93 protein-coding genes, 1 other RNA gene and 1 pseudogene (2 of these 95 running past the window's edge) are annotated in these 115343 nt (G+C 39.3%); 35 read left to right on the forward strand and 60 right to left on the reverse strand.

Translation table 11 applies throughout. The features are described 5' to 3' along the window. A protein-coding gene (locus GJS41_RS02335; protein WP_154245725.1) for a 2OG-Fe(II) oxygenase crosses the window boundary here: on the reverse strand, positions 1 to 305 show its 5' end (the start). 658 nt of this gene lie to the left of the window's left edge; the window shows 305 of its 963 coding nt (coding positions 1–305); its start codon is at positions 303 to 305; the stop codon falls past the left edge of the window. A gap of 151 nt (positions 306 to 456) precedes the next feature. Between GJS41_RS02335 and GJS41_RS02340 the strand changes: the two genes are divergently transcribed. Then, positions 457 to 1065 carry a putative 2OG-Fe(II) oxygenase gene (locus GJS41_RS02340; RefSeq protein WP_154245726.1) on the forward strand — a complete coding sequence of 203 codons (609 nt, stop codon included), beginning with the start codon at positions 457 to 459 and terminating at the stop codon, positions 1063 to 1065. Between the two features lie 50 nt (positions 1066 to 1115). Here GJS41_RS02340 and GJS41_RS02345 read toward each other — a convergent pair whose 3' ends face one another. After that, entirely contained in the window at positions 1116 to 2045 is a 930-nt protein-coding gene (locus GJS41_RS02345; protein ID WP_154245727.1) for an electron transfer flavoprotein subunit alpha/FixB family protein, read from the reverse strand. Next, complete coding sequence (locus tag GJS41_RS02350) at positions 2046 to 2795, reverse strand: electron transfer flavoprotein subunit beta/FixA family protein (protein WP_154245728.1); 750 nt, start codon at positions 2793 to 2795, stop codon at positions 2046 to 2048. It abuts the gene before it with no gap. Between the two features lie 209 nt (positions 2796 to 3004). Here GJS41_RS02350 and GJS41_RS02355 point away from each other — a divergent pair, with 209 nt between their 5' ends. Then, positions 3005 to 4660: an electron transfer flavoprotein-ubiquinone oxidoreductase gene (locus tag GJS41_RS02355; protein WP_370515597.1), complete on the forward strand. Its 1656-nt coding sequence runs from the start codon at positions 3005 to 3007 to the stop codon at positions 4658 to 4660. 40 nt (positions 4661 to 4700) lie between these two features. Here GJS41_RS02355 and GJS41_RS02360 read toward each other — a convergent pair whose 3' ends face one another. From GJS41_RS02360 to phhA, 7 genes are all read right to left on the reverse strand, one after another. Next, a complete protein-coding gene (locus GJS41_RS02360) occupies positions 4701 to 6593 on the reverse strand; it encodes a tetratricopeptide repeat protein (RefSeq protein WP_154245729.1) in 1893 nt (630 codons plus the stop codon). Between the two features lie 8 nt (positions 6594 to 6601). Continuing rightward, entirely contained in the window at positions 6602 to 7840 is a 1239-nt protein-coding gene (locus GJS41_RS02365) for a DUF3466 family protein (protein WP_154245730.1), read from the reverse strand. Positions 7841 to 7858: 18 nt separating this feature from the next. After that, positions 7859 to 8506: a maleylacetoacetate isomerase gene (gene maiA / locus GJS41_RS02370; protein WP_154245731.1), complete on the reverse strand. Its 648-nt coding sequence runs from the start codon at positions 8504 to 8506 to the stop codon at positions 7859 to 7861. 29 nt (positions 8507 to 8535) lie between these two features. Further along, positions 8536 to 9519: a fumarylacetoacetate hydrolase family protein gene (locus tag GJS41_RS02375; protein WP_154245732.1), complete on the reverse strand. Its 984-nt coding sequence runs from the start codon at positions 9517 to 9519 to the stop codon at positions 8536 to 8538. Between the two features lie 17 nt (positions 9520 to 9536). Further along, the gene (locus tag GJS41_RS02380) at positions 9537 to 10667 is read right to left on the reverse strand and encodes a homogentisate 1,2-dioxygenase (protein WP_154245733.1); all 1131 of its coding nucleotides are present in this window, start codon (positions 10665 to 10667) and stop codon (positions 9537 to 9539) included. 40 nt (positions 10668 to 10707) lie between these two features. Next, positions 10708 to 11796, reverse strand: a complete 1089-nt coding sequence (hppD, locus tag GJS41_RS02385) for a 4-hydroxyphenylpyruvate dioxygenase (RefSeq protein ID WP_154246955.1) — start codon at positions 11794 to 11796, stop codon at positions 10708 to 10710. Positions 11797 to 12139: 343 nt separating this feature from the next. Then, a complete protein-coding gene (phhA, locus tag GJS41_RS02390) occupies positions 12140 to 12943 on the reverse strand; it encodes a phenylalanine 4-monooxygenase (RefSeq protein WP_154245734.1) in 804 nt (267 codons plus the stop codon). A 384-nt stretch (positions 12944 to 13327) separates the two neighbouring features. Between phhA and GJS41_RS02395 the strand changes: the two genes are divergently transcribed. Continuing rightward, complete coding sequence (locus GJS41_RS02395) at positions 13328 to 15322, forward strand: transglycosylase SLT domain-containing protein (RefSeq protein ID WP_227551232.1); 1995 nt, start codon at positions 13328 to 13330, stop codon at positions 15320 to 15322. A 43-nt stretch (positions 15323 to 15365) separates the two neighbouring features. Here GJS41_RS02395 and GJS41_RS02400 read toward each other — a convergent pair whose 3' ends face one another. Next, positions 15366 to 16625, reverse strand: coding sequence for a hypothetical protein (locus GJS41_RS02400; protein WP_227551233.1), 1260 nt, complete (start codon positions 16623 to 16625; stop codon positions 15366 to 15368). Between the two features lie 154 nt (positions 16626 to 16779). Here GJS41_RS02400 and GJS41_RS02405 point away from each other — a divergent pair, with 154 nt between their 5' ends. The 3 genes from GJS41_RS02405 to GJS41_RS02415 all read left to right on the forward strand — a co-directional run bounded on the left by GJS41_RS02405 (position 16780) and on the right by GJS41_RS02415 (position 19541). Further along, positions 16780 to 17079, forward strand: coding sequence for a DUF6763 family protein (locus GJS41_RS02405; protein ID WP_154245736.1), 300 nt, complete (start codon positions 16780 to 16782; stop codon positions 17077 to 17079). A 38-nt stretch (positions 17080 to 17117) separates the two neighbouring features. Next, positions 17118 to 17780, forward strand: coding sequence for a uracil-DNA glycosylase (gene ung / locus GJS41_RS02410; RefSeq protein WP_370515598.1), 663 nt, complete (start codon positions 17118 to 17120; stop codon positions 17778 to 17780). A gap of 183 nt (positions 17781 to 17963) precedes the next feature. Further along, positions 17964 to 19541, forward strand: a complete 1578-nt coding sequence (locus tag GJS41_RS02415; protein WP_154245737.1) for a hypothetical protein — start codon at positions 17964 to 17966, stop codon at positions 19539 to 19541. A gap of 2 nt (positions 19542 to 19543) precedes the next feature. On the opposite strand, the gene GJS41_RS02420 is transcribed toward GJS41_RS02415, so the two are convergent. After that, on the reverse strand, positions 19544 to 20941 hold the full coding sequence (locus tag GJS41_RS02420) for a formimidoylglutamate deiminase (protein WP_154245738.1): 1398 nt from the start codon (positions 20939 to 20941) through the stop codon (positions 19544 to 19546). A 44-nt stretch (positions 20942 to 20985) separates the two neighbouring features. Between GJS41_RS02420 and hutI the strand changes: the two genes are divergently transcribed. Beyond that, positions 20986 to 22233 carry an imidazolonepropionase gene (hutI, locus tag GJS41_RS02425; protein WP_154245739.1) on the forward strand — a complete coding sequence of 416 codons (1248 nt, stop codon included), beginning with the start codon at positions 20986 to 20988 and terminating at the stop codon, positions 22231 to 22233. 7 nt (positions 22234 to 22240) lie between these two features. Here the strand turns inward: hutI and GJS41_RS02430 are convergent, their stop codons facing one another. Together GJS41_RS02430 and GJS41_RS02435 are read right to left on the reverse strand one after the other, a co-directional pair. Continuing rightward, positions 22241 to 22657 (reverse strand): N-acetyltransferase, encoded by a 417-nt coding sequence (locus GJS41_RS02430; protein WP_154245740.1) that lies wholly within the window; start codon positions 22655 to 22657, stop codon positions 22241 to 22243. Continuing rightward, positions 22647 to 23876 carry an N-formylglutamate amidohydrolase gene (locus GJS41_RS02435; RefSeq protein WP_154245741.1) on the reverse strand — a complete coding sequence of 410 codons (1230 nt, stop codon included), beginning with the start codon at positions 23874 to 23876 and terminating at the stop codon, positions 22647 to 22649. Before GJS41_RS02435 ends, GJS41_RS02430 begins: the two co-directional genes overlap by 11 nt. Positions 23877 to 23976: 100 nt before the next feature. On the opposite strand from GJS41_RS02435, the gene hutC reads away from it, so the two are divergent. The 5 genes from hutC to GJS41_RS02460 all read left to right on the forward strand — a co-directional run bounded on the left by hutC (position 23977) and on the right by GJS41_RS02460 (position 30539). Beyond that, positions 23977 to 24705, forward strand: a complete 729-nt coding sequence (gene hutC / locus GJS41_RS02440; RefSeq protein ID WP_154245742.1) for a histidine utilization repressor — start codon at positions 23977 to 23979, stop codon at positions 24703 to 24705. A 22-nt stretch (positions 24706 to 24727) separates the two neighbouring features. Next, the gene (gene hutU / locus GJS41_RS02445; protein WP_154245743.1) at positions 24728 to 26422 is read left to right on the forward strand and encodes a urocanate hydratase; all 1695 of its coding nucleotides are present in this window, start codon (positions 24728 to 24730) and stop codon (positions 26420 to 26422) included. An 18-nt stretch (positions 26423 to 26440) separates the two neighbouring features. Next, positions 26441 to 27988 (forward strand): histidine ammonia-lyase, encoded by a 1548-nt coding sequence (gene hutH / locus GJS41_RS02450; RefSeq protein ID WP_154245744.1) that lies wholly within the window; start codon positions 26441 to 26443, stop codon positions 27986 to 27988. Between the two features lie 45 nt (positions 27989 to 28033). Next, positions 28034 to 28912, forward strand: coding sequence for an alpha/beta fold hydrolase (locus GJS41_RS02455; RefSeq protein ID WP_154245745.1), 879 nt, complete (start codon positions 28034 to 28036; stop codon positions 28910 to 28912). Between the two features lie 184 nt (positions 28913 to 29096). Continuing rightward, the gene (locus GJS41_RS02460; protein ID WP_227551234.1) at positions 29097 to 30539 is read left to right on the forward strand and encodes a DUF4139 domain-containing protein; all 1443 of its coding nucleotides are present in this window, start codon (positions 29097 to 29099) and stop codon (positions 30537 to 30539) included. On the opposite strand, the gene GJS41_RS02465 is transcribed toward GJS41_RS02460, so the two are convergent. From GJS41_RS02465 to rmf, 9 genes are all read right to left on the reverse strand, one after another. Then, a complete protein-coding gene (locus GJS41_RS02465; protein ID WP_154245747.1) occupies positions 30527 to 31159 on the reverse strand; it encodes a CAP domain-containing protein in 633 nt (210 codons plus the stop codon). The genes GJS41_RS02460 and GJS41_RS02465 overlap by 13 nt on opposite strands. Further along, positions 31143 to 32297: a mechanosensitive ion channel family protein gene (locus GJS41_RS02470; protein WP_154245748.1), complete on the reverse strand. Its 1155-nt coding sequence runs from the start codon at positions 32295 to 32297 to the stop codon at positions 31143 to 31145. The genes GJS41_RS02465 and GJS41_RS02470 overlap by 17 nt, the downstream gene beginning before the upstream one ends. A 91-nt stretch (positions 32298 to 32388) precedes the next feature. Continuing rightward, positions 32389 to 33327 carry a protein translocase subunit SecF gene (gene secF / locus GJS41_RS02475; protein WP_154245749.1) on the reverse strand — a complete coding sequence of 313 codons (939 nt, stop codon included), beginning with the start codon at positions 33325 to 33327 and terminating at the stop codon, positions 32389 to 32391. Positions 33328 to 33341: 14 nt separating this feature from the next. Further along, the gene (secD, locus tag GJS41_RS02480) at positions 33342 to 35258 is read right to left on the reverse strand and encodes a protein translocase subunit SecD (protein WP_154245750.1); all 1917 of its coding nucleotides are present in this window, start codon (positions 35256 to 35258) and stop codon (positions 33342 to 33344) included. A 161-nt stretch (positions 35259 to 35419) separates the two neighbouring features. Beyond that, a complete protein-coding gene (gene yajC, locus GJS41_RS02485; protein WP_154245751.1) occupies positions 35420 to 35734 on the reverse strand; it encodes a preprotein translocase subunit YajC in 315 nt (104 codons plus the stop codon). A 24-nt stretch (positions 35735 to 35758) separates the two neighbouring features. Further along, the gene (tgt, locus tag GJS41_RS02490) at positions 35759 to 36904 is read right to left on the reverse strand and encodes a tRNA guanosine(34) transglycosylase Tgt (protein ID WP_154245752.1); all 1146 of its coding nucleotides are present in this window, start codon (positions 36902 to 36904) and stop codon (positions 35759 to 35761) included. Positions 36905 to 36914: 10 nt separating this feature from the next. Then, entirely contained in the window at positions 36915 to 38006 is a 1092-nt protein-coding gene (gene queA, locus GJS41_RS02495) for a tRNA preQ1(34) S-adenosylmethionine ribosyltransferase-isomerase QueA (protein WP_370515599.1), read from the reverse strand. Positions 38007 to 38081: 75 nt separating this feature from the next. Then, positions 38082 to 39428 carry a TonB family protein gene (locus GJS41_RS02500; protein WP_154245753.1) on the reverse strand — a complete coding sequence of 449 codons (1347 nt, stop codon included), beginning with the start codon at positions 39426 to 39428 and terminating at the stop codon, positions 38082 to 38084. Positions 39429 to 39577: 149 nt separating this feature from the next. Beyond that, positions 39578 to 39760 carry a ribosome modulation factor gene (gene rmf / locus GJS41_RS02505; protein WP_154245754.1) on the reverse strand — a complete coding sequence of 61 codons (183 nt, stop codon included), beginning with the start codon at positions 39758 to 39760 and terminating at the stop codon, positions 39578 to 39580. A gap of 369 nt (positions 39761 to 40129) precedes the next feature. Here rmf and GJS41_RS02510 point away from each other — a divergent pair, with 369 nt between their 5' ends. The 13 genes from GJS41_RS02510 to GJS41_RS02570 all read left to right on the forward strand — a co-directional run bounded on the left by GJS41_RS02510 (position 40130) and on the right by GJS41_RS02570 (position 56478). Further along, on the forward strand, positions 40130 to 40495 hold the full coding sequence (locus GJS41_RS02510; RefSeq protein ID WP_154245755.1) for a MerR family DNA-binding transcriptional regulator: 366 nt from the start codon (positions 40130 to 40132) through the stop codon (positions 40493 to 40495). 97 nt (positions 40496 to 40592) lie between these two features. After that, positions 40593 to 41753, forward strand: coding sequence for an isovaleryl-CoA dehydrogenase (locus GJS41_RS02515; protein ID WP_154245756.1), 1161 nt, complete (start codon positions 40593 to 40595; stop codon positions 41751 to 41753). A 10-nt stretch (positions 41754 to 41763) separates the two neighbouring features. Then, the gene (locus GJS41_RS02520; protein ID WP_154245757.1) at positions 41764 to 42147 is read left to right on the forward strand and encodes a hypothetical protein; all 384 of its coding nucleotides are present in this window, start codon (positions 41764 to 41766) and stop codon (positions 42145 to 42147) included. A 17-nt stretch (positions 42148 to 42164) separates the two neighbouring features. Further along, positions 42165 to 43349, forward strand: coding sequence for an acetyl-CoA C-acyltransferase (locus GJS41_RS02525; RefSeq protein WP_154245758.1), 1185 nt, complete (start codon positions 42165 to 42167; stop codon positions 43347 to 43349). Positions 43350 to 43378: 29 nt separating this feature from the next. Continuing rightward, a complete protein-coding gene (locus GJS41_RS02530; protein ID WP_154245759.1) occupies positions 43379 to 44527 on the forward strand; it encodes an acyl-CoA dehydrogenase family protein in 1149 nt (382 codons plus the stop codon). 17 nt (positions 44528 to 44544) lie between these two features. Further along, positions 44545 to 46155 carry a carboxyl transferase domain-containing protein gene (locus GJS41_RS02535; RefSeq protein ID WP_154245760.1) on the forward strand — a complete coding sequence of 537 codons (1611 nt, stop codon included), beginning with the start codon at positions 44545 to 44547 and terminating at the stop codon, positions 46153 to 46155. Between the two features lie 12 nt (positions 46156 to 46167). Further along, positions 46168 to 46992 carry an enoyl-CoA hydratase/isomerase family protein gene (locus GJS41_RS02540; RefSeq protein WP_370515600.1) on the forward strand — a complete coding sequence of 275 codons (825 nt, stop codon included), beginning with the start codon at positions 46168 to 46170 and terminating at the stop codon, positions 46990 to 46992. A 5-nt stretch (positions 46993 to 46997) separates the two neighbouring features. Further along, entirely contained in the window at positions 46998 to 49007 is a 2010-nt protein-coding gene (locus GJS41_RS02545; protein ID WP_154245762.1) for an acetyl/propionyl/methylcrotonyl-CoA carboxylase subunit alpha, read from the forward strand. 3 nt (positions 49008 to 49010) lie between these two features. Then, positions 49011 to 49949 carry a hydroxymethylglutaryl-CoA lyase gene (locus GJS41_RS02550; protein ID WP_154245763.1) on the forward strand — a complete coding sequence of 313 codons (939 nt, stop codon included), beginning with the start codon at positions 49011 to 49013 and terminating at the stop codon, positions 49947 to 49949. Between the two features lie 35 nt (positions 49950 to 49984). Further along, positions 49985 to 50698 carry a CoA transferase subunit A gene (locus tag GJS41_RS02555; protein WP_154245764.1) on the forward strand — a complete coding sequence of 238 codons (714 nt, stop codon included), beginning with the start codon at positions 49985 to 49987 and terminating at the stop codon, positions 50696 to 50698. 10 nt (positions 50699 to 50708) lie between these two features. After that, on the forward strand, positions 50709 to 51365 hold the full coding sequence (locus GJS41_RS02560; protein ID WP_154245765.1) for a CoA transferase subunit B: 657 nt from the start codon (positions 50709 to 50711) through the stop codon (positions 51363 to 51365). A 194-nt stretch (positions 51366 to 51559) separates the two neighbouring features. After that, positions 51560 to 53734: a S46 family peptidase gene (locus tag GJS41_RS02565; RefSeq protein WP_154245766.1), complete on the forward strand. Its 2175-nt coding sequence runs from the start codon at positions 51560 to 51562 to the stop codon at positions 53732 to 53734. Positions 53735 to 53925: 191 nt separating this feature from the next. Then, positions 53926 to 56478: an EAL domain-containing protein gene (locus GJS41_RS02570; protein ID WP_195758320.1), complete on the forward strand. Its 2553-nt coding sequence runs from the start codon at positions 53926 to 53928 to the stop codon at positions 56476 to 56478. A gap of 2 nt (positions 56479 to 56480) precedes the next feature. Here GJS41_RS02570 and GJS41_RS02575 read toward each other — a convergent pair whose 3' ends face one another. Both GJS41_RS02575 and acnB read right to left on the reverse strand, forming a co-directional pair. Continuing rightward, entirely contained in the window at positions 56481 to 56876 is a 396-nt protein-coding gene (locus tag GJS41_RS02575; RefSeq protein WP_154245768.1) for an MAPEG family protein, read from the reverse strand. A 58-nt stretch (positions 56877 to 56934) separates the two neighbouring features. Then, the gene (gene acnB, locus GJS41_RS02580; protein WP_370515601.1) at positions 56935 to 59550 is read right to left on the reverse strand and encodes a bifunctional aconitate hydratase 2/2-methylisocitrate dehydratase; all 2616 of its coding nucleotides are present in this window, start codon (positions 59548 to 59550) and stop codon (positions 56935 to 56937) included. Positions 59551 to 59762: 212 nt separating this feature from the next. Here acnB and GJS41_RS02585 point away from each other — a divergent pair, with 212 nt between their 5' ends. Further along, positions 59763 to 60182, forward strand: coding sequence for a LexA family transcriptional regulator (locus GJS41_RS02585; RefSeq protein WP_154245770.1), 420 nt, complete (start codon positions 59763 to 59765; stop codon positions 60180 to 60182). 12 nt (positions 60183 to 60194) lie between these two features. Then, entirely contained in the window at positions 60195 to 61472 is a 1278-nt protein-coding gene (locus tag GJS41_RS02590; RefSeq protein ID WP_154245771.1) for a Y-family DNA polymerase, read from the forward strand. A 54-nt stretch (positions 61473 to 61526) separates the two neighbouring features. Here GJS41_RS02590 and GJS41_RS02595 read toward each other — a convergent pair whose 3' ends face one another. Beyond that, positions 61527 to 64586 (reverse strand): response regulator, encoded by a 3060-nt coding sequence (locus GJS41_RS02595; protein WP_154245772.1) that lies wholly within the window; start codon positions 64584 to 64586, stop codon positions 61527 to 61529. A gap of 353 nt (positions 64587 to 64939) precedes the next feature. Here GJS41_RS02595 and GJS41_RS11610 point away from each other — a divergent pair, with 353 nt between their 5' ends. Continuing rightward, positions 64940 to 67192, forward strand: coding sequence for a PKD domain-containing protein (locus GJS41_RS11610; RefSeq protein WP_154245773.1), 2253 nt, complete (start codon positions 64940 to 64942; stop codon positions 67190 to 67192). Positions 67193 to 67519: 327 nt separating this feature from the next. On the opposite strand, the gene GJS41_RS02605 is transcribed toward GJS41_RS11610, so the two are convergent. The 8 genes from GJS41_RS02605 to GJS41_RS02635 all read right to left on the reverse strand — a co-directional run bounded on the left by GJS41_RS02605 (position 67520) and on the right by GJS41_RS02635 (position 79043). After that, positions 67520 to 67783: a hypothetical protein gene (locus tag GJS41_RS02605; RefSeq protein WP_154245774.1), complete on the reverse strand. Its 264-nt coding sequence runs from the start codon at positions 67781 to 67783 to the stop codon at positions 67520 to 67522. Between the two features lie 220 nt (positions 67784 to 68003). Further along, the gene (locus tag GJS41_RS02610; protein WP_154245775.1) at positions 68004 to 68591 is read right to left on the reverse strand and encodes a hypothetical protein; all 588 of its coding nucleotides are present in this window, start codon (positions 68589 to 68591) and stop codon (positions 68004 to 68006) included. Positions 68592 to 68877: 286 nt separating this feature from the next. Next, positions 68878 to 69309 (reverse strand): hypothetical protein, encoded by a 432-nt coding sequence (locus GJS41_RS02615; protein WP_154245776.1) that lies wholly within the window; start codon positions 69307 to 69309, stop codon positions 68878 to 68880. A 105-nt stretch (positions 69310 to 69414) separates the two neighbouring features. Then, positions 69415 to 69912, reverse strand: a complete 498-nt coding sequence (locus tag GJS41_RS02620) for a hypothetical protein (protein ID WP_154245777.1) — start codon at positions 69910 to 69912, stop codon at positions 69415 to 69417. A 219-nt stretch (positions 69913 to 70131) separates the two neighbouring features. After that, positions 70132 to 70533, reverse strand: a complete 402-nt coding sequence (locus GJS41_RS02625; protein WP_154245778.1) for a hypothetical protein — start codon at positions 70531 to 70533, stop codon at positions 70132 to 70134. A 175-nt stretch (positions 70534 to 70708) separates the two neighbouring features. Further along, positions 70709 to 70834: a hypothetical protein gene (locus GJS41_RS11540; protein WP_255473395.1), complete on the reverse strand. Its 126-nt coding sequence runs from the start codon at positions 70832 to 70834 to the stop codon at positions 70709 to 70711. Positions 70835 to 70951: 117 nt separating this feature from the next. Continuing rightward, the gene (locus tag GJS41_RS02630) at positions 70952 to 71467 is read right to left on the reverse strand and encodes a hypothetical protein (RefSeq protein ID WP_154245779.1); all 516 of its coding nucleotides are present in this window, start codon (positions 71465 to 71467) and stop codon (positions 70952 to 70954) included. A 4-nt stretch (positions 71468 to 71471) separates the two neighbouring features. After that, complete coding sequence (locus GJS41_RS02635) at positions 71472 to 79043, reverse strand: SpvB/TcaC N-terminal domain-containing protein (protein ID WP_154245780.1); 7572 nt, start codon at positions 79041 to 79043, stop codon at positions 71472 to 71474. Between the two features lie 252 nt (positions 79044 to 79295). On the opposite strand from GJS41_RS02635, the gene purB reads away from it, so the two are divergent. The 3 genes from purB (at position 79296) to GJS41_RS02650 (ending at position 83164) form a co-directional block, all read left to right on the forward strand. Continuing rightward, the gene (purB, locus tag GJS41_RS02640; RefSeq protein ID WP_154245781.1) at positions 79296 to 80660 is read left to right on the forward strand and encodes an adenylosuccinate lyase; all 1365 of its coding nucleotides are present in this window, start codon (positions 79296 to 79298) and stop codon (positions 80658 to 80660) included. Between the two features lie 311 nt (positions 80661 to 80971). Continuing rightward, a complete protein-coding gene (locus tag GJS41_RS02645) occupies positions 80972 to 81808 on the forward strand; it encodes a cupin domain-containing protein (RefSeq protein WP_370515670.1) in 837 nt (278 codons plus the stop codon). Between the two features lie 6 nt (positions 81809 to 81814). After that, complete coding sequence (locus tag GJS41_RS02650) at positions 81815 to 83164, forward strand: MATE family efflux transporter (RefSeq protein ID WP_154245783.1); 1350 nt, start codon at positions 81815 to 81817, stop codon at positions 83162 to 83164. Positions 83165 to 83174: 10 nt separating this feature from the next. Here GJS41_RS02650 and GJS41_RS02655 read toward each other — a convergent pair whose 3' ends face one another. Beyond that, entirely contained in the window at positions 83175 to 84209 is a 1035-nt protein-coding gene (locus tag GJS41_RS02655; protein ID WP_370515603.1) for a CDP-glycerol glycerophosphotransferase family protein, read from the reverse strand. A 145-nt stretch (positions 84210 to 84354) separates the two neighbouring features. On the opposite strand from GJS41_RS02655, the gene GJS41_RS02660 reads away from it, so the two are divergent. Further along, complete coding sequence (locus tag GJS41_RS02660; RefSeq protein WP_154245784.1) at positions 84355 to 85038, forward strand: epoxyqueuosine reductase QueH; 684 nt, start codon at positions 84355 to 84357, stop codon at positions 85036 to 85038. Between the two features lie 41 nt (positions 85039 to 85079). Here GJS41_RS02660 and GJS41_RS02665 read toward each other — a convergent pair whose 3' ends face one another. From GJS41_RS02665 to nadA, 19 genes and pseudogenes are all read right to left on the reverse strand, one after another. Next, positions 85080 to 85973, reverse strand: a complete 894-nt coding sequence (locus GJS41_RS02665; protein WP_154245785.1) for a Slp family lipoprotein — start codon at positions 85971 to 85973, stop codon at positions 85080 to 85082. A 148-nt stretch (positions 85974 to 86121) separates the two neighbouring features. Then, entirely contained in the window at positions 86122 to 86823 is a 702-nt protein-coding gene (gene tsaB / locus GJS41_RS02670) for a tRNA (adenosine(37)-N6)-threonylcarbamoyltransferase complex dimerization subunit type 1 TsaB (protein ID WP_154245786.1), read from the reverse strand. Positions 86824 to 86827: 4 nt separating this feature from the next. Then, positions 86828 to 88768 carry an ATP-dependent DNA helicase gene (locus GJS41_RS02675; RefSeq protein ID WP_370515604.1) on the reverse strand — a complete coding sequence of 647 codons (1941 nt, stop codon included), beginning with the start codon at positions 88766 to 88768 and terminating at the stop codon, positions 86828 to 86830. Continuing rightward, complete coding sequence (gene hemH, locus GJS41_RS02680) at positions 88768 to 89760, reverse strand: ferrochelatase (RefSeq protein WP_370515605.1); 993 nt, start codon at positions 89758 to 89760, stop codon at positions 88768 to 88770. Before hemH ends, GJS41_RS02675 begins: the two co-directional genes overlap by 1 nt. A gap of 22 nt (positions 89761 to 89782) precedes the next feature. Next, positions 89783 to 90439: an adenylate kinase gene (gene adk, locus GJS41_RS02685; RefSeq protein ID WP_154245787.1), complete on the reverse strand. Its 657-nt coding sequence runs from the start codon at positions 90437 to 90439 to the stop codon at positions 89783 to 89785. A 196-nt stretch (positions 90440 to 90635) separates the two neighbouring features. Further along, positions 90636 to 91391, reverse strand: coding sequence for a 1-acyl-sn-glycerol-3-phosphate acyltransferase (locus GJS41_RS02690; protein ID WP_154245788.1), 756 nt, complete (start codon positions 91389 to 91391; stop codon positions 90636 to 90638). Positions 91392 to 91393: 2 nt separating this feature from the next. Then, the gene (locus GJS41_RS02695) at positions 91394 to 92170 is read right to left on the reverse strand and encodes a GNAT family N-acetyltransferase (protein WP_154245789.1); all 777 of its coding nucleotides are present in this window, start codon (positions 92168 to 92170) and stop codon (positions 91394 to 91396) included. A 21-nt stretch (positions 92171 to 92191) separates the two neighbouring features. Continuing rightward, complete coding sequence (locus tag GJS41_RS02700; RefSeq protein ID WP_154245790.1) at positions 92192 to 93055, reverse strand: hypothetical protein; 864 nt, start codon at positions 93053 to 93055, stop codon at positions 92192 to 92194. A gap of 174 nt (positions 93056 to 93229) precedes the next feature. Continuing rightward, on the reverse strand, positions 93230 to 93754 hold the full coding sequence (locus GJS41_RS02705) for a hypothetical protein (protein WP_154245791.1): 525 nt from the start codon (positions 93752 to 93754) through the stop codon (positions 93230 to 93232). Positions 93755 to 93854: 100 nt separating this feature from the next. Then, positions 93855 to 94208: a VanZ family protein gene (locus GJS41_RS02710; protein WP_154245792.1), complete on the reverse strand. Its 354-nt coding sequence runs from the start codon at positions 94206 to 94208 to the stop codon at positions 93855 to 93857. 80 nt (positions 94209 to 94288) lie between these two features. Further along, a complete protein-coding gene (gene htpG, locus GJS41_RS02715) occupies positions 94289 to 96205 on the reverse strand; it encodes a molecular chaperone HtpG (protein ID WP_154245793.1) in 1917 nt (638 codons plus the stop codon). A gap of 129 nt (positions 96206 to 96334) precedes the next feature. Further along, positions 96335 to 97906 carry a S41 family peptidase gene (locus GJS41_RS02720; RefSeq protein WP_154245794.1) on the reverse strand — a complete coding sequence of 524 codons (1572 nt, stop codon included), beginning with the start codon at positions 97904 to 97906 and terminating at the stop codon, positions 96335 to 96337. 92 nt (positions 97907 to 97998) lie between these two features. Continuing rightward, on the reverse strand, positions 97999 to 98598 hold the full coding sequence (recR, locus tag GJS41_RS02725; protein ID WP_154245795.1) for a recombination mediator RecR: 600 nt from the start codon (positions 98596 to 98598) through the stop codon (positions 97999 to 98001). A 145-nt stretch (positions 98599 to 98743) separates the two neighbouring features. Next, positions 98744 to 99073 (reverse strand): YbaB/EbfC family nucleoid-associated protein, encoded by a 330-nt coding sequence (locus GJS41_RS02730; RefSeq protein WP_154245796.1) that lies wholly within the window; start codon positions 99071 to 99073, stop codon positions 98744 to 98746. Positions 99074 to 99091: 18 nt separating this feature from the next. Further along, positions 99092 to 100267, reverse strand: coding sequence for a DNA polymerase III subunit gamma/tau C-terminal domain-containing protein (locus tag GJS41_RS11545; protein WP_154245797.1), 1176 nt, complete (start codon positions 100265 to 100267; stop codon positions 99092 to 99094). A gap of 128 nt (positions 100268 to 100395) precedes the next feature. Next, a pseudogene (gene dnaX / locus GJS41_RS11550) lies at positions 100396 to 101466 on the reverse strand (DNA polymerase III subunit gamma/tau); the annotation flags it as partial. Positions 101467 to 101645: 179 nt separating this feature from the next. Then, positions 101646 to 101742: signal recognition particle sRNA small type (gene ffs, locus GJS41_RS02745), an RNA gene on the reverse strand. Positions 101743 to 101799: 57 nt separating this feature from the next. Continuing rightward, a complete protein-coding gene (locus GJS41_RS02750) occupies positions 101800 to 103359 on the reverse strand; it encodes a hypothetical protein (RefSeq protein ID WP_154245798.1) in 1560 nt (519 codons plus the stop codon). A 70-nt stretch (positions 103360 to 103429) separates the two neighbouring features. Further along, a complete protein-coding gene (nadA, locus tag GJS41_RS02755) occupies positions 103430 to 104461 on the reverse strand; it encodes a quinolinate synthase NadA (RefSeq protein WP_154245799.1) in 1032 nt (343 codons plus the stop codon). A gap of 89 nt (positions 104462 to 104550) precedes the next feature. On the opposite strand from nadA, the gene GJS41_RS02760 reads away from it, so the two are divergent. Continuing rightward, on the forward strand, positions 104551 to 106677 hold the full coding sequence (locus GJS41_RS02760; RefSeq protein WP_154245800.1) for a prolyl oligopeptidase family serine peptidase: 2127 nt from the start codon (positions 104551 to 104553) through the stop codon (positions 106675 to 106677). Between the two features lie 4 nt (positions 106678 to 106681). On the opposite strand, the gene GJS41_RS02765 is transcribed toward GJS41_RS02760, so the two are convergent. From GJS41_RS02765 to GJS41_RS02775, 3 genes are all read right to left on the reverse strand, one after another. Further along, a complete protein-coding gene (locus tag GJS41_RS02765) occupies positions 106682 to 108013 on the reverse strand; it encodes a saccharopine dehydrogenase C-terminal domain-containing protein (RefSeq protein ID WP_154245801.1) in 1332 nt (443 codons plus the stop codon). A 10-nt stretch (positions 108014 to 108023) separates the two neighbouring features. Further along, the gene (locus GJS41_RS02770) at positions 108024 to 109133 is read right to left on the reverse strand and encodes a M14-type cytosolic carboxypeptidase (RefSeq protein ID WP_154245802.1); all 1110 of its coding nucleotides are present in this window, start codon (positions 109131 to 109133) and stop codon (positions 108024 to 108026) included. Between the two features lie 66 nt (positions 109134 to 109199). Further along, on the reverse strand, positions 109200 to 110441 hold the full coding sequence (locus GJS41_RS02775; RefSeq protein WP_154245803.1) for a TonB family protein: 1242 nt from the start codon (positions 110439 to 110441) through the stop codon (positions 109200 to 109202). A 154-nt stretch (positions 110442 to 110595) separates the two neighbouring features. On the opposite strand from GJS41_RS02775, the gene GJS41_RS02780 reads away from it, so the two are divergent. Next, a complete protein-coding gene (locus tag GJS41_RS02780) occupies positions 110596 to 111285 on the forward strand; it encodes a response regulator (RefSeq protein ID WP_154245804.1) in 690 nt (229 codons plus the stop codon). A gap of 26 nt (positions 111286 to 111311) precedes the next feature. After that, positions 111312 to 112628 (forward strand): sensor histidine kinase KdpD, encoded by a 1317-nt coding sequence (locus tag GJS41_RS02785; protein ID WP_154245805.1) that lies wholly within the window; start codon positions 111312 to 111314, stop codon positions 112626 to 112628. Between the two features lie 23 nt (positions 112629 to 112651). Here the strand turns inward: GJS41_RS02785 and GJS41_RS02790 are convergent, their stop codons facing one another. From GJS41_RS02790 to dapA, 3 genes are all read right to left on the reverse strand, one after another. Continuing rightward, positions 112652 to 113428 (reverse strand): MBL fold metallo-hydrolase, encoded by a 777-nt coding sequence (locus GJS41_RS02790; RefSeq protein ID WP_154245806.1) that lies wholly within the window; start codon positions 113426 to 113428, stop codon positions 112652 to 112654. 63 nt (positions 113429 to 113491) lie between these two features. After that, complete coding sequence (gene bamC, locus GJS41_RS02795) at positions 113492 to 114571, reverse strand: outer membrane protein assembly factor BamC (protein WP_227551235.1); 1080 nt, start codon at positions 114569 to 114571, stop codon at positions 113492 to 113494. Then, positions 114555 to 115343: the 3' portion of a 4-hydroxy-tetrahydrodipicolinate synthase gene (dapA, locus tag GJS41_RS02800; RefSeq protein WP_154245807.1), read on the reverse strand. It continues 96 nt past the right edge of the window; the window shows 789 of its 885 coding nt (coding positions 97–885); its start codon lies off the right edge, out of view — the gene reads right to left on this strand; the stop codon is at positions 114555 to 114557. The genes bamC and dapA overlap by 17 nt, the downstream gene beginning before the upstream one ends.

Below are 115343 nucleotides of genomic sequence, written 5' to 3' on the forward strand. Positions count from 1 at the left end.
AATGGAACCTCTGCTTTATACTGCTTTATGGTATTGGTAAAGCCCTCTGTCTCTTTATTGATCAACCAATCGTAAAAAGCTTTAAAAACAGACCCAACACCTATTTCATTTTCGTCTAAATGTATTAAATGTTTAAAGCCTTTCTCAGGTTTTGACTCATTGAAATATATGGTAGCCAATCTAAAACTAGACTCTAAACAGCCTAATTCAGCGGCCTCTTCAAGCTGTAATATCCCTTCGTGTAAATTACCTTGTTGGAAAAAATTATCCGCTTTAATTTTCAAAGAGTTAATACTCCCAATCATTTTATTTATATTCCTTATTTTAATTATCTAGACATCAAATAAGTGTTTTTTAGATATTTTCAGACTGCCATTGAGTAAGACGATATTAAAAGCTATTATTTACAGTTAATTCAGGGGATTCCTTTAAATCTTATTAAACAATAGCATCAGCATGAATTCAAATAAAATAGCCATCTCAAGAGGCGGAATTTTGCATACTGATATTTGGTGGAGCCAAATACCAGCATCGGTAAAATTAAATCAAGACTTGCTAACCGAGATACAGCAATATAAGCAGAGCAATCCAAAGAGAGATCCTTTAGCTAACCCAGGCTGCTGGAGAGGCTCTGATAGTTTTAGTGGTTGGCCTGTGATACTTGAAAATGCTATCGGCATGATTAAGTCAATCCATCAGCACTATATTCATACCGGTGCGCCTTGCACCAATATAATGAATTATCCGGCTGATAGGTTTGAGTCTGAATTCTGGGCAAACGTTAACCAACCCGATAGCACTAATGCTATTCATTCTCACTCTAAATGGCACTGGTCCGGGGTATATTATATTCAAGGAAAAGGAACCGGCGACATTGCTTTTTATAGCAGCCAATATCTAAATCAGCAAACCAGTATCGGCTTACCTTTTGGTCAATCCTTTTCAATTTCGCCTGAAGATGGAATGCTATTAATTTTCCCAAGTTATCTTTATCATGAGGTTTTAAAAAACACTTCCTCTGCAGAGCGTATTAATATAGCTTTTAATATTAAGATTAACTTCTAATCATAAAAAAGCCGAGCAAATGCTCGGCTTTTTTTAAGCTTAAAGCAAGTTTACAGCGCGTCATTCAACTCTGGAATCACCTTAAATAAATCTGCAACCAAACCATAGTCAGCTACTTGGAAAATTGGCGCTTCTTCGTCTTTGTTAATCGCCACAATGACTTTTGAGTCTTTCATACCTGCTAAATGCTGGATAGCGCCTGAAATACCTACTGCGATATACAGCTCTGGAGCAACAATCTTACCGGTTTGACCTACTTGGTAATCGTTCGGTACAAAACCTGCATCTACCGCGGCACGAGAAGCTCCTACTGCAGCACCTAATTTATCTGCCAAAGCTTCTAACATGGTAAAGTTTTCACCTGAGCCCATACCCCGACCGCCAGATACAATAACGCGAGCAGAAGTTAATTCAGGACGCTCAGATACAGTTAACTCTGCACCAACATAGCTTGAGGTTGCTGAAGCTTCTTTTGCTTCGATTGCTTCAATAGTCGCTGAACCGCCTTCTTCTGCTACAGCATCAAAACCGGTAGCACGAACTGTAATAACCTTTTTAGCATCGTTTGACTTAACAGTCGCAATGGCATTACCTGCATACACTGGACGCTCAAACACATCATCAGAATCAATAGCAGTAATCTCTGAAATCTGTTGGACGTCCAACAAGGCTGCCACACGCGGCATAAAGTTTTTACCGAAAGTCGAAGCCGGAGCCAAGATATGACTATAATCTTCAGCGATAGCAACAACCAAACGGTCTAAGTCTTCTGCTAATAAATGAGCATAATGCTCTGCATCTGCCACCAAAACTTTACTCACGCCTTGGGCTTTTGCAATTTGCTCTGCTGTTGCTTGGCAATTATGACCTGCTACTAAAACCACCGTATCACCTGATAATTGAGTCGCAGCGGCAATAGTACTAAAGGTTGAAGCTTGAGCTTGCTGATTATTATGTTCTGCAATTACTAAAGTCGTCATTTAGATCACCTTCGCATCATTTTTCAATTTATCTACTAGTTCAGCAACTGTTTCAACTTTGATACCCTCTTGACGCGCTGGAGGATTAGCTACTTTCAAAGTTTCAGTGCGCGGAGCTATATCAACACCTAAATCAGCAACAGCAAGCTCTTCAAGCGGCTTACGCTTTGCTTTCATAATATTCGGTAAAGAAGCAAAACGAGGCTCATTCAAGCGTAAATCAGTAGTGACAATTGCAGGCATCGTTAATTCTACAGTCTGCAAACCACCATCAATTTCACGAGTGACTTGTGCTTTGCCATCAGCAACTTTAACTTCTGAAGCAAAAGTACCCTGACCCCAACCTAACAAGGCGCCAAGCATCTGACCGGTTTGGTTATTATCACTGTCAATCGACTGCTTACCAAGAAGTACCATTTGCGGCTCTTCTTTCTCAACAATATTTTTTAATACCTTTGCTACTGCTAATGACTCTAATTCTTCATCAGATTTCACTAATACCGCTTTATCAGCACCTAATGCCAAAGCAGTTCGCAAGGTTTCTTGAGCTTGTTGTGGGCCAATACAAACCGCAACAACTTCAGAGGCAACGCCCTGCTCTTTTAAACGAATCGCTTCTTCAACAGCAATTTCACAAAATGGATTCATCGACATTTTAACATTTGCAGTCTCAACACCGGTGTTATCAGCGTTAACACGAACCTTAACATTCGCATCAATCACACGTTTTATGGCAACTAGAATTTTCATAAAAACCCTATCTATGTATAATTCTTGGCAAAATAGACGACCTAGCCGACTATCTTTAGTAAAATAGGTCGCAATGGTGACCTTTTCAGGGCTTAAGGTCAATAGTTAAAGCCCATTTTTTAACTCATAACAGTGCTTTTTCAGCGCATTTAGCGCTCAATCAGTCACTTACTAAAAACTATTATTGATTAGCATTAAGAGGTGGTTTCGTGGAACGCGAATTTATGGAGTTTGATGTAGTAATTGTTGGTGCAGGTCCTGCGGGTTTATCTGCCGCTATTCGCTTACGTCAGCTAGCCGAAGAATCGGGACAAGAACTAATGGTTTGTGTCGTAGAAAAAGGTTCAGAAGTCGGTGCGCACATATTATCAGGCGCGGTATTCGAACCTACAGCTTTGAATGAGCTGATACCTGACTGGGAAGATAAAGGCGCGCCTTTAAATACCAAAGTCACTGGCGATCAAATTCATTTATTCCGTACTCAAGATAAAGGCATCAAGATCCCGAACTTCTTCGCCCCAAAAACCATGCATAATGATGGTAATTACATCATAAGCCTTGGCAACTTATGCCGTTGGTTAGCTGAGCAGGCAGAAAGTCTTGGCGTAGAAATATTCCCTGGTTTTGCTGCTGCTGAAGTTCTATATAACGAAAATGGCTCCGTCAAAGGTATCGCTACAGGTGATATGGGGATAGGTCGAGATGGCGAGCAAAAAGATGGCTATATGCCAGGTATGGAATTACATGCCAAATACACTTTGTTTGCCGAAGGCTGTCGAGGTCATTTAGGCAAAGAATTGATTGCCAAATATGAATTGGATAAAGATAAAGAACCGCAACATTATGGCATCGGTATAAAAGAGTTATGGAAAATCCCTGCTGAGCAGCACCAAGAAGGCTTAGTCGTTCATACTGCAGGTTGGCCTTTATCCGAGTCTGGTTCTGCAGGCGGTGGCTTTTTATATCATATCGAAGATAATCAAGTTGTTGTGGGCCTAATTACCGATTTGTCTTATACCAATCCATACATTAGTCCTTTTGACGAATTCCAAAGATATAAACACCAAGCAACCATTAAGCCATTTTTAGAAGGTGGTGAGCGCATATCTTATGGTGCTAGAGCTATCACTAAAGGCGGTATTCAATCTCAGCCAAAAATGTCTTTCCCTGGTGGTTTATTAGTTGGCGACGATGCGGGCACTTTAAACTTTGCCAAAATTAAAGGCACCCATACCGCTATGAAATCAGGCATGGTGGCGGCAGAAACTATCGTTGAAGCAATAAAAGCTGAAAGAGCCAATGATGATTTAGTTGAATACGCAAATAATTATCAAGCCTCTTGGGCCTATAAAGAATTACACACTCAACGTAATTTTGGACCTGCACAGCATAAGTGGGGGAATTTGCTAGGTTCAGCATATGTCTTTATTGATTTGAATTTATTTAATGGCAAATTGCCTTGGACACTCAGCGATCCTAAGCCGGATCATGCTCAATTAAAATTGTCACGAGACAGTAAGAAAATTAATTACCCAAAACCAGATGGCAAGCTATCTTTTGATAAGCTCTCGTCGGTATTTGTATCAAATACCAATCATGAAGAAGATCAGCCTATACACTTAAAGCTTCAAGATAAGAGTATTCCTATTGAAGTCAACCTTGATAAGTTTGATGAACCAGCTCAGCGCTACTGCCCAGCTGGTGTTTACGAAGTGGTTAGAGATGATAATGGCGAAAACCCTAACTTTGTGATCAATGCGCAAAACTGCGTTCACTGTAAAACTTGTGATATCAAAGATCCTGCGCAAAATATCACTTGGGTCGTTCCTGAAGGAGCCGGTGGCCCCAACTACCCTAACATGTAAAAAACCAAGCAATAAAAAAGCGGCTAATGCCGCTTTTTTATTAATTCCATTCTTTGACTTCCACATCAAAAGCTAAAGAAATTCGTTTTTCTTTAGAATCATAAGGGACTGTGTGATGATAAAAATAAGATGGGAACAATACAAAAGTCCCTTCTTTCGGAGTAACTTTATAATGTTCATTGATAAAATCAAATCCAAGTTCATCATGCGGCTTGCCAAAAATTAATGAGCCTTCATCACCATTTAATATTTTAGGTAACTGTACGTAAAAGGCACCACTTAACCAAGAGTTTTCATGGATATGCGATCCGACATAGCCAGACTCAGATAGCACCACTGCCCAGAAGTGAATATCAAAACTCTTAGGCTTCTTTTTAAGAAATGGATGCTTTATATTTTGGGGAATGTGATCTAAGTAATTACCTAATAATTTATGTAAATACTGTTTGAAGTAATCCAATGCCGGATAACTTGTAACATCTATATTCTCCGTCATACTTCCGCCTTTAGTGGCTAAGCCACTAGGCTCCCACTTTAAAGTTGGCTGTTTATATATTTCTTCTACAAGTTCAGCAAGGTATCCTTGCATAGTCTTGCAAGAATTTGGTAGGGAAATTTCTTTCTGCAGCGTAAGCTCTTCAAATAGCTGTAAGCTTCTTGATTCATCAAATTTATTTTGCGCTTGCTTACAAACAATCAGCAAAGCCAAACACTTTTGATCTGTTGAATCAAGTGATAACGAATACTGTAAGTCCTTCTCCGCTTCTAAGTATTTCCCGAGCATTATATTATTATAACCTTTATCACGAAATACAATAGCCGACGGTTCATCCATAGCTTCCAATAAAATATCTAAGACCGCGTTAGAGGACTGGTAATTACCAGCTAAAGAATACACTTGTTGCGCAGACATTAAGTATTGCTTGCTTTGAGTAAAAGCAGATAGTTTTTTTGCATAGTGCTGAGCAGTTTCAACAGCACCTAACTTCACCGATATCTTTGCTAAAGTATCCATTGCTTGCAAATTATCAGATTCTTCAACTAAGACTTTGTCTAAAATATTTCGAGCTTCTATTAGTTCTCTTTCGCTTCTAGAGTAAGACAAAACGTAAGCTAGGGTTAATCGGCTGGATCTAGTACTAAATGTTTTAACCGTATTCCTTACATGATTGACAGCATCATATAATTGCCCAGTTTCAACCCAACAAGTGATTAAGGCCGTATGATACTTTTCAACTCCAGCATTAATATCAATAGCCTTAAGCAGTAGCCCTATGGCTTGCTGGTATTGTTTCTGTTCAATGTGACACTTACTTAATAGATAAAAAAGTTCTGCTTTATTTGGATACTTGGAGATAAGACTGCTAAGTATGGCTTTTGCATCTTCATGTTTATTTTGTCTTGAATATAAAATGGCTAAATTTTTCGATAATAAATAATTTTGAGGGTTTGTTGCTAATGCCTCAGAAAAAATAGCCTCCGCTTTATACGTATCACCACTCTTAATTAACATATTCCCATAGTTATTGAGAATATCGGAGCTCAAATTATCTTGTATCAAAGAACTTTCATAAATATCTTTTGCATTGCTAAACTCGTTTGTATTTTCATAGCAAATAGCCAAATTAAGGTAAGCATGCAAATGTTGTGCATTTAATCTGCATACTACCTTATAAAAAAATATGGCTTTATCCCAGAGTTGTAGCTGATGAAATGATATTGCCGCATGAAAATTATTTTCTACTGAATTGTTTTCTTTTTGAATAAGCAACTCAAATAAAGAAGATGCCATTAGAAAGTCTCCTGCTTGTAACGAGGACATCGCAAGAGACTTTAAATTTCTAAGGGAGGGATTTAGATCATATTGCTTTTTAGCAAGTTGTTTAGCTTCAGTCAGTTTGCTCTCAGATATTGATTGTTCTAACTCATTCATTTATTAGTTTACATTTTTCGACGTCTAAACATCAATAAGCCAAATAATGATAACAATCCATAAACAGTTATAGCACCACCAGAGCTGTCGCTATCGGGTTCAGAACAGTCCTCAATTGGGTCACCGGTTGGTACTAATTTAAAAGCTCTAACGTCGCCTTCATAAATTCCCACACCTACAATTTCTCCGGAATTACTAATATCATTTACTAACTGTAGATCCCAACCAGAATCACAAGCCACTAAATCATTTAATATTTGAAACTGCCCTTCAGAATATAAAAATCCAGCATATTTTGGCACGGTTAAGGGTGATGCCAAGGTATTACCTACAACCTGACCATTATCATTTACAGCATTTGCCACTGCATCTCTAAAGCTAGAATTTATGTAAGGAAGTTCTGTCATAGTTTCGGTTGCTAAATCATAGACGAATGCCCTAAAGAAACCATCTTCATCCTGAGCCCTTCCAACAACAATATTGTTGTTATTAATGTCAGTTGGGTAGTTCTCAAAACCACCAATTGCAGGCACTTCTAGAATTTCACTAGAAAAATTATAAATTAATGCTTTAGCTCCAACAGAATTTCTTTCTGTTAAAAACTCAGACCAACCAACAACTACACCACTATCATTAATGGCCGTTGCATAAGCATCAAATGCAGTACCCTGATCATCACCAAATGGTGGCAAAAACTCTACACCTGTATCCGAATGCACATAACCTCTGAACGCTCGAACTTCGGTACCGTCGGGTTCAGCTACATTAATAACACCAAAGCCGACAATTTGATTGGCATTGTTCAAATTTATTGCTCTAGAGTTGATAACGCCATCTCCCAAGTCTAATTTCTCAGGACCAGAACTAGGAAATGTTAAAGCAAATTCCTGTAATGAATCATTACCATCGACATCTACAATATCAAATCCATATCCAATAATTAAACCAGAATCATTAATCTTAAAAGCAAAACTATTGTTTTCTCCAAATGCGCCTAAATCACTGATAACAGAATTAGTAAATGAAAAGGCATGTAAATTAAACTCCCTTTCCGTACCGCCCTCTGTTAATAACGGGCCATTGGCATAGCCGACGACATCACCTTGTAAGTTAACACCCCACCCGAAACTCTGCTCACCGCCCAAATCACCTAATTCAATAACATCATAAGGTGCTGCCGCAACTGTTCCAATTGAGAAAGTTATTGCCGTAGCAATTAAAGTTTTTGCTAAAATTGTTTTTTTCATTATGCTTCTCTATCGATGCTAAACAGCATCCGGTTGTGATTCTGGTTGTGCGTCTTTAAACGCATCTAGTGTTAAGCAGTGCTGCTCAATAGCAACTAACCGCGGATATTCGTCAAGACTAATATTAAAGCGTCTGGCATTGTAAACTTGCGCTACAATAAATGCATCCGCTAATGTTGGCTCATTACCGAAAGCGAATGACGACTCAGTAGCAAAATTAGCTAATTGTTTCTCAACAGCCCTGAACCCTTGCTGAATCCAGTGCTGATACCAATCGTTTTTAGCATTATCGCTAACTTCTAACTCTCCTTTCAGATACTGCAATACGCGTAAATTATTTAGAGGATGAATATCACAAGCAATAGCCTGGCAAAGGCTTCTGACTTGCGCTTTTAAAAAAGGTTCAGTCGGTAATAATTCAGGACCTGCATGAGTTTCATCTAAATACTCGCAAATCGCCATCGATTGGCTTATGAGCTGGCCATTATCATCCAACAATGGTACTAAACCCTGCGGGTTTTTCTGTCGGTATGCAGGTTTATGCTGTTCTCCACCATCTTTTACCAAATGCACAGGAATCATTTGGTAAGCCACTCGTTTTAAGTTTAAAGCAATTCGAACGCGATAAGCCGCCGTTGAGCGCCAATAACTATATAATTTCAGCATAAACCCTCTTCACCTTTCTTTATCAATAATTAAAGCTCGTACTTTTCAACTTCTTGATGAATTTGACCGAAGATAGAAGCGCCTGCTTCATCAAACATTTCAATAGTTACCGTATCTCCAAAACGCATAAATGGAGTTTTTGGAGCGCCATCAGCAATAATTTCAAGCATACGCACTTCTGCTAGACATGATGACCCAGTGGTTTCATCAACGTTTGAAATAGTACCAGAGCCTACAATAGCACCAGCCGCTAAAGGTCTAGTTTTAGCCGCATGTGCCACTAGAGTGGGGAAATCAAACACCATGTCTACGCCACAATCAGGTTTGCCGAGTACTGTATCGTTTAAATGAGTTACCAGTGGCAAGAATACTTTTTTACCATCCCACTTATCGCCCAATTCATCTGGAGTAACGGCAACAGGCGAAAATGCTGAAGATGGCTTGGATTGGAAAAAACCAAAACCTTTAGCCAATTCGCCAGGAATTAAGTTTCTCAAAGAAACATCGTTTACCGTCATTAACAAACGAATTTCTTTCTCCGCCATTTCTGGAGTTGCTCCCATCGGAACATCACCTGTAATAACAGCCACTTCAGCTTCCATATCAATGCCGTAGTCTTCAGAAGCCATTTTAATCTTGTCACGTGGCCCCAAGAACGTATCGCTACCACCTTGATACATCAATGGGTCCGTCCAGAAAGTTTCTGGCATTTCTGCATTTCGAGCCTTGCGCACTAATTCTACATGATTAACATAAGCCGAACCGTCAGCCCATTGATAAGCTCTTGGTAATGGTGATTCACAAGCTACTTGATCAAAATCAAATGCTTCTTTAACTTCACCAGCATTCAAGCGACCATAAAGCTCTTCTAAATCTGGCTTTGCGCTATCCCAATCATCTAATGCAGCTTGCAAGGTTGTGACATGGCATGGCTTTACTGCTTGTTTTAGGTCGCGACTTACTACCACCAAACGACCATCACGACTACCGTCTTTTATAGTTGCTAATTTCATTATATTTTCCTAATTTCTTATTCGCTGGCTTTCCAGCTATTACAGTATTCTGGATTCTCTACTGAGGACATTTCATCAGACACTTCCAAAGCATCGCGCGTATCGATCATTACTGCCACTTCGTCAGTTTCTTTTTTGGCATATTCCATCCCAGCTTTAAAAGCTTTCGGGTGAGGCCCATGAGTAAAACCTGACGGATGGAAAGTGACCATACCCGCATCGATGTTATCGCGACTAAAAAAGTCACCTGCGTGATAGAAAAGCACTTCATCAAAATCGTCATTATTATGATAGAAAGGTACTTTTAAGGCACCAGGATCGGATTCAATAGGACGCGGCACAAAGGTACAAATAACAAATCGACTTGCCACAAAAGTAGTATGTGCTGACGGTGGTAAGTGATAACGATGTGACATCAAAGGGCGAATATCACGCCAATTAATTCTTACTACCGATAAATCGCCATGCCAACCTATCGCATCCAATGGCGAGTAATTGTAATGTACTTTGGATAATTGACCGCGACGCTTAATTTCAACGGTCCATGGGGTTTCATCCTGTTGCGCCTTAAATCTTTCATTAATCGAAGGCACATCCAACATGGCAGGATCAAAAATTGCTTGCGGTCCCACTAAGCCTTTATCCGGCAACTGGTAACTATCGTTAGTAGCTTCTATTAACAGCATGGTCATCGGCTCTTGCGGCTCGATACGCCACATAGTCCCGCGCGGAATGACTACATAATCACCATCTCGAATTTCCATATGTCCGTAGTCACAAAATAAATCGCCTTTGCCCTTGTGAATAAACAATAATTCATCACCATCACCATTACGAGCTAATGCTGGCATAGCTTCATTACAATCCCAAATTCGAAATTTACAAGAAGCATTGTGTAATAGATCTTTAGCTGCCCATGGCGAGTTTGAGCTTTTTTCTAAATCATTTAAATCAAAAGCCCTAGGTCTTAAAGGACCTTCCCATTTCTCCCATGATGTTGGCGCTTGTTTATGATGAAAATGTGCTGTTGGCCCAAAAAAACCACTTCGCCCTGCTTCACGCTCATACATTCCCTCTTCAGGAAAATCGGCGTGTGCTTGACGAGAAATGGTGCCTTCTTTATGCGGGAATGAAATCCACTTACGCATATATTTCTCCTTTCTTAGCTAAGCTGGGAATGGCTATCAATTAAATCACACCACGGTCAATTTGATCTTGTTCAATCGATTCGAATAAAGCTTTAAAATTACCTTCACCAAAACCTTGGTTGCCTTTACGTTGAATAATCTCAAAGAAAATTGGACCGATTACAGTATTGGTAAAGATTTGCAATAAGATCCCTTCTTCATGATCTAAAGATCCATCAATCAAGATTTGGTTTTCGCGTAACTTAGCAACATCTTCATTGTGCTTAGGAATGCGACGCGGAATCATATCGTAATATGCGCCTGGAGTAGGCATAAAGTCCATGCCACCAGCACGTAAACGCTCAATGGTGTCGTAGATGTCTGGCGTCGATAACGCTATGTGCTGAATCCCTTCGCCTTTGTATTCTTTTAAATATTCTTCGATTTGCGACTTTTCATCTGCTGATTCATTAATTGGAATACGAAGTTTATTACAAGGGCCTGTCATCGCTTTAGAGAATAATGCAGTTTGCTTACCTTTGATATCGAAGTAACGAATTTCACGGAAGTTAGCGATATTTTCATAAAAACTTGCCCACACATCCATACCACCACGCTTAACGTTGTGGGTCAGGTGGTCTAAAGTTTGCAAGCCCATACCTACTGGGTATTCATCAACACCATCAATAAATTCAAACTCTTCATCATAAATACTGGCTTCTTTCCCCCAAGTATCAATGAAATAGAGTACCGAACCGCCAATTCCATACACTGCTGGATGCGCTTTATGCTCAGGTTTATCGAATGCCTTAGCACCATTAGCAACTGCGTGTTCAAAAGCTTTTTTCGCGTCTGCTACACGCCAAGCCATAGCGCAGGCACAAGGGCCATGTAATTTACTAAACTCGTTAAAGTAACCTTCTGTTTCAGCATTAATTACAAAATTAATATCGCCTTGACGATATAAAGACACTTTTTTGCTTCTATGATTTGCTACGTGAGTAAAGCCTAATAATTGAAATAAGTCTCTAAGCTTTTGAATACCTTCAGCATTGGGTGCTGAATATTCAACAAATTCAAATCCATCCGTGCCCATTGGGTTTGCTACAGGTTCGGTTGGCGTTGGTGCACTGGTGACTTTTGCTTGCATGTTTGATGCTTGTAAATCTGACATTTTATTTTCCTCAGTATTTTAAGAGGTTAATTTCATGATGTTTGAAGTTAAACAAACTTAAACACCTAATTTGGTTTGAACTAGCTGGTAATTTTTGCAAACTACAATCGCTAGGAAAGGCATTTGGGGAACTATTGGCTCCATTGAGCACGGACTTGCACCGCAACAAGGTAAGTTGGTATGTGATGTTTATTTAAAATCAATAACATAGATAAATTCTTAATAGGTCAAATCAACCCGAATAATAGCGTTCTATTATGCTACAAACCGATTTTTTTGACAATAAAAAGCCCACTTTATAGCGGGCTTCAAAGGAATTCTAACTGGCTAGTTTTTCTTCTTTTGGCGGATAGACCGGAGCATGTAAACCAAGCTTTTTTGCCTCTTCGACCATGCCCATAACATCGGCATGCGCCAATTCATAAAGCTGCTTTAAATCTTCTAACACAAAATATTGTGGCTGCATTATATCGATTCGATAAGGCGTTCTTAACATATCCACTGGATCGAATGGTTTACGAATAACTTCTGGGTTATCTAAACTATGAGGCGTTTCGCCAATCGAAGAGAGAATACCACCGCCATAAATACGATTACCTTCATTAGATTGCATCAATCCAAACTCCACTGTAAACCAATACAAACGAGCTAAGAAGACTCTATCTTCTTTTGAAGCGTTATACCCTAACTTGCCATAAATACTGGTGAATTCGGCAAAATAAGGGTTGGTTAGCATCGCACAATGACCAAAAATTTCATGGAATACATCAGGCTCTTGTAAATAATCCATTTCTTCTGGGGTACGGATAAAAGTTGCACATGGGAATTTTTTGTCCGCTAGCAATGCAAAAAATTTATCGAAGTTAATTAACGCAGGAACCCAGGCAACTTCCCAACCCGTTTCTTTACGTAAGACACTAGAGACTTCTTCTAATTGAGGAATTCTGTCTTTAGGTAATTGTAGCTTATCTAATCCTTCAAAATACTCAGCACAAGCGCGCCCTTGAATAAGCTTTTCCTGACGAGAAATTAGCTTATGCCAAGTTTCATGCTCAACATCCGTATAGTGGATAAAACCATTGTCATCCATTGGCCGAGCCTTGTATTTGCTACTTTTACCCATTGCTTCACCTGTTGCTGGTTAATTTTTCTACAATATTAGTGCCTTTTTGAACAGCGCCATTATTATCTTAGCTTATTTTGTAAAAACAAGTAAAAAATGTCTGATACTGAGCTTATAAGCTTGAAGTCGGAGCAGTTTCGATTTTTAATCACTTTAAATAAATCTTTATGGAACGCTGTCTATAGATACTTGTCTTACAAAGTAAGAGAGCGGTTTCATAATATTATAAATAAAAAAATCAACAAGATTTTGACTTTGTTCAATTCATAATATGGTTATGGCTTGAATACTAAACTGAAGAAAGTTAAATCTTAAATTACAACTGTTTCATTACAGGTTAAAGGACTAGTTTACAGAATGCGAATGATTATTAAGCCACTACTTATGATTAGTGGATTAGCATTAACTATTGCTACGAGTGACTTATACGCAAACAATTTACCAACAAAAAATCAGAAAAATTATAGCTCTTCTCAAAAAATATTTTTGCAAGCGGAAAAAGCGCTCAAAGAAAATAAATTTAATGAATATCGGAAGATTCGAGCAAAGCTCGATCACTACCCTTTGGCCTCTTATCTAGATTTTGATTTCTTATCTAAAAATTTGACCCTATCCAATCGAGCAGAAATTGATAAATTTATAAAATTCCAACGGGATTCTCCTTTAGCAAATCGACTTAAGTATCGATATATCGATAAACTAGCCAAAGACAAAGAACTGTCAGTATTTAGCGATTATTATAAAGATCACTTAGCTAGCAGTAGTAATGCTAAGCATAAGTGTCTGTATCTGAGTCACCAAATTACAAAAGGTGTTGCTGTCAATAAGCTCTACTCTGAAATCAAGAAGCTCTGGCTAGTTCCAAAGTCACAACCTCAAGAGTGCGATTCATTGTTCAAAGCATGGACAGCTGATGGACAGTTAACTCATGCTGTCGCATTCAAGCGTTTCAATAAAACTGCACAAAGTGGTTCTGTTGCTTTAATGAATTACTTAAAACGCTATTTACCAACAAAACAACAATATCTAGCAGAACTGTGGTCAAAAGTCAGAAAAGATCCAGGGGCTATAGCTAAACGTAATTTTTTCCCGCAGAAAGATTATAAATATCAAGAAGCAGTGATTGCGGTCTTTGCCATCAAAAAGCTGGCCTGGGGTGATCGCGATTCAGCCTACAAAACCTGGCGTAATGTACAAAAACGCATTGTCATTCCAAAAGAGTTAAAAACTGATGCTGAAAGAACACTATTCCTAGCCCAGGCTACCGAAAACAAACCTGGTGCTCTTACTTGGGCTAAGCGTCACATTAATCGATATCTAAGTGATAGTTTGGTATCTCATTGGAAACTCGCTACCTTTTTAAGGGCTGAAGATTGGTCTTCAGTTATCGAGCAATATGACTTATTGTCAGAAAATATTCAAAAAACCAATCAATGGCGTTATTGGTACGCGATCGCTTTGGAAAATAAAAAGGTTTTTCAAAAGTCTGCTCCAATTTTAGAGCAGCTTGCTAATGAACGTGATTACTATGGCTACAAGGCGGCAGTCAGATTGAAACAGCCATTGCAACTTAACCACCAGGACTCAGCCATCAGTTCTGATGTTATCAAAAGAGTCAGCGCTTTTTCAAACGTCGAAAGAGCTAAAGAATTATTTGCCCTTGAGCGTTATCGTGACGCTAATCGAGAATGGCGAAGCTTGCAAAAAAGATTAGCCAATAAGGATGAAATAAAAGCTGCCGCTCAAATCGCTCATGACTGGGGCTGGTATAACCAAGGGATATTAACAATCGCCAAAGCTAAAGAATGGGATGACACCAATTTACGTTTTCCTACAGCTTTTAAGTATGACTACCAAGTCATGGGCAAAAAAGTTGGATTACCCGCTGAATGGCTAATGGGGATTACTAGACAAGAAAGTGCTTACGGACCTTTTGCAGTGTCCGGTGCTGGCGCATACGGTTTAATGCAGGTGCTGCCTTCAACTGCAAAAATTTATTCAAAAAAGCTCGGCGTAAAATATGGCAAACGCTCAGATTTGTTTGCACCTAGCACCAACATTGAAATGGGATCTAATTATTTAAAACTTCGCTACGATGAGCTGGATAACAACCCAATTTATGCTTCCGCCGCCTATAATGCTGGCAAACATCGTATTGATCAGTGGAAAGGATTTGGGCGCTTCCCCACGGAAGTTTGGATTGAAGCTATTCCTTATACAGAAACTCGCGATTACATTAAGAAAGTAATGACCTACCGCGCGATTTATGCTTTAAAACTTAATAAGAAAGATACGGTGTTTGAGTATATTTTAAATACCAACACAGGTGACGATTCAATTGCACAATGTGCTCCAGTTACTTCTGGAGCAGTATGCTAATTTATTATTAATGAAATCTAGTAACACTTATTAGTTTTTTTACTTAGAAGTATTTTTCTAAACTAATCCCAATATAGTCATCGTTACGGAAAGGATAAAAAATTGATTCCGTCGGATTGTTATCATCGAAGCCGGTAAAGTAACGTGCTTCTAAAATGATTTTCCAACTATTACCAATACGGCGACTGGCTTCTAAATTCAAAAACTTTTGCCCTTCTTCGCTATAAGAAAAACCAAACAATGCTTCGGTTGATTGCTCATCATTCAAAGCTAAACGAAAGCCACTAACAATCGAATCTTGAGTCTGAAAGCCACCAGCAATCAATTCGCGACTGTCTGTTTGGTATTCAAGAATAATACCTAAATCGATGCCTGATTCTTTGATATCATAAAACGAATACTCTAAACCGCCCACAGCAGCCCAGTAACGATCGTTACCAAAACCTGAACGACTGATAGCTTCAAGTTTCCATAGCCAAGCATTAATCGTTGCTTGAACATCTAAACTAGTTTGATCAATAGTTTGATATAAAGGTCTTAAAGTTGGACTAAGTGGATTAGAGGTATCTAGTACAAATTGCGGTTCACGGCTGGTACCCGAAAAGTGCGCTAAACCTATTTCCCAATCCCCAATGGAACGTGACCAACGAATAGCGGCATCAAGATTGTGCTCTTCGTCATCGCTTTCATAAATAGGATTATCCACATCGATTGCTAGTGGGAAGCGTAAGCGGCCATCCTCCCCAGCAAATGTCCTTTCTCTGAAATAAGGCAATAAATAAAATTCAAACAAACCCCATTCTTGTTCAGTTGAAAAGCGCAGCATGGGCTGACCAAGCTTGTCTTCACCGTCAATATTTTCAACAAAGTCAGTTTGGTTAATCACATCAACTAAATGTTGTGACTCTGCTACTCCCCAAAAAACTTTGCCAATGCCAGCTTTGACTTCCCAAACATCACCCACATAGGTGAACATGAGCTCACGAATATCAGCATGAGTGCGCTCTTCATCTTCACTATCCCAGCGATAGAAAGGCTTAAAATCAAAGCTCCAGTCGCTATCGTCAAATTGATGGTAATACTCTGGCTCAAATGCTATTGAAAAATTACTATCTGATTGGCCGAAATCCGCCTCTTGCGTAAAAACTCTTGTTTCAAATTGAACTTGGCCTGAGAGTTCGCCAGCTGAGGATTCATATGAAATAGACGAGGTTAGAATCGAGATCAAAGTAGCAAGAGTTAGCTTAGTGAATGAAGGCATATTAGTCACTTTACATACCATTTGGTTTGTTTGTTCTGACATTGTATTTTTTAAGGCTCTAAAAATCTAGCTTTATTCTTAAGGATAAAGTTTTCCTATTGACCTGTTCACAAATTGATCAATTATAATCGTGCATTTTTTGACCAATATGGTAAATTAAGATTGGTAGTACGAATTAATGAATATGGCTTAAGTAATGGCTAAACTTTTAACTCCACGCCGAGGTCATTGGTATAAAAGACCTGACCTCAACGATGTATTTGAAGTCGTCGCGATTGATGATGATGAGGGTACTATTGAAATTCAATACTTCAATGGAGAGATAGAGGAGTTAGATTTAGCAAGTTGGCAGGAACTTTATATCGCTGAAGCCGCAGCGCCTGAAGACTGGTCTGGTGCTTTGGAGGTTGAATCCTATGCTATTAACGATCGCATGAAAGAATCTCCTGGAAATCTTTCCGACGCCTTAAACCATTTGGATATTAATGAAAACTAAGCTATCTTGTTGTTTTTAGAATAGAAAACATTATATCAGTGGAATCGGCAAAAACTTGGCAAGAAGCCCTATCTGGATTAAAGGCAACGGATTTTTATAAGGATATAACTCAATTTGTAGCGGATGAAAGAGCCGCTGGCAAAGTTATCTACCCTCCTGAAAATGAAGTTTACAATGCTTTAACCTCGACACCCTTTAATAAAGTTAAGGTCGTCATTCTAGGACAAGATCCTTATCACGGTGAACACCAAGCTAATGGAATGGCTTTTTCAGTGAACCCTGGGATTAAAATTCCCCCATCGCTTCGTAATATTTACAAAGAAATCGAAAATGATCTGAAGTGTAATATGCCTAATAATGGTGATCTTACTCTTTGGGCTAATCAAGGCGTCTTGTTGTTAAACTCTGTATTAACCGTAGAGAAATCCTTAGCGGGTTCTCATGCCAACAAAGGGTGGGAAAAAGTAACAGACCAAATTATTTGCAGCCTTAATCAAAAGCCTGAGCCTATAATTTTTCTATTGTGGGGAGCTTATGCCCAAAAGAAAGCATCGCTTATCGGCGAACAGCACATAATTTTGAAGGCACCACACCCCTCGCCTTTATCGGCTCATAGAGGTTTCTTTGGGTGTCAACATTTCTCAATAACAAACCAAAAACTTATAGAGAACAAACAATCGCCTATAAAGTGGCAACTATAAGCATCGATAACGGATTAATTAAAGATAATGCAATCGTTAAAGAATAAACACACAACAAGGAAATTACTAAGATACGCAGTGTTTGCATTAGTCATGCTTATATTATTCAACATTTATATATGGATCGACAATAAACAAAATTATAATACCCGCCAGAAAAACTCCACTGATACGCTTTTTGTAATGCTGCAGTCAAAAGTGGAAGTCCCAATGTTAGTGGCCGATAACGAAGCTGTGCAACGTGAGTTATCAACTATTGATTTTGATCCGGTCATTATTAGCGTGAGTATTTATGATAAAGAAGGAGCTTTAGTTGCCGAGCGCAGTACACAAAACGTTATAAATCGTGATGAACTTAAGGTGTTTAGCAAAGACATAATCAATCAATTATTAAATTCTGAGATTAATATTTATATAGATAGTGGCGATAACTCCAGCAATACTCAAAGCATTGGTCAAATCAAAGCTCTTGTTCAACCTTATTCATTTACAAATGAACTTATAGTGAATAAGTTAGCTATAATTTTTAATATTATATTAGCCACTATTCTTATAGTCTCTGGCTTTTGGCTTTATCAAAGCATAAAAGTTAAGCGCAATCGCATATCGATCATTAGCAATATTTTAGAGAGCGAAAAAATCATTTATCAAGATTCCGCTAAGTTTAGTGAATATAAAAACCTCTATTACAATGCCAGCAAGGCTGTTGATAAAATTTATAAACAAAATTCCCAACTGGCAAACTTGCATAAAGAAATTCAATATGCTCGCGAGGATTCCAACTTAGAGCTCAACCGCTTCCTTGAGTTCTTAATGGCGTCTAAAACTTTTAAGTTGGATTCCAGTTTGGAGGTTTTCATCGATGCAGTTCTAGCCAGTAAAAGTGATGAAAAGTCTTTCATTGATATTCGAAAAGAATTCTCATGGGTTATAGCTCATCATTCTGATTTGATGCAAGAAAATAACCTAATCATTTTTGATAAAGTTCTAGGAATGCTCGATGAACACAGTGTATTTATTGATAAAGAACTATTCCATAGTTTCTTAAAGCTTTTTATCAAACAACTAGCTTTGTTATGTAAAAACTCTGAATTGAGTATTAGTGCTGATATTAATAATATTCATGACCAAACTCATATATTAAGATTGTCCTTCGAGTCAAGTTCGCCAAGTTTCAAGCACGTCCTAGAGCACCAAAGTTTATTTGATTTTATTCCAGGGTCTCAAATATCAATTGAAACTAACAACCCCTCTTTTATTGCTTGTAAGCATCTAGTGCAGAAAACTGGCGGTGATTTTATATTTTTAGAAAATGAAATTCGTTTTGAATTTCCTGTTTCTATTATAAAAAAACAAGATAAATCAAAAGCAAATCACTCAATCTCAGCATTAAATGCGCAGCATTCTTTATTGGTATATGACTCAGATCCAACCGAACGAATTATACTAATGGGCTATCTTGAGAAATTTGCACAAAAAGTTGATAAAGCCACTACCAAACAAGTGACTTTGCAGAAGCTTCGTCGGAATCATTATGACGCCGTTTGCGTCAATTCAAATTTCTTTTCTTCGCAAGATCCTTATTTTCTTGCTAACTTTAAAACTGAGTATTATGCAAAAGAAATGCCGCCTAAACTTTTAGTGTTTTCAAAGCACTCCGAAATTGTCGAGAATGAGAATTACCAATCGCTAGATGCAAAATTAATAATAAAGCCCATTAATTTAAAAGAATTAGAGGATACGCTCAATGATTTACCTTAAAGCTAATTCAGAAGCTTTTGTATTACTCTTTGATAATTTTTAGTTATCAAATCTTGGTTGGCATGCTGCGATTTTTCGACAAGCTTATTACCTGATACCCAAACCGAAACCAAAGGTTCACTTAGCTGCTGGTTAAAAATATAAGCATCTACAAGTTGATTACCTGTCTTACCTGCTAAAGTTATATCCTTATTATTCAAAACCAAAAAGTCAGCTTTTTTATTAATCGCAATTTCACCCGAACGACCACCCAAACTTTGTGAGCCACCTCTTGCAGCGTTGCGCCATAACCAATAACCATTGGAGCTATTATCACCATCAGTGAAAACAGTTCTTGAATTCGATATTAATCGGTTTTGATACTCTAACCAACGCAGCTCTTCAGTGGCATTCACCGATATATGACTATCACTACCAATTCCCCAGACTCCTGAATGAGCCTTGTAATCTGGCATGGCAAAAAAACCATCACCTAAGTTCGCTTCTGTGGTTGTGCAAATGGAAGTTACCGCTTTAGATTTAGCGACTTTCTTTACTTCACTATCATTCATATGTGTGGCGTGAACCAAACACCAGCGACTATTTAGTTCAAAGTTTTCTGATAACCAGTTTACCGGTCTGTCACCGTAATGGGCCAAACAATCATTCACTTCTTTGAGTTGCTCAGCGATATGAATATGAACAGGTGCCTGAATCGACGATTGCCCAGTTAACTTATCTAGGTGGTTAATCGCGAATTCTATGTCTGAATAGTTCACAGCGCGTAACGAATGAGGCGCTATGCCAAAATTTTGCTGATAATCCCCTGCTAACTTAGAAATCACATCGAGTAATTGCGCATACTCACCTTGAGTATGAATAAAGCGTTTTTGCTCATCACTGGGAGGCTGCTCTCCAAAGCCACTATAGCGATAGAACACAGGTAATAATGTCAAATTAATTCCTGAGTTCTTAGCGGCCTCGAAAATACGTTGCGACATTTCAGCTTGGTTGGAAAAGTGCTCACCATTAGCATCATGGTGAAGGTAGTGAAACTCACCTACGGAAGTATAGCCAGCTTTTAGCATCTGCATATAAAGTGCTGTCGCAATGATTTCTAAATCATCTGGAGTGATTTTAGATACAAAATCATACATGATTTTACGCCAAGACCAGAAACTATCACTCCCCTTACCGCTTTGCTCGGCGAGACCAGCCATAGCCCACTGAAAAGCATGAGAATGGTTATTGACCATGCCAGGGATAATCGAATTTGCAATTAATTCTCCCTTAAAATCATTCCGTATAGTTGATTTTTCTTCGATCGCAGTGATATACCCTAAATCGTCAATCGTCAATAAAACGTTTTCAGCCCAGCCTTCAGCGAGTAGAATGTGTTTTGCAAATATTTGCTTAGCCATGCGCAATGCACTTTAGAATCAATAGTTAATATCGAGATAATAATATGAGCCAGCTGGAAACGAAACCTTTTACACCATTAAATTTAGACCAGTTGCCTAATAACACTGTATTCGACACTTTACTTATCAACGTCAACATTGCCACTATGGCTGATACTAACAGCTTTGGAATTATTAATAATGGCTCTCTGGGCATAATTGATGGAATCATTGCCTATATCGGTGAAGTCAATAGTCAGTACCCAGCCAAAGAAACCGTTAATGCCAATGGTCAATGGATATTGCCAGGCTTAATAGACTGTCATACCCACCTTATTTATGGCGGCAATAGGGCCAATGAATTTGAGATGCGTTTGAATGGTGCAACCTATGAAGAAATCGCCAAAGCCGGAGGCGGAATTATTTCAAGTGTTACAGCAACGCGAGACGCTTCTCCTCAAGAGTTGTTTGATTCTGCATCAAAACGCCTAGAATGTTTAATCGAAGAAGGTGTCACGACAATAGAGATCAAGTCAGGTTATGGGCTGGATTTAGAGACTGAATTGAAAATGCTACGAGTTGCTAACAAACTTAGAGAGGAATTTCCGATTCGAGTCATCCCTACTTTTCTTGGTGCTCACGCCCTGCCACCAGAATATCAAGACAATAGCGACGGATACATTGATCTAGTTTGCGATGAAATGATTCCTGTTATTGCTAATGAAAAGTTAGCAACTTCTGTTGATGTTTTTTGTGAAAATATTGGTTTTAGTTATGAGCAAACGGAAAAAGTATTTCGAGCTGCTAAAGCGCATGGCTTAAAAGTTAAACTGCATGCAGAGCAATTGTCCGATCAAAGCGGCGCAGCCTTAGTGGCGCAATACAATGGACTTTCTGCAGATCACTTGGAGTACTTGTCTCAAGCATCCATTGAACAAATGGCAAAGGCTGGCACTGTGGCGACTTTATTGCCAGGAGCTTTTTATTTCTTACGAGAAACTAAACTACCACCGATACAAGCATTGCGCGATGCAGGCGTGCCCATAGCAATTGCCACCGATCACAATCCTGGTACTTCGCCTTGCTTATCAATTATTTTGATGATGAATATGGCCTGCACCCTATTTAAGATGACTCCATTAGAGTCGTTGCAAGGTGTAACCATTAATGCGGCCAAAGCATTAGGTTTAGACAAAGAGATTGGCTCTATTGAAATAGGCAAAAAAGCCGAGTTGGTACTTTGGGATATTGAACACCCGAACCAGTTGAGTTATCAGTTTGGTACTAGTTTTAAAAACGAAGCTTTAACCTAAACTTTTATTATAAACTCAGGTCTTTTTTCATATAAAAGCAATTCAGCTTTGGATTAGTATTTTCTACTGCCCCAAAAACTTTGAAATCATTTTTCTGATAAAACGCTTTAGCCTGAAAACCCATGGTTTCCACTACCATTGTTTGGCACTTCCTTTCTTGAGCTATAGACTCTGCTTTGGCTAAAAGCTTTGCACCTAACGAGCGGCTTCGATAATTTTGGTGTACCCATAAGATTTCAATGAGCAAGCTGCCCCATTGAGTTTTACCCGTTAAGCCTGCAATGATTTCCCCATTCTCATCCTTGTAATAGAGCGATACGGGCTCATTGTCCCTTTTAATAATTTCAGAGTTGTGTTTTTTAAGTTGCTCATAAAGGTACTTATCGTCATCTTTTGAGTGTTTATCTGAAAATTTAAGTTTCAAACGAATGCTCCTTTAACTGGGCAAGCAACTCCTTTAACTTTGCGCTAAGGCTTGTTGCTGCTTCAGGTAAAACTTGATTCTTAACTTGATCAAGATAATTTGCCTGCGATAGCTCTAATTGAATGGTAAATATATTTTCTTCAGGCTTAGCGTAATGACGGGTAATAAAGCCGCCTTTAAAGCGAGCATTAATCACTTTTGAATAATGCCCTATGTCAAAACTTTCCAATACTTTAGTTAAGGACTCATCAACTGTTTTACCATCATTAGTACCAAAATTAAAATCAGGTAATTTGCCGTCAAAAAAGCGAGGTACTTCTTGTGCGATCGAATGAGCTTCAAACAAAATTGCATAACCGAACTTGTCTTTAGCTTTTCTAATCTGCCGCTGTAACTCTTGATGATAGGGTTGCCAATAGGTTTCCATTCTTATTTTTATTTCTTTGACATCTGGCTGATCATCCTCTTGATACAAGGGCTCTAAATCAAAGGTTGAAGTAGGACATAACTCCGTATTATCTGCACTTTTGTATAGTGCTTTGCCACTAGAATCACGATTTAAGTCGATCAGATAGCGTGAGTAATTTGCAATAATCGAAGTTACTTCAAGTTCGTCAAGAAAACTATATAACTGAGATAAGTACCAATCAGTATCTCTACTATCTAAAGCGCTCGGCAACATCGTTTTTAATACATAATGCGGAATCAGTTGACCGTTGTGTGGAATGGAGACAATCAGTGGCGAATCATATTCTGTTAATTTGAAAACAGCTGGCTCTTCTATGGTTAATTTTAAACTGGCCCTATCAAGCGCTAGTATATCTGGTTCTAAATAAGTTGATTTAGCCTTATCAGACCAAATCACTTTATCGCTGTAATAGAAACTTATGAGCTTTTTAGCGTCTTTAACAATTAACAATGACTCTTCTTCTAATCGCTGCCAACAATCACTACCAAGATATGCCCTGAGATGAAATAAGTAATCCAGCATAAAATCAGTCAAAGTTCGATGGTATTTATTCTCTGCTCCCAGTTTTTTAACTAGAGCCATTACATTGTTATGAAATTTTTCTTTGGCAACACTTAAACTCTCATTACAAATATAATGCCACGCTACTTTGAGATGTTCTAAGTGATGAAAGTCATCCCCTTTAAATTGCTGTTGTTCAAATTTTTCAATAAGTTGACTAATCATCATCTCTTCTTTTGCTATTTGCATGCGATTCTTCTTGATCTTCAGCTGTTTTTTTGGTTGTATATACAACCCAGTTTACAGTAATTACTAGAGATATCTAGCAAGTTTAAGGTAATTAAACTAAATGGCTCAAGAAGAACCCCGCTATCAGTTAGTTAAAGACTTTATTCTAAATGGCATCAACGCCAAGCAGTGGAAAGAGCATAAACGCGTTCCATCTGAAAATGAATTGGTAGAAATGTGTAAAGTCAGCAGAATGACAGCACGACGTGCTTTGGATGAATTAACAGAAGAAGGCGTACTATACAGGGTTCAAGGTCGGGGAACTTTCGTTGCTCCAAAAAAATTACACTCTCCCCTTTTAGAAATCCGAAATATTGCCGAAGAAATTCAAAATCGTGGTTCTAGTTATTCCAATGAGCTAATTCTGCTGCAAAAAGAATCATGTCCAGTGCACCTCCTAAAGCACTTTTCACTTAATGAAGGTGATGAAGTGTACCACTCAATTATGGTGCACAAAGAAGATGGAAAGCCTATCCAAATTGAGCAGCGCTATGTCAATCCAACAGCAGTGCCAGAATATTTAAAGCAAGATTATAAAAGTATCACGCCAAATGTGTATCTTTCAAAGGTTGCTCCGTTAACCGAAGCCGAACATGAGATTCAGGCTAAAGAAGCTGATCCTTTTATGAAAGTCACTCTAAAGTTGCAAGAGTTAGAGCCGGTACTTTGCATTGATCGTATTACTTGGTCTGACACTACTCTAGTAAGTTACTGTCAGCTTTATCACCCTGCTAGCCGTTTTAGTCTGACAGGTCGCTTTAAAACCAAGCACCAATTAACCGAATTATAAAAAACAGTTTTGAGGAAAGTTCATGTCGTCTTATTCTAATGATTCTCGCTTTGATGCCAGTCGAGTTATCCATGCACCAACGGGCACTAAATTAAATGCAAAATCATGGCTCACTGAAGCGCCACTGCGTATGCTGATGAATAACTTAGATCCTGATGTGGCTGAACACCCACAAGGACTAGTAGTTTATGGTGGCATTGGCCGCGCAGCTCGCAATTGGGAGTCGTATGATAAAATTGTTGAATCTTTAAAAAACTTAAATGACGACGAAACTTTATTAGTACAGTCTGGTAAACCTGTAGGTGTATTTAAGACTCATTCGGATGCGCCAAGAGTGTTAATTGCTAATTCAAACTTGGTTCCACATTGGGGTAATTGGGAACACTTTAATGAGTTAGATCAAAAGGGCTTAATGATGTACGGTCAAATGACTGCCGGCTCATGGATTTATATTGGTTCACAAGGCATCGTTCAAGGCACTTACGAAACGTTTGTAGAAGCTGGTCGTCAACACTTTGATGGCAATACCAAAGGCAAGTGGGTATTAACCGGCGGACTTGGTGGCATGGGCGGCGCACAACCGCTAGCGGCTACTATGGCAGGTTATTGCATGATTGCGGTTGAATGCGACGAAAGCCGTATCGACTTTAGAATGCGTACTCGCTATGTGGATAAAAAAGCTACATCAATTGATGAAGCCATGCAAATGCTTAATCAAGCTCTAGACAATGGGGAAGCTATTTCAATTGGTTTATTAGGTAATGCCGCTGAAATTTTCCCAGAAATGCAAAAACTTGGAATTAAACCTGACTTAGTAACGGACCAAACTTCTGCCCATGACCCAGTTAATGGTTACCTACCCATCGGCTGGTCAATGGATGAGTGGCGAGACAAAGCTAAAACTGATCCGGCCCTTGTGACTAAAGCATCTAAAAAGTCCATGGCCATTCAAGTTCAAGCCATGCTCGACTTTTGGAACCAAGGAATTCCAACTGTAGACTATGGAAACAATATTCGCCAAATGGCACTCGAAGAAGGCGTCACCGATGCCTTTGATTTCCCAGGTTTTGTTCCAGCCTATATTCGCCCACTTTTCTGTCGCGGCGTTGGTCCATTTCGTTGGGCAGCACTTTCAGGCGATCCTGAAGATATTTATAAAACCGATCAAAAAGTAAAAGAAATTATTGCGGATGATCCACACTTACATAACTGGCTCGATATGGCTAAAGAGCGTATTAGCTTTCAAGGTTTGCCAGCGCGTATTTGCTGGGTCGGTTTAGGCCTTCGACATAAACTAGGTTTGGCATTTAATGAAATGGTTCGCAATGGTGAACTTTCTGCACCCGTAGTGATTGGTCGCGATCATCTAGACTCAGGCTCGGTTGCCAGCCCTAACCGTGAAACTGAAAGCATGATAGATGGTTCAGATGCCGTGTCAGATTGGCCATTATTGAATGCTATGTTAAATGTTGCCGGCGGCGCCACTTGGGTTTCACTGCATCATGGTGGCGGTGTTGGAATGGGATTTTCGCAGCACTCAGGTGTTGTGATTTGTTGCGATGGATCAGAAGCCGCAGATAAACGTATTGAACGAGTATTATTTAATGACCCAGCAACAGGTGTTATGCGTCACGCTGATGCAGGTTACGATATTGCTAAAAAGTGCGCTAAAGAACAAGGCTTAAACTTGCCGATGATCGATAGCAGTAACAATTAAATTATCGAGAATAAAAACATGAAAAATTTCACTTTAACTCCTGGCTCATTATCGTTAAAAGATTGCCGAGCAATTTATCAGTCAGCAGTTCGCATTGAGCTTGATAAAAGCTTTTATCCTTTAATCGATAGAGCTGCGCAAACAGTTGCAGATGTAATTAGCAATGATCAGACGGTTTATGGTATTAATACTGGCTTTGGCTTGCTGGCATCTACTCGTATTCCAAAAGAAAAGCTGGAACTATTACAAGAGTCATTAGTTCTATCGCATGCTGCTGGGATTGGCGAACTTCTGTCAGATCAAGTTGTTCGATTATTAATGGTATTAAAACTTTCAAGTTTAGCCCAGGGCCACTCTGGAGTTAAAAGAGAAACAGTAGATGCCTTAATAAGCTTAGTGAATCACGAGGTTTACCCTTGTATTCCAGAAAAAGGTTCCGTCGGAGCTTCTGGTGATCTGGCGCCGTTAGCACATATGAGCTGTACTTTAATAGGCGTTGGTAAGGTTCGTCATCAAGGCAAAATCATGACAGCAATAGAAGGTTTAACAATTGCTGGCTTAGAGCCATTGACTCTTGCAGCTAAAGAAGGACTTGCGCTATTAAATGGAACTCAATGCTCGACAGCTTTAGCGTTAGCAGGTTTGTTCGGAGCAGAAAATAATTTTGCCTCGGCAATTGTTGCCGGAGCACTATCGGTAGACGCTGCTTTGGGTTCAACCGCACCTTTTGATGCTAGAATTCATCAAGTTCGAGGCCATAAAGGACAGCAGCAAGTTGCCCTTAATTTATTAAACCTGGTTAAGGATTCTGAAATCAATCAATCGCACCTTGGCTGCGAAAAAGTGCAGGACCCCTACTCTTTGCGTTGCCAACCACAAGTTATGGGGGCTGCATTGGATCATATGCGCTTTGCGGCATCAGTATTACTAACCGAAGCTAATGCCGTGTCCGATAACCCTTTAGTATTCCCTGATGATAATGCTGAAAAAATAGGTGACATTATTTCTGGCGGTAATTTTCATGCTGAACCAGTCGCTATGTCTGCCGATTTATTGGCCATTGTTATTTCTGAAGTCGGCGCCATTGTGGAGCGCAGAATAGCTTTATTGCTGGATAAACATTTGAGTGGTTTACCTGCATTTTTAGTCCAAGACTCAGGGGTTAATTCTGGCTTTATGATTGCTCAAGTCACTGCAGCAGCTTTAGCCTCGGAAAATAAAACTCTAGCCCACCCTGCATCAGTGGATTCTTTGCCAACGTCTGCAAATCAAGAAGATCACGTTTCGATGGCAACCTTTGCAGCACGTCGTTTAAAAGATATGAACTATAATACCGCTGGCGTCATCGCCGTGGAATTGCTGTCCGCAGTTCAAGGCATCGACTTTAGAGCACCTTTGAAAACATCTCCTTTGTTACAGAAAGCGTACGATTTAATTCGCTCTAAAGTACCGTATTACGAAAAAGATCGTCATTTTGGTCCAGATATTGAAGCCATCCAAAATTTAATTGCTAATGGTGAGTTTAATGACTTAGTCGTTGAGTCAGAGCTTCCTAGTTTGTCATAATGACTCTAAGAAAATTCAAATAACTGCAATTAGAATACATAACCTATGAATGCTAAAGACTGGTTTGCATTAGGCTCTTACCATCAAATCGAGGGCCACAAAGTTTTTGTTATAGACACTTCGCCTGATAACGATAAAAGCTTACCAGTTTTATGTATTTTACATGGCTTTCCTACTTCATCTTATGATTACTGGAAAGTCTTGCCTATTTTGCAACAACACTTTCGGGTGATACTTCATGATCACCTAGGTTTTGGTTTTTCCGATAAGCCCAAAGATTATTCTTATTCATTTTTCGAACAAACGGACATCGCTCAAACGCTATGGCAAAAGCTTAATGTACACAAAGCTTATTTATTAGCACATGATTATGGTACTAGTGTATTAACTGAAATACTCGCTCGAGATAATGCTAACGAATTTCCCGTAGCCATCGAAAAAGTTGCTGTTTGTAATGGCTCTATGCATATTGAGTTAGCCAAGTTGCTATTAATGCAAAAACTTTTGCGCAGCCCAATAGGTTCTTTAATCGCTAAGTTTTCTTCTAAGCGATTAATGGATAAAAATTTGCGAAAGATCTTTGTCGATCCAACTCAGCTATATGATTCGGAACTCGACTCAATCTGGTTTATGGCAAATTATAATCAAGGCAAAAATGTTTTGGCAAAAATCAGTCGCTATACTTATGAACGAAAACAATATTGGGACCGATGGATTGGCGCTCTACAACAAACACAACTACCATTAGAAATTATTTGGCCCGATGAAGACCCTATAGCAGTGGCCAAAATGGCTACGACTATCAAGAATGAAACTCAAAACTCAAATTTAACTTGGCTAAATAACCTAGGTCATTTTCCAATGATTGAAGCGCCTGATTTATGGGCCAATACAGTGGTTGAGCGTTTATTACAACATAAATGAACTAAGCTTTTTGTTGTTGTAATGCTAGTCTAAAGCACTAGGTTTTGCGCAATTAACCCTTTTCGGCTAGTCTGTCGTTACTAGGGATAAGTATTTTTTAAAGGTATTCATAATGAAAAAACATATACTCCCCTTATCTATCGCTTCAGCTCTTGGGCTAAGCCTTTTTTCCACAGGAGTTGTTATGGCAAAAGATAAAGACGCTATTACTATCTATTCAAGCGCTCAACCAGGTTCAATCTCACCGGATATTTATCGACCGGTGCCAGGTCAGCACCGTGGGTATTATAATGTTCCGGGATATGCGATGGTTAAATCCACACGTCAATACAACATCAGCAAAGGCGTTAACGCCTTAGAAGTATCCGATGTTGCTGCTTTACTTGATCCAACAACAGTTCAATTTCGTTCTGAAGATGATCAAGATGCCAGAGTGCTTGAGCAAAACTATCAATTTGATTTAGTCAGCCAACAAAAACTACTACAAAGATACCTTGGCCAAAGCATTACTGTTGAGCAATTGATTGGTGACAAAATCCACAAGAAAACTGGCGAGTTAATTAGCGCCGATGGTGGCTTAGTGATCAAAGATTCGCGCGGCGGAATCCATAGCATTAATAGCTACCACAATATTAGTTTTCCAGAGTTGCCAGGAGGCTTAAGAACTAAGCCGACCCTTGTTTGGTCTTTGTTTTCAGATAAGCCTGGTAAGCAAGACATTGAACTAAGTTATCAAACCAATGGCATGACTTGGTGGTCAGATTATAATATTACTTATTCTGAAACTGGAAAGAATAATTGCGAAATGGACTTAGCTGGCTGGGTCAGCATTATTAATCAGTCAGGTGCTAGTTTTGAAAATACGAAATTAAAATTAATTGCTGGTGACGTAAACCGGGCGCAAGCATCACCTTCTCCAAGAGCCATGCGTCAAGTGACAATGGAAAAGATATCTGACTCAGCTGGCTTTGAAGAAAAATCATTCTTTGAATATCACCTTTATACGTTAGGTCGTCCTGCTGATTTACCCAATAACTCAACCAAACAACTGGAATTATTTCCTGCAGTTAAAGGTATTAACTGCAAGAAAGAAATGGTTTTTGATGCCTCTAGTCAATTTTATGGTTACGGCGGTTTAAATACTGGGGAAAGTTACGGTAAAAACTCGCAAAGTGACGTGAATGTTTATTTACGCTTTAAAAATGACAAGTCTAATGGTATGGGGATACCTATGCCAGCCGGTAGAATTAGAGTTAATCAAAGGGATTCTGATGGCTCTTTGGAGTTTATTGGCGAAGACATCATTGACCATACACCGAAGAATGAAGATGTATTGATCAAAATGGGCAATGCTTTTGATATCAAAGGTGAGCGCAAGCAAACCGACTATCGTATTGATACTTCTAAAAAGACAATGTCAGAGACTTTTGAAATCACCCTTAAAAACCATAAAGACAAGGCAGAAGAAATAGTTATCAGAGAAACGTTATATCGATGGTCGAATTGGAAAATTAGCAGTAAGTCGCATGATTTTAGCAAAGAAGATTCTCGACATATCCACTTTAACGTCAAAGTTCCAGCTAATGACAAAATAACGGTTAAATATAAAGTCGATTACTCTTGGTGATTGGGCTTAGCTAAGTAAACAACCCAATAGTCAACATGGGGACTGTGCCATTTATAATAATGGCCTACCCCAATTTCCGTTTGTTCTCTAAACATGTCATGCTCACCTAACAAATGCCTTTTGTGACCAAAGGACATTTGAAATCTAGTCCAGGCATCATCTGCAGTTTTTTCACCTCCCAAAATAGCTTCTACAGTGTTCGCCATATTTCGTCTATCTTTTACTAAATCGAAACCGGAGGCCACTAAGCGCTGATTTGGCGGACCGCCTACAAAGTGATCGATTACCCCGGCATTAGCAAGCTTTTTAGCTTGTTCTGATGCCACTTTTGATAGCAAGCTATTACATCTTATAACAGGCCTTTGTTGTCCATGAGAACTTATAATTAACTTTGCAAGTTCTTTTGATTTTTCATTTAAACCACAATTAACAAATGAGCTAGGTCTTATTATCTCAGGCTCTGCTATAGCTTCTTGCATTAATATACTTTTTACTAAGTTTTGCTTAGGTCTAGTAAAGTCTGCATGTTTGGATACTTGCGCCGACGGCGATGTTGCTTGATCTTTTATTGAGCAACTCAAAAAGAACAATAAAAGAAGCAGGCTAAGAAATGTCTTCATCTATTCGCTTAATATAGAGATCTTGTTTGGCATAAGGAATTTCAATGCCCTCATCGCGGAATCTTTTATGGACAGCCAAAATCAAGTTATGTTTTACGCGCCCTCTAAACTCAGGCTTATCTATCCAAAATTGCAATTGAAAATCGACACTCGAGGCCCCAAAAGCTTTAGCACGAATTCTTGGTTCAGGATATTTTAAGACCAAATCATTTGTTGCAGCCTCTTCTTTGAGCACCGTCACGACATGATCTAAATCCGTATCATAAGCAACACCGACAGGTAGTCTTACGCGAGTTTTCTCTGATGGGCCACCACTTTCATTAACTATCTTAGCATTACCCATCACTGAATTTGGAATTGTAATTTCTATATCATCACGAGTCATTAAGCGAGTGGAACGGATTCCTACATGCGTTACCTGGCCTCTTTCACCAGAGTCGAGAACAATATAATCGCCAATTTTATAGGGTGAATCAGCCACGATGAAAAAACCTGCAAATAAATTGGCTAAGGTGTCTTTTGCTGCAAAACCCACAGCGATACCAACAACACCTGCTGAAGCCAGCCAAGCAGTCGGATCTTTACCCCACAGTAGTATTAAAAAATAAGAAAACGCGCCTATCAATAAAATTTGGCTAGCGATATTTAATATCGGCAATGTTCTTTCTTCAATAAAAGAAAAACGCTTTCGATTATGGCTAATAGCTTGAAGAACAATTTTTGAACCTTTTAAAGATGAAATCATTACCGAAATCACCAATATACTCATCACCATTCTTTTGAGTAACTTCTCAGTTGTTGATTCAAAGATCAAAGCATCCACAGCCAACATCAAAGAGATAAAGAAAATAACACTAAAGACAGTTTTCGATACTATAGCAATGATCTTATCGTCAAATTCATTGGTAGTTTTAGAGGTTACATAATTCGCAATTTTCTTAAATACCCATTGCACAATTTTTGCTATCACATAACCTGCAGCAATAACCACAATGAATAACAACCAAGGGTATTCTTGTAATTGCTGCCAATAAGGCTGTAAAAATTCGGGTAACCAAGATTTACTATTAAGAAAAGCTTCTTCGACTTGCTTAAGTGCTTCTACGTCTGCGGGGATTGTTTTTTCTTGTTCTGCCATAGTTATTATAAAATTAAAAAAAAGGCTTAGAGTAATTTATTCTAAGCCTTTTTGAATGAATTTAATATGAAAAGATTCTCTTCGCGGAATTCTAAGGAAGATCGAATTCAGCACCTTCTTTTTCAACTTCAGGCGGCATCAAATCTTCTTTCTTAACCCCTAATGCTAAAGCAACAATACTTGCAACATAAATGGATGAATAAGTACCAATAAAAACACCAACAATTAAGGCTGTAGCAAATGCGTGGATGGTTTCACCGCCAAAGAAAAACAATGCTAATAATACTAACAAAGTTGTTATCGATGTCATTAAAGTTCTTGCCAGGGTTTGATTCAAAGAATTATTGATAATATCTTCGGACGTACCTTTACGCATTTTCAAAAAGTTCTCACGTATCCTGTCGAACACAACAATGGTATCGTTTAGGGAGTAGCCAATAACAGCTAGAAGCGCCGCTAAAACCGTTAAATCAAACTCCATCTGAGTGATCGAGAAAAAGCCTAGGGTAATAATGACATCGTGTGCCAATGCCGCTACCGAGCCTAGTGAAAACTTCCACTCAAAACGTAAAGCTACATAGATCATGATACAGATCAAAGCCACGATCATAGCTAATACGCCCTGCTCTTTCAGCTCTTCACCCACCACAGGACCAACATAACCTTTATATTTTTCAACAACACTAGCATCGTTAGACTTCAATAAATCAATCACCGCAACGCCAACTTGATCGCCAGGCATAAAGTCTTGATCTGGGATACGGATTTTCACATCTTGTGAAGTACCGAAGTTTTGAACAACAGCACCTTTGAAATTACCATCTGAAAGCTGCTGACGAATACTGCTTAAATCTGCCGTTTGTCCATACTGGATTTCGACCGATGTACCGCCAGTAAAATCTAGGCCAAAATTTAGACCACGCATTACTAACGAACTAATAGAAGCAATAATTAAAAGCGCAGAGAAAACCATCGCTATCTTGCGAAGTTTCAAAAAGTTGATCTTGGTATTTTGATTTAAAATTTGCATAATTATTTACCGCCCTATATCGAAATTTTATTCACGGCTTTGCCACCGTAAATCAAGTTAACAATTCCTCGACTTACAAAAATAGCAGTAAACATAGAGGTTAAAATACCGACAAATAATGTAATCGCAAAGCCTTTAACTGGCCCTGTACCTATTGCATATAAAATAATTGCAGCAATCATAGTCGTAATATTAGCATCAGCAATAGTTGATAGAGCTTGTGCATAACCTTTGTCAATAGCTTGCGCTGGCTTGGTTCCTGCTCGTAACTCTTCTCGGATCCGTTCAAAAATAAGTACATTAGCATCAACCGCCATACCAACAGTTAGAACGATACCTGCGATACCAGGAAGCGTAAGCGTCGCTCCTAAAATAGACATAATCGCAGTGATCAACACAAGATTTAAAGTCAAAGCAATATTTGCCACAAAACCAAACAATTTGTAATACACCAACATGAAGATAAGCACTAAAGCAAAACCTATAATGACGGAAGTCATACCCTTTTCAATATTTTCCGCGCCTAAGGTTGGCCCTACCGTTCTTTCTTCAATAAAAAACGTTGGCGCTACCAATGCTCCTGAACGAAGGTTAAGTGCTAAATCTTTAGTTTCGGCTGGCGTGAATTGCCCTGTGATATAAAAGTCAGTACTAAATTGACCATTAATATTTGGCGCGCTAATCACTCGCTCTTTTTGATTAGAGCCAACTAACTTTCTCTCGCCATCAATAATTTCAAACTCTGGTTGCGATTCAACCAATATCATTGCTAGACGATTACCAACATTCTTAACGGTAGTCTCAAGCATTTTTCCACCGCCTATTGAGTCTAACTTAACATTAACAATAGGTTGCTGATTTTCAGGATGTTGCCCTGGGAAAGAATCAATTAAATGCTCTCCAGTAACTTTAACTTCATCATAGATTAATATTGGAAATCCATTTTCATCAGCGAATTCAGTCGTACCTGCTGGTGGTCTCTGACCGGCAGTAAAACCAGCCATCGCCTCTTCATTCACTAACCTAAACTCTAACGTAGCCGTTGCTCCTAAGACTTGTTTGGCTAAGGCTGAGTCTTGTACACCAGGCAGTTGCACGACAATACGATCTGCGCCCTGACGTTGAATTTGCGGTTCAGCTACCCCTAGTGAGTTAACCCGTTCGCTTAAAATCAAACGGTTTTGATCAACCGCAGCGTCGCTAATTTCCTGTAAACGAGTAGGAGTAAAGGTTGCGCGAATTAAATCGATGCCATTACGGGTTATTCGCTCTAACAACACACGGTCTTGATAAGCTTGATACAAGTTACCATAAGCACGCTCAATATCTTTTGGTTTAACTTGAAGTAAAACGCCATTTTCAATGGTTTCGATACGACCGCGAATACGACCTTCGTCATCATCTAAAAGAGTTCGTTTAAAATCACTAGAAATCTGTTCAATTTGCTTTTCAATGGCTTTATCCATATCTACTTGCATTAAAAAGTAGATACCGCCGCGCAAATCTAAACCCAGTTTCATCGGCTTGCCACCTAAACCACTCAACCAATCAGGAGTAGCTGGCGCTAAATTTTGTGCAACCACATAATCAGCATTTTTTGAATCAGGATTTAACAAATCATTAGCAGACTTTTGCGCCTTCAATTGACTGTCTATATCGCTAAAACGAGCAACCACTTTTTGATTATTTTGCTGCTCAATAGCAATCAAGTTTAGATTTTCTTGCTGCCACTTCTCCTCAACACTTTTTAACTGGTCACTAGTTACTTCTGTATCACGTAAACCTGTTAATTGTACCGCTGGGTTTTCGCCAAAAATGTTAGGCAGTGCATACAAAGCCGCAATGGCAATCACCATTACAATCACAAAATACTTCCACTTTGGGTAAGTATTGATTGGTCTTTGCACTTGATTTGGTTGATCAAAAATCATAAATTATCCGTTTGATATAAATGCATATTATTATGTAATAAACTTCCAAAGAAAGTTTGTTCAGAATCACTTTAAATGACTTTGAGATATGGAGCTTTATACTATTGAATCGAATCTCGAAAAGTCATTTAACAAATAATGCTGACAAAATAGCTAGGAAACTAGGCTTCGATGTCCTTAATAGTGCCCTTAGGTAACGTCTGAGCAATCGAAGACTTTTGAAACTTAATTTCAACGCCTTCACTAATCGTTAATACGATAAATTGATCATGGATCTTGGCGATACGGCCTACGATTCCACCAGTAGTCATCACTTCATCACCCTTTTCTAAACCTGCAGTCATCGCTTGGTGCTGTTTCATTTTCTTTTGTTGTGGACGGATCATCATGAAATACATGATTAACAACAAAGGAACAAACATAATGAAAAATTGCATTAAACCACCACCTTGTGGCGCTGCTGTCGCTAAAAACATGGATATAACCTCTTAATATTTATACTATTTTTGTTTTTCTAAGCCGGGCACTTCTTTGCCTTGCTTAGCATAAAATTCTTCTACAAAGTGCGACAATGTACCTGTTTCAATTGCCCCACGCAATCCTGCCATAAGATTTTGATAAAAATGTAAGTTATGGATGGTATTAAGCTTAGCGCCTAAAATTTCATTACACTTATCAAGATGATGCAAATAAGATCTACTATAATTTTTACAGGTATAACAATTACACTCAGCATCTACCGGCCCTGTATCGGTTTTATTGCGACTGTTACGGAGTTTTACAACCCCAGTCGAGCTAAATAAGTGGCCATTTCTTGCATTTCTGGTAGGCATCACACAATCAAACATATCCACGCCACGCCTAACTGCCTCAACAATATCTTCAGGTTTACCAACGCCCATCAAATAGCGAGGTTTATTCTCCGGCATTTCAGGGGTTAAATGATCTAGCACATTCAGCATTTCATCTTTGGGTTCGCCTACTGACAAGCCACCAATGGCAAAGCCATCGAAATCAATGTCAGCGAGAGCTTTTAGGGATTCTGAGCGCAAATGTGGATACATGCCGCCTTGTACAATGCCAAATAAAGCGGTGGGTTTCATATTACGCTCTTCAAAACCCGCGTAATGTGCCTCTTTTGAACGCTTAGCCCAACGCAATGATAACTCCATAGAATCACGAGCTTCAGCTTCGGTAGCCGGATAAGGCGTACATTCATCAAATATCATCACTATGTCTGAGCCCAACTTTCTCTGTACTTCCATGGCCTCTTCAGGACCTAGAAATACTTTCGAACCATTCACTGGCGATCGAAACTCAACGCCCTTTTCGCTGATTTTGCGCATTTTGCCTAAACTAAAAACCTGAAAGCCGCCTGAATCCGTTAAAATGGGCTTATCCCAATTCATAAAATCGTGCAAATCACCATGTTGCTCAATGATGTCAGTTCCTGGGCGTAACATTAGGTGAAAAGTATTACCAAGAATAATTTCAGCGCCAAGAGCTTTAATATCTTCAGGGGTCAAAGACTTAACCGTGCCATAAGTGCCTACTGGCATAAAAGCCGGTGTTTCAATAGTGCCACGCTCAAATTTAAGCTGGCCTCTTCGAGCCATACCATCAGTGTTAGATAATTTAAATTCCATTGCAGTAACCTTAGGCCTTTTGTAAATAATAAGCAGGATTGGTAATAAACATAGAGTCGCCATAACTAAAAAAGCGATAGTTGTTTTTAACCGCTTCATTATAAGCATTTAATATAGAGTCTTTACTGGCAAAAGCACTAACTAACATCATTAAAGTAGATTCTGGTAAGTGAAAATTAGTTATCAGCGCGTCAACTGATTGAAACTGATAGCCCGGATAGATAAAGATATCGGTTTCGCCTTTAATGGGTTGAATATTACCTAATTTAGAAGCTGATTCTAGACAACGTACAGAAGTGGTACCAACCGCTATAACGCGTCCACCTTTTGCGCGAGCTGCATTAACTTGATCACACACTTGTTGGCTCACTTCAAACCATTCAGAATGCATTTTATGTTCAGTAATATCATCAACTCTAACTGGAGAGAAAGTACCAGCACCGACATGCAAAGTCACAAAAGCAGTATCAATACCTTTTACTCTAATTTTAGCTAGTAGTTCGTCGTCAAAGTGTAAACCAGCAGTTGGAGCCGCTACTGCTCCATCTATTTCGCTATAAACCGTCTGATATCGCTCCTTATCTTGCAACTCATCTTCACGGTCAATATAAGGTGGTAATGGCATGTGACCCACCGCACTCATCACAGATTGCCAGTCACTATTTTGCAGCTCCAATTCGAAAAGCATCTCATTACGATCTTTAATCAATAATTTAGAGCCATCTTCTAAAATGATTTCTGTATTTGGTTTAGGCGTTCTATTAGAGCGTACATGCGCTAAAGCTATAGCATCAGAATCAATTCGCTCAATTAATATTTCAATTTTACCGCCAGTGGACTTCTGTCCAAAAATACGCGCTGGAATCACTCGAGTATTATTAAAAACCAACAAGTCATTAGGCTGTAACAACTCGACAAGCTGATGAAATTGATAGTGCTGGATACTGCCTGAAGTACCATCCAGACCTAATAAACGGCTATCAGTACGATTTTCGGTCGGATAACGAGCAATTAACTCATCCGGTAAATCAAAGTGAAAATCAGCTAAAGAAAGCTGGGAGTTGGATATTTCAGGGCTGGTTTTAGGGTTGCTTAAAGACACTAGACACACTCTGACCTTACGGGGTCATAAGTAAAAGTGCGCCTAGTTTAACGATTTAACTTCAAAAGGCAAGATTTACGACTTTTTGGACAGTTCTTTGTAGCGCGTTAAGCTATCACGCATCTTTTTTGGTAATTTACCAAATTTTTTCATGATTTTATTAGCTTCACGTTGATTAGCATATGCTTCTTTTGTTAAGCCTTGTTTTGAATAATTCATAGCCAATAATTCATAATAAGTTACCACGTCAAGTATCTCTTCCTCATTTATTGATTTTAAAAGCTTTATAATTTCGGAAGGTTGGAATATATCTTCAGCAGACATATACTTTGCTAAATCTAAAGCAATAGTTTTGTCGTTGGACTCTAAAGCTTTTTTTATCCAAAAGTGTCTTTTATTTTCATGGTTCTCTATTTGAGTTTCCTTGTAGTATTCGTACAGCGCCAATTGTGCTCTACCTAAATTTGCAGACGCTGATCTTGTCAGCCAATTAAGACCTTTCTTTTTGTCAGCTTCACATCCAACCCCATTTAATAAGTTCTTGCCTAACTCATATTGCGAATTAGCAATACCTTGAATTGCCGACTGATAATACCATTCAGTAGGGTTTACCTTTTCGTCTAGATAGCTCGCATGCCTAGCATATAGATATTGGGAAGCTGCATTACCACTTTCAGCTTGTTCTTTTAATTCGCTCAACTTATTAATAACTTCAGAAGAAACCTTGACTTTATAATTAGGTGACTTATTAAATTGATAAATAAGCTTATAAGTATAATAATTTTGATCATTCTCTTGATTCAACTTAAACTTCCAATTTCTTATAGCTAAGATTGAAGATCTGTCAAAAATGCCTCTTGGATGAGATCCCAAGATTTTAATATTATGAGGCACACCGCTTCTATCAAGATTAAATTGGACCTTCGTAAAACCCTCTATACCCTTGCGGCTAGCAACGATTGGATAAATAGCTGGAGAAGTCTTGAGAGGTATTGCCAAAAATTCTTCAGCTTGATTTTTTTCAAATAGTGGCTTTAAATCCTTCGCAATTATTGAATTACTATAAGTCTTGTAGATTTCTGAATAGACACCTTCTGAAAGTGCAGATTGCTCTTCACTAAAACTTTCTACAAGTTGCTCTATAATAATTTGAGTTTCTGAACTTTCTTTATGTTCATCGGATAACTTTAGCCATGCAAAAGCTTTATGCATATCTTTTTTAGTCCCCAATCCGTCTAAATACATCATTCCAAGATTGAATTGAGCATCTTTGTTGCCAATTTCAGAAAGGGATTTAAATTCGGCGTATGCTTCTTCATAGTCACCGTTTTGATAATTTTTTACGGCATCATTAAAAGCGGCATTTGATTCGTTAGCGAAGAACAAAGCCGAACAGAAGATAAGAGAAATTATTATTTTCATGAGATTCCTTAATTTATTATTAGTTTCTGGACTGATATTAAATTATGAACCGCCTCAGTTTCAAGGTTAAGAATCAATTTTTACTCAATGATTACTTTCATTGACACAAAAAAGCCGGCAAATGCCGGCTTAACTTTGACTTACTTCAGCTACATATAGCTTTTCATCCCTGTATTATGAAATTGCTCCCTGCCTTCTCGCCAGCCCCCAAGCCATTCTTCTTTGGCGTTAATTTCTTCATAAGGACACACTTCTTTTGATTGACCATGCAAGGCAGCATTGAATCCTTTTGAGTGAGCTCTTTGAAGCTTATCTCTTTTTTGTCTTTTCATGTTGTTTCCTCTTATTGTTGACGAGAAGTAAAACTTAAAATTTTTGCAAAAAAAACCGACTGCCTCTTACGAGACAATCGGTTTTATTTAATCTGTTTGACTAAGTCTTACCATAGATAATCATTTATTCTTGCTTACCTACACCTTACTATTTCTAGCTCCTTTATCAAGTAAAATCGGTTATTAATCGGTCGAAATATAAACAATCAATAAGTTATCAGTTACAAATAAATCAACCAGTAAATAGTTGAACTAGTAATGAACACTAAACTGGTCTTACCTGAATTGATTTGATAAACCATCAAGTTTACGTTTGCGTAAAGGTAAGGTATATTAATGCCACTTCACTTTTATACGATTAGTTGATTAATGACGGTAGCGGAAAAAGAATACACAATCAGTGATTTAGCAAAAGAATTTGAGATCACTTCTCGCTCAATTCGTCATTATGAAGACGAGAAACTCATAAGCCCAGAGCGACGCGGTACTCACCGTATATACTCTTCTCGTGATCGTGTCAGATTACAACTAATTTTACGGGGTAAGCGACTTGGCTTTTCTCTAGCTCAAATTCGCCAAATTATTGATTTATACGATCTGCCTGAAGGTAAGCAAAAGCAAACTACTTTATTACTGGGATTAATCCAAGAACGCCGTGATGCCCTATTGCAACAACGTAAAGATATTAATTTTATGTTGAAAGAGTTGGAAATGCTTGAGTCGAAGCTCGACTAACCAAGACCATACTTCTTAAAAGCACATTAAATATAACGAGATTAACTGTAATACCGAATTAACTATTTAGATAATAAAGAACCATTGAGGAACAACCATGTACCCATCTTTGAATTTTGACCTTGGCGAAACAGCCGACATGATCCGCGATATGGTTCGCGGTTTCGCTGAAAAAGAAATTGCTCCAATTGCTGAAAAAACAGACGAAGACAACCTTTTCCCACATCATTTATGGAAAAAGCTTGGCGATTTAGGTTTATTAGGGATTACCGTTGAAGAAGAGTATGGCGGTTCTGGCATGGGTTATTTGGAACATGTAGTGGCGATGGAAGAAATCAGCCGTGCCAGCGCTTCAATTGGTCTAAGTTATGGCGCTCACTCAAATCTTTGTGTTAATCAAATTCGTCGTAACGCTTCCGAAGAGCAAAAGAAAAAATATTTACCTAAGCTGTGTTCAGGTGAACACGTTGGTGCTTTAGCTATGTCCGAACCAGGAGCTGGCTCTGATGTAGTTTCAATGAAACTAAAAGCTGAGCTTAAAGGCGACAAATATATTTTAAACGGTAATAAGATGTGGATCACTAACGGCCCTGAAGCTGATGTGTTAGTGGTTTATGCCAAAACCGATATGGAAGCCCATTCTCGTGGCATTACAGCTTTTATCATTGAGAAAGGTATGAAGGGTTTCTCCACAGCACAAAAGTTAGACAAACTAGGAATGCGTGGCTCTAACACTTGTGAACTGGTATTTGAAGATTGCGAAGTACCTGTTGAAAATGTCATGGGGCCTTTAAATGAAGGCGTTAAAATTTTAATGAGCGGTTTAGATTATGAGCGTGCAGTTTTAGCTTCAGGTCCATTAGGCATCATGCGCGCCTGTATGGACGTCGTAGTGCCTTATGTTCATGAGCGTAAGCAATTTGGTCAAGCCATCGGTACTTTCCAATTAATACAGGGCAAGGTGGCTGATATGTACACCACCATGAATGCTAGCCGTGCTTATGTCTATGCTGTAGCCAAAGCTTGTGATCGCAAAGAAACCACTCGTAAAGATGCAGCTGCAGCTATTTTATTTGCTGCAGAAAATGCCACTAAACTTGCACTTGATGCGATTCAAATTTTAGGGGGTAACGGCTATATCAACGAATACTCTACTGGTCGTCTGTTGCGTGATGCCAAGTTATACGAAATTGGCGCTGGCACTTCTGAGATTCGTCGTATGTTAATTGGTCGCGAGTTATTTAACGAAACCAAATAAGTCTGACTATATGAAACTTGAAATTCTTTTAACACTAGGTGGAATTTTTCACATTGCATTTGCAGTGTTCCACCTACTGTTTTGGAAATTGTTTCAATGGGAAAGCCAACTAGCGAAACTCCACCCTGTTAACAAGGGTGCAATGGTAGCTATGAATATTGTACTGATAGCAATATTTCTACTTTTTGCAATTCTTTCTTTAGGCTTTCAAAAAGCTTTATTAAATTCGAATTTAGGATATGTATTAATAGTTTCAATTGCCGTAATCTGGCTATTAAGAAGTATCATTCAAATTCCCTTATTCACTTTAAAAGCGAATGCTTCTAAAGTGTTTTTTATCACCACATTAATCGGCTCTGGTATATATACATATATTGCTTGGGCTCTAAAATAAATCGTTTAGGTAATGTTATGAGTAATCAAGATCCTATTGTTTTTGTTGGCATGGCTAGAACCCCTATGGGTGGTTTTGGCGGTTCTTTATCAAGCGTTAAATCGACCGAATTAGGTTCAATCGCCATTAAAGCAGCTGTTGAGCGTGCAGGAATTAAAGCCGAAGATGTACAAGAAGCCATTATGGGCTGCGTACTGCCTGCAGGTGTTGGTCAAGCTCCAGCTCGTCAAGCGGCACTAGGCGCTGGTATGACGGTCAACTCTACAGCTATGACCATCAATAAAGTTTGTGGCTCTGGCATGAAATCAATCATGCTAGCTCACGATCTTTTAACCGTTGGTACGAATGAGATTATGGTTGCAGGCGGCATGGAAAGCATGAGTTTGGCTCCTTACTTATTACCAACTGGTCGTTATGGTCAGCGCTTTGGTCATGGTAAAACATTAGATCACATGGCTTTCGATGGTCTTGAAGACGCTTACGAAGGTGCTGCTATGGGCGTTTATGCTGAACAAACCGTTGAAAAATACAGTTTTACACGTGAACAGCAAGATGCTTTCGCCATCGAGTCATTAACTCGTGCCAACGCAGCTATTAAAGCTGGTCACTTCAATAACGAAATCGCTCCAGTAACGGTTAAATCCCGTCGTGGTGATACCATTGTTGATACTGACGAGCAGCCACCAAAAGCTCGCCCGGATAAAATTCCAGCATTACGCCCTGCTTTCAAAAAAGATGGTACGGTAACCGCTGCTAATGCTAGCTCTATTTCTGACGGTGCCGCCGCTGTTGTTATGATGCGTCAATCAGAGGCTGAAAAACGTGGCTTAAAACCAATAGCTAAAATCGTTGCTCAAGAATCTAATGCTCGAACCCCAGCTGAGTTTACTATTGCTCCGGTGGGCGCGATCGAAAAAGTCATGGCTTCTGCCAACTGGGCAAAAGATGATGTGGATTTATTTGAAATTAATGAAGCTTTTGCGGTAGTGACTATGGCAGCTATGAAAGATCTAGATTTAGACCATGCCAAAGTCAATGTCCATGGTGGTGCTACTGCTTTGGGTCATCCTATTGGCTGTTCCGGTACTCGAATAGTGGTGACGTTAATTGAAGCATTACGTACTCATGGCAAAACAAAAGGCGTTGCTTCATTGTGCATTGGTGGTGGCGAAGCCACAGCAATGGCAATTGAGTTAGTTTAATTAACTAATAAACTTCAAAGGAATTTAAGATGATTCTCACTGAAGAACAAACCATGATTCAAGATATGGCAAAGGGTTATGTGCAAGAGCGCATCGCTCCTTTTTCTGAAGAGTGGGATAAAAACAAAACTTTCCCAGCTGATGCCTTAAAAGGTTTAGGTGAACTTGGCTTCTATGGCATGTTAGTACCTGAAGCTTGGGGTGGTTGTGAGATTGGCTATACTGCAATGGCTTTAGTGTTAGAAGAAATTGCTGCCGGTGACGGCGCCTGCTCTACCGTGATTTCTGTGACTAATTCCGTTGGTTGTATGCCAATATTAAATTACGGCACTGACGAACAAAAAGAGCAATTTTTGAAACCATTGGCTTCTGGCGAAATGCTTGGAGCATTTTGTTTAACCGAACCTCATGCAGGATCGGATGCAGCTGATTTAAAAACGAAGGCTGTGTTTGAAAAAGGCGAAGATGGCGATTGCTATGTTTTAAATGGCGTTAAACAATTTATCACCTCTGGTAAAAATGGTGATGTTGCCATTGTGTTTGCAGTGACAGACCCAAGCGCTGGTAAAAAAGGCATTAGCGCCTTTATAGTTCCGACTAACACGCCTGGTTATATCGTTGCCAACATCGAAGATAAAATGGGGCAAAATGCTTCTGACACAGCCCAAATCGTATTGGAAGACTGTCGCATTCCTGCCGCTAATTTATTAGGCGAAGAAGGACAAGGCTATAAAATTGCTCTTTCTGGTTTAGAAGGTGGACGTATTGGTATCGCCGCGCAAGCCGTTGGCATGGCCAGAGCCGCTTATGAATATGCACTCCAGTATTCAAAAGATAGAACATCTTTTGGTAAGCCCATTTTCCAACATCAAACGATACAGTTTAAATTAGCTGATATGTCCACCCAAGTGAACGCGGCTCGTAATATGGTGTTAGATGCAGCTCAATTACGCGATAACAATTTGCCTTGCTTAAAAGAAGCTTGCATGGCAAAACTTTTTGCGTCTGAAGTTGCAGAAAAAGTTTGCTCCGATGCTATTCAAGTTCTTGGTGGTTATGGCTACTTAAAAGATTATCCGGTAGAACGAATTTATCGTGACGTTCGAGTAGCGCAAATTTACGAAGGCACTAGTGAAGTACAAAAAATGGTAATTGCTCGCGCAATTGCTAATGATTAAATTGATTAGGATCTAACATGCCAGTTATTAAATCTACAATTAATTCTCGTAGCGCAGTATTTCAAGAAAATGCTGAAGCCATGAGCGCGTTAGTCGACGACCTCCGCGACAAAATGGAATACATCACTCAAGGTGGTGGAGCAAAATACCAAGAAAAACATTTATCTCGAGGAAAATTATTACCTCGAGATCGTGTTCGTAAATTACTCGATGTGGGCTCACCATTTTTAGAAATTTCGCAAATGGCAGCTTGGAATATGTATGACAATCGTGTTCCTGCGGCCGGCATGATTGCTGGTATTGGTCGAGTTTCTGGTATCGAATGTATGATAGTTGCAAATGATGCAACGGTTAAAGGTGGAACTTACTTTCCAGAAACCATTAAAAAACATTTGCGTGCCCAAGAAATTGCTGAGCAAAACAATTTACCTTGTATCTATTTAGTAGACTCCGGCGGTGCTAACTTACCCCAACAAGATGAAGTGTTCCCTGACAAAGAACATTTTGGTCGCATCTTCTATAATCAAGCCAATATGTCAGCAAAAGGCATTCCGCAAATTGCAGTAGTCATGGGTTCTTGTACAGCAGGTGGCGCTTACGTTCCTGCTATGGCGGACGAATCCATTATTGTTAAAGAACAAGGAACTATTTTCTTAGGCGGACCGCCGCTAGTTAAAGCGGCAACTGGTGAAGTAGTTTCGAGTGAAGATTTAGGTGGTGCGGACGTTCATTGTAAGAATTCGGGTGTAACCGATCATTATGCTATAAATGATGAGCATGCTTTAAAATTAGCACGCCAAGTGGTTAAAAATTTAAATCGCAAAAAGAAACCTTTTGTGACTATCGAAAAACCGATTGAACCACTCTATCCCGCTGAAGAATTATACGGCGTAGTTAACAAAGATCCTCGTAAACCTTTTGATATTCGCGAAATCATCGCTCGTGTGGTTGATGGCTCTGAGCTTGATGAATTCAAAGCCATGTACGGCAATACGTTAATTTGTGGCTTTGCTCGTATCCACGGCTACCCTGTCGGTATCGTAGCTAATAACGGTATTCTATTTTCAGAATCAGCACAAAAAGGCGCCCACTTTATCGAACTATGCTCTCAGCGCGGGATTCCGTTAGTTTTCTTGCAAAACATTACCGGCTTTATGGTTGGTCGTAAGTACGAAAACGAAGGCATTGCAAAACATGGCGCCAAAATGGTTACCGCTGTTGCTTGTGCAAAAGTTCCAAAGTTTACCGTGATTGTTGGTGGTAGTTTCGGCGCTGGTAACTATGGTATGTGTGGTCGCGCATACTCTCCTCGTTTCTTATGGATGTGGCCGAATTCACGGATTTCAGTTATGGGTGGCGAACAAGCGGCTAATGTTTTAGCACAAATCAAACGCGACAACTTCGAGCGAACTGGCCAACCCATGTGGTCTGATGAAGAAGAAAAAGCTTTTAAAAAGCCCATTGAAGACCAATATGAAGAGCAAGGTCACCCTTATTATTCAAGCGCTCGCTTGTGGGATGATGGCATTATCGATCCTGCGGATACTAGAACTGTTTTAGGTTTAGCGCTTTCTGCAGCCATGAACAAAGAAGCCGAAGAAACCAAGTTCGGCGTCTTTAGAATGTAGGAGTTGATAACAGTGCAAGAAGCTTTAAAAATTTCTATTGATGAAGGCCGAAACAAAGAATCTTCTATCGGCTCCGATGGTCGTGGCGTTGGCTACATTACTTTAACTCGTGGCGAGATCCATAATGCTTTTGATGACCAGTTAATTGCCGACTTAACTTCAGCTTTTGCAGCCATGCAAAACAATGATGACGTTGAAATCGTGGTTTTAAATGCCGAAGGTAAAAGTTTTTCCGCCGGTGCTGATTTAAATTGGATGCGCCGAATGGCAGATTATTCTTGGCAAGAAAACTTTCAAGATTCTCAGGCCTTAGCCAAACTGATGAATACTATTTATAGCATGACCAAGCCCACTGTGTGTGTGGTTCAAGGTGCTGCTTACGGCGGTGGCGTTGGTTTAGTTGCATGCTGCGATATTGTCATCGCATCTGAGCGCGCGAGCTTTTGCTTATCAGAAGTTAAACTGGGTTTAATCCCAGCAGTGATTAGTCCTTATGTGGTAAAAGCCATTGGTGAACGCCAAGCGCAACGCTACTTCTTAACCGCTGAGCGCTTTAAAGCCAATCAAGCAAAAGCTTTTGGTTTAGTTCATGAAGTTACTGCTGAAGATGAATTGCAAAATAAAACTAATGAAATAATTGCCACCCTACTTTCTAATGGTCCGCAAGCAGTAGTTGCTGCTAAAGATTTAATTCGTGCGGTTGAAGGTAAAACTATTAATCAAGAATTGATGGATGAAACCGCTAAACGTATTGCTGATATTCGTGCCAGCGAACAAGGCAAAGAAGGTTTAAACGCATTCTTAGAAAAAAGACCTGCAAACTGGTCAAAGGAATAGAATTTATGTTTACCAAAATATTAATTGCTAACCGTGGTGAAATCGCTTGCCGCGTGATTAAAACCGCTCAAAAATTAGGTATTAAAACAGTAGCGGTTTATTCGGAAGCTGATAAAAATTCTATGCACGTTGCCATGGCTGATGAAGCCATTTATTTAGGCCCAGCTCCAGCTCGTGAATCGTACCTTAAAGGTGATTTAATTATTGAAGCGGCTAAACAAACTGGTGCTCAGGGCATTCACCCTGGTTATGGTTTTTTATCAGAAAATGCAGATTTTTCTAAAGCCTGTTTTGCCAACGGTATTGAATTTATTGGCCCGCCCGAAGGCGCTATTATTGCCATGGGTTCTAAATCTGCGGCAAAAGAAATTATGCATGAAGCCCAAGTGCCATTAGTTCCTGGCTACCATGGTGAAAATCAAGATTCTGATTTCTTAAAATCTGAAGCAGATGCAATGGGTTATCCTGTTATCATCAAAGCCACTGCCGGCGGTGGTGGTAAAGGCATGCGCATCGTTTGGAAATCAGAAGAGTTTGAGTCTAACTTAGCGTCTTGTAAGCGTGAATCAGCTGCCTCTTTTGGTGATGATCGAGTATTAGTTGAAAAATACATTACTAAACCTCGACATGTAGAAATTCAAGTATTCGCGGATAAACATGGTAATGCCGTTCATCTGTTCGAGCGCGATTGTTCAGTACAGCGTCGCCATCAAAAAGTTATTGAAGAAGCCCCAGCTCCAGGTTTAAGTGAAGAAACTCGCGAAGCTATGGGACAAGTGGCTATTCGCGCAGCCAAAGCCATTGGTTATGTGGGCGCTGGCACCGTTGAATTCTTATACGATGAAGATGAGTCTTTCTACTTTATGGAAATGAACACGCGTCTTCAAGTTGAACATCCTGTTACTGAGTATATTACTGGCCAAGATTTAGTGGAGTGGCAGTTAAAAGTTGCTTCAGGCCAAAATTTACCTTTAAGCCAAGAAGAGCTATCGATAAATGGCCATGCGTTTGAAGTCAGAATTTACGCAGAAGATCCGCGCCAAGATTTTTTACCAGCGACTGGTACTTTATTACACCTAGATACACCTGAAGAAACTCAGCATGTGCGTATTGATACCGGTGTCCGTCAAGGCGATACAGTATCGGTTCATTACGATCCCATGATCGCAAAGTTAATTGTCTGGGATCATGACCGTAATGCCGCGCTAGCGCGTTTGCGCGGCGCTTTGGCTCAATATCAGGTAGTAGGCGTTACTACTAATACTGAATTTTTATCAGCTTTAGCATCGAATCAAGCATTTGAAGATTTGGATTTAGATACTAACTTTATTGAGCGTCATAAAGACGATTTAATCTTAGATGACCTGGCTGCAGACAATGATACATTAGTCGCAGCTGCGATTTATCAAATTTTAAAACGCGAGCAAAAAGCACAAGCCGTTGCAGCACAAAGCGATGATCCCTACTCTCCTTGGAATCAAGTGACTGGATGGCGTTTAAATACTGACAATCACCATACTTTAGATTACAAAGATTATGTGGATGGCATTGCCAATGAGTTAGCTATTACCGTTCATTTTAGAAATGATGGTTACCTTTTAGAGTTGCCATCAACTGAACTAAAAGTTTTATCGGCCAAATTAATTGACGATGAATTACGACTAGATGTTGAAGGTCGTCGTTTTAATGCAAAAGTAGTTGCAGACACTAGCAAGTTGCATGTTTTTGTCCATGGCAATTATCAGATGCTAGAAGTTGTTGATAAAGGTCTGGCTGATGAGTCAAGCGATGCTGGCGGCCGTTTAACTGCTCCAATGCCTGGCACTATTATTGACGTATTAGTGGAAGCTGGCGATACGGTCGAAGCTGGTCAGCCACTGGTGATTTTGGAAGCCATGAAAATGGAACATACGATTAATTCGCCAAGCGCCGGAACCGTTTCAGAGGTTATGTACGCTGCTGGTGACCTAGTTGAAGATGGTGCTGAATTGTTATCACTAGATAACGCGGAGTAAAATATGGTCATGGTTTCTGAAAAACCTATCCTGCCCCCCCATGTCAAAATTGTAGAGATGGGGCCAAGAGACGGTTTACAAAATGAAAAGCAACCAGTTTCAACTGAAGTAAAGTTAGAACTGATCCAGCGTTTGATAAATGCTGGCGAAAAAAACATTGAAGCCACCGCTTTTGTTTCGCCTAAGTGGGTTCCGCAAATGGCCGATCATCATGAAATAATGTTGGGGTTGAAAAAACTAAACTCTGACGATGTGATGTTTCCAGTGCTAACACCGAACCTGAAGGGATTTGAAGGTGCTTTAGCAGGAGATGCAAAAGAAGTTGCCGTTTTTGCCGCTGCTTCGGAAAGCTTTTCACAAAAAAACATTAATTGTTCTATTGCAGAATCGATAGAGAGTTTTAAACCTGTAATGGAAGCTGCCAAAGAAAACAGTGTTTTAGTACGCGGTTATGTTTCTTGTGTTTTAGGTTGCCCATTTGAAGGTGATATAGCAGCAGAAAAAGTTGCCGAAGTTGCTAAAGCTTTATATGACCTAGGATGCTATGAAATTTCTTTGGGCGATACTATCGGTACGGGCACACCTAGCAAAGCGCAAGCCATGATAAAAGAAGTGGCTAAATACGTACCTATTAATCATTTAGCTTGCCACTTTCATGATACCTATGGTCAAGCATTAGCCAACTTGTATGCTTGCTTAGAGTTAGGAGTATCAACCATTGATTCGTCAGTCGCTGGAATTGGTGGCTGCCCTTACGCTCCAGGTGCTACTGGTAATGTTGCTACTGAAGATGTGGTTTATATGCTTAATGGATTAGGTATTGAAACAGGTATCGATTTAGACAAGTTAGTGGATGCCGGTGTATTCATTTCTGATGTGCTCGGCAGAAAGCCTGTATCCAATGCGGCAAATGCTTTGCTATCCAAAAGAGCAGTGAAATAAAGAATTTTATATAGAAATTTAAACGAGGACTGAAAATGTCAGGTTTTAATAAAGTCGTAACAAGTTACGAAGAAGCCTTAGCGGGCTTTACAGACAATATGACCGTGATGGTCGGGGGCTTTGGCCTGTGTGGTATTCCAGAGGGTTTGATTGAGCAAGTGAACAAGCTTGGCTCTACAGGCTTAACTGCGATTTCAAACAATGCTGGTGTGGATGGCTTTGGTTTGGGTAAGTGGTTAGAAAAACGCCAAATCTCTACTATGATAGGCTCTTACGTTGGTGAAAATGAATTATTTGAAAAGTTATTACTCTCTGGTGAGATGGAAGTGATTCTTACGCCACAAGGGACACTGGCCGAAAAAATCCGCGCGGGCGGTGCTGGAATTCCAGCGTTCTTTACTGCAACGGGTTACGGCACTCAAGTGGCCGATGGTAAAGAAACTCGTGAAATTGACGGTCGTAATTATGTTTTAGAACCATCATTAACCGCTGACTTTGCATTAGTTAAGGCTTGGAAAGCCGATACTATGGGTAACTTGATTTTCCGTAAAACGGCGATGAACTTTAACCCAATGATGGCGACGGCGGGTAAAATTACCGTAGTAGAAGTTGAAGAAATCGTTGAAGCTGGCGAGTTAGATCCTAATTATATTCATACGCCCGGTATTTATGTTCAGCGCGTGATCAAAGGCAACTTTGAAAAGCGTATCGAACAAAGAACCATTAAACCATCTTCAGAGAAAGAATAAGGAGCGCACAATGGCATTAACACGTGATCAAATCGCCATGCGAGTGGCGCAAGAAATCCAAGATGGTTATTACGTCAATCTTGGTATCGGTATCCCTACTCTAGTTGCAAATTACGTTCCGGAAGATATGGACGTAATGCTTCAGTCAGAAAATGGCTTATTGGGCATGGGCGAGTTCCCAACTGAAGAAACTATCGACCCAGATTTAATTAACGCAGGCAAGCAAACGGTGACTGCGGTAACTGGCGCTGCTTATTTTTCTTCAGCAGAAAGCTTTGCCATGATCCGTGGTGGTCATGTTGATCTAACGGTACTTGGCGCTTTCGAAGTTGATCAAGAAGGCTCTATCGCTTCTTGGATGATTCCTGGCAAATTGGTTAAAGGTATGGGCGGCGCTATGGATCTAGTTGCCGGAGCTGAAAACATTATCGTTACTATGACTCATGCCAATAAGCACGGCGTTTCTAAAATCCTTAAGAAATGTACTTTGCCGCTTACCGGCGCTAACTGTATTAAGCGAGTCATTACTGAATTAGCCTTTATGGAAATTAAAAATGGCGCTTTCCATTTATTAGAAAGAGCTCCTGGTGTTAGTGTAGAAGAAATTCAAGCTTTAACCGAAGCTGATTTAGTCGTCAATGGTGATATTCCCGAGATGACATTTTAACTAAGCTATTATTCTATAGACTAGTTTTAAGCACTTGATTTAGACCAGCTATTTGCTGGTCTTTTTATAACAAATAGTTAATAGACAGTTACAATTTTAAGCTATAAAAATATGCAGCTTTGTCTATGATGTAGGTAACAAATTACTAGCACATTTAAGCTACTAAACTGGGGGAACCAAATCAGGTAAAACGTATGAAAAAACTAATATTAACAGCAGCTTTGTCTACCATGGCTTTGTCTGTAACAAAAACAACTATTGCCGATGAAGGCATGTGGCAACCACACCAACTTCCAAGTTTAAAAAAAGAACTTAAAAAAGCCGGTTTAAAATTAGACCCAAATGATCTCACTGAATTAACTGAGTTTCCGATGGGAGCCATTGTCAGCCTTGGCGGATGTTCTGCAGCATTTTTATCGCCACAAGGATTGGTTGCAACAAATCATCACTGTACTTATGGCAGCATTCAGTTTAACTCTACGGCTGAAGATAATTTGATTGAAAAAGGTTTTTTAGCCAAGTCCCTTAAAGAAGAATTAAAAGCAGCTCCTGGCAGCCGTGTTTTCGTCACAGAAGAAGTTAGCAAAGTTACCGATAAGGTTATCGGGGATTTAGCAGATACTTTAAGTGGTATCGACCGTTATAAAGCTATTGAAAAAAACCGTAAACAATTAATTTCTGATTGCGAGTCTGCGGAAGGTTATCGTTGTCGAGTCAGTTCATTCCATGGTGGCCTTGAGTATTACCTAATTAAGCAAATGGAAATTAAAGATGTTCGTTTAGTCTATGCTCCAGCTGGTGCTATCGGTAAGTATGGCGGTGACGTTGATAACTGGATGTGGCCACGTCATACCGGTGATTTCTCTTTCTATCGCGCTTATGTCAGCAAAGACGGTAAGCCGGTTGAGTATTCAGAAGACAATGTTCCTTACCAACCAAAGCATTTCTTGAAAGTAAATGCTAATGGCGTGCAAGATGGTGATTTTGTGATGATCGCAGGCTACCCTGGTAGCACCAACCGTTACAGAACCAGCGTAGAAGTAAAGGACCAATTTGAATGGTACTACCCTACTTTCAGAAAAGTAGTCCATAACTATATTGATATCATCGAAAAAAATGCACCAGAGGGCTCTGATGCTCGTGTTAAGTATGCCTCAACCTTAGCTAGTCTTAATAACGTAGAAAAAAACTGGGGCAGCATGATTGAAAGTTATGGTAAAGGCGATTTTTTACAGCGTAAAACAAAGCTGGAAGCTAGCCTTGCTAACTGGTTGGATACTGATAAGAAAATGAGCAAAAAGCATCGTGACTCTATAAACGCTTTAAATGCTTTAATCCTAGAAGACCAAAAAGAGCAAGAAACTGATTTAAAACTTTGGGCAATGAGCCGCGACGCTTTAAGTACTACCGCTGCCAACTTATACCGCTTGGCACTTGAAAAGCAAAAGCCTGATACAGAACGAGAGCCTGGTTATCAAGAGCGTGATATGACTCGTTTTGAAGAAGGACTAAAGCGCTTCAATCGCCGCTGGGATGAAAAAGTTGCTAAAGAACTCTATAAGTATTTCATTACCGAATACGCCACCCTACCATTAGAACAGCGTGTGAAAAGTTTTGATAAAACGATGGGCATTGGTGAAAAATTGGATTCAGCCAAATTTGCCAAAACTCTTAATCAGATGTTTGCTAATACCAAGTTAACCGATGAAAAAACCCGTTTAGACTGGATGAATAAATCTGTTGAAGATTTTAAAAATTCTACCGATCCATTTATCCAACTTGCAGTTGCTACTTATGATGAAAACTATCAACGCGAATTAAAGAGTAAACAACGCTCAGGTCAATTCCAACAGCTACGCCCTAAGTATATGGCGGCCATGATTGATTACTATGATTATTTAGGTAAACCCATTTATGCTGATGCCAATAGCACTTTGCGTGTTACCTATGGAAACGTTAAAGGCTACTCTCCTAAAGACGGCGTTTATTCTATGCCATTTACTACTTTAGAGGGTTTATTAGCTAAACATACCGGTGAAGAGCCATTTAACTCGCCAGAAGCTCAAAACAAGCTTATTAAAGAGAGAGAATATGGTCGCTATTTAGATAAATCACTCGATAGCGTGCAGGTGAACTATTTAACCACTGTTGATATCACCGGCGGTAATTCAGGTTCATCAACTCTAAATGATAAAGCAGAATTCGTTGGTTTAGTCTTTGATGGCAACTATGAGTCAATTATTGGCGATTGGGATTATGATCCAAACCTTAAGCGCGGAATACACGTATCGAGTGCTTATATGCTATGGGTTATGGAGCATATCGATGATGCTCATAATTTAATTAAAGAAATGACTGTCATTCGATAGAATTTAAAAAAGGGGCTTAAAGCCCCTTTTTTGTTATTAGGAAGCCTCTTAATTTTAAACTACAACTGCTTGTATAAGCTATAAATACACAGTAATCTGTGTATATGAAATTGCTCCACAACACCATGAAAAACCTGCTCATCCTGATCTCGCTAGTGTTTATACCCTCAGCGTATGCTAGCAATTCGACTTTGCAGCTATTTAAGCCCAGTAAAGAACTTCGTATAGGAGCTTTTAACTCTCCACCGATTATTATTTTAGAAGAAGGAGAAGCGCCTAAAGGACTTATGGTTGATTATTTAGAAGCTGTTGCCGAAGAAGAAAACTGGCGAATAACATGGGTACCAGACTCTTGGAATGGCTTGCTAGAAAGAGTCAAAATTGGAGATATTGATCTTTTACCCTTTGTAGCTTTTAAAGAAGAGCGAACTCAATTCATAGACTATAGCAGTGAAAACTTCATGACTGGCTGGGGCCAGGTTTATGCCTCTCAGAAAGATACCTTTCAAAGTGTCATGGATTTAGAAAATAAAGAAGTGGCTGTTTTAAAAAATGAAATTCACGGTCTTGCTTTCGTAGAGCTCTGTGAAACTTTCGGGGTAAACTGCAACATAAAAGAAGTAATTAATTTTGATATAGCCTTTAGATTATTACAAGACAATAAAGTTGATGGCGTGGTTGCAGGCAACTGGGTTGGGCATGATTACCTGGAAAGATTTGATATTGCACCAACCAGTATCATTTATAACCCTAAGAAAACTTTATTCGGTGTTCCTAAAGGAACTAACTCAGAGCTTATTAAAACCATTGATGCCTATGTAATTAATTGGCGTAATGATAAATCATCGGCATACTATTCGGCCCATAAGAAATGGTTAGATACGCATAACTCTTCTAATTTGCCAAGTTGGATAACCTCAGTAATTTTATTATTCCTTGGACTTTTCTTTGCCAGCATTTTCATTTCTTACTTATTAAGGCAGCAGGTAAAAAAGCAAACCGCTACACTAAAAAGACAAAGTGAACAAACTCGTCAGATTATCGACTTAATACCTCACTTTATTTATGCGGCAAATGACAAAGATGAAATATTCTTAATAAATAAATATGCCACAGAATTTTGTGGCGTTAACTCGCAAGATTATGAAACGCTACCAAAAAAGCATTTATTGAAAAATCATCAAGTAAGCGCAGCTCTTTTTGGAGGAGATCAGGCATTACTTAACGAAGGCTCTCAGAGTTATCAAAGCGAAATAAAGACGCGGAGTGCTACTGGTGAAGAAACCTATTTCAATTTAATAAAAGTTCCTTTTGTGAGTAGCTCTACTGACTCAAACTCTGTGGTTGGGGTTGCTGTTGATGTAACAGCTTCAAAGCAATATGAAAAGCAAATTGAGCATATGTCGTATCACGACCCACTCACTCAATTACCCAATAGAATATTACTCAATGACCGGTTGAAACAATCACTTGCCCTCTCAGTTCGCCAAGGTTATAGCGGCGCAATTTTATTAATCGACTTAGATGATTTTAAAACCTTCAATCACAAGCATGGAGTTAAGCTTGGCGATCAATTACTAAAGAAAATAGCTGATAGAATTTCAGGCTTGATTAAAGTCGGTGATACGTTAGCACGGTTAAGTTCTGATACCTTCGTGGTTCAACTAAATGAACTATCCATAAAGCCACATGAAGCACACGACACCGCTTTTAAAGTTGCTAATAAAGTACAAGAAGTTATCGGGGCTCCTATTAATATTAATGGTAGCTCACTTTATATTTCAGCTAGCATTGGTGTCGTCATTTATCCATTTGATGGTAAAAATGTAATCAATCTTATACCTCGCGCAGAAGCTGCGATGCTACAAGCTAAGCTCAATGAAAATGATAGCATTATACGTTTTACTAGCGACATGGAAACAGCCGTATTCCATAAGCACCTTATTAATAATGAATTACAAAATGCTATTAATAACCATGAGTTTGAACTTTTTTATCAACCGCAGTTTTCTCACGAAGGGATAAGTCCTATTGGCTTTGAAGTACTTATTCGTTGGACAAATAATAAGCATGGAATTATTTACCCTAATGACTTCATACCAGCAGCTGAAGAAAACAACCTTATTATTTCTATCGGTTATTGGGTTATCGAGCAAGCCTTTAAAGATTTTCAAAAACTGCAAGCAACTTCATTAAAAGATGTATTTCTAGGGATTAATCTTTCAGTAGTGCAAATAAAAGATCCTAAATTAGTCCCTTTGATTAAGAAGTTACTCAAACAGTATAAAATCTCTGCTGAGAGCATTGAATTTGAAATAACTGAAACCGTAATTTTTGAGGATATAGATGATTCAATAAAGACACTAAATGAGATTAAAAAGCTGGGGTGTAAAATTTCAATTGATGATTTCGGTACAGGTTACTCGTCGTTAAGTTATTTAAACCAGTTACCTTTGGACAAACTCAAGATAGATCGCTCATTCATTAAAGATATTGAAAAAGATAAAAGTAGCCAAGCTATTGTTAAAACCATTGTGAATATGGCCAAGGATTTAGGTTTAACTGTTCTAGCAGAAGGCATAGAAGAAGAAGCTCAACTTGAATACTTACGCTCAATCGACTGCCAATACTATCAAGGCTATCATTTCAATAAAGCGATTTCTTTTAAGGAAATGCTAGCAACTTACGATACCCATGCTTTACCTAAATCCATTAAAACGGTTGATATAAATAAGTCTGTATAAATTTATAAATTAGCCAAACTATTTATTAAAATTGTTAAAGCATTGGATAATATAACCATCCATGTAATAAGCGTACCGTAAAAACGGCCTTTACTAATGCCTATTGATTTACCTAAACCATAAGCGTGTAATACTCTCGAAAGAACTAAGAGTGCACCAGAAATATTTACCCAAATAGCAGATCCTCCATTAATTTCTACAAATGCAATCAGCAACAAAGCAATTGGTACATACTCAATAGCATTAGCATGAACACGAATTTTTTGAGCTAGCTCTTGATCACCTTTATCGCCAATCCCTATACGTTTTTTTCGGCGCATGAGTACGACTTGATATGCTAACAAAAGAATGAAAAGAGCAAGAATTGCTGCATAAATAGGAGTAAACACTAAAATCATAAAGTACATCCATAAAAAAGCCCACTAATAAGTGGGCTTAGTATTACACGAAGCGAGATTAAGCTCCAACAGTAACTTTATTCTCAACAGGTATAGTCACTTGGTTTGCTTTTTCTTTATACTCTTCCATTTGGTGGAAGTTCATATAAACGTAGATTTCATCTGCCATCGAATCAATTTTAGACGCGTACTCTAAATACTCTTCAGGAGTCGGTAGTTTGCCCAACAAAGCAGAAATAGCTGCCAATTCAGCAGAAGCCAAATAAACATTAGCACCCTGCCCTAAACGATTTGGGAAGTTACGAGTAGAAGTTGAAACCACGGTTGATTTAGGCGCTACTCGTGCTTGGTTACCCATACACAAAGAGCAGCCTGGCATTTCTAAACGTGCACCTGAACGACCAAAGATATTGTAATGCCCTTCTTCCATCAGTTGGTGTTCATCCATTTTTGTTGGCGGCGCAATCCAAAGGCGTGTTTGCAAAGTTCCCGCTTCAACTGTTTCTAATAATTTAGACGCCGCGCGGAAGTGACCAATGTTCGTCATACACGACCCAATAAAGACTTCATCAATCTTATCGCCAGCCACTTCTGATAATAAGCGTGCATCATCTGGATCATTCGGCGCACACAATACAGGCTCTTTTAATTCGCTCATATTGATTTCGATAACAGCTTCATACTCAGCATCTTTATCGGCTTTCATCAAGCTTGGATTGGCTAACCACTCTTCCATCTTAGCTACACGACGACCAATGGTACGCTCATCGCCATAACCATTCGCCATCATCCACTTTAATAGAACAACGTTAGAGCTTAAGTATTCAGACACAGACGCTTCACTCATCTCAATAGTACAGCCCGCAGCTGAACGCTCAGCTGAAGCATCAGAAAGCTCGAATGCCTGCTCAGCAGTTAAGTCGCCAAGACCTTCAATTTCTAAAATACGACCAGAGAAGATATTTTTCTTGCCAGCTTTTTCAACGGTTAAGTAACCATCTTTAATGGCTTGATAAGGAATCGCATGGACTAAATCACGCAAAGTAATACCTGGTTGCATTTCACCAGTAAACTTGACCAATACAGACTCAGGCATATCCAATGGCATAACGCCTGTCGCGGCAGCAAATGCAACTAAGCCGGAACCAGCAGGGAATGAAATACCTAGTGGAAAACGAGTATGCGAATCACCGCCAGTACCTACTGTATCTGGAAGCAACATACGATTTAACCAAGAGTGGATAATACCATCGCCAGGACGTAATGAAACACCGCCACGATTCATAATAAAATCTGGCAAATTATGCTGTGTATCGATATCAACTGGCTTTGGATAAGCAGCAGTATGACAGAAAGACTGCATGACTAAATCTGCAGAGAAACCTAAACAAGCTAAATCTTTAAGTTCGTCACGAGTCATAGGTCCAGTAGTATCCTGTGAACCTACGGTGGTCATCTTCGGCTCACAATATTGACCAGGGCGCACGCCTTCAACACCACAAGCTTGACCCACCATTTTTTGCGCCAAAGTAAAGCCCTTAGTCGATACTTCTACTGCATCCGGCTTGCGGAAGAAATCTGCCGCTGGCATACCTAAAAATTCGCGAGCGCGCGCGGTTAGACCGCGACCAATAATTAGTGGGATACGGCCGCCAGCTTGAACCTCGTCTAATAAGACATCAGTTTTTAACTCAAAGGTCGAAATTACTTCACCAGCATCATTCTCGACTTTACCTGCGTATGGGTAAACATGAACTAAATCGCCCATATTCATTTTAGAAACGTCCATTTCAATGGGTAAAGCGCCGGCATCTTCCATTGTATTAAAGAAAATTGGTGCTATATTGCCACCAAAGCAGAAGCCTCCATCACGCTTATTCGGTACGTGTGGTATATCGTCACCCATGTACCATAAGACAGAGTTAGTCGCAGACTTGCGCGATGAACCTGTGCCCACAACATCGCCCACATACACTAGCGGATAGCCGCGTGCTTCCAATTCATCAATTAACTTAATTGGACCAATTTCACCTTGCTTGTCAGGATCGATACCCTCTCGTTCATTCTTAAGCATTGCTAAAGCATGCAAAGGAATATCAGGACGCGACCAAGCATCTTGCGCTGGCGATAAGTCATCCGTATTGGTTTCACCAGGAACTTTAAACACCGTTAATGAAATTTTGTCAGCTAAAGCATCTTTAGACTTGAACCATTCAGCGTCAGCCCATGATTGAACCACTGCTGCTGCTATCGCATTACCATTTTTAGACTTTTCAGCCACATCATGGAAGGCGTCAAACATTAACAAAGTGTGCTTTAATTGCTCGCCTGCCAACTCAGCCAATTCAGAATCATCAAGTAACTCAACCAAAGTCACAATGTTATAACCGCCTAACATAGTGCCTAATAATTTAACCGCACGCTCTTTAGACACTAGCGGTGAAGAAGCTTCGCCTTTAGCGATAGCTGACAGGAAACCAGCTTTTACGTAAGCAGCTTCATCAACACCTGGCGGAACACGATTGGTTAATAAATCAACCAAAAACTCTTCTTCACCCGCTGGTGGATTTTTTAGTAATTCGATTAAGCCACTGACCTGTTCGGCACTTAATGGCAATGCAGGAATACCCTGCTCGGCTCTTTCTGCAACATGCTTACGATATGCTTCTAACACGCTAAAAGTCCTCGTTATATTCTTAGTGTCTTTATTTAAGCCCTGATCGCTTAAAAAGCAACCAAATCTCTTGAAAATTCGGGTTGCGATTATAGCATAGCAACCAGTCATTTGTATGCTTTTTAAGGTGCTAAACGGATCTTTCAGAAAGTTCGAGAGGCTGATAATCGAATGTGATATTCTGTATTTAATCACAGTATTTCGTATAGCCAATGAGCAAAGTATCAATTTTTTCACCTGCTGGTGACTACTCTGAAGTCCCCTACTATTCAGGCAAGGTCTCAGCGGGCTTTCCTGGGGTAGTCGATGAGCATATGGAAGACTCATTAAGTCTCGATCAGCTTTTAATTAAAAACCCGGCTACCACTTTTTTTGCCCGAGTCGAAGGTGACTCCATGATTAACGCAGGGATTTTCGAAGATGACATTTTGGTTATTGACCGCTCTCAACACGCTCAAGACGGCGATATCGTAGTGGCTTTGCTGGACAATGAGTTCACGGTTAAACGCCTTAAAACTAAAGGCAAACTGCGTTTACAAGCAGAAAACCCTGCTTATTCGGATATTTTAATTACTGGTGAGCATCAACTTACCATTTGGGGCGTGGTTACCGGTCTAGCACGCAACTTTTAAACATTACTAAAGATGAATAATCAACCTGAAAAAATTTACGCTCTTTGCGATGTAAACAGCTTTTATGTTTCTTGTGAGCGCATATTTAGACCTGATCTAGCCGATAAACCAGTTATCGTATTAAGCAATAATGACGGTTGCATTATATCGCTCTCTGATGAAGCTAAGGCGCTCGGTATAAAAATGGCAGTGCCTTATCATGAAGCAAAATCTATTATTGAAAGAAACAAGGTCATCACCTTCTCATCCAACTATGGCTTATATGGCGACATGTCTAATCGCTTTAATCAGCTTCTTAGGCAGTTTTGCGATCAAGTCGCACCCTACTCGGTGGACGAATCTTTTATGTGCTTTGAGGGCTTTAAAGAAGATTTAGTCAAGCATTGTCAGCATATTACTCAAGAATTAAGGCGGACTTTATCGCTACCCACCTGTATTGGCTTAGCACCAACCAAAACATTAGCAAAGGTCGCTAATCATTATGCAAAAAAACATAAAAAATCCACACATGGTGTTATCGATTTATGCTGCCCTCAGCAACGCCAATGGGTTTTAAAGCAAATACCAGTACATAAAATATGGGGGATCGGATCTAAGTTATCGGTGAAACTTAGACATCAAACTATCAACACCGCTTGGGATCTGCATAATGCTGACTTTAAAGTTTTACAAAGAATGTTTTCCGTTAATATGGAACGAACCGTTTTAGAGTTACGCGGACAGCCTTGTTTAAATTTTGAAACCATGCCGCAGGCAAAAAAATCCATATTAAACTCGCGCTCATTTGGCAAAGCCATGACTAATTATTACGATCTTAAAGAAGCTTTAAGTTACCATGCTACTCGGTGTTGTGAGAAATTACGCAACCAAAATTCATTAGCAAGCGCGATAACTTTATACCTCTATGCTAAAAAAAATCATCAAGATAGAAACTACCAATACCAGCCACAAATCACTTTAAAATTCACAGAAGCTACCGATGATACAGGCTTGTTTATTCAAGCCATTGAACAAGGTTTACAGCGAATTTACTCGCCCAACATTAAGTATAAAAAAGCTGGCGTAATGCTAATGGGGATCAGTTCTAGTACAGGACATCAATCGGATTTATTTGTGCCATTAAAACGCCGTCCAGAATTAATGCAGAGTCTTGATAATATCAATCAGCGCTACGGTAAAGATATGGCAAAATTCGCTAGCTTAGGCTTCAGCAAAAAGTGGGCGATGCGCGCTAATTCCTTATCCGCTCATTACACCAGTCGCTGGAATGACATTTTAACCATTCCTTGAGTATAACTATGTAAAAACACAGCATGCTTATTTATATTGTACCTGGTTTGGTTATTAAATGGCTTCTTGTGTTACTGTTTGCTCTTGTGAATCCGGGATTGCTTTTTTTACTTTAGTGGGCGGATATTTATAATGCTGCCTAAAGGCACGACTAAAGGAAGCTAAACTTTGATAACCAACCGCATACGCGATTTCACTAATGCTACCAGCAGTTTCTATAAGCATTTGATGGGCTACTTCTAAACGGCGTTTTTTTAATAAATTCATTGGTGTACAGTTATAAACTTTTTGCGTATATCGATATAGGGAACTACGAGTCATATTTAAAGCAGAATACATTTGCTCAATATCAAAATCACATTTCCCTAAATTTTCAGTTATCAAGCGTTCAAGTTGTTCACTACGTCTAGTTTGTTGATCAGAAAAGTTTTCGAGGTATTCTTTACTATCGAGAGACTCTTTATATTGATTTAGCAGTAGCGTTGAAATTCTTTCTTTATGCGCAAGATGATTTCTCACACGCGCTAATAACTCATCATTATCAAAAGGTTTAGTTAGGTAATCGTCTGCTCCTATTAACAGGCCATGAACACGTTGTTCATTCTTGGACAAGGCCGTCAATAACATAATAGAAATATGGGCCAGCTTTTCATTCTTTCGTAAGTTTGTCGTTAAATCAAAACCACTCATTTCCGGCATCATCACATCAGCAATTATTAAATCAGGTTGCTTAAGTTCTGCAATGCAAAGAGCTTGCTGACCATTTTCTGCTTCAAGCACATTGTATTCTGGCTGTAATATGCCACAAAGTAAGTTGCGAATTTCTGCATTGTCGTCGACCACTAAAATTAATTTAGTATTCTCAACACTTTCAATATCATCATTTTCATGGCGACCATTGTCTTCTAATGAGTAAACCTGACTATTGATCTCCATGGCACTATTGTCTAAAAAGGCTCTGCTTTTAGCTAACACTTGCTGTGAATAATGATCATGCCCCTTCCTAAAGATTAACTTAACCTGACAACCCTCACCATTGATGCTGGAGATCTCGGCTGCCCCGTGATGCATTTCCATCAACTCTTTAACCATAGATAAGCCAATACCAGTTCCTGGTTTTTGTTTGCTAGCAGATAACTTTCCTTGATAGAACCGCGTGAACACATGCGGTAATTCAGCTGCTTCTATACCAGGCCCATCGTCGATCAAGTCTAAAACAACATGTTCACTGTGCTCAATCAAGCTTAAGCTCAATCTGCAATCATCACCGCAGTACTTACTGGCATTAGAAAGAATATTAGCGATAATTTTTTCTAGATGAGAGGGGTCAAAATACAAATTGAGATCGTCAGAAAAACCCTCTTTTTCAACAAACATATTCTTCTCTGACAACTGATATTGAAAACGATTAAGACAAGAGTCTATAGCCTGCTTAAAGTTAATTTTAGACACCATCATGGGCAACGATTTGCTATCCATTTTCTTAATATCTAAAACTTCATCTAATAATGCCATCATATGTAAATTATTATTTAAAGCTGACTCTAGCGATACAGCTGGCTGTTCTTGATTGTCGGCTAAAAATTGTTTAATTGGACTTATGGATAAGGTTAGAGCCGTTTTAAACTCATGTGATAGGTTATTAAAAAATCTTTGTTTAGCTTCATTAACTTCCGTAATACGCTGGTTAAGTTCCGCTTCTTGGTTGAGCAATTTTTTAAGATTCTTTCTTTTTTGAGCCAAGGCTAACGCAATCAAGGAAAATGCAATAAGCACTAACACTAAAATCCAAATTTTCATTTTCTCCGTTTGTATTCGTTGAGCATCGATGGCCGACTGTTGCGTTAAACGCAAAATTTTCTGAGATTTTTCTTTATCAGCATACTCTTCCTGTAAAGCCACTAAAGATTGCTCACTGGTCTTCTTCATTAACTCTAATAACGCACTTTGATACTTCTTTTGATAACTAAAGGCTTGTTCAAAGTCACCTGCTTTTTGATATGTCAGGGTGTAATCTTCATACACCCAGGTCAACGATTGAATATCTTGAATTTCTTTATAATAATTTTCTGCATCTTTTAGTTTCTCAATGCTTTTATCAAACTCTCCGATTTCTCGATAGGCTATAGCCATGTTGTTTGAAGTTATTGCCATTGAGTACATTAGATTCTGTTCGTCAGCTACTTTTAGAACACGCTCTCCAATAGCAACAGCTTCACGATACTTATTCTCTGTTAACTTATTATTTAGACTGATAATCAATCCCTTTATCATTGTTCTATAAGCACCTATTTCCTTTGAAAGTTGCATCAGCTCTTGTTGCAAGCGATTACTTTCATCCATATAACGTCGATAATCTTCATTTTGAGCAGCAACTTCCGGAGGAAGCTTGTTATAAATTTCAACAGCCCACAAATAGTAAATATTCATCTTGTCAGACAAAACACCGACTTCTAAATATTGATCCTTAATCGTTTTAGAAAAACTCAATAGCTCGTCACTAAGCTCAATCGCTTTACTGTATTTTTTTGTGTAGTAAAAAATTTGTACCAACTCATTCTGAATGGATAATTCTAGATCAAGCATTTTATACTGGCGTGATTTATCAAGAGCTTCGGTCAAATTCCTCATCGCTTCTGCAAAGTTATAATCTCTCACTTGCAATGAACCAACGAGGAACAAATACCAAGCATTAAGCTCCGGCTGCCCTTCACTCGTATATAATTCTTTAAAGGGTGTTAATAATGACATTACCTTTTCAGTTTTTTGTCGAATTATTAAAACATGGCTTTTCAAAATTGCTAACCTAGGCTGAAAACTTTGCTCTTCGGAGTAACGGGTCTCTAATATATCTACCACTTGGTTAGCGTGATTAAACTTCTCGGTTTTTAGGAGTAATTCTGCCAATAGTACATGCGCATCAAAAAACACCTGCTCAGAACTAGTCTCTAAGCTGTAGTCGTGAGTTTTCAAGAGCTGGATGGCCTTTAAAGGATCGTGATTCTGTAATGCTCTAGCTTGCTCTAATAACGAATTGACAGAGTGCGAAGCTTGGGCAAATAAAGCAATCCCCAGTATGCCTATGTACTTTATAATACCTTTGATTAGGTTCATTATACTTTCTGTTTATTCTTTTAATTTTTCATCATTGTTACTAGTGTCCCGCTTATGGTCAACGAAAATATCAGTGACGAACTAATCAAAATGCAAGATTTGTTGTGGCACTTTCAGTCAACACCTAGCACTTTAAGCCTAGTATTTATGCATAATTGCAACTGTTAACACCATTAGCCTCTCAAGAATGCTGAAATTCCTTGTCTACTAACTGAGATTTTGCGACAAACATTTAACCCGCTAATCACGTAGATTAATTGCCGAGTATTCGTATGGCTAAAAAAACATCCATATATAAATCAATAATTAATGAATACCAACACCATAAAACCAATAATGGGAGGCATTAATCAATGCGCAAGAATAAATTTTTACTATTAATAATAGTATTTCAGTTTTGCTTAGCAGGCATAACTATAGCTGGGGAAAAAATCAATCAGTCCGTCGACCTCGGAGGGAGTCGGCAAGGAACCTGGTATATACCGGACAACCCACCCACAGGCTGGATGTTGCTACAACATGGTTTTCAAAGAAATAAAAATAACCTAGACGATCTCGCCACATTTTATATGGATAACGGCTTGATGGTGTTAACTATCAATAGCAGTGTCACGCGAGGAAATCGAAGTCTAGCCCGAAATGTGGCTGACGACTTGATCGACAACCCACTAACACCACCAAATGGAATCCAGTTGCCGGATAACTTAGTAATTGCAGGTCACTCAGCTGGCGGGCTCTTTATGAGTTACTTAGGTGGTCGCCTGATGGAGCGTAATTTCGATGGCTTGAGAGGCGTGATACTGTTCGATCCAGTGGATGCGAACAACGGCATGAACGCTAACTTACAAGCCGTTATTAACAACGGTTTGCCTGTACTATCGATTCTTGCTAACTCCAGTTCATGTAACTCCAGCAATAATGCCTTGCAGCCACTTCGTGCACTTAGTGATTTATATGTTGGTATTAAGTTGACCGATAATTCCAAACATACCGATGTGGAAGGCAGTTCTACCGGCGGCATACTCAGGTTTATATGTGGTGCGCCGGCTCAAAAGAATGTTTCTTATTTAAAAGATTTTTCACTCAATTGGGCAAAAGATATGATGAATGATACCTATTCATCAGATTACTATTTCGGTGGCGCTAAAGTCGAACAGTTGTTGGGAAGCGGAGACGGCGAGTTGATCAAGGAAGTGACGCAGCCAGAACCACCGATAGCAGACTTCTCCTTCTCAACCGACGAACTCGATGTACAATTCAACAATAATAGCATTGATAACGATGGCAGCATTGACTCCTACTTCTGGGAATTTGGAGATGGTCAATCATCAACTCAAGAAAACCCCTCTCACAGTTACGCAGCAGCAGGTAATTACAATGTGATCTTAACGGTTACTGATAATGATGGCCAATCAGATAGTAACAGTAAATTGGTCACTGTAAACGAAGCGGCAGTAATACCGAGCGCAAGTTTTACCTACTCGGCGAATAATCTAAGCGTAAACTTTACGGATACCAGCAGTGCCAGCAATGCATCTATAGCGAGCAGAGAATGGAGCTTTGGTGATGGCAACGGTTCTAGTGAAACCAATCCAGTTCATGTTTATAGCCAAGCAGGAAGCTACAATGTCACTCTTACGGTCACTGATAGTAATGGTCTAACTGACAGTAGCGATCAAGAAATAACAGTAACTGCTGGCGACGGTGGCGGTTCTGGATTAGAAAACGGCGCTGTATTAAACAATTTATCAGCATCGAGAAATGATGAGCTCTATTATCAAATGAACGTTCCTGCAGGTGCTGAAAACCTTCAGTTCAAAATAAATGGTGGTTCTGGCGACGCTGACCTCTACGTTCGCTATGGCTCGACTCCAACGACTAGCCAATATGATTATCGCCCCTACAGAAATGGCAACAATGAAACCGTGACCGTAGCATCACCAGAGAGCGGCGAATGGTTCCTAATGATAAGAGCTTATCAAAGCTTTTCAGGGGTAACATTATCGGCTTCTTATGAACTTGGTGGTAATGAAGTACCAACTGCCGGCTTTAGCTATGCAAAAGGTGGGCTTAGCGTTTCATTTACAGATGATAGTTTTGACGCAGACGGAAGCATTGTTTCTCGACTCTGGAGCTTTGGGGACGGAGCGGAATCCAATGAAGAGAATCCTATCTATGCTTACTCTATCGAAGGCTCTTATACCGTGACATTAATGGTAGAAGATGATCAGGGCGCAACAGCCGTCAGTAGCCAAGTTATCGAAGTCAGCTCTGATGGGGGTGACACCCTAGAGCTTACCAATGGCGACATCATAAGCAACTTATCTGCCGCCACTGGCGAGGAATTAAACTTTGTATTAAGAGATTTGCCAGCCGAGACCGTTGAGTTAATCCTTGCAATCCAAGGTGGAGGTGGTGACGCTGACATATACGTTCGATATGGATCCGCCCCAACTCAATCGCAGTACGATTATCGCCCTTATCGAAACGGTAATAACGAAACTGTTAACATCCCATCAGCTCAGGCTGGGGACTGGTATGTCATGATACGAGCCTACCGCAGTTTCTTTGGGGTAACACTATCAGTATCACACACCGTTAATTAGCAGCACTTAGCCAGAGCAGCGCTCTTCTGTTCTGGTTTTTTTTATTTGAAGAATTGGGTCAGAGTTATTTTATATTAGATGGTTTGCCTACCCCCCATAGGGAGCTTCATATTAACTTCCTATAGGAAATCCTAAGATTTGAACTATCTAAATATACTAACTCTGACCCATTTACTTTTGATATGCGGGCAGGAAACCAGCAACTGATTATCAAAAGCTGAACACCTCGTACTGTAAAATTCTAAAAAGGAGTCTGCGCTAAATTCTCTGAATAACACGCATAAAAAAGCCTCAATTAAGAGGCTTTTCATTTTATTTATCTTGGTGCTAACGTCTCCATTTTACCGCACCTACATTAGGAGCTGATTTTCCAAATCTATTTCGCATTTTTTCAGACCATTCTCGAGTTTCTTTAGCTCTCTCGTGTCGTCCTTCACGGTCAAGTCTATCAGCGCGGCGCTCTTGTTGCATATGCCAACCAGATTGGGCTCCATCACGGACTCTTGGATCTTCTTTTCCTATTTGACGCTCTACAGCTTCAACAGATAATGTTCCGAATACTAAACTTAAGATAATAATGCACTTTGTCATAATAATTACTCCTTTTCCTTGTGAGTTTTTACAATATCAAAACCAACCTTAACAATAGATGAACGCCTGTAAAACATAAGGCACTGGCACCGCCCCAACTTCCGAGCCAAAACACCAAAGCTTCCGAACCCAAACCAGAAAACCCTCCGAAGACTACTGCTAACTCTCCGAATTACATGCAAAGAAAAGCCAGTACCTATTGGCTTTAATTAGGGTTTATTTATTTTTCAACCTTCAAAAAGTCTACGATTGTCGTAGGCTTATTACTTACTAAGTAACTTGAACTTTCAGCAGTACCGTATGCCGAGTACCACTTTCTGTTCTTCCTATCAAAATAAGTCACCATCACAGATGTTTTATCTTGAACAAAACTCTTTATACTCTTATCCACATCTCCGCTAAGCTCAGATATGTTAGAATGAGAAGTTCTTTGAATAATTCCAAAGTATTGCTCTATACCTTCCATTTTCCTATTGCCAGTATAAGTAGATAAATAATCAAGAACATTTAGCATGCTGTTTTCTTTACCTTCAGCATCTAATTGCTCAAAATCGTTTAGAAACGAACTAGAGTTGAAAACTAAATAATCAAAATGAACAATATCAAGTTTTTTATAGTATGTAACAAATCTTCCACACATCTTAGCCTCAAAGGAGTTTGGTGAAGCCGTAGGATATTGTGGACAAATCATTCTACTTTCTAAGCGAAATAAAAAGTCATCCAATTTTTTATTACTATTTTTAGTTTCCTCTGCGACACAGGATGAACTAAAAAATAAAGTAATTAATAATACCAGTACTTTCCTCATATATTTTCTCTATTTAAAGTCAAATTGAAATTGTGCGTTGAGGTAAGACCACTCCTCAACATTAAACTTTTTTTTTATTAATAACACTAACTTCTAGCCTTCTCCACCTATAATTACCTGTGGGCTATACACATCAAACTGACCATCAAACCAGAATAACGATACCAAAAACACCAGAGTGCCCTGACCAGCCTGCTGGTATAAATTGACCATTTATAAGCAAAGAAAAGCCAGCAAAACGCTGGCTAAATCAAATGTAAATAATAACTCTGACCTACTTATTTATTCATTTTCTGAAGCTTTTATCGTAATTATCTAGAGCGGCATCAATTACACTTTGGTCTTTTTCTCTCCAAACTATCCAAACCTCTCCAAACCTTTCTTTGGTTATAAAATCTATGTCACTGCTTTCAAGAAAATCAAGGATAGACTGATGAGGACCAGGTACTTTTAAACCCATTGACCTTCCAACAGGAAGGTCATTTGATAATAACTCTAAAGATAAGTCTCTCACAAACTCTGAGTGCTCTGATGGATAACGTAAGCCGCCATCCTCTTGCACTACATAAGTAATATCATTTTTATCTAATATTTTTTTGAGTTGAGTATTTAGCTCTAAAGTTTCAAACTTTATATATAGACTCTCACTTTTATTAGTCATATCAGAGCATGAAATGAATAAAAAAACCAAAAAAATGCAAATATATTTAAAGTACACATACTCTCCTTATTTTACCCAGGAAGCCCTCCGAAACCTAAAGCCAATCATACGAATCTTAGGCAAAGACAAGCCGTGGCTTATATGTAAAACCTAACATCGTCATCAATTATTAATTAACTCTACTTTTTTTAATAAAGTTACTAAATCAAAATTTTTAATGTCTATATTTGAAAAGGTTATATTAAATTTGTTGTTTCCTTTGATAAAATAGCACTCAGAATTTACTTGGCCTTCATTTATTCCATTTTCATTGAAGCAGTAAACCTCTGTGTCGGAAATTTTATTAACGTATATATTTCGATGATACTTATTTCTTTCGTTAACATAAAATGCAGAAAGTATATCATCCATATCGCTCGTTGCTTTCTTGTTATTGGGTAGATTCAAGGGGCTATACATAACAGTTATATCAGGGCTATCTTTATTAACACTTGTAAGTTCACAAGAATAACTATTGGTCTGGTCTATAAAAATTGGCAAAGACGATTGATAATTTGTACTAAGCGTTAATTCTAAGTCTCCGCATTTCTGGGCCCCAGTATTAACTTGACATGAAGCGCAAAAGCTAATCAAACACAATAATAAATATTTATACATCATTTCAATTGCTCAATTAATAAGTTGTATATAGGCTCTCATTTTTATTAGTCATATCAGAGCATGAAATGAATAAAAAAACCGAAAAAATGCAAATATATTTAAAGTACATATACTCTCCTTATTTTGGCCCAGAAAGCCCTCCGAAGCCTAAAGTCAATCATACGAATCTTAGGCAAAGAAAAGCCAGCTGGTGCCGGCTTATGGATAGTCTGAAATGAACTAATAATTAGCTTTTAAAAAGACATCTCTAAAAACAGTCATAATTATCAATAATGCACTAAAAGCGATAGGAGTTAACGCAAGTCCAAGTACCTGATATGTTTTTTTTGCTTGAGGGCTTAACGCGCTAAATTTTTCCATTATCATGTCATGCTTCTTAGCACCTGATATAAAATTTGATAACAAAGTTTCTATTACAACAATAGCAATAATTGGGATCCATTTGGAATAATAATCGACAGAATATACTTGACACAAATGTAAAACCATCATTATTCCTATGTAGCAAGCAATTCTTAAGGCACTAATATAAACAGATACATTCTGCTTACTAACTCCCCAATTCTTTGCTTCTGAAAAGCTAAAAAAACCTGCATATAAATTTCTAAAAAAACTTATCATAGTTTTACCTTATGTTAGGAATTTGGAACATATCGTTCATCAAACTTTGAGGGTTTCGATGATAATGATCGATTTCTCTTCTAGCATCGTTAATTCCTCTTCGCAATGAGTCAAATCCACCTCGAATTTGTCAAAGTCCTAACTTAAATAGAAACCCTTACAAATACTCGGGTTTTTAACAGCGACCTTCGGAGACTTTTGCGTAAACACCTCGGAGGTTCGACTGGAATGGTGTCGGAAATTTACCGGTGCCATTATTTACTGGCACCGCCTCAACTTCCGAGCCAAAACGCCCAAGCATCCGAGCCCAAACCAGAAAGCCCCCCGAAGCCTGCTGGTAAATATCCGAATCATAGAGAAAGAAAAGCCGTCAATATGACGGCTTAAATGTAAAAACTAACTCTAACTCTAATTTAAACTAAATTACAACACACTTAGTGCCGCTTGAGTGCCTTATCTTAAACTCCCACCCTTTAAATAACTCTTTATTTTCTTTATCAGGACAAAATATATTAAAGCCTAAATCAACACCAACCAAAAGATAGTCTACATTCAGTTTATCTTGCATATCTTTATCCTCTATAGCCTGTAATGTTGCTATCCAAGGTACGGTAGAAATAATACCGCCACTGCCAAAATGTGCAACTTCTATGGTTATTAACTCTTCGGAACTTGGTAAAAAATAACCTTCTATCCTATAAATAAACCACTGTTTAGGATCTATACAAGGTTCATTAGAGCAATTATTAAGCCCTAAATCTAACGAATACCTATTCGTAACTTTTCCTACCATATATTCTTTTTTAAGATTTTCATCAACAGAAAAATGCACGTTATCAATTTCATTATTAAGTTTATAATATGAATCTTTACAACCAACAATGAAAAAAACTAAAGACATTATTGTTACTAATTTTATATCTACTTTAATCATTTAATTATTTCCAATCATAACTTGATTTTAACCATCTGCCAGGCTTTGAGCGCTTGACATCTCGATATCTATACTGACCATTTACACGCCCAACTTCATATAGATTACAACACTTAAACTGGGTTCCTTTTCTATAATAAGTGACGGTCAAGTTCGGAATACCCATAAACTTCGGAACTGTATGATCTGCCGGGCCAGGTTCCACTTCAATACCTTTATAATGAAAATGCATTAATACGCTTGCTTTAGTATTATTTATAAAGCTTCTTACATACGCGCCATTTTGTAAGCCTATAGCTATGCCAGAGACAACAACTTCTCCAGCATCATTCTTCCTTAAAGCTATATGTTTTTCACCTACTAATTGCTTACCTTTATCATCACTAGGGTTTTCAGCTTTAACTGTAATTTTATAAATATTTTTCATAAAATCAATATATTCGGTAGTAGTAACAACATCATCAGTGCTCGAAGCGGCCCCCTCATTTCCACGCTTTCCTGCTTCTTTTGCCGCTCTATTTCCTTTAATACTTGGTAAAACTTGAGCTGTACTCCACAAGCCATTTTTTACAGCTTCTTTGTATTCATCTAGAGTCATTTCTGTTCCTCCAGAAGTATTTGCAGGCGCCTGACCTGATGCAGGTGTTGCTGCTCCTTCTGGAGTATCATTATTAATTTCGTCTATTGATTCCTCAGAAGTTCCAGGTGCAGACACATTAGAGCTGCTTTCAGAGCCATTATCTGCTCCAGCACCAACGCTTCCACCTGAGCTTATTGCCGAAATAACTGCACCGCAATTATTTTGCTTCCCACATTCAATGGTAGTTTTGCCTAAACCTCTTTCCGCCATATATCCAGTTGGATCGGTACCACTAAGTGGATTATTCATAATATACGAATAAGGATTCATAGACTGACTATTACCAGGCTCTTGTATGAAAGGGTCAACCGACAGGAATCGACCTAAATTGTAATCGTACGCTCGTCCATTCATATGAATGAGCTCTGCATCATCTAAATGTTCATGATCGGTGAACCCTCGATCGGTATAAGGCTCGCTGCCCACGGATCCGAATAACGTTGGCGTTGATAAATCACCAAAGTCGCCTTTTCTTGGCTTACCGAAGGCATCATAACTACGATGTTCGGTAACTTGACCGCCGTCGTCGGTCAGCGTTATGACAGAACCTAGACGATCGCGATGGGTAAAACGAATATCCCACTCGGAGCTACTACCGGTGACGGTTTTATTTTGGATTGCTACGTCGCCAATATAATGCTTATAAACTGTTTTGGTGGTGGTTAAGTTAACTTTAGTTTCAACCTTTTCAAACAATTTATCGACATAGTAAGTGGTTTCTGTAACTCCGCCTGGCAAGCCTTCTTTAACCTGCTTATATCGCATCAGATCAGCGCCATAAGAGAAACTCGAAGTTATGCCATTCTTATGGATGGTTAGCGGTTTGTTAAACTCGTTATAAGTTATTGTTCGCCCATCGCCAGATTCCATATTGCCGTTGTTATCATACTGATATACCGCTGTGCCACCAGATTTTTTAGTTATCCAGCGAGCGGCATTAGGACCCGCGTTACCGCCTGCATTTTTATCGACATTCCCATAAGCGTAACTGGTGACGTAATCGCCCTTCTTAGTGAAATTTCCAACCGCATCATAATTATATTGAATCGGATCGGTGATAAGAGTAGAACCATTATTGATGGTACGTTGACTTTGCACTAAACGATGCAGCCCATCATAATCATAGTCTTCTGCATTAGTAACGCCATTCGCGCGAACCGTTTGCATTTCAAGATTGCTAAAGTCATCGTAGGTATAGGTCAACTCATGACGCAGTTCGTCGCCGAAAGTAGTCGCCGTTCGGATACTCATCATTTGGCCAGTAGCGGGATGATACATCGGGTTCGAAGTATTAATCGCGGACTCAGTCAAAAGGCCATTGGTCTTTAACTGATTAGTGATTTTACCGTGAGCATCTAAATCTTTTATCTCTTGGTATACGTAGCCACCGTTAGCATTCTTGATCTTAGTCATGTAACCGAGCTCGTTGTATTCATACTCCAGCGCTAAACCGGTGGTGACGTATCTCATGCCCTTAGGGCGGCCGAAGTTGTTATCTAAGTAATGCAGAATGTCATAATCGGTATAGTTTAAGTCGGTATAAATACGGTGCTTAGTATGATTCGAATACAACTTACCGCCCGCGGTTTTGGTATAGTAATGATACTTAATTAGACGGTCGTTGTTTACGTTAACGTTGTATTCCCAACGCAACATACCTCGATAATTCAGCGCATTGCTGTTATCCCAATACCAGTAGCCTGAGCGAGTACCATTGGTCCAACGCTGGGTCATTCGGCCTAGTTCATCATAGGAATAAGTCAGCTCGGTTAAGTTGGCATCTTTCTCTTTTTCCACTTCACCGAAGGTGTTGTACCAGAAGTACTTCTTACCCATGTTCGGGTCATCAACGTACTCCTTATGACCTAAAGCATTGTATTTAGCATAAATAGCGTTGCCATTCGCATCTTGTAAGCTAATGGGGTTGCCCGCTCCATCATAGGCATAGCGCGTATAGTTATTATGTGCATCCTTAGTCCAGACCAATTGACCCAAGCCGTTGTACTTACGAGCCATTGTCAAGCCGCCCGCATTGATGTTGGTCTCAAAGCCATCGTACGAATAGTTTGTGATTAAATAACTATCACTTGCGCCCGTTAAACTGCCACTCGCTTGAGGCGTTTCTTTCTCAGTTAAGCGCCCCAGAGCATCGTAACCAATATATTTGGTGTATTGCCATCCTTTAGCGCTATCGTTAATCGCTTCATGAGTTTTCTGACCTTTATTATCGAACTTATTTAATGTGTAATACCAATGGTCATCTTCAAAATTACGAGTAATCGAGTAGTGTTCACGATTAAAACTGTCAAAATACTTTAAGTTTCTTGGCGTGCCTTTCTTTACGGTATAGACACGATATTGCTTACCTGGAAAACTAAAACACCAAGCAGTACCGCCATTCACGCCACTACACCAGTTATATGCAGTGTATTGTGTAGGTTCACCGGGAAGCTTGGTGGAATGAACTCGCCCAAAAGCATCGTAGGTCATGGTGGTAACTTGATTGTTTGGATCAGTGACTTTAGTCGCTTGACCATGTATTGGATCAACTTCCGTCGTCGTTACATGTCCTTTTGAGTTAGTGACACTCGATACGAAATAACCGTCAGAGGTATAACTGGTCGTTACGGAACGGTCAGCCATATCCGCGCCCGTATAGTGTTCACCATCACTTATTATAGAGGTAGGTAAACCATAGCTGTTGTAGCTTGTGTTTACGATTGAATCTAAACCATTGGCTGTACCTTGACCTTCTGTTGCTTTAGTCGATATAGTTTTTGGCTTCCAATGATTCAAATCATACACAAAACTCGTTTCAACTGCTTTAGTAAAGTCAGTTCCTGATTGAGTACCGGAGTAATCAGTGCCTAAATTCGAAACCGCATAAGTAGTCACTTTCTGTTTATCCATGCGGCATAACCACCAGTTATTAATATCCGAGCTATAGCTAGACTCTGTTTTTGATTCAGTTCGATTAACTCCATTCGGTTCTTGGTAATAACTTTTGGTAATTTTCGGACAGGCTGTGTTCGCACCATCAAATTGGAAGTATCGGTACTTTTCAGATATCCAATTGGTGTGATTACTGTTGACATCAACACTCATCACGCCACCGTGTGATGATGAGGTCTTAAAGGTATGCTCAACTTCAGTCACTGGTGCTACCCAATAGCGGTTATCTGTCGAGATACCGTCGTAAACTTTGTTCGAAAAACCAGTCAGAGCATTGTAAACCGTTGTTCCCCATAGACCATTTGACCATAGATCCCAAGTGTGGCTGGTTTTCGTGATAGGCTTACTTTGACAGTCCTCGCCACCATTGTTAATTAAACAGGTTCGAGTTTGCTCAAGCTTACCCGACAGTGGGAATTTTTGATGAAAATCCGATACCGATCGAAGGTGTTTATTTACATCAGTATCCGATAAATCATCAACAATAATTTGCTTAAATCCTTGGAAGCCACGGCCTTGGGTATTGTACATGGCGCCACGATAGCGATAACGAGACTCATTAAGTCCGCCAATACCATCAGATTGTTTCATCGAAGCAACTGCATACATGCTGGAGGCGAAATGAAAATATTGGTTATCGTTCTCTTGATAAGAATGAGTCACTTCGTAAAAATTATTGCCTAGATTGTCTTTGTAGGTTCCGGTTGATAAAGGTTTGTAGATCCACTCTATTTTACGTTCTAGTGCATCTTCTGCCGACAGCATCATATCGATTGGCTGATACAGTTCACCAGTTTTTGCCGCACCCTTGTTACGCATAACCCAAACACCTTCTGTGTAGCTTGAGTTTTGAACCGTTGCAGCGTGGCCACTGGTGCCTGTATTCCATTTACAATCAGTACCTTCTGCCCAGCGACAGCCAAACACGGTCACAAAGTCTGTCAGACCATTACCGTAGGAATCAATCGGCGCATATTGGGTTGCAGAAGCCACTAATTGAGTAGGAAGCTTTTCTATAGAGTAATCGCCATTAGCACTTTCGTTAAAATAAATAGCATCAAACTTTCGAACTGAGTCATCGACAACATCAGCATTGATTTCGCTTGGATTTGCAGGCGCTCTAGCACCGCCAACGACTGATTGAACATAATTACGGTACATTGCATCGTCACAGAACCAGTCTGAAGTAGGAGCACCGCTTTCTGTAAAGCCGTTAATCAAAGCGCAGCCTGAAGCAACGACCGTGTCGGCGATAAGTAATTCGTTTTTCCCGTCACCGTCATAATCCATGAACACGGTTTTAGAATTCACTGGATAAAAGTAGGGTTCTACGCCATCATTCATCGGGACTGCGCCACCACGAGTCGGAATAGCAAAGTCTAAATCTTGCCAGGTAGCATCAAACTGGCCGCCACCTTTGTTGAACTTTACGTAAATAGAGTGAGTCGCACTGCCGTTTGCAACCGAGCCGGTAGACAACCAGTCCGTTAAACCGTCGCCATTAATATCCGCAAAAAAATCGGCTTCAATTAACTCGTTTGGGTAAACGGTATAGGCTGGAGCGCTAAATGGCGAGATTTCTGAGGTTGTGTAACCGTTAGCTCCAGAGTGACTTAAAATCACTTTCATTGGTTTTGGCACTCTTGGTATACCGCCGCCTTGGACACTAAAAACAACAAAATCAGCGGTACCATTGCCATCGATATCGCCATAAATTTGTACGTCGGTCATGAATGACTGGTTCACATTACAATATATCGAGGATAGAAGCCCACCACCGCAAAAAGAGTTCAAACCATTACGGATCGAATAGCTGTGAATCAAATGGCTGTTACCGCTAGAAAAAGGCTGCGAGTGATTGCCACTATTCCAATATACTCTTAATTCTGGCGAACCGCCGTTTGTATGGAAAAAAGCGATATCAACTAGCCCATCGCCATTAAAGTCCGAATAGCCCATAGGGTAATCGGCTTTGACATCCTGCTGAGTTTGACCATTCGAATTTACACCTTGGAATGTATGTTGACTCCAGGCGATACCAGTATTGATCCATGTGGAACTGTCTTGGTATTTAATGTGTAACTGATCATTTACTTTTTTAAATTTATCCGTTTTACCGTCTTGGTTAAAATCACCATCCACGCAAGCGATGGCAAAACCATTCTGCGGACGATAGCAATTGGAAAAATAGTTATCATTTGTTCCGGTGACATTGCCTTCTGCATCTGTGTACTTGTTAGGCCAGTCTTTTACTCCGTCGCCATTGAAGTCGCCATGAGGTAATACTTTATCTAGCCAGCGTTTACTGTGATCAGCAAAAGGAACTTTCTCTAAAGCATACTGAGTTTCAGCTTCCAGCCATTCAAACTTAGTTGGCAATAAGCATCGTTTAGCTCCGTTTTGTTCATAGGCGCACTCTTCTACTTCCCTTAATACCGAGCGCTGCGTCGATAAACTCACGTCACCGTAACTTAGAGTGTATTCTCTGATAGTCGTCGACTGATATTGCGTTTTTATTTTTGACAGACGCTGGGTGCGACGAGTTTTTCCTCCGGCCATATAAGAAGTCGAAACATCTGGTCGGTTTGCATACTCCATGCGAATATGACGATCGCCGATGGAGCTTCCATGTCCGGTATAGCTAATAGATTTCAGCAATACCTCGCCATTCTGAAAATTATAATAGTCGTACCAAATATTGTTACCGCTTGGGTCACTCACTTTTCCAATATTCCAGGACGATACTTCATTTCTACCGCCGGCTTTGACTAAATTAGTCGCCCAACCTCCATAAATGGAAACACGACCATCTTTATGTTCAACTTTAAACCAGGGATGAGAAGAATTAATATCACCATTGTTTTGAGTAATTCGGGCAAAACTATCTAATTCCGTATAATAAACGGCGCCGCTTTGGCCATAAGCACTTCCGCCTACTCTAATTAATCGCTGCCCATCCAAACAGAGTTTATCGTCAAGCGAATAGGTAACGGCTTTAGTGTATACGTCTTGGGCATGAGTAGCTGAACAACGATGAATCGAGGAGCCCGCGGATAAAGACCAACCGACTCCTGCAATACCGTTGCCGGAACGAGAAGAATAACTTAGGGACACGGATGGCTGCATCCCTGCTCTGCCCGGAGGAGCTACAATTGGTATCGAATAATTTGCGGCCCCGCCCGACACTCCGCCCGAACCTTCAACTGCACCAACATTAGTATCTCCATAGAGTGGCGAAGTATCGCTAAACCCGGGAGCATCTGGTATTGAGCCTCCAGTATTCTTCCAGCCTATGCCGCCGACACCTGTAGGTAATGTAACCGTGACACTTGAAGAGGTAGTAATAGATCCACAACCTGCCGTGTTACAAGCTCTCACACGATAAGAGTATAAACCATCACCATTACCCACGATCTCTGTAGAGCGGTTAAGTCCTGTTGATACCCAGCCGCCCCAAGTGTTATTTATTGATTCTTGATATTCGTAACGAGTTGGGCTATTCGTAGCTACCCCCCAAGAAACGGTATAAGAGCCATCACTGCTAGAGCTGCCATCACTAATGGAAACCGTGCCAGTACTGCCAGGAGAGGTTACACGACTTACAGTAATATCATTACTAACACGAGCGGCACTACAGCGAACTGTTGCATTGAAATTACAAGCTTGCACTTCGTAACGATAGGTCCCTGAGTCTCTACCCGACATAGAAGCACTGACAACATTCTGCGCGGTCGACGTCCAACCACTCCAACTGCCCTTATTATATTCACGCCAGCGATAATGGGTTTCTCCATCTACTTGAGACCAGCTAAGGCTATAACTACCGGTTGAAGACGTTGCTGGAACCGTTGCTGTTCCTGGGCTAGCTGGCGTTGCCACATTAGTACCGCTACCAAAACCGCCTGGAAAAGAAAGCAGGCCTAAGCTTGTAGACAATAAAACAAAAGTAAATAACAAGGTTGAGAGAGTTCGCAAGAAATTCATTCTATGTCCTTAATAAAGAGAATATGCTTTGGGGTATAACGATAAAGGCGGGATTAGAGCATATTATTTTGTTCATTTCAAAAGAAAACTGGCGATTTTATATACAAATTGAGCCAAGCAAATATAAGCATTCTACTTTGCGCAGAAAAGTAAAAGCGATAGTCTCTGATAACCATTTAAACGTGATCAGCCGTTGATAATAAGGTAAAATCTCGCCTTTATTGTTTTCCTCAACTTTTGGGATTTTTTACCATGCAATTGTCTGCATTAACCGCAATTGGTCCAGTCGATGGCCGTTATGGCTCTAAAGCAGCGGATTTCCGCTCCATTTTCAGTGAATTTGGCTTACTTAAATATCGCGTTACCGTTGAAGTTCGCTGGTTACAGGCTTTGTCTGCGGCAGAAGCTATTAGCGAAGTCCCAGCATTTGATGCAGAAGCTAATGCACTTTTGGACTCTATTGTTGCAAACTTTTCTGAAGATGACGGTATGCGCATTAAAGAAATTGAGCGTACTACTAACCATGACGTTAAAGCGGTCGAGTATTTCTTAAAAGAAAAAGTTGCCGCTAATGCGCAATTACAAGCCGTTAATGAGTTTATCCATTTTGCTTGTACTTCTGAAGACATCAACAATTTGTCTTACGCTTTAATGTTAAGCGAAGGCACCGAAGCATTAGCAGAAATGCAAACTCAAGTTTCCGATGCTATTCGTAATTTAGCCGCTGAATATTCTGAAATTCCTATGATGGCTAGAACTCATGGGCAGCCAGCCTCTCCTTCAACTATGGGAAAGGAAATGGCCAACGTTGTTTATCGTTTAGAGCGTCAACTTCAGCAAATTAACGCGCAAGAAATGTTAGGTAAAATTAATGGTGCTGTTGGTAATTACAACGCGCATTTATCCGCTTATCCAGAGTTTGACTGGCAATCGTTCGCTGAGCAATTCGTCACTTCTTTGGGTTTAACTTGGAATCCTTATACGACCCAAATTGAGCCACACGATTATATGGCAGAACTGTTTAATGCCATCGCACGCTTCAATACGATCCTAATCGATTTTGATCGTGATGTTTGGGGTTATATTGCTTTAGGACATTTTAAGCAAAAAACGATCGCCGGTGAAATTGGTTCTTCAACCATGCCACACAAAGTTAATCCTATAGATTTTGAAAATTCAGAAGGTAATTTAGGAATAGCTAATGCTCTATTAGATCACTTTGCAATGAAACTTCCTATTTCAAGATGGCAACGTGATTTAACAGACTCAACAGTTCAGCGCACATTAGGCGTAGCTTTTGGTCATAGTACTATTGCGTATCAAGCAACGCTCAAAGGCATTTCAAAATTAGAAGTGAATGAGCAGTCTTTACTTGACGAATTAAATTCAAACTGGGAATTGCTAGCCGAGCCGATTCAAACGGTTATGCGCCGTTACGGTATCGAAAACCCTTATGAAAAACTAAAAGAATTAACGCGTGGCAAGCGCGTAACGCAAGCAGATATGGCTATCTTTATTGATAGTTTGGAATTACCTGACTCTGAAAAATCACGTTTAAAACTATTAACACCAGCGTCTTATATTGGCAATGCGGTTTCACAAGCCAAAGCTATATAGGCCATACGATTAATATTTTTAATTCTGCAATTAGCGCCGATGTCTTTTTCGAAGATTATTGGCAAAAAAAGCCCCTCTTAATTCGAGGGGCTTTTGCTAATGAATTTATCGAAAATTTAATCACTCCAGAAGAATTAGCTGGCTTTGCTTTAGAGGATGAAATCGAATCCAGATTAATAACTCAGTTTGAAAATCAATGGGACTTAACTCACGGCCCTTTAGATGAGAGTGTTTTTGCGGCACTGCCGGAAGAAAACTGGACATTATTAGTTCAGTCACTGGATTATTTTCATGAGCCTTTACATCAGCTGATCCAGGCTTGTGATTTTATGCCTCGTTGGCGCTTAGATGATGTAATGGTTTCCTTTGCGTCAGATCAAGGTAGTGTTGGTCCGCACCTAGATCAATACGATGTATTTCTAATTCAAGGTTCTGGCACAAGGCGCTGGCGTGTAGGAGAGAAAAACCAAGCTATCACTAAACACTCACCTCACCCGGAAATCTCGCAAATAAAAGCGTTTGCTACAGATTTGGATATTACCGTAAAAGCTGGGGATTTGCTTTACATACCGCCAAATACGCCGCATTGGGGCGAATCTATCGGCGACTCTATTTGTTATTCCGTAGGTTTTAGAGCTCCTAATTTAGAAGCCTTAACACAACAACTACTCGAAGAATCTAATGAGCAATTAAGTAGTTTATGGAGCGATAAAGACATCCTATCAGCTAGCAACTCTGGTGGAGAAGTTAATGCTCAAATTTCAGATTGGGTCGGTAATGAGATTCATAAACTTACTATCGATAACAAGTTAAATATTGCAGTAGGAAAAGAAGTCACTCAACTCAAATATCCTGAGCTGTTAGCAGAAGTCAGCTTGTGTGAAGCACAAGAGCTGTCAGAGCTAGCTTTTGTAGCATCTTTTAAGCTTAATTCAATAAGCCGACTTGCCTATTTTAAGGAAGAAAATGATTTAATGGTTTTTGCCAATGGTCATTATATTTCCACAAGCGCCGATGTTTTAGAGTTAGTTATTGCTTTAAATAATTACGAGACAATTAGACTTGAAAATTTTAATATTAATCGTGATGTTATACGCAATTTTTTATATGAACTTATCTTAACTACCGCCCTCGAATTTGTAGAATAATCATCAATGAGCAGATACCAAACCCATCAAGTAAAACGCGAAACCCATGCGCTGATTAAAATTGCTATCCCAGCAATTCTCGCACAACTAGCACAAATGGCATTGGGGGTTAGCGACACTATCATGGCAGGTAACTATTCACCCAATGCTCTGGCCGCCGTAGGCACTGGTTTTAGTTTGTTTGTCGTTATTTTTTCTTTGTTTATGGGAATGATGATTGCCATTAATCCAATGGTTGCTCAGCTCAACGGCCAGCAACAGGAAAAACAAATTGGTAAAGTTTTTCAATTAGGTTTTGTCATGGCGGTTATTTTTGGCATCATTAGTTTTATTGCCTTAAATCTTTCACGCTACCTACTGGATATAGTGGGAATCCCTGAAGCCATAGTCTCGACCACCAGCGATTATTTAAGCGCATTAAGCTGGGGCACCATTTCTGCCTATTTATTTTTAGCCCTACGTTCAGGCAACGAAGGTTTATTTTCAACCAAAGCAATAATGGTCTGCTCCTTTTTAGCAATCCCTTTCAATATTGTTTTAAATTATTGGTTTATTTTTGGCGGCTTGGGTGTTGAAGCTATGGGGGCTGTTGGCGCTGGTTATGCCACCAGCATTGTATGGACCATTTTGTTCGTTTCATTAGCGGTTTTTACCTTAGCTCACAAGCCATTTAAAAAATATGACATCCTAAAAAACTTCAGTTGGCCAACGATAAAGCTGACTAAAGAATATTTTCATATTGGCATCCCAATAGCCCTAGGTATGGTCATGGAAATTGCTATGTTTGGTGGCGTAGGGATCTTTATTGCTCGCTACGGCGAACAACTAGCTGGCGCCCATCAAATTGCCATGAATATCGCTGGTGTTGCCTTTATGGTGCCGCTCGGTTTATCGGTTGCCGTAACGGCTCGTGTTGGCTACTGGTTGGGGCAAGAACGCTTTGGTCAAATGCGTTTAGCTGGCTATTGCGGCATTGGGCTAAGCCTTTTGTTTCAGATAGTTACCGTCACTATCATGCTGCTGCTTAGATACCAAATAGTAGGCTTCTATACTAATGATTTAGCGATTATTGAGATAGCAGCAGGACTAATTTTCTTAGCTGCAATTTTCCAATTCTCTGATGGTTTGCAAGTTAATGCCGCAGGCGCATTAAGAGGCATGAAAGACACCGCGATACCTATGGTTTATATGGCGATTTCATACTGGTTAGTTGGCTTTCCTTTGGGCTATTATTTAGCAGAATTTGAAGGCATGAAGGCTCAAGGTTATTGGATTGGCATTATCGCCGGCTTAACCATGGCGGCTATATTATTACTGGGTCGCTTTATCCGAAAAACAAAATCTCTACGAGATTAATGCTCGTTTTTTAAAATTTCCAATAGCCTAAAAGTTTACGCATTTTATAACTACGCAGTAAATTTAAAGGTTTCTTTTTTGTTATTTTGCTATCACTTTTTAAAAGCTCAAGCGTAGCATTTAATATTCGATTGGCAGAAAAACCGTCACTATACGGGTGTAAATCTTTGGCATATTTAGCAATGGACTGCCTGAGCTCATCGGAGGGTTCTAGTGCTAACTTTAATGCAGGCTGCAATTCATTAGGATCCTTAATATCAATTAAATAATCCCCCGGCTGACTATTATTCAATGTTATCGTAGGCTTATTTAACAAAGAAAACTCCCCAACAATCGATGATGTATCAGATATCATAATATCCGCCCATTGCAACAACTCATTAACGCCTTCTTCCTGACACACTTTTAGAGTATTAGATTCTAAGGAAAGATATTTTTCGATAGCATCTTGAGCCATTTTAGGATGAAATTTAACTAAAATTTCATATTCCTCGCTCTGGCTTAGCATTTTTATTTCTGAAAATAATTCGTAAGCAGCAGTAAGAGACGGCGAAAAGGTTGGCGCAAATAATATCTTAGTTTTGTTGGAGTCATTTTTATAATCTAAAGGCTCAGTCGTGAACAAGGGATCGAGTTTAGGCCAACCGGTTTCTTTTACTGAAAAATACCGATGCTTTTCGGCCAGCTGTTTAAATACCCTGGTGGTAGCTGAACCATGAGTACAGTATAAATCGAACCAACCTCTAATTTTAAAATGTCCTTTTTTCTTCCACTCCAAACCATGGAAAATTTGTATCTTTAGACCAGGAATAAAATTTGGAACTTTATTACCGGGAACAAATACTGCGTCTGCATCCAAAGCTACTGCGTCCTCGATTGTCTCCAATATTTGTTCCGATTCTTTAAACAGTTTTTGATCGACCGTCTCCCCTACTGCAAACCAGTAGACCACATGACCAGCATTGATAATTTCACGCTGTAAGGGGCGTAAGATTTCAAAAGAGTAATTTTGAGATATGTAGAATAAAAATTTATAGGTTTTCACAACAATGATGGTTACGCTAAATACTTGAAAAGTATAACATTTAATTACCGCCTTTGGGATAGAGAACTATTTTTATTTTGAAAATTGCGAAATGCTTCATTAAGCTATAAGATCGCTGTGTTTTTAACCAGAAGTATTACGAGCGATGAATCCATACTCAATAGATCATTATCAGCGCCCTACTCTCGAAACACCTAATGGTGAAGAGAAGGTTCTCATGCATTCATGCTGTGCTCCCTGTGCAGCTGAAGTTATGGAAGCCGTTCATCATTCTGGTATTGAGCAAACCGTATTCTTTTATAATCCTAATATTCACCCGATTGAAGAGTACGAGATTCGCAAAGATGAAAATAAGCGGTTCTGCGATAAGTTAGGTATTGAATTTATTGATGCTGATTACGACAAAGATAACTGGTTCGAGCGCGTTAAAGGTCAAGAAAATGAACCTGAGCGAGGTGCGCGTTGCACCACTTGTTTCGATATGCGATTCGAGCGAACCGCCCTCTTTGCTGAAGAAAATGGCTTTAATCTTATTTCTAGCACGCTAGGGATTTCACGCTGGAAAGATATGGATCAAATTAATGGTTGTGGCTTAAGAGCCGCTGCGCCTTATGACGAAGTGGATTATTGGACTTTTAACTGGCGCAAACAAGGCGGTGCTCAACGTATGATTGAAATCTCCAAGCGTGAGCAGTTTTATCAACAAGAATATTGTGGTTGTGTTTATTCGTTGCGCGACACTAATCGCTGGCGCCAAGCTAACGATCGCCCTCGAATTAAGCGTAATATTAAATTCTATGGATTGGATGATCCCAGACAAGACAAATAAAAAAGCCCCAAATGAGGGGCTTTTTATTATTCAATTTTTGCTTATTTAACTTTTTGCATTGGCCTAGGGTTTCTAGGCGGAGTTGGTTTCGGGATCTTAACTTTATGAATCCTTGGTTGAACTCTAGTCGGATTCTTTGGAGCTACAGGACGCCTAATTTGAGCAGGTTTGTTAGGCTCAACATTTTGTCTCTCTCGCTGACGAAGCGTTACCCTTTCTACTTCCTCACGATTCGGCTCTTGATCAGAAAGCGGTTGAATGCGATTGGTGGGGCCAGGCGCTGCATTTAAGTGTGAATGGTCATTACGAGAGCGATAGCTATGCCTAACTGAATGATGGTGGAAAGCACCGTGTATCGGACAATAGTTATAACGAGGGTAACCATAATATGGTGAACGCCAGCGATAACCTACATGTCCAAACCAGTAGGGATCCCAGCTACTAAAGCTAGAAACATACACTCTAGATTCGCGTTCTTTCCAAAGATGGTGGCCACTGGAGTCTACCACTGGAAAATTTACTTGATGTTGGCCAATTTGACCCGGCATAGATTGGTTCAAAACACCAACCACCGTGATTTCTTTACCTTCTTTATAAATGAGTGGATCAAGAAAACCTTGCACTCTAGCTATGAAACGACCGCTGGTATTGGCATCTCCTACAGGACGAGCCCTCGCATCCAAGGGTAAATTAACAATCTCAACTAAAGTATCTTGTTCAAGGTTTTCAACTCGAGCAACAATTCCACCCCAGCGGACCTCACTACCTACGAACGATTCGGGAGACTGAGCAACCCTCACAAAACTAGTATTAGGTTGTTCGAAATTAACCGTTTCAGGGGCTAAAGAACAAGCTGATAACACACCCACGCCTAATATGACGCTTGAGAGTTTAACAAATGGCTTTCTAAAGCATTGATTTAATTTATAAAACAAAGTGTTTACCTCACCTTTAATGCTTGTTCCGATAAGCGATAGTCATTTGATTTCCATATGAATAACACAGTTATATCATAGATGGCTGAATTAAAACTGAATAGGGGTCAAAGATACAGCTAGTATGCAAGCATACTCTACCTTATGTTTAAGGCTTACCCTGCTCTGCTTTTTTCTTAGCGACATTATTGCGCAAGTACACCGGCTGAGCTAATTCAGCAGGTTGCGCATTACCAAGAGCCAATTGAGCTTTAACCCAAGGCAACATAGCAGAAGCTTTAGGAAAGCTGGTTGCAGCTTCTAGCTTAATTTCGTGAGCTAAAGCGCCCTTTAACTCGGATTGATAAGTTTCCCAGCCTGATCCCGTTGCGTAATAAGATGACTTAATAATCGTGTTAATAGTGACATCTTCGGGCTGAATAACCGTCTCATCTCCCAGTAAAACCATTAAGCCATCTTGTGCTTGATATTGCGCCCAATAAACTTCGCCCATACGGGCATCGATTGCTGGTAATACATCCTTTTGTCGATGACTATCATAAGCTAATTGCGCCATAGCTTGTAAGCTTGAACAACCGACAACAGGAATCCCTGCACCAAAGGCCAAGCCTTGAACGATTGAAACGCAAATTCGTAAGCCCGTGAAAGCACCTGGCCCTTGACCATAACCAATACAATCAAGTTCTGCTAACTTCAGGTTAGCTTGCTGTAACACTGAATCCACCATTGGCAACACCAACTCACCATGTTGACGCGGTGCCACTTGATAGTCTTCATATAAACGCCCTTCTACTTCTAAGGCAACGGAACAAGCTTCAGTGGAAGTGTCTATTATTAGTATCTTTTGCATAGGTTTACTGATTTAAATTTTCCAAAAATTCTATCACAAGTTTTTGGCTTCTAGTTCTAGGCAACTCAGGCAAACTGGTTAAAAACTCTTTACCATAGTTGTTTGCGACCAATCTTGGATCACATAATACCAAAACGCCTTGATCTTTTTGATCTCGAATTAAGCGTCCAGCACCTTGTTTTAAAGCGGTAATTGCCTCAGGAATTTGTAAATCATAAAAAGGATTTTTGCCCTGCTTACGCATTGATTGCACTTTAGCCTCAATCAATGGCTCGTCTGGCGCAGCAAAAGGTAATTTATCTATTACCACTAAACTAAGCGCCATACCTTTAACATCCACACCTTCCCAGAAACTTGAAGTCGCTAACAAAACAGCATCGCCTTGCTCGCGAAAAGCTTCAATTAATTCATTCTTTGGCCTTTCACCCTGTACCATTAATTTACTCGATTCGATTTTGGATTCAATCAACTCTCGAACTTTATTGAGCGCATAGTAGCTAGTAAACAGCAAAAAACTACCGCCTTTATTTGTCTCTACTAAAGGAAAAATTTTATTGAACCAAGATTCAATATATTTAGGATTTCTAGGATCCGGTAGATCTCTGGGAACATAGAGCAGAGATTGATTTTGGTAGTCAAAAGGGCTCTCTAGCATCAATTCATTGGCAGAGTCTAACCCCAGTTGCGATTTAAAGTGATCAAATTTTCGGGCTTGGCTTAATGTTGCAGAAGTAAAAACCCAAGTTTGTGCACCATGATCGAGACGTGACTGAGCAAAAGCTTCAGAAACATCTAGTGGAGTTTCTACTATCGCAAAGCCTGTGCGATAAGTTTCGACCCATCGTACTGAGTCCTTCGCCAAATCTTTATCTTCGAACAAGACCAAGCTTTGCAAAATTTCCACCGAGCGACGGTGGCATGCATCCAGACCTTTACTTCGAGTGGCGTTTAGATCTAAGCGTTTACTTAAAGCTTTCATCTCCCTTAAAAGCTCTAGCAAAAGATCATTTCTAACTTTAATATCAAGTTGTAACCAATTGATTTTCTTACCAGAGTCACCCAATTTTAAACGAATTTCGTTTACCGCACCTTCAACTCTTCTCACAGCGACGGAAAGCTGCCTATCATCTTTAGCCGTAGTCATAGCTTCTAATTCCGCATCACGACAAAGTTCATTGACTTGGCGGCTAGTTAACCGATGACCATAAAAAGCATGAGCAATTGCGGCAACTTGGTGCGCCTCATCGGCAATTACGATATCTGCTTCTGGTAATAGCTCACCAAAGCCATCCTCTTTCAACACCATGTCGGCCAGCAATAAGTGATGATTAACCACCACTAAATCCGCTTCCATCGCCTTTTGTCGTGCCTTAACCAAATAGCAATCGGCATAATCCGGACAATCAGCCCCTAAACAATTTTCATTGGTAGAGGTCACATAACTCCATAAGGGATCATTATCATTCAGATCAGGACATTGAGTTAAATCACCCGAAACGGTTTTATTAGTCCACTGCTTCACTTTGACTAAAGTATCCGCCATAGAGCGGCTTTTAAAGCGTCCAGAGTCGAGATTTTGTTCCAATCGATAGCGACAAAGGTAGTTGTTACGCCCTTTTAATAACGCACGCTCTTTATGGATGCCTAAAGCATCGAAAATGCTCGGTAAATCTCGAAAATAGAGCTGATCTTGTAAGTTTTTGGTGCCTGTAGAAATGATGATTTTTTTATCGCTATCATCTGCTGCTTTAATCGCTGGTACTAGATAAGCGAAAGTTTTACCGGTTCCGGTCCCTGCTTCTATGCAAATACTGGTTTCACTGTCGATAGCAGCTTCAATAGCTTGGGCCATCTCTATTTGCGCTTCACGCTCGACATAGCCGTCAAACGCTTTTGCTAGCAAACCATCGAAGGCAAACAGCGCTTTTATACTTTTCTTAGACACTAATTGAGTTGATTTTGTAATAGATCAAATAGTAATTCGATATGAATAGGAGAATCATTTAGGGCTGGAATATAGCCATACTCTTTACCGCCGGCCGTGATAAATATATCTCGATTCTCTACCGCCAGCTCTTCAAGCGTTTCAAGACAATCAGAAGCAAAAGCGGGACTAATCACTTGAACACTGGAAACGCCGTTTTTGCCCCAATCTTCTAAAGTCGCGTCGGTATAAGGCTTGATCCACTCTTCGCGCCCGAAACGTGACTGGAAAGCAGTTTGATATTGTTCTTTATTTAAGCCCAGTTCTTTGACCACTAGCTGAGTGGTTTCATGACACTGCTGCTCGTAGGGATCGCCTTTCTTGCTAAAGCGTTTTGGCACCCCATGATAGGAGAAAAGCAACTTTTGCGCCTGCCCATTATCTTTCCAATAAGCTTTAACAGAATCAGCCAAACCTTTGATATATAAAGAATGTTTATGATAGCCATTAACATAAGTTAACTCAGGAACGAAAAAACGCTTTTTGTAGAACTTGCTGATTTGATCGAAAATTGCCGCATTGGTAGCAGACGAATATTGCGGATATAGAGGCAATACAATAATGCGTTCACAACCTTGTGATTCTAAAGATTCTAATGCTTTAGGGATCGAAGGATTGCCATAACACATGGCTAACTCAATCGGCACGTAACTTTGAGAGTCGTAAATTTCTACAGAATTATCGAGCTTGTTTTGCAGCTCCATTCGCTGAGCTTGACTATAAACCATCAAAGGCGAACCTTTATCGGTCCAAATCGACTGGTATAGTTTTGCGACTTTTGGCGGACGTGTTCTTAGAATGATGCCATGTAAAATTGGGCACCAGATCATTCGTGGAATCGAAACTACGCGCTTATCGTGTAGAAATTGAAATAGGTATTTACGAACCGCTTGCGAGGTTGGCGCATCAGGCGTTCCCAAGTTACACAGTAGAACGCCCTGCTTTTTACTCACGCAATAAGCCTCTTGTACCTTATTAAGCTTCTAAGCCATTAAAGACAGCATCACGAATGTCTTCAACTGAGCCAACACCGGCTACTTTAAGGTATTTTGGGGCAGCTTGAGCGTCTTCTTTTGCCCAATTTGAGTAGTAATCTACTAGAGGACGAGTTTGCTCTTGATAAACGTTTAAACGATGCAAGATGGTTGCTTCTTGGTCGTCATCGCGCTGAATGAGCTCTTCGCCAGTCACATCATCTTTGCCTTCTTCTTTCGGCGGATTGTAAGTAACGTGATAAACGCGACCAGAAGCGGGATGAACACGACGACCACTTAATCTTTTAACGATTTCTGCATTATCCACATCAATTTCAACCACGAAATCAACGTCAATGGCGTTTTCGCGCATAGCGTCTGCTTGAGGAATGGTTCTTGGAAAACCATCCAACAAATAGCCATTATCACAATCTGACTCTTTCACACGTTCTTTAACGATGCCAATAATAATATCGTCAGAGACTAATTCGCCTGCATCCATCTTCTTTTTTGCAGCCAAACCCATTTCAGAGCCAGCCTTTACTGCGGCGCGTAACATATCGCCAGTAGAAATTTGTGGGATATCGTATTTATCTTTCAAAAATTGTGCTTGAGTACCCTTTCCGGCACCTGGCGCGCCCAATAAAATAATGCGCATTTATCGCTCCTAACGAACAAAAATAAGAAAAAGCATAGTAGGCGCTAAGATACTTGGAATAACCACTTAGCTCAAGTAAAAATCACAAATAATCTATGACTATTTCCCATAATTTAAGCGATTTACTTCAATCTATTAGTCAGCTGAACATAAGCTCTTTTATTAACGAGCTTTTTTGTGTTTTAAAAGCTAAGGATCAACTACCGACATCATCATAAACTAACTGATGGCTAACGGCGGCAAGTTCTTTACGATTTAAATGACTTTGCATCTTAAGAATTGGGGAAAAACTAACCTCTACACAAACTCCAGAACCTTGCAGCATTCCCCAAAAGTGAGCACCAAAGGGAAAATCTGCATAGAAAGCATATTGATTTCTAACTTGATCACTTAACGGCTCGCCTTTGTTATTAAGGTATTTCAAGCCAATGGGTTGTATATTAAGTTCGGGGTGTAAATCACAAATGGCGAAGAGGCTCGACTTAAAGGGTTTAACGCTTTTCCCATCAGTTGAAGTGCCTTCTGGGAATATAATTAAATTTTCTTGATTAGCGACACGGTTAGACAACTCTTTCAGCTGTACCTTGATCTCACGACTTCGTCTGTTGATAAACACCGTATTTTGTAGCGTGCTAAGCCAACCAAATAGCGGCCACTTTCTAACTTCAGCTTTAGAAACAAAGGAGCCTTTGAGTTGAGAGCCTAGGACGATGATATCCAAATAAGAAACATGGTTAGCTACAAACAAGATAGGAGCATGTTGGCTCTTCTCACCCATTATTTTAAGCTTGACTGCAAATAGCTTTAAACAGCCCTTATGCCAAAACCTAGCAATGGTTAAGCGCTGACCAAGCGGGATTGCTACCACAAAAACTATTAATGCCAGCCCTGTCCATAACAAGAAAATAAGCACTCTTATAAAAGCTTTTAGGATATTGAGAGCTTTTAACATCTTTATCTTTTACCTATTTCTTGAACATAGTTTTTGAAGGTATCAAACTCCACATACAAAAAAACAAAAGTGGTATTAAAAATAGGGTCAGTATAATAATGGTCACTAATTTTTCCACCCATTTTCAAATAACCGCGAACCAAAGTCGGTAGCTGCCTTTCTTTAGCGACATCGTCTGTTAGTATGCTCGAAATAGGATGGGCTGATTTGGTAGGCTGAGGCATTAACTCTTCTTCAGCCAGATAATCACGATGCAAAAGACTCAATACATTAGCGTGTTCAGTCGCTTCTTGGCCTGGAAAGCTTGAAATACCAAACATCATATCGACTTTTAAATGGTTGATATAATTCATGGCACTTTTCCAAATCAATAATAGTATAGAACCCTTGCGAAACTTCTCTTCAATACAAAACCGGCTAAGCTCTAAGCAGTGCTTGTTTTTGGCTAATAATTGATCGAATTGATAGTACTCTTGGGAGTAAAACTTTTCGCTTCTAGGCAAGTACTGGCTATTAATCAACCGTAAGGTACCTACTACTTGATCGCCCTCTTTTCCATGATGGATAACAATTAAATGATGCGCATAATAATCTCTTGTTTCAGCAGATTTACGTTGCTCTTCTGATAAATGCTTGAAGAATATTTTTTCACGTAGTATTTCGATTTGCTGAATTTCTTGCTCAGTTTCTGCAAGTTTTACTGTATATTTTCCAGCACTAATTTTACAAGGTATTTCAGCAACGCTTGCTAAAATTTCTTTAGAAACGCCTTTACTCATACTTCCACCATCTTTTTAAATTTATGCCTGCAACCATCGTGTTAAAATCTTCTTCAGCCTAATTGGCTTAAAGCCTCGTTCTTTATTTGCTTTGCCAATCTTAAATGCCCACTCCCATTGCTTAAACATCACTTTATAAGCGTCAAATAAAGAATTTTTAGGGTCATAAATATGCGCAGCCTCTGCGGTTACGCCATTGACTTCAAGCACTTTAATGTTTTCGCCCCGCCTAAAGCTATCGATAGTATCGACTCGAATATCAAAGCGTCCAAAATGAAATTCAGGAATGGCTTTAGCTAGCTGCTCAATTGACTTGGATAGCTTCTCACTAATATATTCATTGGCATCTAAAAACAAGGCACCTCGGCAATGGCTACCCACATCCACTAACTGAAAAACTTCACCCTTAGCTAAGATCCTATTAAGTTGTTTACTATGTTTTTCTAGAAAAGTAGGTGCCATCATAACTGCGCGAGCATCTTGCAAAATTAAAGTTTCTAATGTGCTGACTCCATCGCCGGTAACCGATGGGAACTTCTTATTAACGATAGAGTAAATAAACCCTTTTTCATGCTCTGGTGGCTTAATATAGAAAACTCCGAACTCTTCTCCTGCAATATATTCCTGCAGCAAAGTGGTTTGCTGTGAGTGCGTTTCTAAATACTTAACAGCTGAAGCCTTATCATGAATAATCGCAACATTAGTCCCGCGATAACCATTATTAGGCTTTAATACCAGAGGATAAGTTAGCTCTAGCAGCAGAGATTGATCGCTATTGGTTGTTGAATTAAATATATACGAATTAGGCACAGAAGCAGGTATAGCCGATGCTATTGGCTCTAAAGTATTAGATTTGTCATCACCAAAAATACCGCCAAAATCCATTTTGGGATTAGCAATACTGAATAACGTCGCTCCACGGTATTTTAAAGCGAGCCAGAAAATATAAAAAACGATCGGGATATAAAATAACCAAACTGGCCAAAACTCCCAGCGGGTATATCTGCACCAGCGAGAAAATAGGAGTCTTCTACTTCTTAAGGAAAGCATTTTTACAAATTAGCTGGCGCTGGATTCAAATTGCCTAGTTGATGGCGCCTTAGTCATATTGCCATCAACGGTGAAACCCTTTTGTCTTAGTGCAATACCGATAATGGCTAAGTGATGGACTGTATGGCTTTGTAAAAACTGCATTTCACGCAAGATACTGGATTGTGAAACCATATCTTTTAGACTTGGATTGGTAATCAAAGACACCTCGACGGAATTATCCAATGGCGACATTGACTCTAACTCTTTAACTAGCTCTTGAATTACATCTATAGCAGTCTTTGCGCAGTTCTGACAACCAGTACAACGCTCTCTTGAATCATAGTTAATAGGGACTTCTATATCTAAAGCTTTAAAGAAAATTTGATAATGCTCTAAGATATGCCGAACATGTGCCCCTATCGTTATACTATTCAAAACCTCTAAATTATCATTATAGAAATTTTTATCGCCTGCATGTATGCGATTTAGCAACTGCGCTAGCTCTTGCAGCAACACTTTATTATCAAAAATAGCGACTTGTAATAGATTCAAAAGATCGACCTTTTCTTATATTTGTAGTTAAGATTTAGTTCTTAGCCGATTATTACAAAAAATATGAAATTATGCGAATAGCCTTGATAATGTTTGCTTATTACTTCTTGATAATCAATGGCTTAATAAAGTAAGCCGCTATTGTTCCAAATAATGCTCCCAAGCCATTTGCCAATAAATCATACCATTCAAACGAGCGGTTCGGTATTAGCTGCTGTAATAACTCAATTAAGAAAGAAAAAAGAATGACCGCAATAATAATCTGCCAATTTTGTCGCTTATTAGAAGCAAAACGGCAAATGCCGGCCAAGCCAGCATAAGCTATGAAATGCCCCGCTTTATCCCAAATCAAATTAGAAGGCAGACTCTTACCCGGTAGCAGCGAAACCGTGAGAATTGCCACACTAGCAACCACGAAAAGCACCTTAAAAAACTTACTCGTAAATATAAACATCTTCACTCATGATTTGTTAATGGTCCAAAAAAAACCGCCTGGAATTTAACTCGCAGGCGGTTTTAAATGCACAAACGCTATTACTGAGCCAATTTTAGCAATAGCTTATTTAGCTTACTAGCAAAACTTGCAGGGTCTTCTAACTGACCCGACTCAGCCAACTGTGCTTGGTTGAATAAAACCTCAACCCACTCTGCAAACTGCCCTTCGTCTTGCTCATTGTCCACTAATTGAATAAGTGCATGTTCAGGGTTAAGCTCAAATACTGGTTTAGTTTCAGGAACTGGCTGGCCCGCCGCCTGCATCATTTTTATCATCTGCAATGGCATATCGCCTTCTCCAGCCACAATGCAAGCCGGCGTATCAGTTAATCGCATCGTTATTTTAACGTCGCTAACATTATCGGCTAATACTGTTTTTACTCTTTCAACTAAACCTTTATTATCTTCCGAGGCTTTCTCTTGGGCTTTTTTATCTTCCGCATCTTCAAGGTTACCTAAGTCTAAATCACCTTGAGTCACAGATACAAATTGCTTGCCAGCATATTCTTGCAAATGCGACATGGTCCACTCATCAATACGATCAGACATTAATAAAACTTCGACGCCCTTTTTCCGGAATACTTCTAAATGCGGACTGTTTTTAGCGGCTAAGAAACTTTCGGTAGCAATGTAGTAGATCTTTTCCTGCTCAGGTTTCATGCGCTCGATATACTGATCAAGCGAGACATTTTGTACTTTTGAGTCGGTATGCGATGAACTAAAGCGGAATAACTTGGCTATTTTTTCTTTATTAGTAAAATCTTCACCAGGCCCTTCTTTAAGCACTTGTCCAAACTCATCCCAAAATTCTTGATATTTATCAGCATCTTTCTTGGCCAATTGTTCAAGCATTTTTAAAACACGACTAACCATTGCGCTGCGCAAAGATTGAGTTGTTGCCGAATCTTGTAAGATTTCTCTAGAAACGTTTAATGGCAGGTCGTTTGAATCTAATAAGCCACGAACAAAGCGCAAATAAATTGGTAAGAACTGCTCAGCATCGTCCATAATAAAGACACGCTGAACATACAGTTTTACACCGCGTTGACGATCACGATTCCATAGATCATAAGGTGCTTTTGAAGGGATATATAGCAAGCTTGTATACTCTTGCTTACCTTCAACTTGATTGTGTGCCCAAGTTAAAGCATCTTGGAAATCGTGCGAGATATGCTTGTAGAATTCTTGATACTCTTCATCTTTAATCTCTGATTTTGCTCGAGTCCATAAAGCCGTAGCCTTATTTACAGCTTCAAACTCGGTAGCTTCAATATTCTCTTCAACGTCATCATCCGTAGATGGCATTGATTGCTTAAGCATTTCTACTGGTAATGAGATGTGATCTGAATATTTACCAATGATATTTCGTAAACGAAAATCTTCTAAAAACTCATGTTCATCATCTTTTAAATGAAGAATAATGTCCGTACCGCGATTAGTTTTCGTTGTTGCTTCAATGGTAAATTCGCCATCTCCAGCGGATTCCCAAATAACAGCGTCAGACTCTATATCACCCGCTTTACGAGTAATAACGCTAACTTTATCTGCAACAATAAAAGCAGAGTAAAAACCTACACCAAATTGACCAATTAAATGCGAGTCTTTCTTTTGATCGCCTGTTAATTGTGTAAGAAACTCAGCAGTGCCCGATTTAGCAATAGTTCCTAAATGCTCAATCACATCAGATTGATCCATACCAATCCCGTTATCGGAAATGGTTAAGGTTTTAGCCTCTTTATCGGTAGTGATACGTATTTTTAAATCTGAATCACCTTGGTACAGTTCAGCATCTTTTAACGCTTTAAAACGTAGTTTATCCGCTGCATCAGCAGCATTAGAAATAAGTTCTCTTAAGAAAATCTCTTTATTTGAGTAGAGTGAATGCACCATCAAATGCAATAACTGTTTTACTTCAGTTTGAAAGGAATGGGTTTGTTTTTCTGTGGTAGTAGACATTTTTGAACCTAAGTTAAGTATAACTATAAAACTGCATTCTATCTGGGGATTAATGCCTTATATTCAAGTCATATTTGTTAAATATATTAATAAAAAAGGAGCCTAAGCTCCTTTTTTATATCAATAAGATTACATTCGTAAATCTATACGATTATCGCGAATGAATGTGCGTTCTTTATATAGTTTTGAATTTTTCAAATCTAAAGGGTCTTGAATAAAGTTCGCCCTATTGGGTTGTGCTGGGGCAAACTTATTAGTTGATGTTGGGCAAGAACCTGTTGCCTGATAATTCAAGGCTGCTGCCAGTAAAGCTTCCGTAGGATCTCCCAATGCTTTTGTAAAATCATCTGGTACGGTACAACCTCTCACGAAGTCTTGCCCATTATCCGTTGCAGAAGGGATAAATCCATCGGCATAATCGCCAAAGCCCTTATCGTTTTCTTCTCTAAATTGAATAGTAAAATAAGTGGTTCCACAATTATCTGTTGGGAAAAAGCCATAAGGCTTACCGCATGTAGTGTCGCCAATCAAAACCACCTCAACATCAATTCCTCTTAAACCATTGATTAAAGCCTCGCTAGCTGAACAGGTTGAGCCTGTTGAAAGTACAAAGACTCGATTCAAATTTAAATCAGGTAAAACGCCTCCTGGTGCCGTACCCTGATCAGATGGAGCGCTGAAAAATGGCGTTGGATTATTGGTATTACCAAAAATATCTACACCATTAAATTTGTCATTATAAACATTAGTTCCATATATTTTATTTTGTGTTCGAGTAGGCCCTGCAACCATGTAAGCTAGTTGGCTAGAAATAAATAAGAAGCCGCCACCATTGTAGCGAAGATCAATTACTAAATCTTGAACTCCCTGATTTGAGAAATCAATAAAGGCATCTATTAACTCTTGTTCTGCTATACGTGTACCGAAAGTATTAAACTGCATATAGCCAACGATTCCTGATGCAGTATTAAATACGGTTTCATTTTGAACTGGGTCACTCGTTACGGTAGTTGCCGTTAAGTCAACTGTTCTAGTGGTTGTAGCTCCTAAGTCTCTAATAACAAATGTATGTGTTTCACCATCATTAGGAAACAAGCCCGAATTAAGTGCATTCACATCAGCGCCATTTTCAACATCAACTCCATCAATAGTGATAATTTCAGCACCCCGCTCAACATTAGCAGCACTGGCTGGAGAATTAGGTTCATTATAAGCAATAACGATTCTTCTTGGGGGTGAAGAGCTTAGAATTCTAAAACGAAGTCCATAACCGGCCGATGAACCAGTTGCGGCTTCTTGCTGCTGCTCATCAGTATCTTGAGTGAAATGAAAATTATCTCTTGCATTCCCTGAGTTTGTTACGGCATCAGTTTTAAGTTCTTCAAAATACGCAATCGGACTAGAAAAATTAGCCGGATTTTGATCAACAATTTCATTGTACCAAAGATAAGTTTCATCACTCCAAGAACGTAACCAAAAATTCTCATCTAATGTTGAACCTTGAACATCAGGCCAAGGATCACCATTAATATCATTCCCAGAGCGCGGATTTTCGCAACGTGCGTCAAACCTAGTTGAAGCTTCAAACACGCCAGATGTCCAAGTTAAATTTCCCGGACTATCATCATTATCAGAGCTTCCACAAGAAGATAAGAGCGCAAGACACAATACAAAAAGCAAACTTTTACTGATATTAATCATAGACTTAAACCTTCATAAATAAACTGTTGATATGCTAACCATACCATAATGCATAAAAAGTGAAGGACACAGTAGTAAATTTGTATCAATTATTAACTTTGATAAATACGTCTATCCGAAAGCGATTGCATTAATGTGCCTCCATCAAGGTATTCTAACTCACCTCCAATAGGTACGCCGGATGCCAAACGAGAAATGGTTACCTCTGATTTATTGAACATCTCAGAGATAAAGTGAGCCGTGGCTTCACCTTCTACCGTAGAATTAGTTGCTAAAATGATCTCAGCAGGCGCTTCTTTTATCACCAATTCTTTTAATACATCCAAACCTATATCGTCAGGCCCAACTCCATCTAATGGTGATAAATGGCCCATCAATACAAAATATTTTCCTTTGTAACCTGCCGTTGCTTCTATTGCATAAACATCAGCTGGTGATTCTACTATACAGAGCAAAGTCGTGTCTCTGGCTGTAGAATCGCAAATGGTACAAACATCATTTTCAGTGAAATCTCTGCAACGTTGGCAATGTTTAATTCCTTTAACGGCCTGTGCTAGAGATTCAGATAAGTGGCTAGCGGCATCTTTATGGCGCTCCAACAAATGATAGGTCATCCGCTGAGCAGACTTAGGACCAACCCCTGGTAAACAACAAAAGGCATCGATTAATTTTTTTATTAAAGGTGACTGCATCTGAATATCTATAGTTAATATCGTTGACTTTAAAGCCGGTTTTTTAGGGATATAGCCGGCAGTTTCAAATTGAAAAAACTGAGTGTATGTAAAATACAGTATGTTTTGAAAGCGAAACTAACAAACTATAACCCTAAAAAGAAATTTAAAACGGTAAATTCATACCAGGGGGAAGATTCATACCCTTGGTTACTTCAGCCATACGCTCTTGTGAAGTTTGCTCTACTTTACGCACAGCAGCGTTAACTGCTGCGGCTACTAAATCTTCTAACAATTCCTTATCATCTTCCATAAGACTTGGATCAATTTCGATCCTTTTAACGTCATGACGACCAGTCATGGTCACTTTGACCATACCAGCACCAGCATCTGCCTCTACTTCCATTGAAGCAATTTCCTCTTGCGCTTGTTGCATTTTTTCTTGCATTTGCTGGGCTTGTTTCATCATACCGCCCAATCCACCTTTACCAAACATGGTTATACCTCTAATAGTTTATTCTAAATATCTCACTGACGGCTTTATCAGTTGAGCATCAAAGTGTTGTATTATTTCTTTACTAAATGGGTGCTTTAGGAGAGTTTCACAAGCCTTTGCATGCTTTTCTTGCATTAAACGCTCAAAAATCACGGCTGGAGTTTCTCGTTTAGCCTCGGAAAAAGACCAGGTTATCGATAGCGTTTTGTCATAAAAAACCACCAGAGCTTCTTCGATACCTGCTTTTGCACTATCCGTACATATCAAATCAAGCTTAGGATCCACTTGAATATTCGCTTGATTATCACTTATCCAATCAAAAAGACTGGAATGAACAATTTGTTCTAAAGTACCCACTAAGCCTAATTTTAACACGACTTTTGCCCACTCATCGCTGACTTTAGCAAGCAAATAATTTTCTTTACGTGTCTGCTTTAACTCAACAGAAGCTTGCTCACTAGTCTGCAGAATTATTTCATGCTCATTACTAGTTGTGTCTGATAACTCTGGTTTGAATTGATGAAACCCATTAGTTATTGTGTCCACTTCTACAGTCTCTTGTAAACCATCAGGAATGGATAATGGTTTCTTGGAAGTTTCCTCAAGTTCATCTTCAATGCTTTTGCTAAAAGCTTTAGGGGGCTCAAGTGGTTCAACATCACTAATATCTTGACTGGCGTTTGCAACAGTAGTATTCACATTTTGATTAGGTTCATGCTCGGGCTTGCTTTTAAGACTAGTTTCTAGCGCGCCACTGCCTAAACCCAAAGCTGCATGCAAACTAGCTAGTGGGTCAACTTTTAAAGTTTTCTCGGGTGTTTCTAAGCTTTCTGCTTGTGATAATTTGGAATGATTAGCAAGGCCATTAGTTTTGGAGTCTGCTAATTGTTCAGCAACTGCTTGAGGTTTCGTTTCTAATTCAGGAGACTTATTATCTGCTGACTCATGCATAACGTCTTCATCAGCGTCTTCAACCTCACCCCAGTGGTAGTCGGAGTAGTCATATTCAGTAGCGTCTGTTTGTTCCAACTCAGTATTATCTGAGGTCAGTTCTATGGATAGAGCTCCTTTACTGCTGTTTTGTTTTGATGGCGCTTTTTCAGTAACTTGATCAACTTTGTTTGAGGATGACTGAGCGCTGGAATTTTCTATAGTTTTTTCTTTACTTAACTCTACAGTTTTTTCAGGTGTCACCGGAGTGTTTTCTGAGACAGGCTTTTCTTCTACTTTAGTAAGGTTTTTATTACTTATTAAACTGCTATTCTTTACTATTTTTTTTTTGCAGAAACCATTTCTGTAGAAGCTTGACCGGGGGCAGCAATCTGAAAAGCGAGCATTCTTAACAAAGCCATTTCAAGACCTTGCTTAGGTGTTGCTGCCCACGCCAAATCTTTTTTCGCATGCAAACCCATCTGATAATACAACTGTAAGTCTTGTGGAGAGATTAACTCCGCATACTTTTGCAGGTAATTTGCTGCAGAATCTAATAGCACTTGTGTAGCTTGAAAAATAGCAATTTGATGGAGCCTACTAAGCAACTCTTTTAAAGCATCTGCAAAATCAATCGGAAAATTGCTCATCTCTGCTACAGCATCTATTGCAAGTTTGGAGTCTTTTTTCGCTAGCGCATTTAAAAGTTTATCCATGAAACGGTGGTCAATAGTACCTAACATATTTCTGATATCAGATTCATTAACTTTACCATCAGAAAATGCTATCGCTTGATCTAATAAGCTTAAAGCATCGCGCATACTGCCTTCCGCTGATTGCGCAATTAAACCCAAAGCCATAGCCTCAAAGCTAATACTTTCTTGAGATAATATATACTCAAGATGCTTACTAATAATCTCTTCATCCATATGTTTTAAATGAAACTGTAAACATCTTGATAAAACTGTCACAGGAAGTTTTTGTGGATCAGTTGTCGCCAATAAGAAAATCACGTGCTCAGGAGGTTCTTCTAATGTCTTTAATAGCGCATTAAATGAGCTGTTAGAAAGCATGTGAACTTCATCGATTAAATAGACTTTATAGCGTCCTCTGGTAGGACGATATTGAACGTTATCCAATAACTCGCGAGTATCATCTACTTTAGTTCGCGATGCGGCATCAACTTCTATCAAGTCAACAAAACGACCTTCATCGATTTCTACGCAGGAACCACACTCACCACAAGGTGAAGCCGTTAGGCCATGAGTTTCGCAGTTTAGACACTTAGCAAGGATACGGGCAATGGTGGTTTTACCAACCCCGCGGGTACCGGTAAATAAATAAGCATGGTGTAAACGCTCAGTTTCAATGGCATTAATCAAGGCACGACTGACGTGTTCTTGACCTTGTAATTCTTTGAAATTTTTCGGTCGCCATTTACGAGCGAGCACTTGGTAGCTCATATTTTATTCTTAGTAGCTAGGAGGAATTCAATGAGCAAACTTTACCATAATTAGACTGTGCTATGGAATAGCTTGAGCAAGGCTTTGTCCTGCTTATATGAAATTATTTGGTTATTAAGCAGTCAAGAAGGGATGGTTGTTGAAACGAGAGAAATAATAGAGGTAATCTTAACTAAAGACTCTGCTAGCCACACCCCGGCACACGAATCAACTGCTACCGTTGCTCCCTTCCGGGCCTGGCGGGATTCACAATCTATCATTGCGGGGGGACCAGCAGAGCCGCCGGCATTATCCAACAAAAGCGATTATTAAGTAAAGGCTTAATTAGATCTATTAAGTAGATTTTTTAACAATCTCAATTTTCACTAAATCCGCATTCTCACAAGTAAGAATACCTTTGTTACTCACCAGTAATTTGCCTTCTTCAGTTTGAATAATCATATTCTTAGTCATCTTTAACTGCTCATGGGGAGTGAATAAAAAGTGTTGATCATTATGATCTGGCCCTATCATTATCAACGAGCCTAGCTCCTTATTGCTAGACTGGACCATTCGCACCGGACCTTTGACATATTGTAAGCCTATGATATTACTTGAATTTTTCGATTTGTGCCATCGACTCAAAGCAAACTGCCAAGCACCCCGCTGCCCGGGAAAATCCAGAGCTATCATCATTGGTGTTGAGTTGTTAACTTTCAGACCTTTATGCTGATATTCCTCAATACAAGATCCCCCTTGGCTTTGGTTAACTGCTTGCCATACAGTAGGCAAACCTGATTGAGGACTTTTAATAGCCGTTTCAAAACTCTCCGATGCTGGGTAGGCATTGAGCTTCAAATCACTAGTTATTAAGGCTTTTATATCATCAAAGCCCCATATAACTTTAGCCTCAACATCCACTGGGTAACGATCACTTGCTCTAGCGATATACTTAATTGAATAACGGTAAACCATCTGCAAGAGCTTTCCATGCATAACTTTGTTGTTAGGTGTTAAAAACTGATGATTTAAAGGTTTGCTAGCATTGAATATACTGAGCTCTTGCTTTATTTTCGAAGTAAAACCTAACATATTTAAGTATCGTGAGTTTTCATCGTGTTTATGATTCTCTTGAACTTGTTCTGGTCGATAAGCCTTTGCATAATTAAATGCAAAATAGCTGCTTTCGCTAGGGATAGTTTTATCTTTTGTTAGCTTTATTTCTGATACTAAATTATCTAAGTAGCAAAATGTATTCCAACTTTCTTCTCGATTTAACGTATAGGGCTCCATTGAAGCCATTAATGCTGTCCTACAAAATGAAGACTTTATGTTTCTTGATACTCTAATACTATTGATAGGATCATCCTTTACACTTATTTCCGTGAGTTTATTTACCTCTGAAAACTGGTAAAGTTGGAATAATTCTTGCCATAAATAGCTTGGTAGAGATTTATCCAATTGATAGTGTTCGAGTTTAAACAATGTTAGATAATGAAGGGCCAAGTTTATTGCAAAAGCCAATTTTTTGGGTAGTCCAAAAACCCACTTATTATTGCTTTCTAATTTAACTACACACTGCTTAGTAGCATGTGTCATTTCTCTGGTAAGTTGATGCAGGTGAATATCGACATCTTTATTTATTAGAATTGCATCATCCGAATAATCTCTAATCATATTACTTATATTAGAATATTTATTATGCAATATTTTTATAATAATCAATGCATCAGACAGTGATAATTCACAACGATTCAGATCAAAGACAATTTTTGTAGTTTTTAATATTTCAGCCTTGATCGTTTGGGAGTCACTGATTGTAAGAATCGATTTCAAACGTCCAGGTTCAGTTTCCGTGAGGAATTGTTGACCTTCTAATACTTCTGGGAAGCTTAAGTCTAACTTTATATTCATGTTATGCGCTATATGGAATTATATTTCGATTTAAGTATATCTATTAATATCAACTTTGAAGGATTTGTTATTATTGATTAGCAAAGTTGACCATACGAGTGAGTGGTGCCAAAGCCTTTTCACTCAAACCTTCATCTACAAAAATTTCATTTTCATTATTTTCAAAAACCTCCGATAGTAGCTGTAATCCATTCATTTTCATCCAAGGGCAATGGGCACAGCTTCGACAGGTCGCACCCTCTCCTGCCGTAGGAGCTATAATAAGCTCTTTATTAGGCGCTGCTTGTTGCATCTTAAAAAATATACCTTTATCAGTAGCAACAATCATTTGTTTTTGCGGTAATTCTTTAGCTGCTTTAATCAATTGAGAAGTTGAGCCAACCATATCGGCCAAATCAACTACTTTTTGTGGTGATTCAGGATGGACTAGTACCGCGGCTTCCGGGTAAAGCGCTTTAGCCTTTTCTAACCCTTGGAATTTAAACTCATCATGCACAATACAAGCGCCCTGCCACAATAACATATCGGCGCCGGTTTTATTTTGAATATAGCGCCCTAGATGTTTATCTGGTCCCCAAATGATTTTTTCACCTTTATCTTGTAAATACTCAATAACATCAACCGCAATACTGGAAGTCACTACCCAATCAGCCCTTGCTTTTACGGCAGCAGAAGTATTGGCGTAAACAACAACTGTACGATCAGGATGCTGGTTGCAAAAGTCATCAAATAGTTCAATCGGACAGCCTAAATCAAGTGAACAGGTCGCCTCTAATGTTGGCATTAAAACACGCTTTGCTGGACCTAAAATTTTTGCTGTTTCGCCCATAAATTTCACACCGGCAATGATAATAGTATCAGCAGGATGATTGGCTCCAAATTTTGCCATTTCCAGCGAATCACCAACAAAGCCACCTGTTTCTTCTGCCAAAGCTTGAATTTCGGGATCGGTATAATAGTGCGCAATTAAAACTGCATTATGCTTTTTTAGCAGAGCTATTATTTTTTCCTGATAAGCAGATTTTTGTGACGGTGTTAGGACCTGTGGCGGTTTTGGAAAAGGTATATCTATATCAATAATTGGAACATTGGCTGTATTCATTTACAGGACTGGTACTTTATTAATAATCCTATGAGTATATTCTTATTCGCAAAAGTATAAAACAATTTTATTCTAACATTATGTAGCGTATGATTATTTCCAAGTTCAATCAAATATTGGAATCGACCAAGCTAGTGTCTAATAACTATTTCTCTGCATGCACTTATGCAGCCTTAGTTTTTCTATTAATAGCCTGCACAGAGGATAATGCCACATCTAATACTAGTGCTAACACTGCTGAGTCGGTCAAATACCCAGAAATCGATTATAGTTATCCGCTATTTGGGAAAACACTAAATAATAAATACCAATGGTTAGAAGATAACGACTCTGAAGCAACTCAAGAATGGTTGGAAATTCAAGAGCAAAATAACCTAGAATATTTTGATAGTAAAGAATTCCAGCAACTAAAAATCAAGCTAGCAGCAAAAACAAATGTTAGCTTTCCATTTGTTGCTAAGAAAAACTATTTCTATTACTTAATCCGCCTAAATAGAGTGAGCAATAAAAATAGCTGGCAATTCAGTTTATATAATAAAATTACTCATGAGTTAAGCAATACGGATTTAGACATTCCGCAAGATAAAGAAATCGTCGCTATGTCGCTATCAAATTCTGGTAGGTTTGTTGGTATTCTAGAAAGCCAAGCAAAGAATTTTCAATGGCGACTATTTGATACTTTTACCAACAGCTTCCGCTCTATCTCGCTTCCAGTTACCAGTGATAAAACTCAATTATCTTGGGTTGATGATACTCAATTCATTTTCACTTCCAATAACAGCATCTTGAGGGCGGATGTTTTTGGGGTTAATCAGAAAACTTTGTTTAATCTTGAAGAGCATTTAAAGGAAACGGAACTAATAACGCAGTGGAAAGCATTAGATGCCACTTTGATTTTTGGTAATACACAACTCTTTGTTTCGTCTGAGAACTTAAGCTCAAGTGAGAAAAGATTCTGGGTCATCAATGGACTAGGTAAATCTGCGGAAACCTCTGCAATTCTATTTTCTTCTAAAGCAGAACTTGAGCTTGTAGGTTCAAGTGATAATAACCTTTATTTTCTGACTGATTTAGCGGCATCACGCAACAGAATTATTAGTATCGATTTAAACAAACCGCAAAGACGCTATTGGAAAGAAGTTATAGCTCAAACCAGTGGCGTCTTAATTGATGCTCGCTATTTAGGCAATCAATGGCTCCTGCTTTACCGAGACAACGGACAAAGTGAGTTGTTTTTATCCAAACAGTACGGCAAAAATAAAGTTCAAATCGGCAGTACGCCACCTTACTCAGAGATTCATTTTACAAAATCTAACTTAAGCAATGTAAAAGGTAAGGCTCTGTTAAGTGAAAAGCCATTATTGACTATTGAAGCACTGAATCAAGCTGCTAGACCAATAGAGATCAAAGATAATAATTTGACACCCATTTTTAGTAATGGTGATTTTTCCGATAACTTTAAGAGTAATCTTGCGGATTATGCGCACCAACTTAGTTTCTATCGTAGTGAAGATTCCAGTAGGATACCTATAAGCTTGTTAGCAAAAGAAAGCATAGCAAAGGATAAGCCAGTTTTATTAATTGCCAATCAAGGTTTTGGTATGCTGGATGATTACCATTACTCAGCCTTTCTGGAAGCATTTTTAGCCTATGGAGGCACTCTTGCAATTGCCCATATACGCAGTGGCGGGACTTATGGAAAAAATTGGCACAAATCGGCAACTGGAAATAAGAAGAATAAAGCTATAGAAGATTTACTTGCGGCGCAAAACTGGCTATTAGATAAGAACTATACATCAAGTGGTCGGTTAGCAGTTCTGGGGGACCATTACAATAGTTCTATCATCGCGCAAGCAATCAATAATCGTGAGTCTAAGTTTTCTGCCGCTCTATTGATAGATGGTTACTTTAATTTAGTAGAATACTCACAAACTAAGCCGCTGCAAAAGACTTGGCAAGATGAATACGGAGAAGTGAGCAATAAAAACTCTTTGGATCAACTGTTAACAATAGACCCTTTTTCTAATATTAACAACAAAGCTTACCCTGCATTATTTGTATTTAGCCAAAGCCATCTAAACGACAATATGCAATACTTGGCAAAAATCCAAAACCATACTAAGAATAACTTGCCTTTAATTTTTTCTACCAACCATGTGGAGCTATTGCCTGAAGCTTTATACTTCTTGAAGAATCAATTAAAAATAAAGCCTTAGATTTTTACATCAACTCTGAAAGAAAAGCCTCTTTGCTGACTTGATTTGGTGCAAAAACTTTCTCCTCACAAATAATTCCCTCTTGACTTAATTGCGCTAATATTGGCTCGTAAATATCTTTAGTTACAGGCAGTTGCAAACCTTGGCGACTATATAGACCATCTAACATCAGTTGGCTAGCAATAGCAACTGGATAGCCTACCGTTTTTGACATCGCTGAATATCCTGAAGCATCACCCTCTGTCCTTAAGGTTGAGCTAATATAATATTCTTCACCTGACTCTTTTTCTATGACAAATTTATGCTGCAGGATCACCATATCGCTTTCATTATCTAAATACTGCAATTTCTCAACTAGCAACTCACAGAAAACATCCATTGGAGTTGTTTTTACTGTGATCACCTTGTCAGAAAAACAGTCAAGCCATTCAAGTGCCGCAAAAGCTTTTTGACTAATTGATTTTTGCAAACTCTCTATAGAAGCACCATCATTAATAGTTACTAAAAAATCACTCCACGATTGCTCTCGTACTTCAATAATATTTAAAGAAAGCAATCCAAGTTTATGTGCAGCTTGAATAATTTCACTAAAACCTTGATACCTTAAAGTTCCTCTTAAAATGGTTTTTGCTTCTTCGATGCCATAAACCTGTTTGTAACTTACTGACTCACGATTTGGGTAACCTTCTAGTTCTAGACCCGCAATGCTTAAAGGTTTAGTCCAACTCATCAGCTTATCTGAAGAAATAGTAATTGGATTGTTATTGTTTAAATATTTAGCTTCATTTAACAAAGCCATTAAAACACCTCGAGGTGCCCAAGAAAATTTATAGCCTAATGGATTATTATTAGACTCAGGCGCCGGAAGACCGCCACACCATGAAACAAAGCTAGAAATGTTTTCACCTTTGTTATGGGCCTGGTCGATGATTTGCATTGCGGATAAGTGATCGATGCCAGGATCTAAGCCTATTTCGTTCAAAACAGTTATACCGGCTTCTTTAATATCCTTGGCAAGATTCTTCATCTCTTCTGATTCATAACTTGCAGTAATCATATTAACTTGAGCCTGAATAGCAGCCTTTGCAATAGTTGGATGAAAAGGTGCAGGCACTAAGCTCACTACTAAATCAAAGCCATCTAGAGCTTCTTGCACTAGAGATTGATTAGACACATCCAGCTGAATTGATTTAACAGAATTAAAATTTCTGGCCAATTCTTCCGCTTCTGACAATAAATAGCTCGCTACGGTAATATCATTTTCCGCGCGTCGTTTTAGAAATTCAACTAATGGTCCTGCAACAAAACCAGCACCTAATACTAAAATTTTCTTCATAATAAATTCTTTAATTTAAAGTTTGGTAAAGTGCCGCTAATAATGAGCCTCCAAGCATATAACTGCGTGATGGAGACCAACCTGTTTCTTTGTTCGGCAAATTAGCATTATCTTTAAATGGCATTTCTAAAGTTAAAGCTAAACAGTCAAAGTTCTCACCTACCCAATTACTGGCAATGGTTAAATTGGATTGACCAGGCTCGTCTTTAGGATAGCCAAACTCTGTCTGGAAATCAGGGTTTATAGCTTTTAGGTTATCTGAGAAACTCGTTTCTAAGTGTTTGATTGTCTCTGTATAACTAGGGTTGCCCTCGCTTCCTGCCACAAAAACATAGGGCAAGCCTTCATCTCCATGTAAATCCAAATAAGCTTCCACACCTGTTTTTTGCATCATTCCACGAACATAAAAAACTTCAGGGCTTTTCTCTTTAGACGGCTCTTGCCATTCTCGATTGAGGTTTGCTCCAGCAAAATTAGAACGTAAATTGCCATGCACAGAACCATCAGGGTTCATATTTGGAATAATATAGAAGCAATAAGACCTCAGCAGTTTTTGTGCTATCGCATTATCTTCATCAAGCAATTGCTCAATCATGCCTTCTGCGCACCATTCTGCCATAGTTTCACCAGGGTGTTGACGGGCAGTAATCCAAATTGGCTTCTTTGCTGAGTCACCTATTAATAGCAAGTCAATATTCCGACCTTCAACGGTTTCACCTAACACTAGATGTGAGCAATTAGCTTCACATTGTGCTGAGTGAATCAGTTTTTGATGACGTTGATAGCTATAAGGAGCAAAATAAGCAAAATAAACACTATTAGTTTCAAACTTATGAGAAAAAACTAACTGTTTATTTTCGTAGTTAGTTTCTACACGAAACCAATAATCACCGTCGTAAGAAGCTGCTACTTGGTAATTTTCCCAGCCTTTTTCATAGGAGCAATCAGCAGCATTTAAAATCGAAAATCTAATATCACTACCTACTTCAGCATTAGCATTAAAATGAAACCACTGCTTAAATTCTGAGTTTGTATCATCGCGAATTTCTAGCTGAACTGAATTTTCCTGAATGGATTTAACTATTATATTTCCACTATCAAAGTTTTGATTAATGTGCATTTGAATTTTCTCTTTTTAATAAACTAAAGGGGCTAATTAGCCCCTTTGTAATAATGGTATGCTCTGTTAGGTGCTTGGAGCTGGAATATCAATAGAAAGTACTGTGCTGAAAGTTTCATCTTCTAGCTCTGACGGCATAGCTGGAAATGGTACCGAATCAAACAAAGCTTTTTGAACCGCCTCATCCAATATTTTCTCACCAGAAGAACGAGTAACGCCGCCGCTAACCAAATCGCCATCGCGATCAACTTCTATATTAATCTCCACAACTCCGTGCGTACGACCTTTTTTAGGGCGGCTAAATACGGAGTTTCCATAACGCTTCATTAAAGCTCTTATAGGATACTCAAACTGAGGAGTGTAGTGTCTTTTTATTGCATTCGTATAACTAGTTTTGATTGCTGCTATCTCTTCAGGAGAAGGACCCGCTGGAATTTCGACTACGGGAGGTTTGTTTGCCGCTTCTTCAGCGATTCTAGCCTCCTCAGCTAACCTTTGTTTTTCTTTCTCGGCTTCTTGCGCCTTGGCTTGTGCTGCCAATTGAGATTGTTTTTCTTCTTCTTTGGCAAGTTCTACTTGGCGTTGACGCGCTTCTTCTGCAGCTTTTTCTTGGGCTATTTTACGTTCTTCAGCTAATCGAGCCTCTTCTTCCTTTTGTTGTTGCAAAGCAATCTGCTCTTGCAACTTTTTATCAAATGCTGCGATTCTGGCTTCTGTAGGCTGTATAGCTTGGTAACGAGTAAGAAGTGTATCAAAGTTAGTTTGTCCTAAGATCGCTTCTTTAAATTCATTTGACGGCGGTAAATCACCCACCCAACTCTTTAACACCATATTGAATAAGTCAGGAGATAAGTTTGCATTTACCGAACCATTAATGGTTACTCGAGTAGCTTGTCCTGGAACAAAATCAATCGCTATCACATCATTTGCTTCTAAGTTTTGGCCCATTACATTGGCAAAATCTCGAACTTGCTTAGCCAAAGCTAAAACTTCACTCGGTTGGTTATTACTTCTTATACGCTCAACCCAAAACCTTTTTAAACGTCTGCCAGATAAAGTATCTGCCAAAACTTTCATTTCCATACGTTTAGGGCTAACATCGGTCAATATAGATTGGGAGTCTGTGCTTTTTTCACTCAGATATAGAGCATTAATAAACCAATCACTGCGCAGCTCGCTTTGAATAGCAATGCCATTAAGTTGCAATGTCACTGAGCCTACGGTGATAGTTGCAGCTGAATGAAGTGACGATGGTAGCAGTGCCAAAAACAAAAAAACCGATAAGCTAAAAGATAATATTTTATTCATTATGTAATTAATTGAGTATTTCTATTAAGGTTATATAAATTTGCATAACTCATTTTAAGGTCTATACCTTTAATTGCAAGTAATATATCATCAGCTTCAAGCTACTGTTTTTAATAGCTTTTAAATGTACATTAAACTTTAAAAATATAAGAATATGTCAAACACTGTATTGCTAGTAGAAGATGACCGCAAATTAGCCGAGCTCACCGCTGATTTTCTTGAGATCAATGATTTTAAAGTTAAGATCATTGATAATGGAGCGGATGCGATAGAATATGTCAGAACCTCTCCTCCGCTTGCCATTATCTTAGATGTCATGTTGCCAGGCGTTGATGGGCTGGTGGTATGCCGCCAAGTACGCGAATTCTATCAGGGTCCTATTTTGATGCTAACGGCGATGGATAATGACATTGATGAAGTGGTTGGGTTAGAAACCGGAGCCGATGATTACCTCACTAAGCCGACTAAACCTAGAGTTCTACTGGCTCATTTGCGTGCTTTATTAAGACGCGTAGAACAATACGACTCTAATCAGGTCGAATCTTCAGAAGTCCAAGTGGGCCTAGTGTCAATTGATCCTAAAAGTCGTTCGGTTAAGATTTCTGGTAAAGACGTTCACTTAACCACCGCAGAATACAACTTACTTTGGCTACTCGCAGAACAATCAGGAAAAATCATTAGTCGTGAAGAGTTACATCAAAAAACCTTCCGCCTAGAGTATGACGGCCTGGATAGAAGCATTGATTTACGAATTTCTAGGTTACGCAAAAAATTGGGGGATGACCCCAAAACCCCCTACATCATCAAAACCATCCGCGGTCAGGGTTACCTTCTTGCCCAGTAAAATCTACCCATAAAGAGTATCGCCTAATGAAAAAGCAATTTACGATATTCTTGTTTGCGCTTGCTTTAGTCAATGCCATCGCAGGTATTTTATTATTTTATGTGTACTTCCCTTGGTCTAGTAATGTGGACTATAGAACCAGCCAGCAAGAAATTCGGGGGGATCTACTTGACCTGAACTTGCGAATGGCATCTAACGAGTACCGTTTTTCTAAAGCTATTGTAGACAGAGCTAGTTTCGACTTAAACCGAAGCATTAACCAAAAGCGCCCTTCAGAGTTAGAGTTATCAGAAGATATCTCAGAAAAACTGCTCAAAGAACGTTACAAAGTTTTTATGGAGTATGAAGAAGGCCCTGTTGGAATTCTAAAATTAAATGAGCAAAATTACTTAGTTCTAGGCCCATATGAAGCTACTTATGATGATGTTAAGCTCAAAGATGGTTTTGCTTATTTATTATTATTACTTTTGTTTAATGGTGCCTGTTTATGGACAGGCTTAAGCTATTTGCGTTCTAAGTTTTCAAAAGCCAACCAAGCAATAAATCAAGTCGCTTCCAGCATCTATTTAGATAAACAGGATGATGTGTTTGAAAATGTTGCTACTAATACTCCTGAAATCGCCTCAAAGATATCCTTATTGCAAAGCGAGCATAGAAAGAATCTTCGCAATCAAAGAGACCTAATGCATGCCGTTGCGCATGAGTTTAGAAGCCCCATGGCGCGTATTAGTATGGCGGTTGACTTATTGACGGCAGGACAAAAACCGCAAAAATCAGAGCAATTAAAAGTTGATATAGAAGAATCTTTGGAAGAGTTAGATGCGTTAGTTAAAGAAGTTCTTGATTATTCAAGGTTAAAAGATGGCCAACAATCTTTAAGCCCTAACTATTTCAATATGATTGAGCTGATAGAAGCTGTCATCAACAAAGTTTCTCCTTTGTACCCTACAAAAATTTTCAATATAGAAACAGAGGAACAAACAAGCATTGAATGTTTTTTAGATCAAAAACTTATCGAACGAGCCTTATTAAACTTAATTAGAAATGCGGCTAAGTTTAGTTTTTCAAAAGTTTTAGTTTCAGTGAAAACCAACCAAACTCATCTAGTGATTAGTGTTGCCGATGATGGCAATGGAGTTCCGCCTGGCAAACGTGACCGTATTTTTGAACCATTTACCCGCTTAGATCACAGTCGAAGCAGAGACTCAGGAGGCGCTGGCCTGGGCTTAGCCATTGTTTGGGGTATCGCCAATAGACATCAAGGAAAAATTGAAGTAAAAGATAGTGGCTTACTTGGTGGGGCGGACTTCCATCTTAAAGTTCCTTTTAAGATTTCGCCATAAATACAATTTTAAGTCCTTGAAATTCAAGTAGCTAACTCTATCCAATCTAGTCCTTGTTCTTGATTAGCCACTTTGTAGACAATTGCCTTATTTTCAAAAGTTTCTGCTAATAAGCTCTCTACTATTCTAGGGCAGTTATTCTGCTCACTTAAGTGGGTAGCAACCATCAACTCTAACCGGTCAAAATCCAGTTGTTTGAGTAGTTCGATAGATTGCTGGTTATTCAGATGACCAAGCTTTCCACCTACTCGACGCTTTAAAGACATAGGGTAAACACCTGTCATAAGCATTTCATAATCATGATTCATTTCAAGTAACAAAGCATGGCAGCTCTGCATTTTCTCAATGATTGGTTGAGTTATAGAACCTAAATCACTAACCACTGCCAAACGCTTATCGTTATATTGCAGAACAAATTGGCAAGGCTCTCGCGCATCATGTGGAACTGAAAACGCTTCTACCATTAGTTTATCAATAGAAAAATGCTGGAAAGGACTAATTGCGCGAAAATCACACTCTCCTATTTTGCCACTTAGAAAAGTACCTTGAGTGGTAAATACAGGAATGTTAAATCGGCGACTTAAGGCTCCAGCACCTTTAATGTGATCTTGATGTTCATGAGTGACTAAAATCGCACTCAGAGATTGAGGCGAAAACTCTAATGCTGCAAATCTCTTTAAAGTTTCTTTTACCGTAAAGCCGCAATCAATTAATAGATTAGTGCTGCCTGCTGAAACTAGTGTGCCATTTCCTTTTGAGCCAGAACCTAAAGAAGCAACCTTAAATACAGTTTTATTCATGCTAGGGAGAATACCGCTAAGCTACTATTAGTCACAGCTTAGCGATTTAGGTATTAGAATTAATTAGAGTTCTTTTTTACGAAAAGCAGCTTTAAATTCAGGGTAAATTTTACCTACCAAATTTGGTGACAGCTTCTGCCCTTCCTCATCTTGGAAACTTATACTGCTACCACCATTCGCTAACGTTTCAACTAAAATACGATAGTTTCCAGGCAACATATCAACCCGAGAGTCAGTATTTTTTCCAAATAACGAATTCCAAAAACCAGAGTTTTCTGCAACTTTAAAGAAGAACAAACCTTGCGATTGGTCCCTATCAATAATAGGCAAATTCAATGATTCTAAAACGGCAGGGGTTTGCTGCCAAATTGCTTGAAAATCTCTATCCGAAACAATTGCAATTGAACCTCTTGAATTCGTTCCTAAGCGAGTCTCAATGATACCTTCTGCTAGAATTCGGGCACGCGCTTGACGGTTACGCACACCGTCGTAATAACCAATAAATTGATTCAGAAATTGTCTGGCCACGCGATTAGATGTACTGACATCTTTCCAACTCCCATCAATTTCTTGCTGACTAGTTAGATGAATAGCTTGAATAGCAAATTCATTCGCATTTTCAGCAATCAAGTTTAGTGAAAACTTATGGCGCTGGTCATCGATATTATAAGAACCGAGACCTTCACCAAGCCCTTCTTCCTCATCCGACAACCAGTCTGTCACTAAAGCATCGTTAGAAACGGACTCAACATTAAGATTATTGGCTTCTACAAAACCATCTAATAACGATTTTAGTTCGCTAGATTGAGCACGTAACCAAACCGTTGGATAGCTCGCATCAGTATCTTCACGAACACCGTCACCACTAGTGAGCAACAATTGAGGTGGTTCTAAATTTAAAAGATTACCTTTGGCTTGTCGATTAACTATCACCGCACCTTCAGGAATTTGAAAATTATCGTTTTGGATAATTTCGTCTGCATTAGCTGGTATTTGAAGCTCCTTGCCTTGCTTGCTATTTAAATAGCTGTCATCAATATCTTCGCGACCGTCATTAGCTGAAAACCAACTACAGCCAGATAACATTAAATTACTCCCAAGGGCTATAGACAACAGAAGGTATTTTTTATTGTGTTTTAACATTTGCTTGTTCCAATGCTTTTAAAATAGCAGGTTGAAAATTATTTTCTAAAGGGGTCAATGGTAACTTGATAGTATCACCTATCAATCCCATCACATACATTGCCCACTTAACGGGTATTGGGTTTGCTTCCAAGAATAAATCTCTATGTAATAACTCAAGTTTTTGATCAACTATCTGCGCTTGCTTGTGATTAGCATCCAAAGTTAACTGACACATTTCACTCATTAAAGCTGGTGCCACGTTTGCCGTCACCGATATAACGCCATCACCACCCTCTTTTATAAACTCGCGAGCCGTGGCATCGTCACCACTTAATAACTGGATTGGAGTCTTACACTTAGCAATAAGTTCCTTAACTCTTGAAACATTACCCGTTGCTTCTTTGATAGCAACGATATTGCGATGCTCTGAAAGCTTAGCCACGGTTTCTGGTAACAAATCGCAGGCGGTTCGACCAGGCACATTATATAAAACCACAGGCACTTTGGCTGCATCAGCGACCGCGATATAATGCTGATATAGGCCAGATTGTGAGGGCTTACAGTAATATGGAGTCACCACCAGCACAGCATCTACACCTAAAGCCGCAGCTTTATTGCTCAAACTAATAGTTTTGTCAGTGCCAATCGCACCACTACCTGCAATCACAGGAACTCTGGAATTAACCTGTTGAACCGTTGTCTTAATTGCCGTTAGGTAGTCACTTTCTGAGACGGTAGCAGACTCGCCTGTCGTTCCCATGACTACTATACCATTGGTACCTTGTTCGAT

Source organism: Kangiella sp. HZ709 (assembly GCF_009674675.1).
Classification (GTDB): Bacteria; Pseudomonadota; Gammaproteobacteria; order Enterobacterales; family Kangiellaceae; genus Kangiella.

Coding starts and splice junctions, on each gene's coding strand:
- tgt (WP_154245752.1), bottom strand. CDS start 36,904: ATGGAATTTAAATTATCTAACACTGATGGTATGGCTCGAAGAGGCCAG.
- adk (WP_154245787.1), bottom strand. CDS start 90,439: ATGCGCATTATTTTATTGGGCGCGCCAGGTGCCGGAAAGGGTACTCAA.
- GJS41_RS02720 (WP_154245794.1), bottom strand. CDS start 97,906: ATGATTAATATCAGTAAAAGTTTGCTTTTTGTATTGTGTCTTGCGCTC.
- GJS41_RS02765 (WP_154245801.1), bottom strand. CDS start 108,013: ATGAAGAAAATTTTAGTATTAGGTGCTGGTTTTGTTGCAGGACCATTA.
- GJS41_RS02625 (WP_154245778.1), bottom strand. CDS start 70,533: ATGATAAGTTTTTTTAGAAATTTATATGCAGGTTTTTTTAGCTTTTCA.
- phhA (WP_154245734.1), bottom strand. CDS start 12,943: ATGGGTAAAAGTAGCAAATACAAGGCTCGGCCAATGGATGACAATGGT.
- GJS41_RS02760 (WP_154245800.1), top strand. CDS start 104,551: ATGATTATTTCCAAGTTCAATCAAATATTGGAATCGACCAAGCTAGTG.
- GJS41_RS02750 (WP_154245798.1), bottom strand. CDS start 103,359: ATGAATATAAAGTTAGACTTAAGCTTCCCAGAAGTATTAGAAGGTCAA.
- GJS41_RS02730 (WP_154245796.1), bottom strand. CDS start 99,073: ATGTTTGGTAAAGGTGGATTGGGCGGTATGATGAAACAAGCCCAGCAA.
- GJS41_RS02565 (WP_154245766.1), top strand. CDS start 51,560: ATGAAAAAACTAATATTAACAGCAGCTTTGTCTACCATGGCTTTGTCT.
- GJS41_RS02775 (WP_154245803.1), bottom strand. CDS start 110,441: ATGAATAAAATATTATCTTTTAGCTTATCGGTTTTTTTGTTTTTGGCA.
- GJS41_RS02350 (WP_154245728.1), bottom strand. CDS start 2,795: ATGAAAATTCTAGTTGCCATAAAACGTGTGATTGATGCGAATGTTAAG.
- GJS41_RS02555 (WP_154245764.1), top strand. CDS start 49,985: ATGTCAGGTTTTAATAAAGTCGTAACAAGTTACGAAGAAGCCTTAGCG.
- maiA (WP_154245731.1), bottom strand. CDS start 8,506: ATGCTGAAATTATATAGTTATTGGCGCTCAACGGCGGCTTATCGCGTT.
- GJS41_RS02520 (WP_154245757.1), top strand. CDS start 41,764: ATGAAACTTGAAATTCTTTTAACACTAGGTGGAATTTTTCACATTGCA.
- nadA (WP_154245799.1), bottom strand. CDS start 104,461: ATGAATACAGCCAATGTTCCAATTATTGATATAGATATACCTTTTCCA.
- GJS41_RS02595 (WP_154245772.1), bottom strand. CDS start 64,586: ATGAACCTAATCAAAGGTATTATAAAGTACATAGGCATACTGGGGATT.
- GJS41_RS02770 (WP_154245802.1), bottom strand. CDS start 109,133: ATGCACATTAATCAAAACTTTGATAGTGGAAATATAATAGTTAAATCC.
- GJS41_RS02575 (WP_154245768.1), bottom strand. CDS start 56,876: ATGATTTTAGTGTTTACTCCTATTTATGCAGCAATTCTTGCTCTTTTC.
- GJS41_RS02785 (WP_154245805.1), top strand. CDS start 111,312: ATGAAAAAGCAATTTACGATATTCTTGTTTGCGCTTGCTTTAGTCAAT.
- GJS41_RS02515 (WP_154245756.1), top strand. CDS start 40,593: ATGTACCCATCTTTGAATTTTGACCTTGGCGAAACAGCCGACATGATC.
- GJS41_RS02415 (WP_154245737.1), top strand. CDS start 17,964: ATGCTGCAGTCAAAAGTGGAAGTCCCAATGTTAGTGGCCGATAACGAA.
- GJS41_RS11540 (WP_255473395.1), bottom strand. CDS start 70,834: ATGCTTGGGCGTTTTGGCTCGGAAGTTGAGGCGGTGCCAGTAAATAAT.
- GJS41_RS02695 (WP_154245789.1), bottom strand. CDS start 92,170: ATGAGTAAAGGCGTTTCTAAAGAAATTTTAGCAAGCGTTGCTGAAATA.
- rmf (WP_154245754.1), bottom strand. CDS start 39,760: ATGAAAAGACAAAAAAGAGATAAGCTTCAAAGAGCTCACTCAAAAGGA.
- GJS41_RS02620 (WP_154245777.1), bottom strand. CDS start 69,912: ATGATGTATAAATATTTATTATTGTGTTTGATTAGCTTTTGCGCTTCA.
- GJS41_RS02700 (WP_154245790.1), bottom strand. CDS start 93,055: ATGGATTTTGGCGGTATTTTTGGTGATGACAAATCTAATACTTTAGAG.
- GJS41_RS02560 (WP_154245765.1), top strand. CDS start 50,709: ATGGCATTAACACGTGATCAAATCGCCATGCGAGTGGCGCAAGAAATC.
- GJS41_RS02710 (WP_154245792.1), bottom strand. CDS start 94,208: ATGTTTATATTTACGAGTAAGTTTTTTAAGGTGCTTTTCGTGGTTGCT.
- GJS41_RS02470 (WP_154245748.1), bottom strand. CDS start 32,297: ATGGCAGAACAAGAAAAAACAATCCCCGCAGACGTAGAAGCACTTAAG.
- GJS41_RS02605 (WP_154245774.1), bottom strand. CDS start 67,783: ATGACAAAGTGCATTATTATCTTAAGTTTAGTATTCGGAACATTATCT.
- GJS41_RS02420 (WP_154245738.1), bottom strand. CDS start 20,941: ATGGCTAAGCAAATATTTGCAAAACACATTCTACTCGCTGAAGGCTGG.
- hutU (WP_154245743.1), top strand. CDS start 24,728: ATGTCGTCTTATTCTAATGATTCTCGCTTTGATGCCAGTCGAGTTATC.
- GJS41_RS02380 (WP_154245733.1), bottom strand. CDS start 10,667: ATGCGTAAGTGGATTTCATTCCCGCATAAAGAAGGCACCATTTCTCGT.
- hutH (WP_154245744.1), top strand. CDS start 26,441: ATGAAAAATTTCACTTTAACTCCTGGCTCATTATCGTTAAAAGATTGC.
- GJS41_RS02545 (WP_154245762.1), top strand. CDS start 46,998: ATGTTTACCAAAATATTAATTGCTAACCGTGGTGAAATCGCTTGCCGC.
- hutC (WP_154245742.1), top strand. CDS start 23,977: ATGGCTCAAGAAGAACCCCGCTATCAGTTAGTTAAAGACTTTATTCTA.
- purB (WP_154245781.1), top strand. CDS start 79,296: ATGCAATTGTCTGCATTAACCGCAATTGGTCCAGTCGATGGCCGTTAT.
- GJS41_RS02400 (WP_227551233.1), bottom strand. CDS start 16,625: ATGTCAGAACAAACAAACCAAATGGTATGTAAAGTGACTAATATGCCT.
- GJS41_RS02345 (WP_154245727.1), bottom strand. CDS start 2,045: ATGACGACTTTAGTAATTGCAGAACATAATAATCAGCAAGCTCAAGCT.
- GJS41_RS02585 (WP_154245770.1), top strand. CDS start 59,763: ATGAGCAAAGTATCAATTTTTTCACCTGCTGGTGACTACTCTGAAGTC.
- GJS41_RS02510 (WP_154245755.1), top strand. CDS start 40,130: ATGACGGTAGCGGAAAAAGAATACACAATCAGTGATTTAGCAAAAGAA.
- GJS41_RS02635 (WP_154245780.1), bottom strand. CDS start 79,043: ATGAATTTCTTGCGAACTCTCTCAACCTTGTTATTTACTTTTGTTTTA.
- recR (WP_154245795.1), bottom strand. CDS start 98,598: ATGCAGTCACCTTTAATAAAAAAATTAATCGATGCCTTTTGTTGTTTA.
- secF (WP_154245749.1), bottom strand. CDS start 33,327: ATGCAAATTTTAAATCAAAATACCAAGATCAACTTTTTGAAACTTCGC.
- GJS41_RS02455 (WP_154245745.1), top strand. CDS start 28,034: ATGAATGCTAAAGACTGGTTTGCATTAGGCTCTTACCATCAAATCGAG.
- hppD (WP_154246955.1), bottom strand. CDS start 11,796: ATGCAAGCAAAAGTCACCAGTGCACCAACGCCAACCGAACCTGTAGCA.
- GJS41_RS02405 (WP_154245736.1), top strand. CDS start 16,780: ATGGCTAAACTTTTAACTCCACGCCGAGGTCATTGGTATAAAAGACCT.
- GJS41_RS02650 (WP_154245783.1), top strand. CDS start 81,815: ATGAGCAGATACCAAACCCATCAAGTAAAACGCGAAACCCATGCGCTG.
- bamC (WP_227551235.1), bottom strand. CDS start 114,571: ATGTTAAAACACAATAAAAAATACCTTCTGTTGTCTATAGCCCTTGGG.
- htpG (WP_154245793.1), bottom strand. CDS start 96,205: ATGTCTACTACCACAGAAAAACAAACCCATTCCTTTCAAACTGAAGTA.
- GJS41_RS02435 (WP_154245741.1), bottom strand. CDS start 23,876: ATGCAAATAGCAAAAGAAGAGATGATGATTAGTCAACTTATTGAAAAA.
- hutI (WP_154245739.1), top strand. CDS start 20,986: ATGAGCCAGCTGGAAACGAAACCTTTTACACCATTAAATTTAGACCAG.
- GJS41_RS02460 (WP_227551234.1), top strand. CDS start 29,097: ATGGCAAAAGATAAAGACGCTATTACTATCTATTCAAGCGCTCAACCA.
- GJS41_RS11610 (WP_154245773.1), top strand. CDS start 64,940: ATGCGCAAGAATAAATTTTTACTATTAATAATAGTATTTCAGTTTTGC.
- GJS41_RS02630 (WP_154245779.1), bottom strand. CDS start 71,467: ATGATTAAAGTAGATATAAAATTAGTAACAATAATGTCTTTAGTTTTT.
- GJS41_RS02530 (WP_154245759.1), top strand. CDS start 43,379: ATGATTCTCACTGAAGAACAAACCATGATTCAAGATATGGCAAAGGGT.
- GJS41_RS02375 (WP_154245732.1), bottom strand. CDS start 9,519: ATGAAATTAGCAACTATAAAAGACGGTAGTCGTGATGGTCGTTTGGTG.
- secD (WP_154245750.1), bottom strand. CDS start 35,258: ATGATTTTTGATCAACCAAATCAAGTGCAAAGACCAATCAATACTTAC.
- GJS41_RS02660 (WP_154245784.1), top strand. CDS start 84,355: ATGAATCCATACTCAATAGATCATTATCAGCGCCCTACTCTCGAAACA.
- GJS41_RS02340 (WP_154245726.1), top strand. CDS start 457: ATGAATTCAAATAAAATAGCCATCTCAAGAGGCGGAATTTTGCATACT.
- GJS41_RS02365 (WP_154245730.1), bottom strand. CDS start 7,840: ATGAAAAAAACAATTTTAGCAAAAACTTTAATTGCTACGGCAATAACT.
- GJS41_RS02780 (WP_154245804.1), top strand. CDS start 110,596: ATGTCAAACACTGTATTGCTAGTAGAAGATGACCGCAAATTAGCCGAG.
- GJS41_RS02360 (WP_154245729.1), bottom strand. CDS start 6,593: ATGAATGAGTTAGAACAATCAATATCTGAGAGCAAACTGACTGAAGCT.
- GJS41_RS02790 (WP_154245806.1), bottom strand. CDS start 113,428: ATGAATAAAACTGTATTTAAGGTTGCTTCTTTAGGTTCTGGCTCAAAA.
- yajC (WP_154245751.1), bottom strand. CDS start 35,734: ATGTTTTTAGCGACAGCAGCGCCACAAGGTGGTGGTTTAATGCAATTT.
- GJS41_RS02690 (WP_154245788.1), bottom strand. CDS start 91,391: ATGTTAAAAGCTCTCAATATCCTAAAAGCTTTTATAAGAGTGCTTATT.
- GJS41_RS02610 (WP_154245775.1), bottom strand. CDS start 68,591: ATGAGGAAAGTACTGGTATTATTAATTACTTTATTTTTTAGTTCATCC.
- GJS41_RS02525 (WP_154245758.1), top strand. CDS start 42,165: ATGAGTAATCAAGATCCTATTGTTTTTGTTGGCATGGCTAGAACCCCT.
- GJS41_RS02500 (WP_154245753.1), bottom strand. CDS start 39,428: ATGAAAATAATAATTTCTCTTATCTTCTGTTCGGCTTTGTTCTTCGCT.
- GJS41_RS02590 (WP_154245771.1), top strand. CDS start 60,195: ATGAATAATCAACCTGAAAAAATTTACGCTCTTTGCGATGTAAACAGC.
- GJS41_RS02550 (WP_154245763.1), top strand. CDS start 49,011: ATGGTCATGGTTTCTGAAAAACCTATCCTGCCCCCCCATGTCAAAATT.
- GJS41_RS02395 (WP_227551232.1), top strand. CDS start 13,328: ATGATTAGTGGATTAGCATTAACTATTGCTACGAGTGACTTATACGCA.
- tsaB (WP_154245786.1), bottom strand. CDS start 86,823: ATGCAAAAGATACTAATAATAGACACTTCCACTGAAGCTTGTTCCGTT.
- GJS41_RS02465 (WP_154245747.1), bottom strand. CDS start 31,159: ATGAAGACATTTCTTAGCCTGCTTCTTTTATTGTTCTTTTTGAGTTGC.
- GJS41_RS02535 (WP_154245760.1), top strand. CDS start 44,545: ATGCCAGTTATTAAATCTACAATTAATTCTCGTAGCGCAGTATTTCAA.